This window comes from Pseudomonas sp. fls2-241-TYG-175, assembly GCF_030209155.1.
In the GTDB taxonomy this organism is placed as follows: Bacteria; Pseudomonadota; Gammaproteobacteria; order Pseudomonadales; family Pseudomonadaceae; genus Aquipseudomonas; species Aquipseudomonas viridiflava.
Genome location: NZ_JARVSO010000009.1, coordinates 56,691 through 172,033 on the forward strand (window position 1 = coordinate 56,691; position 115,343 = coordinate 172,033).

A 115,343-nucleotide genomic window follows, 5' to 3' on the forward strand; every position below is an offset into this window, starting at 1 on the left:
CGCAACGGCTTCGCGAAGGACCGCGACCGCTGCCGCCGGATCTTTTGCCGGGCCGAACACCTGCGGACCTGCCAACTGCATGGCCCCGTAACCCATTCGGTTGACCCGTAGGTCGCCCAGCAGAAAGGTGCCTGTATTGTTAGAAATGCTCATCTGATGCGTCTCGCTTGAAGGTGTGAATCGCACTATAAGCGCCGAGCACTGCTACGATAATCGGGTGCAATCTGCACGGGTTGTACGGTATGGAGAACAATGAAAACCGACATTCAGGATTTGCTCGCCTTTGTGGCGGTCGTCAACGCCAAGGGCTTTCGTGAAGCGGCGCGATTGAGCGGACAATCCGCCTCAAGCCTCAGCGACGCCATTCGCCGCCTGGAAACCCGGTTGGGCGTTCGGCTGCTCAACCGCACTACGCGCAGCGTATTGCCCACCGAAGCGGGCGCTAAACTGATGGAGCGCATCGTTCCTGCACTGGGCGAAGTCGAATCGGCTTTGGACGTGGTCAACGACTTCCGTGACCGTCCCTCGGGTTCGCTGAAACTGAACGTGCCGCTCAGCGTCGCCCGACTGGTGCTGCCGTCGATCATCACGCCCTTTCTGCAGACTTACCCCGACATCCGCCTCGAAGTCATCGTCGAAGAAAGCTTCGTCGACATACTCGCAGCCGGGTGTGATGCGGGCATTCGTTATGACGAGCGACTGGAGCAGGACATGATCGCCGTGCCCATCGGACCGCGCACTCAGCGCTTCGCCACCGCGGCTTCGCCCAAATACCTCGACGCCCGGGGCCGCCCCGAACACCCCAGGGACCTGCTCGACCACGCCTGCCTGCGAGGCAAGTTCCCCAGCGGCTCGATCCCGATCTGGGAGTACGAAAACCAGCACGAAACCATCCGCGTCGATCCGACCGGCCCGATGATTTTCGGCATCGGCGGCGGTGTGGAAATGGCCGTACAGTCCGCCATTGACGGGCTGGGCGTCATCAACCTGTTCGATGAGTGGCTCAAGCCGTACTTCGCCACGGGTGAACTCGAGCCCGTACTTGAGTCATGGTGGCCGAGCTTTCCCGGGCCGTATCTTTACTACCCCGGACGTCGATACCTGCCTTCGCCCTTGCGGGCTTTTGTGGATTTCGTGCAGTCTCATCAGACTGCAGTACACCCATCCGATGCCTCTCAACAGTGACAACACAATGACTGAACGCCATTCACGCTTGCTCTACAGGAAACCCACGCACGCTGACTTGCCAGCGCTTTTCGACATTTACGGCGATCCACAAACCCACCTGTTCAATCCGGCAGGCCCGTTGCGCCCCCTTGCTCATGCCGAAAAAGTCCTGGAGCGCTGGCTTGAGCATTGGTCCCTGCGGGGTTATGGCTGGTGGGCCGTTACTACTGAGTATTCGCCAGATCAGGTGATTGGGTTCGGCGGCATCGCACACCACGACTATCTGGGCGAGATGCGCGTCAATCTGGGTTATCGCTTCGCGGTTAGCGCATGGGGCAAAGGATTCGCTACGCAACTGGGTAAAGCGGGACTGGTCCACGCCTTCGAAACGCTGCAGTTGCCTGATGTCTACGGGCTGGTACGGCCTGATCATGCGGCTTCTATCAAGGTACTTGAGAAAATTGGCATGCAGCGCATTGGCATCCAGGATGACGTGCCGGGCCAAGCCCCAAGCCTGGTGTTCAAGGCAAGCGCCGACGCCTGAAAAGACAATCATGACCCTGTTGTCCACACCTAAAATCTTAACAAGCTGAATCGATTTTTCTTTCTTACGGAACTCACACCGCCGACACCGCCCTAAGCCTCACATCTGTACTGGCACGACGCTGGTCCCACGTGAAGGACTTTATATTCATGTCTTCAAGCATCACCTCGACAGCGGCAGGCCAGCCGGGTCGAAAGCAGGCTTCACCCGGCCGATTGATCTTCATTTCAGTACTCGTTGCAACCATGGGCGCACTCGCATTCGGCTATGACACCGGCATCATCGCCGGTGCATTGCCGTTCATGACGTTGCCCATGGACCAGGGCGGACTGGGGCTCAACGCCTATAGCGAAGGTCTGGTCACCGCCTCACTCATCGTTGGTGCCGCTTTCGGCTCGCTCGCCAGCGGTTATATCTCGGACCGTTATGGACGTCGCGTGACACTGCGTCTGTTGTCGATCCTGTTCATTTTCGGTGCCTTGGGCACGGCAATGGCCCCGTCGATTCCATTCATGATCGCCGCACGCTTTGTGCTCGGCATCGCGGTGGGCGGCGGCTCGGCGACTGTACCGGTGTTCATCGCCGAGATCGCTGGCCCGTCACGTCGCGCCCGGCTGGTCAGCCGTAATGAACTGATGATCGTCAGCGGTCAGTTGCTGGCCTACGTGCTGAGCGCCTTCATGGCAGCAGTGCTGCATACGCCGGGCATCTGGCGCTACATGCTGGCCATCGCGATGATTCCGGGCGTGCTGTTGCTGGTCGGCACCTTCTTCGTACCGCCCTCGCCACGCTGGCTGGCGTCCAAGGGCCGCTTTGACGACGCGCAGGATGTGCTGGAACAGTTGCGCGACACCAAGGAAGACGCCCAGCGCGAAGTCGATGAGATGAAGGCTCAGGACAAACAGGCTCGCAACCGCCCCGCAGTGAAGGACCTGTTGCGTCAGAGCTGGGTCATCAAACTGCTGCTGATCGGCGTTGGCCTGGGCTTCACGGCCCAGTTCACCGGCGTCAACGCGTTCATGTACTACACGCCGATCATTCTCAAGACCACTGGCATGGGCACCAACGCTGCGCTGACCGCCACCATCGGCAATGGCGTGGTTTCGGTGATTGCAACGCTACTGGGCATCTGGGCGATTGGCCGTTACGGTCGTCGGCATTTGCTGATGACCGGCCTGGTCATCGTGATCCTGATGCAGGCCGCGCTCGGCTGTGTGTTGCAGTTCATGCCGCAGAACCTGACCCAGAGCTATGCCGCCCTCGCCTGCATTCTGGTGTTTCTGCTGTTCATGCAGATGTGCATCTCGCCGGTCTACTGGCTGCTCATGTCGGAACTGTTCCCGATGCAGGTCAGAGGTCTGCTGACAGGCGTTGCCGTGTCGATGCAATGGCTGTTCAACGCGTCGGTGGCGTTCGCCTTCCCCATCGCGGTCGATGTCATCGGCAATCCGACCTTCTTCGTGTTTGCAGCGATCAACATTGGCTCGCTGATCTTCGTCTTCCTCTGCCTGCCCGAAACCAAGGGCAAGTCGCTTGAGCAGATCGAAAAGCATTTGAAGAAAGAGCTGTGATTTTCCGCAGATGACTGCAGGGCATCAGCGCAGAAAGGTCTGCGCAGATGCCCTGCACGATCCCGGACGGGTGCTGCAACTTCCCGAGGCTACTTGCGCAGCTGATACGTGGCCCGATAACTGCCAGGTGCTGCCTCGAAGAAATCACGAAAGCGCTTTTGAAAATGCGGCAGGCTGACAAACCCGGTGGCCATGGCAATGTCGGTGATGGAACGATTGGTCTGCAGCACCAACTGCCGGGCTCGTGTCAGCCTCAGCTCGAGGTAGTAACGACCGGGCGCTGCACCGATGAAGCGATAGAAACGCCGCTCCAGCTGACGCTTCGACACGCCCGCGCACGCGGCAAGATCATCCAGACTCAGTGGCTCCTCAATGTTGTTCTGCATCAATTCCAGCGCCACCTTCAAGGCCTGGGGCAGGGTCGGATCGGAGTCGACAGAGACCGCGCAGACACCACGGGCGTTCTCATGCTCGTCACACCCCAGAATCTCTTCCACTGCACGGGTCAGCGCGCTGCCCTGGGTGGTGCGCATGTACGCCAGCATCATCCGCAGCGAGCTGCTGGCGCCCGCACAGGTCAGACGATCACGATCAATCACATGGCTTCGGTCGCAGATACGGACGCCGGGATAGGCTTCGGTCATGATCGCCCGTCCATCCGGATGAAACGCACATTGGTAACCGTTCATGACCTGAGCCTCAGCCAGGAACCACGCGCCGTTCCACAGCCCGCCGATGCACGCCCCCATGGAGGCTGCGGCCTGAAGCTTGCGCCTCAGGCAAGCGTTGGTTTTCAACTCGACTCGCAGGCCGCCGACCACAATCAGCAGATCGAAACGGTCACGTAAACGCTCCACGTCCAGATCGGTAGGAATCGTGATGCCAAGATCGCTTCGCGCCACCCCGCCGTCCATTCCTGCCCTGACAATGTCGAACGTCGGACGGCTGCTCATCAGGTTTGCCGTCACCAATGCATCCATGGCTCCGGTGAAAGCCATCATGGAAAAATGATCCATGAGAATGAAGGCAACGCGTACCGCCGTTTTCGGGGTCGACTCATTTTTACCGAACGACGAATAGCGCAGATTCTGATCCTTCAGAACACTTTCAAACACGTAGGCCATGGCATTCAACCCTCCGAAATGCTGCTGAACTCAGGTTGAGCCGGGTTGTGTGACAGGTGACAGGAGAAGGTTCAGGAGCCCTTCGCAGTCCTGCTTGTCCACCAGGCTCGCCACGGCCTGCTCCAGCAACCGGCTGCGCGAAAGTCCCAGGCCAGGCTCCGAGAATGCGCGGAATTTATCAATGAATTCCTGGGCCGACATCGGGTTGGCCGGGTCGCCCTTCGCAGGCGTTGTCGGACTGCGCAGGACGGTGCCGTCCTTGAGCAGCACCGTGACCCGCGACAGGATCTCGTGGGGGAAGCGTTGCGACAGGTCGTCCGCCTCGCAGATGGTTATTTTCTGGCTGATACTCAGAATATCGGCGGCATGAATCGAAGCGCCGGTGACTTCGTCTGCACCGACTTGACCACGCGCGACCAGTGCCGCCACCGGGAATGCCAGCGCGTACTGTGCTTCATCGGCATTGTTCGGGCGATGTCCCTGCAATCTCACCGATTCATGAAACGTCTGAATCTCGATGGACTCGATGTTGTGCGGTGCAATCTGCGCGTGAACACTCATCAGCTGAGTCATTGCAGTCAGAGCAGGCTGCGCCCAGCGGCACACTGGCCACGGTTTGAAATATTGCTCATCGATCTCCCACGTCTCACCCAACCCTTCCCAGAAACCGGCAACAGACGCCGACTCGACCGTTGCCGCTGGCGCACCGGTCACGCCCGCCTGAGCCATCAGCAGCGCATTTATTCCAGCGTGCGCGCCAGCGCCGTGTGCGTCTCTGAGCATCGAAGGATGATCGACCAGCCGCATCATCGGGCATCTGGGCCCGAAGTACTCGGCGATCCCGAGCGCGTGATTGAACGTGTTTTCATCCAGTTTCAACAGCCGGGCGCCTGCACAGACGACGCCTACGCCGGAGAACGCACCCGATGCATGATATTCCGGTGCAGTCGCCATCAGCGCCCGACCGGCCCGTAGCGCAGTTTCATAACCCAGCGTCAGCAGGCACAGTAGCTCCTCGCCACTGATCGTCCTGCCTCGCTCGCAATACGCATCCACCAACGCGATGATGGCGGGAATGACTGTCGCACCGGCATGGCCCTTGGACGTGAAATGCCCTTCGTGCGCATCCAGACTGTCGACGCTGAAACCACCTGCCCAGGCAGCGCCCAGAGGATGCACCGAACGGCCGTCGAACCACAGACGGCTGGCCAGCGAAACGGCAGGATAATGCGCTGCGGCATATTCCTTGAGCACTCTGCTGGTCTGATTGTCGCGAGCGGCAGCAGCGACACCGATGATATCCAGCAGACAGGTTTCAATCAGCCGCCGCGTGCCAGCAGGTGCATCGTTCAGCGTGAACTGCTGGACGAATGAATTCAGGGACATGGTGACGTCCTCTATGAACAGGCGATAAAAAAGGCCGCCCGCAAAGGGCAGCCCATGAGTCGTCTCAACACTTATTTGGCGGCAGCGCGGGCGTCTGCCAGCCAGCCATCGTAGGCTGCACGGTGCGCTGCAATCCATTCAGCAGCGTGACGCCTGATATCAGCGGCGGACTTTTCGCCGTTGTGCATTTTCAGATTCTGAGCACTCTCATCGTCCGTGGTGATCTGCATTTCAGACAGGAACTTCACTGCCGCCGGGTTCTTTTCGGCGAAGTCCTTATTCAATACCGCGCGAATCGTATCCACTGCGAAGCCAAGGTTTTTACCTTTGTACTGCGTGTTGACATCGTTCTTCCCGCCAGGCAGGTCAGTGCGCGGCACCGACAGCCAGACCACATCCCGTCCCTCGATCAACACATTGGAAATCCATTGAGGAACCCAGGTGAAGTAAAGAATCGGCTTGCCCTCGTTGAAGCGGGCAATAGTGTCGGCCATCAGCGCGAAGTAAGAGCCACGATTGTCAGTGACGGTTTTTTCAAGGTCATAGGCTTTCATATGGTGCTCGACGACGACCTCGCAGCCCCAGCCTGGGTTGCAGCCGGTCATGTCGGCCTTGCCGTCGCCATTGCTGTCGAACAATTTGGCGATTTCAGGCTTCTTCAGGTCTTCGACGGAGGTGATGTGGTGCTGGTCCGCTGTTTTCTTGTCGATCATGTAGCCTTGCAGCACGCCCGGCATGATGGTGCCGACCTTTACCAGTGTGTCATCCCCTCCCGCTTTGGCGTAGAACGAGGCGTGCAGTTGCTCCCAGGCATGCACGGTAAAATCCGCATCGCCGTAAGACAGGGCGAGCATCATGGCCGGGTAGTCGGCTTCCTTGGGCGGCTTGACGTCATAACCCAGTTCCTTCAGACCGGCCATAGCGATTTCACCACGAAAACGCTCTTCGGAAATGGTCGGAAAAATAGGCGTGACCGACACCCCTTTCCCCGTTTGCTGACTTGCAGCACTGGCGAAGATCGGTGTAATCGCAATCGCCAGAGCTGCTACGCAATGAACCACTCTGGATTTGATACCGGGGCTTATGGAATTCATCAGTCATCTACCTTGCTGGATTGTGTGAGGGCAGGTATGCAGCGAATCAAACTGTTCCAACGTCCTTTGCCTGGCACTTAATGCTCTTTTAATGGCTCGGAAGGTTGTTTTGCGTCGGACGTCTTTCTGTGCCTGAACAGCAGGCCGACAGGACCTGTGTGGTACCAGCGTTCACCTTTCCTGATCGCATTGTTGCTGCGCTCCCCCATCGCCTGAGTCAGGCGATCCAGGAAGATGGCCAACAGCACCAGACCAACACCGCCCACGGTCGCCAGCCCCATGTCGAGGCGGCCGATGCCGCGAAGAACCATCAGGCCAAGACCGCCGACGGAGATCATTGAAGCGATCACCACCATGGACAGCGAGAGCATCAAGGCCTGATTCAAACCGGCCATGATGGTCGGCGCGGCCAGTGGCAGCTGGATCTTGACCAGCATCTGTCGCCGCGTGCAGCCAAATGCACGTGCCGCCTCGATCTTGTCTTCCGGCACCTGGCGAATCCCCAGGTTGGTGAGGCGGACCAGCGGGGCGACGGAAAAGATGATGGTGACCAGAACGCCCGGTACGTTACCGATCCCGAACAACATGACCACCGGCACCAGATAGACGAATGCCGGCAGCGTCTGCATGGCGTCCAGTACCGGACGCAGGATGCGTTCAAGCCGGTCACTGCGGGCGCACAGTACGCCGAGCGGAACGCCGACGATCACGCAGAACACCAATGAAGTGAGCACCAGTGACAGCGTGGTCATGGCATCACTCCACACGCCGATCAGTCCCAGTAGCGTAAGCGTCACGAAGCACAGCGCGCCGACGCGCTTCCCGCCTACCTGCCATCCCAGCAGCGTGGCCACAATGATGAAAATCGTGGGTGGAATGGACAGCAGGCCGTACTGAATGCCATTGAGGATCTGATCGACCGGCCAGCGAATCGAGCGGAACACTTCCCGAAAGTTATGCACCAGATAGTTGAGAATCAACTCGACCCATTGGCCAAGCGGAATGGTGAATGTTTGAAACGGATCGAGAAAACTGAAATCGGACATGGAAGTTACCTGATGGGCTGAGCCTTTGAATCGCTCAGTCGACGTTGTCAGTGACGGCTCATGGTCTGCAGCAGCAGACTTTTGGAAATGGTGCCCTTGAACAGGCCATCTCCATCCAGAACGGCCACCGGGTGCTCGGCGCTGGCCACGATGTGCAGAATGTCCTGCAGCGCGGCATCCGCCTGCAGCGTAGGCCTGCTCGAGTCAGCGTTGTAGGGATGCTCCGGGCTCAGTGTCGCCACGTCCCCTGCACGGAGAATCTTGGAGGCGTCAAAGCCTTTGAAGAATGCCCTGACATAGTCGTTGACTGGATTGCACAGCAGTTCCTGAGGCGTCCCGATCTGCACGATGCGCCCACCTTCCATGATCGCGATTCGATGACCGATGCGGATGGCTTCTTCGATATCGTGGGAGATGAAAATGATGGTGCGATGCTGCTCGGCCTGCAGGCGTATGAGTTCCCCCTGCATTTCGTGGCGGATGAGCGGGTCAAGTGCCGAAAACGCCTCGTCCATCAGCAGAATGGCAGGATCGTTGGCAAGCGCCCGCGCCAGGCCGACCCGCTGCTGCATCCCGCCCGACAACTGATGCGGATAACTGTATTCGCGGCCTTTCAAGCCGACTTGCCGAAGCGCTTCACGGGCACGTTCATGCCGCTCGCCTTCCGCAACGCCAGACACTTCCAGGCCGAAAGCGGCGTTGTCGATGACATTCATGTGCGGCATCAATGCGAACGACTGAAACACCATGCTCATGTCCTTGCGACGCACGTTCAACAGTGCTTCATCGGACAGACCGGTGATTTCCTTGCCGTTCAGGTGGATGGTGCCGCTGGTGGGTTCGATCAGTCTGTTGAACAGACGAACCATGGTGGACTTCCCGGAACCGGACAGGCCCATGATGACGAAAATCTCACCGCGTTTGACCGAAAAACTTGCGTCGAATACACCGACGACCTGACCGGTCCTGTTAAAGATTTCGTTTTTATCTGCGCCGCGTTTCAGCATATCCATTGCGACGTTCGGCTGTGGGCCAAAGACTTTGTAGATGTTGTTGACCGAGAGTATTTCGTCACCAAGACTCATAGTCCCTTCCTTTCTGCGAGCATTGTGAGAGACAGGAAAATAGCCGGGCTATATCCAGCCAGAATGAACATCTGGTATCGCGGCAGACAAACGTGATGAAGGGAAAAAACAGAGCATTGGGCGGACCTCTTATTATTATGTGCTGGCGGTCGGCTTTTCCTGGTTGAAAGCCGTGATGACAAAGTTATTACCTTGGTCCGGGTTCGTCTAACAACATTTCGTCCAGTCAATCAATAACGTCAGGTTATCGAGCAGCCCGGCTGCCTTTCGTCGTCATTACACAGCGTCAGAGGACGGCCAAAGCAGTTCATGTCTGTTTGAAGGCCAGCCCATCGGCTATTCTGCGCCATGCATGGACCTGCACAGACACTGATGAGAGGCCTGATAGGCGGTTCGACACTCGTACGTTTTCGGCAAGACTGGATACCCCACGTTATGGTTAAGCACATCGATCCTGATAACACCCTGCTGAAAATGCCGTCGCTGAAAGCCGTGAAATCCTTCGTGGCTGCAGCCAAATATCAAAGTTTTACCCGTGCCGCCGAAGCCCTGTGCGTTACTCAGGCTGCCATCAGCCGCCAGATCAGAGAGCTCGAAACTTACCTGGGCGTCGAGTTGTTTCGGCGTGTCGGGCGAGCGGTCGAACTGACCGAAGCTGGCTCGGCGTTCTTCGATGCTGCGCAGTTGTCCTTCGTGAATATCTCTCAGGCCGCCAGACGCGTCGGCGCGCATCGGTCCGGCAAATCGGAGCTGACGCTGTGTTGCTCGCCCGCATTCGCATCCCTTTGGCTTTCACCCAAGCTGCCCGCGTTCTTCAGCGAGCATCAGGACATCAACCTGAATATCATCAGCACGCAAAACTTCCTGTCGATGGAGCCCGGCGTCACTCCGGATATCTTCATCACCAAGTTTTCCAGTTTTCAGGGTGGCTATCGAAGCTATCCGCTGTTTCATGACGTGATTTATCCGGTCTGCACCCCACAGTACCGTGATCAGCACCCTGAGCTTTCCACTCTGGAAGGCTTGAGAGACAGCGCGCTGCTCAACCTGAGCCCCTATGGGAGGTCACAAGTGGCCGAACATATCGACTGGGGCGTATGGCTCGCCTTTCATGACACCGATATCGAGAAGCGCCCCAATGACCGGCCTCACGTGTTCAGCGCCAATGATTACAATGTCGTCCTCAATATGACGCTGGCCCATCAGGGGGTCGCGCTGGGCTGGAGCCATCTGGTCGCCGAATCGATCCAGAGCGGCGCGCTGGTTCGTCCGATCAATAATGAAGTGGTGCACAAGGACTCTCAGCATTACCTCGCTTTCAAGGAAGATAGAGCCAGCGACCCGGCCTGCTGCAAGCTGCGCGACTGGGTGCTCGCCTACTTCCAGACGCCGCGAGCCAACGCCCAAGGTGGCGCGTGACCCTCGAATAAATCGCGGCATGACCTGCCCGATCGATAACATTTGCTTATGCATTGCCGTACATAAATGTTTCTTGTTGCACGTCGATTTCTACACGTAATCTTCACAAAAGCCGTCGGGGCCCAGTGAAGGTCAGCGGCGAACGCGCATCGCTTCATACTCAAGGAGTGCAGGAAACGTGGATACTCGCTCAACGGTTTCGAAACTTATCGCTCAGCGCGAACCTCGCCATGCACTTCCGCAGGCGCTGTACAGCCATCCGGATGTCTACCAACAGGACCTGGATCAGCTGTGGCACAAAGACTGGATATTTGCCGGGCACACCTTCGAAATCGAAAAACAGGGGCAATACATTTCATTGCAGATTGGCGAGTATCCCGTTGCCGTTGTGCGCGGCGCCGATGGCCAGATTCGGGCCCTTCACAATTCCTGCAGGCACAGAGGCTCCAAAGTTTGCCCGGAAGCGAAAGGCAAGGTCGCCAAGTTGGTATGCCCTTATCACAAATGGACGTTCGAGCTGGACGGCAGGCTGTTGTTTGCGGGCAACATGGGCGATGACTTCGACAAGTCCGAATACGGACTGAAGCCCGTTCACTGCGAAATCGTCGAGAGTTATATCTATGTCTGCGTGGCGACTATCGCGCCGGACTTTTCGGTCTTCAAGAACGCAGTAACGCCGTTCCTCGCACCGCATATTCTGGATGACTGCAAAGTTGCCTTTGAATCAAACCTGATCGAAAAAGGCAACTGGAAGCTGGTCTTCGAAAACAACCGCGAATGCTACCACTGCGACGGCACGCACCCGGAGTTGATGAACTCATTCGTCGAAAACCTTTCGGTAGCGGGTGTCGGCGGTGCGGATGATCCTGAGCTGGCCGCACACTGGGACCGTTGTGAAGCCGCCGGCATGCCGAGTCGACTGGTCATGGGCAAGGATGGACGCTTCCGTATCACACGAATCCCGTTGTCCTCGGGTGCCGTGAGTTACACCATGGATGGCAAGCCTGCGGTGAACGGCCGACTGGACAACAGTGGCGAAGCCGACATCGGCGCCCTGCTCTACTTCAATTATCCGTCTACCTGGAACCACTTTCTGGGTGATCACGCGCTGAGCTTCCGTGTGCTGCCGCTCGGCCCGAACGAGACGCTCGTCACCACCAAATGGATTGTCAAAAAGACTGCACAGGAAGGCGTCGATTACGATCTGGCCAGGCTGACCAAGGTGTGGCTGGCGACCAATGACCAGGACCGCACGCTGGTTGAAGGCGCACAGGTTGGCGTCAATTCGCCCGCCTACGAACCCGGCCCGTTCTCGTCCAAGGCTGAAAACGGTGTCTGTCAGTTTGATGACTGGTATTGCGACATTATGCAGACCCGACTCAACGATACGATCAAACTTAAATCGGTAGGCTGACGATCACGACAAGACGGTGTTTTGATAATACGCTGTCTTGTTTGTCACTGCAGTGCCGCGCACGTTTCGAATCAGACAAACACACGGTTTGTTTGCAGGCACTCTGCGCCCGATCGGCACGATGAAGCGTTAATAAACTGATCATCGATAGACACTCGCGATAACGAACAACTTGCTTATAAAGCCCAGGACCTCAAGGTCGTGTGCACTCTGACGTTCGGCCCTTACTATTCGGAGAACTCTCTCTTGAGATTCGAAGGCATCTACACACCCGCGGTAACACCGCACACGCCCGATGGCGACATTGACTGGAACGTATTTCCGCACGTTCTTGAGTCTCTGATCGAGGCGAACGTGCACGGCATCATCATCGGTGGCTCGACCGGCGAATATTACGCACAGACCGCCGAGGAACGCCTCAAGCTGGCGGCTCGTGCCAAGGACGTCATAGGCTCACGCGTCCAGTTGATCATCGGTACAGGCGCCATACGCACTGAAGATGCCGTGCTGTTTGCCAGGGACGCGAAGGCCCTCAAGGCCGACGCCATTCTGGTGACAACGCCGCCCTATGCCCTGCCGACCGATCAGGAAAATGCCATTCATGCCCTGACCATCGACCGCGCCGCCAACATGCCGATCATGTTGTACAACTATCCCGGCCGCATGTGCGTACAGATGAACGAAGACTATCTCGCTCGTGTCGGCAAGTCCAAGAACGTTGTGGCGATCAAGGAAAGTTCGGGCGACATGGGGCGTGTACACCTGTTGGCCCGGGAGTTTCCTCATATCGCCCTGTCGTGCGGCTGGGACGATCAGGCGCTGGAATTCTTTGCCTGGGGCGCCAGAAGCTGGGTCTGCGCCGGTTCTAACTTCCTGCCCAGGGAACATGTTGCGCTGTATGAAGCCTGCGTCATCGAGAAGAACTTCGACAAGGGTCGCCAGATCATGTCGGCCATGATGCCGCTGATGAATGCGCTGGACGGCGGCAAGTTCGTGCAATGCATCAAATTCGGCTGTGAGTTGAACGGCCTGAAAGTCGGGGACGTCCGCGCCCCCCTTCGCCCGCTCAATGCGCAGGACAAGCGCGGCCTTCAGACCGTCATCGCCAATGTGAAGCGCACTGTCGCTCGCATCACTTCGGGAGCCAGCCATGCGTGATCTTCTTACCGCGGATGAATATGCCGCCATCGCCAGCTCACTGGCGTTTCCTTCCAACGCCTTCATCAACGGCGCGTTCAAGCCAGCCTTGTCCGGCAGCACGCTGGCCACGACCAATCCTGCAACCGGTGCATTCCTGACCGACCTGGCCGCCTGCGGCCCCGAAGATGTGGACTTCGCCGTCAGCAAGGCGCGGGAAGCCTTCGAAGACGGACGCTGGAGCCTGCTGGCGCCCGGCGAGCGCAAGGACATTCTGCTCAAGTTCGCCAGACTGCTGGAGAACAATCGTCACGAACTGGCGGTGCTGGAAAGCCTGGACAGCGGCAAGCCGGTGCGTGAGTGTCAGTTGGTCGATGTACCGGACACCATCCACACACTTCGCTGGCACGCCGAACTGATCGACAAGCTCTACGACAGCACGGCTCCGGTCGGTAACGATGCGTTGACCATGGTGGTTCGCGAGCCGATCGGCGTCGTGGGTTGCGTGCTGCCGTGGAACTTCCCGCTGTTGATGCTGGCCTGGAAGATCGGTCCGGCGCTGGCGGCAGGCTGCTCGGTCATCGTAAAACCTGCCGAACAGACCAGCCTGACCACCTTGCGCGTCGCAGAACTCGCATTCGAGGCGGGGGTTCCGGCAGGCGTTCTCAATATCGTGACCGGCACCGGCAAGGACGTCGGCGAGCCCATCGGGTTGCACAAGGATGTCGACATGGTCAGCTTCACCGGCTCGACCGCCACCGGCCGCCGTTTTCTTCATTACGCGGCAGATTCAAACCTCAAGCGCGTGGTCCTCGAATGCGGCGGCAAGAACCCGGCCGTGGTCATGGACGACGCCGAAGACCTCGATCTGGTCGCCGAACACGTGGTCAACGGCGCGTTCTGGAACATGGGCGAAAACTGCTCGGCGACCTCGCGGCTGCTGGTCCATGAATCGATCAAGGCCCCATTGCTGGAGCGCATGGGCGCCTACATCCGCGAATGGAAAATGGGCGATCCGCTGGATCCTCAAAACCGGGTCGGCGCGCTGGTCAGCCCCGATCACTTCGCCAAAGTGAAGTCCTACCTCGACTACGCCCATACCGGTGGCCTGGATATTGTTTACGGCGGCGACACCCAAGACGGCGCGTTCGTACAACTGACCGTCGTCGATGGCGTTGACCGTGACAGCCGGCTGTTCCAGGAAGAGATCTTTGGTCCGGTGCTGTCGGTCACCACTTTCAGCACGATCAACGAAGCGATCAGCCTTGCCAATGACACCGTGTACGGTCTGGCCGCTTCGATCTATACCGGCAATCTGCGCAAGGCCATCAAGCTGTCACGCGAGATCCGCGCCGGCATCGTCACGGTGAACTGCTTTGGCGAGGGCGATGCCTCGACCCCGTTCGGCGGCTACAAGGAGTCGGGCTTCGGCGGTCGAGACAAATCGGTATTTGCCCACGACCAGTACACCGAAATCAAAACCATCTGGATCGATGTGTCTGATCGATCAGTCGATGAGACCGTAAAATGACCACTCATTCCATCAAGCGTCTTCCGGTAGACACCGGTGTTTCAGGCTGGGAAGCGATTTCGACTCGTTCAACTCCTGTGCGCACGCTTGATGGAAGCGTGACGGCGGACTGGCTCATCATAGGTGCCGGTTTTGCCGGGCTGTCCGCAGCGCGCAGACTGTCTCAACTGCGCCCCGACGACAGCATTGTCGTCGTCGATGCGCACGAGATCGCCAAAGGGCCCGCGGGCCGTAACTCGGGCTTCATGATCGATGTGCCGCACAGCCTTTCCTCCGGCGAATATTCGGTCGCCGGGGAGTCGGCCACATCACGGGAAATCGCCCAAAACCGCTTTGCCATTGATTTTGCTTCAAAGGCCGCCCAGGAATACGGAATGTCTGCGACCACGTTCGATCCGTCCGGCAAGATCAATGCCTGCGCAAGTGCGCGCGGCGCCAGGCTGAACATCAATTACGCCAAGTCGTTGAAGAGCATCGGCGAGCGCTACGAATTGCTCGACACGGCGCAGATGCGTGAAATCACCGGTTCAGACTATTACAGCGGCGGACTGTTCACGCCCGGCGCGGTGGTGATCCAGCCGGCGCAATACATCCGCGACCTGGCTGACGGTCTGAGCACAAAAATCAGTCTGTACGAACACTCGCCCATTATCGAACTGTCGCGATCAGGGGCGGACTGGACCGCACGCTCCACAAAGGGCGCCATCACTGCGCCAAAAGTGATTCTTGCGGTCAATGGCCACATTGAAGATTTCGGACACTTTCAGGGACGGCTGCTGCATGTATTTACCTATGCCTCCATGACGGCAGGTTTCAGGGACGATGTTGCCAAAGGACGCGGGACGGGCCGGGACAGCTGGGCTCTCTTGCCCGCCGACCCAATGGGCGCGACCGTGCGCAAGATCTCCGCACAGGGCCAGTCACGGATCGTCATTCGTACCCGGTTCACCTATGACCCCAGCATTCAGGTCACTGCAGCGCGCGTGGCGGAGGTTGCCCGCGAGCAGCGAGAGTCACTGGATGCGCGCTTTCCCGAATTGAAGGCCGTTGCACTGGAGTTCAGTTGGGCCGGCCGTCTCTGCCTTAGCCGCAACAGCGCAGCGGCTTTCGGCGAGGTGGAGGAAAATCTGTACTCGGCCTGCTGCGAAAACGGGCTGGGAACCGTCAAAAGCACACTCGCGGGCGTCCTGGCAGCCGAGCTGGCAACGGGCACGCACTCGCGCTTCCTCGATGACTTCAGCAGTTCTCCCGGCCCCAGTAAACTGCCACCGAAGATATTGACAAGACTTGGCGTGCGTTCAGTCATAAGCTGGCAGGCACTGCGAGCAGGTCGAGAAGGCTGACAGCCGGCTACCGCAGAGCGACAGTCATGATTCCAGCAGCCTGAGGTGAGCCGAGCGGTGATTGCACGACGACAATTCAGCAGCGCCATGCGCGGCAAGAACCTGCGGTATCTGGGTGAAGCAAACACTGAAGAAAGACCGATAACCCGTGTCGCCTTTCTGCTGCTCGAATATTTCTCGCTGCCCGCCTTCACTCAGGCGCTGGACGCTATTGTCACCGCCAACCTGCTGCGCCCCAGACTTTTCACCTCGACCACACTCGGTCTGCGGCCGGGAGAAGTCCTCAGTGATCTGGGGCTGGTGATTCGGCCGGACCAGGGCCTGGATGCAGACATCGTTCAGAACGTTGATCTGCTGGTGATTTGCGGCGGCTACCGAACGGAACTCAAGGCGGAGCCGGAGCTTATACATCTGCTCCAGATGGCGACTGAACACGGCGTAACGCTGGGCGGTCTGTGGAACGGCGCATGGTTTCTCGGCGCAGCGGGGCTGCTTGAGGGCTATCGCTGCGCAATTCATCCGGAGCATCGCCCTGCCCTGGCCGAAATCGCCAAGGTCACGCACGTGACCAGCGAAGCCTACGTGATCGACCGCGACCGGCTCACCGCTTCAAGCCCCACCGGCGCCTTTCATCTGGCGCTGGAATGGATCAAGGGATTGCATGACAAGGCGCTGGTGGAAGGCATCGAAGACATTCTGTGCTTTGAAGAATCACGCTATCGACGGGTCAAGCCCAGTGTGAATCTTTCAGTGAGCGCTCCGCTGCGCGAAGTCGTCAAGCTCATGGAAGCCAATCTGGAAGAACCCCTTGAGCTTGAGCAACTGGCGGTCTATTCGGGCAGGTCACGCCGCCAGGTTGAACGGCTGTTCAGAGAGCAACTGGGCACGACACCACAACGCTATTACCTCGAATTGCGAATCACCGAAGCCCGCAGGCTGCTGCAACACACTGAGATGTCACAACTGGAGGTGCTGGTCGCCTGCGGTTTCGTCTCCCCGAGCCATTTCAGCAAGTGCTACAGCTCGTTCTTCGGTTACCGACCGTCCAAGGAAAAGCGGCTGGTCAAATAGCGTCGACGGTTCTTAGAGACCCAGCTCCGAGAGCCCCGGATGTTCATCCGGACGACGCCCCAGCGGCCAGTGGAATTTACGCTCCGATTCCTGAATTGGCAGGTCGTTGATGCAGGCGAAACGGTTGGCCATCAAACCATCATCGTTGAATTCCCAGTTTTCATTGCCGTAGGAGCGAAACCAGTTACCCGAATCGTCATGCCATTCGTAGGCGTAACGCACGGCGATGCGGTTGCCGCCGAACGCCCAAAGCTCCTTGATCAGGCGGTAGTCCAGTTCCTTCTTCCATTTACGCTCCAGAAACTGCTGCGCCTGTTCGCGGTTGGTGATGAATTCGGCACGATTGCGCCAGTGGGTGTCCGGCGTGTAGGCCAGCGCGACTTTCTCGGGGTTGCGGCTGTTCCAGCCGTCTTCGGCCAGACGAACCTTTTCAATGGCCGATTCGCGGGTAAACGGTGGCAGGGGTGGACGGGTTGCGGCGTTAGATGACATGCAGAAGTCTCCGGGCAGATTGACTGTTGAGGTAACCAGACCTTGTCACAGGCCGCAAGCCCCAAACCAGACACTCGGAAGTATCTTGCTGTGGTCTCTGCACTACAGGCATCATACGGCCACATTCTGCCCTCCCCGCGATGCTTTCCCATGACCCACCGTCCTGCGCCCTTCCCCGCCAACGAGGCAGACAGAATTCTGTCGCTGGAGCATCTCGGCATTCTGGACAGCGAGCCTGAACAGGGCTTCGACGATGTGGTACTGCTGGCCACTACGCTGTGCGATGTGCCGATAGCACTGGTATCGCTGGTGGACCGTGAGCGGCAGTGGTTCAAGGCTTGCATTGGTCTGGACGTGCGCGAGACGCACCGCGACCTCGCGTTCTGCGCCCATGCGATTCTGGCACCGACCGACGTGCTGGTCGTGGAAGACGCTACACAGGACCCACGCTTCGAGCACAGTGCGCTGGTTCTGGGACCGCCCCACATCCGTTTTTACGCCGGAGCCCCCATCTGCAGCGATGCGGGTCTGCCGATGGGCACCGTCTGCGTGATCGACACCAAACCCCGCACCCTCAGCGATGCCCAGCGTCTGGCGCTCCAGGCGCTGGCACGCCAGACCGCCGCCTTGTTGCAATTGCGCATGTTGAGCGGACAGCATGAACAGCGGGCCACTGCGCTGACGCACGAACTCGAAAAAGCTCAGGACCATAATCGGACCACAGAGCGGAACCTGCGCCACTCGCAACGGGTTTCATCGCTGGGCATGCTGACGGCAAGCATCGCCCATGACTTCAATAATCTTCTCCAGGCGCTGAGCGCCAGCCTGCAATTGGTGCGCATGCGGGCGCGGCGTCCGACCGACGTGGAAAGCCTGAGTGATACCGGCCTGCAGGCGGTTGAACATGGCCGCCAACTGGTCGCTCGCCTGCTGTCCAGCGTGCGTCAGGACGGGCCGGAATTGATCTGTATCGACGTCAGCGAGCGGCTTGATGCCGCGCGTGATCTGTTGCTGCGCTCGGTCGGTGAAGAGATGGAACTGTCCTTCGATCTTCAGGCCACGGGCTGGGGCGTACTGTGCGTTGAAGCCCAGTTGCACGCCGCCATCCTGAACCTGCTGGCCAACGCACGGGACGCGACATCCGGGCCTGGCAAGGCGTGCATTGCGACCCGCATGGAGGCTGTCGAGGATGACCTTCGACTGCCCGAAGGCGACTATCTGGTGATCAGCGTGACCGACAACGGTCCGGGCATGCCGGGCGAACTGGCATCGCGGATTTTCGAGCCGTTTTTCACCACCAAGAAGACGGGGCTGGGAACCGGTCTGGGTCTGGCCCAAGTGCAGGAATTTGCAGTAAATGCCGGAGGCGGCGTGCGTGTCGAAACCGCACCCGGTGACGGGACCTGCATGAAACTGTATCTGCGAATCCTTGGACGTATCGAGACGGCCCTGCTCCCGCCTCAATAACGCACTTTCCCGCGCTGTACATCGGCAAACACCCTCGCCTTACTTCTCATGCTCTGCACTTGGCAGAACAGCATGACCGTCATTCGGCGCATTTATATCAGCCCATTCATAGTTTTGCCAGAACGCGCTTCCAGGCAACTACCGAACGGGTATTCAACTCATGGTCAAGTGCTTGTTGGAAAGTTGGCGCTTCCAGACATCTGACTGATCAAACCCACACAACCCCGCGTTATTACACATGTTTTAAACGGCGATCGCTGTCTCAACCTAACCTGACGTCATACATCGAAACGCCGATAGCCCACAACCTCGCCGAACACAGAGCCATCTTGTAAAAAACCCCAATATTCTGATTTATAAGCCAATAATCCCGTAAAAAGTCAAAATACCGGTCCTTCCCTGCTGATAACCCCCTCACTCGGCCAACGCTCCCAGGCACGTGAATAGCAAATATTCTCTTTTACTAAGATTGTCATCATACAACCTTCATAAACGGTTTTCTTATCCCGTATATTCACGTCGCAGCAAACGGATTGTTTGCGCATTGGTAATAGCAAATGGACGTTTGCTGGTGAGACACGCAGTTGTCTGCTGCGGGTTGTACCTCAAATTAATCAAGGATCAGATTAAATGGTTAAGTCTCGAAACAATCTGCCAATCAAACTTGCCAGCGGTCTCTTCGGTTCGCTGATGCTGGTCAGTCTTTCTGCTCACGCCGATATCGCAACCGATGTAGCCACCACCGGCTGGGCCACCCAGAACGGCGGCACAAAGGGCGGCTCACGGGCTGCTGCGAAGGACATCTTCACCGTCAAGAACGCTGCTGAACTGAAAAGCGCGCTGGCCGCCTCGGTGGGTAGCAACGGCCGCATCATCAAGATCACCGGCCTGATCGATGTCAGCGAAGGCAAGGCGTACACCAAGACTTCGGACATGAAAGTCCGGGGCCGTCTGGACATCCCCGGCAAGACCACCATCGTGGGCACCAGCAGCAGCGCAGAAATCCGTGAGGGTTTCTTCTACGCCAAGGAAAACGATGTGATCATCCGCAACCTGACCATCGAGAACCCGTGGGATCCGGAGCCGATCTGGGACGCCGATGACGGCAGCGCGGGCAACTGGAACTCAGAGTACGACAGCCTGACCGTCGAAGGTGCCAACAACGTGTGGGTTGACCACGTGACCTTTACCGACGGCCGCCGCACCGATGATCAGAACGGCACTGCCAACGGTCGTCCAAAACAGCATCACGATGGCGCCATGGACGTGAAGAACGGCGCCAACTACGTGACCATCTCGTATTCGATCTTCAAGAACCACGAGAAGAACAACCTGATCGGTTCGAGCGACAGCAAGACCACCGACGATGGCAAGCTCAAGGTCACGATCCACAACACGCTGTTCGAAAACATCTCCGCTCGCGCACCGCGTGTGCGCTTCGGCCAGGTGCACCTGTACAACAACTACCACGTGGGCAGCACCAGCCACAAAATCTACCCCTTCACCTACGCGCATGGCATGGGCAAGAGTTCGAAGATTTTCTCCGAGCAGAACGCCTTCGAAATCAGCGGCATCAGCGGCTGCGACAAGATTGCCGCCGACTACGGCGGAAGCACCTACCGTGACAGCGGCTCGCGCCTGAATGGCACAGCCCTGAGCTGCCCGTGGAGCACCAGCATCGGCTGGACCCCGCCTTACAGCTACAGCCCGCTGAGCGCCGACAAGGTGGCTGCGGACGTCAAGGCCAAGGCTGGCGCAGGCAAAATCTGACGCTGACGCTTGACCTGTTGAACAGAAGGCCCTCTTGATCGAGGGCCTTTTGCATGGCACATCATCCGACCAGTTGATTGATCTCAATGATCGGCAGCAGCACTGCCAGCACGATCACCAGCACCACACCGCCCATCACCACGATCATCAGCGGCTCGAGCAATGCCGTCATGCCCATGGCGCGACGCTCGATGTCACGCGACAGGGTCTGCGCGGCACGCTCGAGCATCGGCGGCAACGCGCCTGTTTTCTCGCCGCTGGCAATAAGGTGGATGAGCAGCGGCGGAAAGACCTTCTCGACACGCAAGGCTGCGGCCAGATTCACGCCTTCGCGCACCTTGGCGGTGGCTTCGGTAACGCTCTCGCTGAGACGGTCATTGGACAGGGTCTGACGCGCCGCATCCAGCGCGCGCAGCAAGGGCACACCAGCACCGCCGAGAATCGCCAGGGTCGAGGCGAAGCGCGCGGTGTTGAGACCCAGCACGAAGCGACCGATCAATGGCAAACGCAGCACACGTGCGTGCCAGCTCAGGCGCGCAGCGGGATTGCGCAGGTAAATCCGCCAGCTCCAGACGCTGATCGTCAGACCCAGCAGGCACAACCAGCCCCAGCCACGAATGAAATCACTGGCGTTGAGCATGGCCAGCGTGAGACCCGGCAGATCCTGCCGTGCCTGTGAAAAGGCGCTGACCACCTGTGGCACCACGTAACTGAGCAGAAAAATCACGATGGCAATCGACACCAGCCCTACGACACCGGGATAGATGAACGCCGTCAGGATCTTGCTACGCAGGCCGTTGCGCTCTTCGATGTAATCCGCCAGACGTTCCATGACATGCGCCAGATCGCCGGACTCTTCACCGGCTGCAATCAACGCCCGGTAAATGTCCGGAAAATCACCGGGGCGAGCAGCCAGGGCTTCGGCCAGACGCATGCCGCTGCGCACATCGCTGCGCACCGCGCCAAGGGTCTGGATGATGTGCTTGCGCTCGGCCTGCTCCAGCGTGGCAGTCAACGCTTCATCCAGCGGCAGTCCCGCACCCAGCAGGCTTGCCAGTTGGCGCGTTACCGACGCCAGGTCAGTGTCCGAAAGCCTGGCGCTGAACAGTCCGCGCCCTCCACTGCCCGCCCGGACCGTTTCCGGCTCGACCTGCAACGCCGTCAGTCCACGGCTGCGCAGAACGCCGAAGGCGGCGTTGCGGCTGTCGGCCTCCAGATGTCCGGATTCGATTCTGCCCAGTGCATTGGCGGCTTCGTAGCGATAGCGATTCATCAGACGTCCCGTGTCACGCGCAGAATTTCTTCAGGCGCCGTGGTACCACTGCGCACCCAGCGACTGCCATCCTCGCGCATGCTCAACATCCCGGCATGGCGTGCAGCCACGCGCAAAGCCTGTTCGTCGGCACCGCTGTGAATCAGGCTGCGAACAGCGTCGTCGACACAGAACAGTTCGTGAATACCGGTACGACCGCTGTAGCCGATCTGATTACAGACCGCACAACCCACCGGACGCCAAGTGCCGGGCACGGCCGGGTCTTCCTGCTTGCAGTGCGGACACAGACGGCGCACCAGACGCTGGGCAAGCACACCCAGCAGCGACGAAGCGAGTAGAAAGGGCTCGACCCCCATGTCGATCAACCGGTTGACCGCCGACACCGAATCGTTGGTGTGCAGCGTCGCCAACACGAGGTGGCCGGTCAGCGAGGCCTGCACAGCGATCTGTGCGGTTTCCAGATCGCGAATCTCACCGATCATGATGATGTCCGGGTCCTGACGCAGAATGGCGCGCAGAGCAAGAGCAAAGGTCATGTCGATGCGGGTGTTGACCTGAATCTGGCTGATGCCCGGCAGGTCGTACTCCACCGGATCCTCGACGGTCAGAATGTTGCTGGTGCTGGCGTCCAGTCGTGCCAGCGCGGCATAGAGACTGGTGGTCTTGCCGCTGCCGGTGGGCCCCGTAACCAGCACGATCCCATGGGGCTGACGAATCAGGTGATCGAGTCTGGCGAGCAGGTCCGGGTCCATGCCCAGGGTTTCCAGTTGCAGGCGTCCGGCCTGCTTGTCCAGCAAACGCATTACCACGCGCTCGCCGTGGCCGGTGGGCACCGTGGAGACACGAATATCGATCGGTCGTCCGGCCACCCGCAACGCGATTCGTCCATCCTGTGGCAGACGTTTCTCGGCGATGTCCAGTAGCGCCATGATCTTGATCCGCGACACCAGCGAGCCATGCAGCGCCTTGCGTGGCGACACCACGTCACGCAGCGTGCCGTCGACGCGGTAGCGGACCACGGAATGGCTTTCGTAGGGTTCGATGTGAATGTCGCTGGCTTCGTCCCGCGCCGCCTGAGTGAACAGCGCGTTGATCATGCGGATCACCGGCGCACCGTCCTGAGCATCCAGCAGGTCGGTGATTTCCGGGATGTCCTGCATCAGGCGGTCCAGATCTGCCTCGCTCTCGGCCGCACCGACCACCGCAGCAGCGCTGCCCGTGTCGGCGTAAGCGGCTGCGAGCAGTCCGTCCATCTGTGCATCGTCAACACGTTCCAGAGTGGCCGGCCCGAACTGTCGGCGAGCCTCGTTGATGGCCCAGCCGGGCGTCGACTGGCACATGACCAGCACCGCCCTCTGCTCACTGAGCCGCAACAGAATGCGCTGCGCCTTGGCCCACGCGTAAGGCAGCCCGGTCATGGTGCGGGGACTGGCACGGCGCGAATCGTCGCGCGTGGCATCTGTACTGGCGCGGGCACCGATTCGGGAATCGCTTTCGCCGCTGGCGGCAATTGCGGCCCTTGCATGTCCGGCAACGCCCAGTTGCGTTCCGGCTGCAGGCTGCCCTGAGCCCGGCGCATGTATTCGTAGCGATTGAGCGTGATGCTACGCCCCGCGCCGCTGTCACGAATGATGTAAGGCCGCAGGAACACCATCAGGTTGGTCTTGGTCATCTGACGCCGGTCATTGCGAAACAGCACGCCCAGTACCGGAATGTTCGACAGCCAGGGCACAGCGTCATTGCTCTGGTTGTAGCCATCCTGAAGCAGACCGCCCAGGACCATGATCTGCCCGTCATCGAGCAGGATGCTGGTGTCGATGGCGCGCTTGTTGGTCACGGTTCCGGCGTCGACCGATGCACGCTGATCGACGCTGCTGACTTCCTGATAGATGTCCAGCTTGACAGTACCGCCTTCGGAAATCTGCGGCCGTACATTAAGCTTCAGACCCACTTCCTCGCGCTCCACGGTCTGGAACGGGTTGTTGCTGGTGCCGCCTCCGCCGGTCACGTAGCTGCCAGTGACGAAGGGAATGGTCTGGCCGACGAAAATGCTCGCGGCTTCGTTGTCGAGTGTCAGCAGGTTCGGCGTGGACAGCACGTTGCTGCCGCCTTTGCTCTTCAGCGCCCGCGCCAGTACTTTGAGGTCCAGCACCTCGCCGATGCCCGGAATGGTCACTGTGCCTTTCACCACGCCAACGTTCAACCCCGGTGGCAGCACATCGATGGTCGTGCCGCCAGCCGGGTTACTGACCAATCCACTGCCGCCCAGATTGGCACCCCCGAACACACCGCTGCCGCTCAGGTTGCCGGTCTGCCACTGCACGCCGAATTCGTTGGCATCGTCCTCACTGACTTCGACGATCAGGCTTTCAATCACCACCTGGGCACGCCGCTGATCCAGCTGGTCGATCACCTCACGCAGATTGCGGTACAAGGGTTCCGGCGCCGAGATCAGCAGGGTGTTGGTGGTCGCATCCGCCTGAATGGTCACCCCGCTTGCGGTGAACGCCGTGCTCTGATCGCCCTGCTGACCGCTGACTCCCGCATTCGCTGTCGTGCCGCCAGCCTGACCGTAACCGTTGCTGCCTGTACCACTTGCCGAGCCACCGCCACTGGACGTGCTGGTAGTGCCCTGCCCTTCATTCTTGTTGCTCGTCCCGCCCATGCCGCTGAGCATCGCCCGCGCGGTATCGGTCGCGCCACTCTCGCTCTCGCCCGTCAGCAGACCGCGCAACGCCTGGGCCAGCTTGCCCGCCTGGGCATTGCGCAGGTAGACCACATGCAGGTTGCTGGGATTGCTCTGCGCGTTGTCCAGTTTGTAGATCAGATTGCGCGCCAGCTCGGTACGCTCGGGGCTGCCAGCACGGATGATGATGGCGTTGGAGCGCGGATCACCGATCACGCTGATCTTCTGGGTCGGGTCGCCGCCTTGGGTGTCCAGCAGCTCACTGACCATCCCGGCGATGTCCACGGCAATGCCGTTGCGAACCGACACCACGTCGGTATCGATGGCGCTGGGTGTGTCGATGCCGTCGATGATCTGCGCGACGCGGGTCAGGTTTTCCGCGTAATCGGTCACCACAATGGTGTTGTTGCCGGGATAGGCATTGATCGGGTTGTTCGGCGACACGATGGGCCGCAGGACCGGAATCAGGTTGACCGCGTTTTCGTACTGCAGCCGAAAGGTGCGGGTCAGCATGCCATTGCCGGCCGGTTTGTCAGGGCTATAAATCGGCCCGCCCAGCAGCTTGGCATCTGCCTCGGGCACCACATGCGCGACACCGCCAACATCAACGACGCTGAAACCCTGCATACGCAAGGCGGACAACAGCATGTCGTAAGCCTGAACGGCAGGCACCTGACCTTCGCTGACCAGGGTCAGGGTGCCAGTGACGCGCGGATCGACCAGAAACTGCTGACCGGTCGAGCGAGACAGGGCACGCACCACCGCCTGGATATCGGCGTCGACAAAATTGAGTTGCACTGGTTGATTGCCCAGCATGCTGCGCGCTACCGCAGGAGTGCGGCCGCTGTTCTGCCTGCGTGGCGTGCTGATCGGATGTTGCACCCTGGACTGACTTGGCACGCTGGTCTGCGCACGCTGGCGATCAAGCAAGGCGTCGCCACTGCGCTGCGTGTTGGCCAAGGGCTGGCCCAGTTCGCTGTCCATTGGCGGGGGTGGTGTCGAGTGGGTGCATGCACTCAGCGCCAGCAGCACGAAAGGCAATGCCTTGCGACACGGGCGTACATCATTGAAGCCTGACCACTTCATAAAGCTTCCTTGCTGGCGCCGGGCGCCTGATCCATGCGAACGATCCCCGACAAGTGACCTGCCGAGGCTTGTGCGGAAGCCCCGTCTGCGCGCTGCAGTCGGGCTTCGGTAACGTAAAGCGAAAACTGTTGCGGCTGCTCCAGCAACCACTGCATGACGCCATCGGCCGGGGCCTGATTGAACGTCAGTTGCCAGGTCGAATCACCGGTTTCGGTATCAGCCTGCAACCGATAGACCTGCTCCAGCCCGGCGGCTTCCAGACTGTCGCGCAACGCCTGCTCCAGCCCCTGCCCTGACACTTGCGCGGACGGAGCCGGCAGTTGCTGCAGCAACGTTTCGAGGGTTTGTTTCTGAGTACGCAGTTTGGGCGTCTCGGCCTGCCAGTAAGCGATTTTCTGAAGCGGCGGCTGAATCAACAGCAGCCACACCACCAGACCCGACAGCACCCAGGCAGCGCCGGTCACCAGTTGCCTTTCCCGCCGCGTCAGGCCAGACCAGCCTGTCGCTGCACGGTTGCGCCAGAATCGCCAGCGCGCTTTCGCGAGGTTCAGCGTGGCTCTACTCATGATCGTCGCCCTGAGCTTCGTCGCTCTCGGCCGAAGTGGACTCAGCCAACGGGCTCAGCGTCCACAAACGCTCCTGGCGACTGACACTCAACCCGACCTGTTTCAGTGTGTCCTGCCAGGCGCTGTCAACGGGCACCTGCGGCGTTTCTTCCAGCATTTGCAGTTGCAACCTGTCGCCAGAGAACGTCAGGCTTTGCACGCTGCCAGCCATGAAGGGCATGCCCTCGGCGGCCTGTTGCATCAGGTGAGTGAAGCGCTGACCGGGATCACTTCCGGCACCGCCCTGGCGCGCGGCCAACTGCTGACGGGCTTGCTGCAAGGGGTTGAGAATCACCGGCAGTTCTGGAAACGCCTGCTTGACCCGCTGACTCATGCCGACCTTGAGCGCCTGTCCTTGCGCAGCCTCGCGAGCGGCATAGAGGTTCAGACCCAACGTCCACACGGCGACCGCCAGCACGCAGCAGACCAGCGCGGGTGTCCAGCTGGACGCCTGGCTGGCTGTACGGCCAAGCCCCGCATGCAGACTCCAGCCGGGCGCGACGCCACTCAACGCCTGCTCGGCCGACAAGGTCTGCGTATCAACTGCTCCGTCATGACCAATCCAGCAAAGCTCGGCACCCGAAGCCAGCCGCTCATCGAGCCGATCGTCAATGCAAGGCTGCACCACGGCGTGATCCAGACCGTGACGCAGCAGCCAGTGCTCTTCCAGCAGACCTGCGCTGATCTGCCCTGCTACAGGAGTCGGCAGACCGAACGGCGCCGGATACAGCCCACGCAATGGCAGGCGCATCTGACTCAACAACCCGGTCAGCCGCTCCAGTGATTCTTTTGGCAGCCAGGCGACCTGCACATGACCTTGCGCGTCCCGGGCGCTGTGGGCGATGTGCATCTGATCGCTGTTTCCGAGCATCAATCCTTGCGCTGCGCAGATGACGGCAGCCTTGAGACGTGATCCGCTCAACGGCGGAAGATCGATACCGGTCAGGACGCTGTCCAGCGGATGCAAGTAGCACTCAACGCCCGACGTCTTCGGCCCTGTGGCCAAGGCTGACAAGGTGCTGTGTCCGCTTTCGGTGACACGGCCTGCACGGTCCAGACGAGCGAAAGCCACCGTCGTCTCCCGCGCCAACTCAGTCAGAGGCGGCAAGGCGATGCGCAAGCGGCTCATATGCCCACCCGCGACCAAATGACCCGTGGCAGCGTGTCGCCAACGCGATGCAGCAAGGCCTGGATTCTGACCTGACGCTGCTGGGGACGCGCCTGCCCGCGCAGCATGAACCACTCACTGGTCACGCCGACATTGAGGTTGTCGACCGTCAATTTGGGTACCCGCAGCCGGTTGATCAGGTCGCCCCGGTTGACGAACCACACCCCCCTGTCGCGCTCGGACACCACCGCCTGCGCTCTGGACAACGACAGACCGGGAATAACCGCCGCCAGCACCTCGGCGCTGGCCGTGTTGCCGTTCACCCAGGTGTTGCTCGGCAGCACACTCACGTAGTAGTCGAGACGCGTTAGCGAGGCTTCGGTGAGTCCGGCCATGCCACGCAGGTCTTCGAGGCTGCGCAGCATCGGCTGGGTGGCTGGCAGAAGCGTTTGCGCGGTGCCGGGCGAAGTCACTCGACCGCTGTCGAAACTGCTCGCCGAGCCCGTCGACATTGACGTGGAAAGCAGCCTTGGATAGGACGCGATGACCCGCTGACTGATGCGCTGGGCCAGTGCGGCATCGATACCGATCAGTTCACACAAGCGCTCGAAGCTGCGCTGCTGCCCGATGTCCGCCTGTTGGTTGGTCAGCAGGTTGCGCAGATTGAACTTGCCTTGCTGATCCTGCAATTGCCCTTCGAACTCACCCGGCTCGGCATTCGACGCGTCGATGACGATCGGTCTGGCCCACGGCTGATCAAGGCGCGTCGAAGCGTCCTGCTGACGCGAGTCCCACAGCAGTTGGCGACTGATCTCAAGCCCGCCCAACAACTGCTGACTGCCCTGCACACGCGATTGCTCGGCTTCAAGGCTGCGAGTCAGCACGCCCTGACGAGTGAGCATGCCTGCCGCAATCACCGCCACGATTGCAGCGATAAGCAACGCGCTGATGATCGCCGAGCCACGCTGTCGGGACATAGTGAAGAAGACGTTTTTCATGGCAGCGCTTAAAGCTGCCAAGAGCCGATATCGGCATTCACGCCGTCACCGTCCGGCTGGCCATCGGCACCGAGGGAGAAAATGTCCACCTCGCCGTTGACGCCAGGATTCAGGTAATTGTAGGGGCGACCCCAAGGGTCATTGGGCAGTCGTTCAAGGTAGGAGCGCCAGTTGCTTTTACTGACATTGGCCGGGCGCTCGACGAGCACCTTGAGGCCCTGATTCTGATTGGGATAACTGCCGTGATCGAGGCGGTAAAGCTTGAGCGCCTGCATCAAACCGCCGATATCCTGCCTGGCTGCCGTAGCGCGGGCCTGATCGGGGCGGTCAAGCACTTTGGGGACCACGATGGCCGCCAGAATACCCAGAATAACGACCACAACCATGATTTCGATCAGGGTAAAACCAGCCTGGGCGCGATGGCCTGCAGGCCGCTGCGTGACGCGCGCGACTTCCATATCTACTTCCCTTGATAATCCTTATCAGCGCCGCAGTGTAACAAAACTATAAAACGGGACGAGGGAAATATTCAGTGATTTGCGTTCGCATCAGAACGCTGGACCAGTGCTATTCTGCGCCCCTGTAGTCCGCCAGGAGGCACCATGGGACAGACACACAAGGAACGTGGTTTCACCCTGGTCGAGGTGCTCGTCGCGCTGGCAATTATCGCCGTGTCCATGTCGGCAGCGGTGCGTGTTGCAGGTGGGATGACACAAAGCAATGGCCTGCTGCGTGACCGATCAATCGCCCTGCTGGCCGCGCAGAACCGACTCGCGGAATTACGTCTCGAAGGTCAGCTCAAGGCTGGTGTTAAAACCCTCGATTGTGATCAGGGACGTCTGCTGCTGCGCTGCGATCAGACCCTGAGCGCCATGGCCGGTGGCACGCTGATGCGCGTAAACGTGAGGGTGTCGGAACGTGAGCGACAAGGGCCGCCGCTGGCGCGTCTGGAAACAATACTGGGCCGCCCCTGGGTCAAGCCGCAGTGAGCCATTCAGCGACGTATCAGGTCCGGCAGCCCGGAGACCTCGGAGAGCGTGCTGACCTTGATTCGGGTCTGCTCCGATCCACGCTCGATAACCACGCCGTCAGCTTCTATCGCGACCAGACGTACATCCCTCGCCAGTCGCTCGCCCGCCATCACGCTGCGCGCCGGACCATCATTGAGCCGGATAACCGCCACCGCACCTCGCGCGCCTGCCATGACACCGGACACACTGATCTGCACTTGCGAAGGCTGATTGGCAAACCATTGGCTTGCCGGGCTGGCGGAACCGCCTTCCTGGGTTACGCTCGTCTGCACAGGCGCGGACGATTGAGCCGATGTCATCAATAACGAAGACCAGACCACCACGCCTGCCAACGCCGCAAGCAAGGCCGCTGACTGCAACAATCGCGGAGCCGATACACCAAAAGCAACTGCCATGACTGAACCTCCTGTTCGTCTGGAACCAGAGTCTACATCAGACTGCGCGTCGGTATAGCGGCTCAACCAAGGACCCCGGCTTCATGACCATGGACAGGCAACAGGGCTTCACCTTGATCGAACTGATGGTCGTGCTGGTCATCATCGGCATTGCCAGTGCCGCCGTCAGCCTGAGCATCAAACCCGATGCCGACGCACTGCTGCGCAAGGACAGCCAACGACTGGCGCAACTGCTGCAGATCGCCCAGGCCGAGGCCCGCGCCGATGGCCGCCCGATCACCTGGCTGGCCGATGGCAAAGGCTTCGTTTTCCAGCGCCGCAACGCAGAAGGCGCCGGTTTTGATCACTTCACAGACGACCCGCACCTCCATCCGCGCAACTGGGAAACCCCGTCCATGCGCGTGCAGATCCAGCCTCGCCAATCCGTCGTACTGAACGCCGAATGGATCACGCCGGTGCTGCACATCCGCCTCTCCGATGGCGAACACACGCTGGGCGTGGAACGTTCGGCCTTGGGCGAATTGAGCGTGGTCAGTGCGCCATGAACAAACATCAGCGTGGCTTTACCCTGCTCGAAGTGATGGTCGCGATTCTGCTGATGTCCATCGTCAGCCTCATCGCCTGGCGCGGCCTGGACAGCGTGACTCGCACCGACGCCCGACTGCGTGAAAACACCGAACAGACCGAGTCCTTATTGCGTGCCTTTAACCAGCTGGAGCGCGACATGGCCCTGCGCGCCAGCATCGAAATGCAGGAACCGGACCTGGACGGCGATCAGAACGACCGACCTCAGGCCCCGGCAGCGGTCAGCGTGCGTGCCGCTGACACAGGCGACTTTCGTCTGGACGTGATTCGCAGTGCCGCCGTATCGGGCGAAGGTTTGCAACGCGTGCGCTGGTGGCTGAAAGACGGAACGCTCTATCGGGCCATAGGCCTGCCGAGTGATCGATATCCACTGCCTGCGCCCAAGGAAGGGGTTGCGGTGCTTGGGGGTATTGTGGATATGCAGACACGGATCTGGAAGACGGACAATGAGTGGCACACGCTTGATGGTAATCGGGAGAATGATCCTAAAGGGATCGAGATTCGATTGACTCGGGAGACGGGTCAGGGGCGGGAGGAGTATAGGAAGGTGGTTGGGCTTTTGGATTGATGGGGGTTTAGGGAATTTGCGGGTTGGTGCGGTTGTAGACAGAGCCGTCGGATCACACCGGTTTTCAGTTCATCATCGATCACCTTGTTTTAGAGAATCGGGGGCCCAGTATCCGGCATAAGCTTAAGCTTAGCGCTTTGAATGTTGGGTTCACGGAGCGCTTACGTTCTTCACTTCGACGCTGCATACCTTGCCTACACACTGGTCTGGACGAGCACTACTAGAAGTACCGTAAGGTTCTTCTTGCCCATTTTTATAACTGACTTGTGGACGAGCGCCAGCACTAATAACAGCGCCGACGTCAATCTCATATTTTTTGGGGTGAGGGACGAACCGGTGTCCCGGCAGAGGCAATATCATCTATCTTTCCAGCAGGACCGGCAGTAGCTTTTGCCGCAGAAAATAGAGTATTTAATTATTTTTTAGTTACCTGAAAGCACCTCAATCATTAGGTTTTAGTTGACGCTTGCTCCACCATTGCCCCCCCTCAGAAAACCATTTTCCACGCAAATCTGAATGAGCGATTGTCGAGTCACCACACCCAAACTCCGTCCCGCAGCATGGGCAAAAGGTTTAGCAGGAACAACCAAAACCGTCGTACGCCGACTTATTAGAATAAGAATACCCGCATACAGAACATACATATTTTTTTATTATTATTGAGCATTAAAATATTCCAAGTTTTAGCCCTTACTGTGCACAACTGGATCAGGCTCGTGAAAACAGGGGGCAACCAATGCCATGATGAAAACCGTGGCCTGCCCCCCTATTTTCAATGCATTTTGATAGCACATGATAACCATTCGCTTTAGAAACGGCTGCTGATCACACCATCAAAGTCTATATTTAATTATTAAATCGGCCACGTGATCGGCTTTAGACGGTTGTTTATAAACGAGGGCAAGCAAAGACTCTTTTATCGCGTCGCGCACCACTTCAACACTGTAGTTTCGTAGGCTTGGTTCAATCCCACTAAAGCTACAATCAGCTGAAAAGCTATAGAACTCGGTGCCTGCATCGTCCGCTATGTACTCGAATTCCCAACCCGGATCCCCCATCAGACCACTATCCAGAGTGAGAAGTACTTTCAACAACTTATCCAAATCGAAATCAGAATAATACCCAACCATGAACCAAAGCACCCAAAACAACAGGTCTCTATCGTCCCCCGGGAGCTCTCCCCACCTCACTTTACAACACCAACTGGAAAAGCCGTCGGAACATACATATCCTCACCTCTAATATTTACCGGGACTTGAAACTTAATATTACCCACAACGACCTCCTGCGACATTTTTCCTGTTGCTTGATATTGAATCAAAGCCTTATGAGCAGCTTCATTAGCCATGCTTGGCATGTCAGGATACACTTTTGGGTCATACACGGTCTTCAACGCACTTCTTTTCGAATTCGGAAGTTGATATTCGACCTTAAAGATTCCAGGCGCAATTTCGGCTTTTGATATTGTAGTACCCGAATAAACATTCATTGCCTGCTCGAATTTTTCCAAGTCATGCCCACCAGATATTTGTTTTCCTGAGAGAATAGGATCTACGAGATGATCTTTCAAGTCAGGTCGAACGGAGCCACGACCAACAAAGTCAGCTTCAGGTAACAGATTATCTGCTAATCCTAGATTGTCACTACCTTTTGAACCTATTGCAAACCATGAACCAACCTTCCCGAGTATAGCCGACAGCCCTAAACCAGAGAGCTCTACGGCCATAAATTCGCCCCACGCTTTAACGAACTCGGTCGCTGGCTGCACCCCCTCAAATCCCTCGCCTCGCGCGAGCGCCCGTCCAGCCTCAGCCATCATCTCAGCTGAGGCTCCCTGGTTTTGCATGTACTCCATTTGGGTAGTTGCCGCTTGCCCATATGCGGCCAAACCTGGCGGCAGATGATCGCCAAAATTATACTGGGTACCGTTCTGCGCAACCCATGCACCGACTTTCAGGCTGCCACCATCGGCTTCGCTCTGCGTAGATGCCGCAAGTAAGCCGACTAGCTGCGAACTCATGCTAAGTAGATTCGGATTACCTTTCACAAGCTTATTGAGATCTGCTACCAAAACCTCATTAGCCCCGGCAGCCAAAGCACCGGTCTTGAAGTCACCACCGCTGACTTGTGCCAATAGCCCCCCAACCATCGCGTGGGCCATGATCTTCTGAAGGCTGCCGTCGGCAGCTGGAACGTAATCCCCTACGGCATGGAAGCTGGCAGCTGCCAAGGTATTGAACAATGTGCTTTGCAGCGCATCACCTAAATCACCGCCTTGGCCCATGATCTTGCTCAATGCTGCCGACGTGCCGTTCTGTAAGGCCTGATTGGCTGCGAACTGGCCTATCCCTTTCCAAGTACTAAGATTGGTGGATATTTTGCCAGTCACAGGGTCGGTGGCAGCACCAGTCCAATCGTCGAAATAGCCAGCAGTCATGCCTGCCGTGACACCCGAAATCGCGTACCCTTTAAGGGCATCACTTGAGGTCACGTCTTTTATAACAGCGCCAAGGTTACCCTTGTTGTTGATCGTACTGACGGCAGCACCACTGGCGGCCGAAGTCACCACAGCCGTCAGCGCGACGTTGCCCCACCCTGCGGCAGTTGCCGCTCCGGCAGCGGAGGTGCCAGCGGCTGCCATGGCCGTACCAGAACCTGCTGTGGCACCGGCCGCTGAACCTAATGCCACACTAGCAGCGCCTGCGGTTAATGCAGTTACGATGATCATGATGGCCAACACGGCGCCAGCGCCTAGACCTGAATGGCTGTATTTAAAACTTTCGTGTACTTCTTGTACCTTGCGCCAGTCGACATCCCCACGAGCCTCCGCTTCCTTCAACCAAGCCAGGCTCGGATCAGCTTGCACCATGCTATCGATGGTCTCGCTTACTGATTTCTGGTCGATCTGTCTTAGATCAATCTTCAAGCCATCAGCGGCCTTGATCGCTAACTCGCCTTTGGCCACCAATTCACTCTGACGCAGCGTCTCATCAGTGTTGCCCTTGCCACTCATTGAATTCCAGGCAAGGTCACTTTTACTTTTCTCGTGGCTCTCCTGTTTCAGGTCTTTAACGCCTTCAAACGTCACCGCCCCGCCACTCTCAATCGTCAGGTCTTTCCCGCTCTCCAGCTTCGCCACCTGATACTTCTGATCGCCACCACTCGCCAGAACCAGATCACCGCCAGTCGTGATTTCACTTCCGATGTTCTTCACATCGGTCACTTCATCGCGCTTGAAGTTCTTGGAACCAAACGAGCCCTTTTTCTTCTTGTCGTACAGCGAGTAGTCACTGTCTTGCGCCGCGAGGATGTCGAGGTTTTCGCCCGCCACCAGGTACGCTTGCTGACCTGCTGTAATCCGACTGGAGATCACGGCGAGGTTCTGACCGGCTTGCAGGGCCACGCTGCCACCAGCGTTGAGGTCGGTAGCGATCTGGCTGACGTGATCTTCCTGACGGGTCAGTTTCTTGCTTTTGGACAGGGAGTGCTCTTCGTCCGCCGCAGAGCTGATGGTCATGTTTTCCGTGGCAGCCATTGCGATGTCGCGCTTGGCATCGATGTCGCTGGCAATCAGGGAGATATCGCGGCCAGCCTTGGCGCCCAGATCACGTCCAGCAGTGACAGTAGAGCCCAGCTGGGTGATGTCGCTACTATTGTGGTTTTTGTCGAAGAACAGGCTGTTATTGACTTCCGTAGTCCCGATCGTCAAATCACGTCCAGCAACAATATTCAGATCACGCCCGCTTTCCAGAACGCTGCCACGGTTGATGAAGTCACGACCAGCCGAAATGCTCATGTCGTTGGCAGCTTCGATGCGCGCCGCGCTGTCGGCGAACTCGCTGTGTCGCTGTCCACGGACATCGTTGTCCATCGACGTGATGCTGCGCTCGTTGATCACGTCACCATTGAGCGAGGTCAAGGACACATCACGGCCTTTGATGATGCCGCCTGCCGTGTTGATCAGATCGTTGCCTGCCAGCAAGTCCAGGCGATTGCCCGCCTCTATCAAACCGGCATTGACAAGGTTGTTGCCCGCGACGGCGGAGAGATTGTTGCTGGCGAGTAATGTGCCGACGTTATCGAGGTTCTGGCCAGCAATCAGCGAGACGTCGTTACCGGCGATCAATGCACCGGTTGGTCCCAAACGGTTATCCGCCTGCGCCAGGTACAACACCGGAACCAGGACCTTTTCGCCATTCACTTCATGTTCTTCGAGCCAGACGATGTCGTGGGTCAGCGCGGCAACCTGCTGCGAACTCAGCGATACGCCGACAGCGAGGTTCAGTTGTTGCTTACTCGCGATGGCGTTGTTCATCAGGTACTTGAACTGCGCTTCGTTGGAGGTCTGTCCCTGAATGAACGCCTGACCGGTACGAGCGACTACCGCTTGTTGCACCAGACGTTGCTCGTAAAGACCGTCGCCCAGACGTTTGGCACTGACTTCCGGGTCGTAGCCGAGACCTGCAAGCAGGTAATCCGAACTCATGAACTGCTTGAGCTCAGTCAGTACCGGGTTGGTTTCAATCAGGTATTTCTGAGGCTTGGAGACGAATGTGCTGTTTGGCAGCCCCTGGACCTTCGCGACCGTTTGCGAGGCGGCACCTGCGACAGGGCTGATAGCGTTGCTCTGAGAGACAACAACCGGCTGCGCTGCGCTGGTCACCTGATTGGCTTGAGCGATCACTGACGGTCTGGCAGAAGTCGGGATCTGACTGGCTACTGACGTACCGATGACCTGTGTAACCGAGGTGATCGCGCTGCCCTGCACCGCCCCAGGATTCTGGATCGTGCCACCAGTGGATGAGGCTACGGTAATCAACGGCACTGCGGTCGACGAGCCGTTACTTTGAACAGGCAATAGAGCGCCATTGCCCTGATTGCTCGCTGTCACTCCGGCAACTGTATCGACCAGCGTTACGCCAGCGGCGTCTGAGCTGTGACCCGGCAAGATGAATCCACCAGCGTTCGAAAAACCCGGAGCACTGGTGTCGAAGGTTGATGCATTGGCACTCACACCGGCAGCCTGCCGTGTGGTTAGCGCAAGCTGGCGAGTGGCGCTGTCGATCTGTCCGACAGCACCGAGTTGAATGATGCCAGGCTGCGCATCAGGAACAGATTGCTCACGCTGAGCCAGCGATATGCTGGCGCCGCCCATTGTCCAGCTCTGCGGGGTGCCGGTGGCCTGGGAAATAGAACTCGTGTTGCCTGACTGACCACTAAGACGGAACAGGCCATTCTGGCCTGTCGGCAGGCTGAAACCTGGCAGGGCTAGTGGGTTGATTTGTTGTTGAGCAAGATCCGGGGGAAGTTGGGCGTTTATTCTAATAACTGTTGTGCCTGCACCTGAAGTACTCGTATCTTGAACTTTACTGACGCCACCACTGCCAGCGTAATCCTGATGAATAACGCTATTTTGCAGGTCTTGCTTGGCTACTATTGATACGTTACCACCAGCCTGAATTACTGCACTACGGCCGCTACCCAAACCTCCGCCATCCGTAGCAACCTCAACGTCACTCTCCAGCTTATAATTTGCGAGCTGGGAAGGTAAGTCCACAAGACCATCACGGCTATATTCTGAAGCCGGCAAAGGCCGATCATAAACCAAGGCCAAATCAAAATAAAAATAAGGAAAGCTTTTAACCTCAGCATAAGTAACAGGATCCCTCAGTTGAAACATCGGATACTGCGCACCGCTCTCATCAGACGTTAGAAACTCCTGAGTGATTACTCCCAGCTTAAGATTGCCAGCCTCATCAAAATAATTAAAACCAGGAAAATCCGGATTATTATGTTTATTATACTGCAAAACCCACCATGCAGTTCCATCTAACCCCTCATAATTCAATCTCCCAGAATAATACGTGCGCGTACGTTCTATTGATCCGCTCACAGCGCCTAAATTTTTAAAATTATCAGCGCTTATATTAATATCACCAACCGCACTTACAGTACTTTTACTATTAATAAAAGTACCACCATTAAAAGAGAAATCTCCACCTGCTGTGATTAACGATGATGCACTAGCATCAGTATCCTGCCCACCTTCATAATACTCTTTCGCAACAAAATTTACTGATAAAGTACTACCGCCACAATCCAAACACTGAAGCGTCAGCAGACCTTTAACAAGAGTCCTACCAGCTCCAAACCCTTCAGCACCTAATGAAACTTCCGTACGATTCTCAAAAGAACTTGAACTAATTGAAATATCACTACCACTCTCTACTGTACCGGATATATTTGAAACAGAAGTGGCTCGCTCCACCCTATTCCCCTTGATCACTACATTACGCAAACCATATAAATCACCTTTAAGGTTAGTAAAATACCCAGCGTTTATCTGAACATCCTCGCCTCCAAATAAAAAACCTCCATTATTGGTAAGCGAGTCAACGTTCAGGACGAGACTACGGGCTGCCCCTAATGTGCCGTAATTCTCAGACAAGGCGCTATTAAGATACACGTCACCAGAAGAAGTAATACGCCCATAACTGATAGCAGTGGTCGCTATATCCAAGTCAGTAAGCGTGCCACTTGCGATACTGCCGGAAGTACCCAATGTAAGTTGGTTGGCGGCGAGCCTCAGCCCACCTAGACTGCTGACCCGACCGCTCCCCGAAAAACCACCTCCAATCCGGATATCCACACTCCCATCACTAGCTATCAACCCATCATTGATCCAATTCCCCCCCGTCCCGACAAACGCATCCGACGCCAGCAACTGCCCGCTCGCCGTCTGATTGAATGTCCCGACATTGACCGTCAATCGCCCTGCCTGAATCACGCTACTGTTTGTCCAGCTGTCAGCCGCGAGCGTCAGTCCGCCGCGCGTTACGACACTGCCGCCAGCATTGGTCAGATTGGGCGTGGAGATCGCGAAGGTGCCTTCTCCGGTATGCAGCAGAGCCCCATTGGCATTGAGGAAGCTGGCCGCGTTAAGCGTCAGGTCGCTGCTTGCCACTTCCAGTCGGCCACTGCGGTTGTCGAACTGGTTGCCGATCTGGAAGAGTGTCGAACCACCTGCCCCCAGCGCGCGAAGCTGGCCGGTCTGGTTGTCCAGATTCGCGGCGCGGATGTTCAGCGTGCTGTCACTCTCGATGATGCCCAGGCGATTGTTCAGCAGCCCGCCGAGATCGAGTTCGATCTGACTGCCCGCAATCTGGCCGTCGTTATCACCGCTGTTATCGAAGTTGACACCCTTGACGCGCACCAACCCTTTCGCGTACAGACCGCCATTACGGTTATCGAAATCCGACGTGGTTATCAGCGCTTCGCCGGTCCGGGCAGAAACACGACCGCCGTAGTTATTGAAGCCGCCCAACGCGGTCAGGTTGAGACGCTGAGCCTGGATCACACCTCCTTGCCGCTTGCCGTCATAACCGTTGTTCAACACGCCGGTAATGGTCGAAGTGAATGCACCCTGCAAACTGGAAAGCACACCACCCTGGCTGTTGAGATTTGCTGCGGTAACGCCCAGATCGCCCCCTTGGGCGATAATGCGGCCATTCAGGTTATCGACGTCTTTGTTAACAGATACGCGAAGCGCTCCCTGGCTTTGCAACGTGCCAAGTTTGTTGTCGAGACCTGCCGCGTCCACCTCTACATCGCCGCCCTGACTGTAGATCAGGCCGTCTGTAGCGTTGACCACATTACCGGTGGCGATGAGATGCAGCTTACCGTCAGATGCGAGGGTGCCGCGGTTACTGTTATCCAGTTGCCCGGCTGTATTGAGCGTCAACAGGCTCTTGCTGACCAGTTGGCCGCCCTGGTTGTTTATCTGGGTACTGCGACGCAGCAATAACGCGCCGCCGCTGGCCAGCTTCCCGTTGGTGTTGGTCAGGGCAGCCAGCAGGTCGAGGGTCATCGCGCCTCTGCTGCTGAGGTTTCCCACGCTGTTGTCGAGTGTTCCACCCTCGAAACTCAGGTCCTGCGCGGCCGTCAGATTGCCAGCGGTGTTATCAAGCGTAGCGGCTTTGATCGTCAGTCCGGCTCCGCTGTCAATCAAGCCTTTCTGACTGTTGTCCAACCGACCGGTAACGGTCAGAGTCTGGCCAGCACCGCTGGACAGGATGCCTCCACTGTTATTGAGGCTGTCAGATGTGACAGTCAGTGCCGTCTGGCTGACCAGTGCACCGCCACCGCTGTTGAGCAACGCACCGCTCAGGTCAACGCCAACCGAGCCGTTGCGGCTGGACAGCGTTCCGTTGTTGCGGTTGTCGAGACTTTTGCCGCGAACCTCGAGACGTTGCCAACCGGAAAGCAGGCCGTTCTGGTTATTGACGCTGTCGGTTGCGACCGTCAGTACGTCGCTGCTGATGACCTTGCCGTTTGTGTTATCGAGCGCACGGCCATTCAGCTCAAAGCTCTGTGAGCTGGAGATTTCGCCTGACTGGTTGATGAAGTCGCGTACGCGCTTGAACGTCAGAGGGCCTTTGGCAGAAACCAGTCCGCCACGGTTATCCAGATCAGCGTTTTTCAGATCAATGGACAGACTGGTGTTGCCCATCAAACGTCCAGAGTCGAGTGACAGCGCATCAAGGGTGACGCTCATCGCGCCCAATGCCGAAACTTCACCACCGTTGCCCGAATTCAAACTGTTGGCTGTCAGAACCAGCGTACTGCCGCTATTGATCAAGCCGTCGGCGGTGTTATTGATCGTTGTTGCGTCTAGCGTCAGACCCGTTTTAGCCAGTAACTGACCTGTCTGGTTATCAAGGACGCCGGAACCCAATTCAAGAAACTGGTTCGCGTTGATGAGGCCTTTTTCGCGATTGGTCAGCGTCCCGGTAACCGTCAGTTCCAGATCGTTTCGACTGGTCAGGGTCCCACCGGTGTTGTCCAGCGTGCCTGCCTTGGTATCCACACCTGCTGCGGCGATCATGCCTTTGACGTTATTCAGTGCATTGGCAATACGCAGAGTGAGGACTTGATTGCTGAGTACCTTACCGCCGTTGTTTTCAAGGTTGTTTGCAGACAGCGTGAACGCTTGCCCACTGGAAATTTCGCCACCCTGGTTCAACACCACACCCAGATTTTTCAGCAGCAGCGTGCCTGGGGCATTGATAAGTCCGCTCTGGTTGTCCAGTTGGCCATTGTTCAGATCAAGGCTGAGTGAGGTGTTGCTGAACAGAGTGCCTTTCTGCTGATCCAGACGGCTGACGCTTGCGGTCATTGCCTGACTGCTGCCGATGCTGCCGCCACTGCTGTTGGTGAGTTTCGCGGCGGTCAGCTCCAGTCGGTCACCGGTGCTGACACGCCCATTCTGACTGTTATCGAAATCGCCCGTAGTGAGCTTCAGCAAGCCCTTGCTGCTGATGGTGCCGCGCTGGCTGTTATCGAGGACCCCGCTCCCCAGATCGAGTGCACCATCGGTCACCAGCTTGCCGCCCTGATTGCCGAATGCTCCGACGCTACGCAGATACAGGGTGTCAGCACTGGAAACATTGCCAGCGGTGTTGGTCAGGCTGCCAGCCTTCAGGGTCAGCGTACCTTCGCTGCTGACCAGGCCCTTTGTGTTATCGAGCAGCCCGGACAAATCGATATTGATGTCCTGCAGCCCACTTAACGTTCCGCCGGTGTTGTCCAGTGCCGTGCCGACGACCGTCAGGCCGGTCGTGCTGGATAGCAGGCCATCGTTCTGATTGGTAGTCCGGGCGACGTTCAGTTTCAGGGCTTTCTGCGCAAGAACCTGGCCGCTGTCGCTGTTATTCAGCCTGGCTCCGGTCAGTGTGATCGTGTCCTGACCCGAGATCTCGCCACCACGGTTGTCAATATCAGCAACATTGATACTCAGCGCCTGGGTTGCACCAATCAGGCCCTTGTTGCTGTTGGTCAGTGCATCACCGGTCAGCGTCAGAGAGCCCTGCGCGATCAATTGGCCGCCTTTCTGCTGCAGATTGCCTATGTGCGCGACAAGGTTTTTCTTGCTGGCAAGCTGACCTTCAAGGTTGTCGACGGAAGCCGCATACAGTTCTACGTCTGCATCGGCAATCACTACGCCTTTCGTATTGTTCAGAGCGGTGTCGACAGTCAGGTCCAACGCGCCACGGCTGCTGATCAAGCCTGTGGTGTTGTCCAGCACCGCGCTATGCATATCCAACGCAGCAGCGGAAATAGAGCCTTTGACGTTGGCCAGCGCCTCGTCGATGACCAGCGTCAACTTCTGGCCGCTCAGCAACTTGCCGCCACTGTTATCAAGGCTGTCGGCCTTCAATGTGAAGGCCTGATTGCTGGATATTTCGCCGTTCTGGTTTGCAACGCCTTTGAGGTTTTTCAGCAGCAGTAGGCCGGAGGCATTGATGAGGCCGCCCTGGTTGTTCAACTGCCCGTTGTTGAGGTCCAGACTCAACGAGGTGTTGCTGAACATCTCGCCCGCCTGCTGATCAAGACGGGTGACCGTGGCGGTCAACGCCAGTGCGCTGGCGATACGCCCGGCACTCTGGTTGATGACCTTGCCTGCTGTCAGTTCAAGCGTATCGCTGCTGGTCAGGCGGCCTTTCTGACTGTTGTCGAATGTGCCGACAGTAACAGTGACCTTGGTCGCACCTTTGCCAGACAACGCTCCGCCCTGACTGTTGTCGAGGCTGGCACTGGAGATCGTGAGCGTCGAATCTGTGGTAACAGAACCGGACTGGTTGAACAGCGCGCCTGTTGTATCAATCTTCAATGCATCAGCGCTGGACAGACTGCCCTTCGCGTTTTGCAGCGAATCGGCTGTCACACTTAGTGCGGCTTCGCTGCTGAGCAGGCCGCCCGTGTTGTCCAGTGTGCCGGTCAGCAGGATGGTCAGGTTGTTTTGAGAGGCCAGCGTGCCGCCCGCGTTGTCCAGGCGAGCGCCGTCCAGATGCAAGGTGTTGCCGAAAAGCAGCCCCTTGTTAAGGTTGATGATGCGCGCCACTTCCAATTCCAGCGCAGTACCGGCCAGAACCTTGCCGCCGTCACTGTTCTCAAGCGTTTTGGCAGTGATGTCTACGCCGATCTGGCTGGATATCTCACCGTTGCGGTTGTCGATATCGTCCACATTGAGTTTCAGCGCTTTTGTTGCGCCTACCAGACCACCCGACCGGTTATCCAGCGTCTTGCCGATCAAGGTCAAATCACCTTGCGCAACCAGCTCACCGCCTTTCTGGGTCAGGCTGTCGATTTCAGCAACAAGATCAGCCTGACTGGCGATACGTCCCGAGTCGTTGAGCGCTGTTGCCACCTGCAATTTCATCAGGTCAGCAGCATTGAGCAGGCCGCTCCGGTTATCCAGAAACGTGCCTGTCAACTCAAGGCCAGCGTTACTCTGAATACCGCCTTTCTGTTTTGCCGCCAGATCTGCCTGATTGTTGTCGAGTTCATCGACGAACAGCTGCATGCCTTTTTCAGCACGGATGGCTCCGCCGCGGTTGGCGACGCTGTCGCTGTGTACGATCAGCAGATCCCTAGCGATGATGCTGCCGCCACGGTTGTCCACTGAGAGGCTGGATAGATCCATCAGCCCCTTGGCCTGCAGGCTGCCCCCGGTTTGATTGTCCAGTGCCCCCGTCAGAACGAGAGAAAGTTTGCCGTCGGTCACTACCGATCCAGACTGACTGTTGTCCAGGCTCACCGCGTGAATATCGACGCCCTGCCCTGACCCCAAGGTGCCTGCCTGATTGTTGATCGCCTTGCCAACGACCATGTTCAGAAACTTGTCGGCCATGACCTGACCCTGGGTATTGTCCAGGCTCTGGGAAGCCAAATCGGTTTTGCCGGCGCTGGTCAGTTCACCCAGTTGGTTTGACAGAGCGTCCTTCACATCAATGATCAGATCATCATCACTGCTGACGCTGCCGCCATTGTTGTTCAGTTCATTCGCACCAAGATCGATCCCCTTGCCGGAAACCAGACCGCGCACGTTGGTCAGCAACTTATCGACGCGCACGATCAGTGCCTGCTCGCTGATAACCGAACCGTCAGTGTTGTCCAGCGAAGTGGCCGACAGCTTGAAACCATTGGCGCTGGAGATTTCGCCATTCCGGTTATCGACTGTGGTCAGGTTTTTCAAGAGCAGTTGGCCAGGGGCCGTGATCAAACCGCCCAGGTTCTTCAGCACACCGTTGTTCAAATCGAGGCTGACGTCGCTATTACTGTAGAGCCGACCGTCCTTGTTCTGATCCAGGCCGGTGACGAACGCCGTCAGCGCTTTCGCACTGGCGATACGGCCTGCCTCACTGTTGTCGACCTGAGCCGCAGTCAGACTCAGCACATCCGTGCTGGTCAGGCGACCGCCCTGCTGGTTGTCGAACGCTCCCGTATCGACCTTTACCCCTTTGCCTGCGATACGGCCGTTCTTGCTGTTATCCAGACTTGCGCTGTCAAGCGTCAGGTCGGCGCTACTTAATATCTCACCGCCCTGGCTGACGACGTCTCCGGTAACAGTCAGCAAGGACCTGTCAGCGCTGGTGATGCTGCCGCCGGTATTGTTCAGCGATGCAGCCTTCAGCTCCAACGTTCCATCGCTGCGAACGACGCCCTGACTATTGTTCAGCGCATCGGTAACGTTAAAGCCCAGACTGTTTTTGCCGTAAATCCGACCGCTGTCCGTGTTGGTCAACTGGCCCAGATTAAGTTGTACAGACTGCTGGCCTGAGACCACGCCTGCGGTCTGGTTATCGAGACTGTCGGCCGTCAGCAAAAGAGCCCCGTTGGCCAGCAAGCGGCCTTTGCGGCTGTTATCGAATTGACCCACTGTTGCCGTCAGCGTACCCAGGCTTGAGACTTCTGCATTCTGGTTGTTCAGCGTCGCGGCATTCAGCTCAAGACCTGTGGCAGAAATCAGCCCGCGCAGGTTGTTCAGCAACTTATCGACGCGCACGATCAGTGCCTTGTCGCTGATTAATGAACCGGCGGTGTTATCCATCGAGTTGGCCGTCAGCGTGAAGCCGTTGGCGCTGGAAATTTCACCGCTCCGATTATTGACGGTGGTCAGGTTTTTCAGAATCAACTGGCCCGGAGCGGTGATCAGCCCTCCCTGGTTATTCAATACACCGTGACTCAAATCGAGGCTGACATCGCTGTTGCCATACAACCGACCATCATTGGTCTGGTCGAGGGCAGTCACCACGGCAGTCAATGCCATCGCGCTGGCGATGCGACCCGCCTCGCTGTTATTGACCTGGCCGGCAGTCAGGCTCATGACTCCGCTGCTGATGAGGCTTCCGCTGTTCTGGTTTTCAAACGTTCCGGTGGTCAACTCAATGCCGTTACCGGCAATTCGCCCTTTGCGGGCGTTATCGAGACGACCTGTCGTGAGCTTAAGACTGGCGTCGCTCAGCACCTCACCGCCGTTATTGACCGCAGCTCCGGTGGCAGTAATCGTAGCGGTTTGCGCACTGGAAATACTGCCGCTGGTGTTGTTCAGCGATGCGGCCGTCAGGGACAACGTGCCATCGCTGCGGATGACGCCCTGTTCATTGTTCAATGCACTGGCAATGTTGAAACCCAGGCTGTTTTTGCCGTAAATCCGACCGCTGCCGGTATTGGTCAATTCACCGAGATTCAACTGGACGGATTGCTGCCCGGAGACCACGCCGTTGGCCTGGTTGTCGAAACTGTCTGCCGTCAGCAACAACGCGCCGTTGGCCATCAAACGGCCTTTCTGGCTGTTATCGAACTGGCCGACAGTTGCTGTGAGCGCCCCGAGGCTGGAGATTTCCGCGTTCTGGTTGTTCAGGGTTGCCGCGTGCAGCTCGAGGCCATTGGCAGATACCATCCCGCGCAGGTTGGTCAGCAGCTGGTTTACGCGAAGGATAAGCGCCTTGTCGCTCAGCACCGAACCTTCGGTATTGTCCAACGAAGTGGCCGCCAGCGAGAAACCATTCGCACTGGAAATCTCGCCGCTCCGGTTACTCACCACATTCAGGTTTTTCAGCAGCAACTGACCGGGTGCGTTGATCAAACCATCCTGGTTGTTCAGCACACCGTTATTCAGATCGAGGCTGACATCACTGTTGCTATAAAGCCGACCATCACTGGTCTGATCAAGACCGGTGACCACCGCCGTCAGGGCCATGGCGCTGGCGATGCGACCTGCCTCGGTGTTGTTGACCTGAGCAGCAGTCAGCCCAAGGGTGCCGGTGCTGGTCAGGCGGCCGTCCTTGTGGTTGTCGAATGCGCCCGTGGTGACGGTCACGCCGTTCGCTGCAATGCGACCGCTCTGACTGTTGTCCAGCGAGCCGCTGGTCAACGTCAGGCTGGCGTCACTGAGCATCTGTCCGCCCTGGTTGACGACGGCTGCAGTGGTGGTAATCGAGGCCGTTCCGGCGCTGGTGACGCTGCCGCCGCTGCTGGCAAGGCTCGCCGCGCTCAGGTTCAGGGTGCCATCACTGCGCAGCACGCCCTGATCGTTATTCACGGCTCTGGTGGCGTTCACGCCCAGGTTGTTTCTCGCGTAGACGCTGCCCTTGCCGGTGTTGGTCAGTTGCCCCAGCGTCAGTTGAACGTTCTGCTGGCCGGATACCGAACCGGCGTTCTGGTTGTCCAGATTGTCGGCCGTCAGTTGTAGGGTGCCGTTGGCCATCAAACGGCCTTTCTGACTGTTATCGAACTGGCCGACCGTTGCTGTGAGCGCCCCGAGGCTGGAAATTTCCGCGTTCTGGTTGTTCAGGGTTGCCGCGTGCAGCTCGAGGCCATTGGCAGATACCATCCCGCGCAGGTTGGTCAGCAGCTGGTTGACGCGAAGGATCAGCGCCTTGTCGCTCAGTATCGAACCTTCGGTATTGTCCAACGAAGTGGCCGCCAGCGAGAAACCATTCGCACTGGAAATCTCGCCGCTCCGGTTACTCACCACATTCAGATTTTTCAGCAGCAACTGGCCGGGTGCGTTGATCAAACCATCCTGGTTGTTCAGCACACCGTTATTCAGATCCAGGCTGACATCACTGTTGCTATAAAGACGACCATCATTGGTCTGATCAAGACCGGTGACCACTGCCGTCAGGGCCATGGCGCTGGCGATGCGGCCCGCCTCGGTGTTGTTGACCTGAGCGGCAGTCAGCCCAAGGGTGCCGGTGCTGGTCAGGCGGCCGTCCTTGTGGTTGTCGAATGCGCCCGTGGTGACGGTCACGCCGTTCGCCGCAATGCGACCGCTCTGACTGTTGTCCAGCGAACCGCTGGTCAACGTCAGGCTGGCATCACTGAGCATCTGTCCGCCCTGGTTGACGACGGCTGCAGTGGTGGTAATCGAGGCCGTTCCGGCACTGGTGACGCTGCCGCCGCTGCTGGCAAGGCTCGCCGCGCTCAGGTTCAGGGGGCCGTCACTGCGCAGCACGCCCTGATCGTTATTCACGGCTCTGGTGGCGTTCACGCCCAGGTTGTTTCTGGCGTAGACGCTGCCCTTGCCGGTGTTGGTCAGTTGCCCCAGCGTCAGTTGCACGTTCTGCTGGCCGGACACTGATCCGGCGTTCTGGTTGTTCAGCGTGTCAGCCGTCAGTTGCAAGGTACCGTTGGCCAACAGGCGACCGCTGCTGCTGTTGTCGAACTGAACGAGCGTGGCGGTCAGATTGCCCAGGCTGGAGATTTCACCGGTGCGGTTGTCAACGGTGCCGGTGTTCAGCAGCAGGCCACCTGCGGCGTTGATAATGCCCAACTGGTTGAGCACCTGGCCGGAGATGCGCGCAGTCAATACAGCGCCGCTGGACAGTTTGCCTTGCTGGCTGTTGTCCAGCGTTTGGGCGGTGATGTTCAGATTGCCGCTGCTGCTGATCAGCCCGCTCTGTGCGTTCAGTACTTGAGAGGCGTTGATATCAGCGTTACCACCCTGGCTCAGAATACGGCCGGACTGACGGTTGTCGATCACGCCCGCAGCAACCCATGCGCGGGCCTGTCCGTTCAGTGTGGCGCCCTGGTTGTTGAGCGTCTGGGTAACGGTCGCCTGCAAGGCGCGGCTGGCGGTGATGCTGCCGCTGTTGGTCAAGCTGTTGGCCGACAGGGTCACATCGCCCGAAGCGTTGCGGCTGTTGTCTGCGTTGACGCCCGCTTCGATCACGGCCGAGTTACGCAGTTGGCCGCCAGCGGACAGAGTCAGTGCATCGCGGGCAGCGACGTTCTGCCGGGTTGTGAGATCACCGCCGGTGGTCATCGCCAGCGAGGAACCGGCGTACACCGGCCCGTTGACCTCTGCGGTGTTGGCCCGCACGTTGACCGCGCCGCTCGCCGCCACCTGCATGACGTTGAGGTGACCGTTGGCATCGATCTGGATATCACCGCCACTGGCCGCCAGGTCTCCGGCGAGCCTGACGCCAACGCCCGCTTCGGTACCGACCAACCGAATGGCACCGGCGTACATGCCGCCCAGGGCCGAGCTGTCGATCGCCAGTTCCGGTTTGCTGCTGCCGTCGTCTGCCAGTGCCGTCGGGTTCAGGGTCTGTGCATCGACGTCGTTGCGGCCGGTGATGACGTTGAGGCGCTTGGCGTGCAGTTCGGCGTTGATCTTCGCGCTGCGGGTGATGATGTCGAACTGATCGACGTTGTCGGCATTCAGGCCCACGCCGTCAATCGAGATGCTGCCACCCTGAACGTTGAAGCGCTGCAGTTGACCGTTGGCGTCCAGAATCGGTTTGCCGGTGGTCAGCGTGACCTGCGGCGTGTTGATGAACCCGCAGCCGTTGCAACTGATGCCATACGGGTTGGCGACAATGACGCGGGCCGCCTGCCCCGCCACTTCTGTGTAACCCCTGAGTTGGCTGGCATTGGCGCCGACCACTTCGTTGAGAATCGTGTTGGCCGCTGTACCACGCAGGTTGGAGTTGCCGACGATGATCCCGCCCAGTTGGGTGCTCTGGGTCTGGTTGGTCGAGTTGTTGAGGATCACGCCCTGGCTGTCGACGTTGTACTGCTGGAACTGGTTGTGCGACAGGCCGCTGGCATTGGGCGTGGCGATGTTGATGATGGGCACGCCATTGCCAGCCTGACCCAACGTGGTCCCCGTGCCACTGACCGCGATGCCTTCGGCCTGAACCAGCAACGGCTGCCAGAACAGGGCATTGGCCAGAATCAGCGCAAGGCCACGCTTGGGCATTCCCCAGAAATGCTGGCGCTCGGTCAACGCCGCGGAAGGCTGACGGGCGAGCAGAGCGAACTGGTGAACGTCCATGTAACTGACCTCGAAACAGAAAAGATGAAAAGGCTGGGTTACAGGAAGAAATCCACGCGGAAATAGATCGGCGATTCACGCTCGATCACGTCGGGACGTTCCAGGGAGCGGGCAAAGGTCACCGACGCGGCGACATGCTGGCCACGGGTAAACAGCTCGAACGAATTGCTGGACAGGCGGCCATGCTGGTCGCCGTTGTAACGGTCGCCTTGGATCACGCCCTGGTCGTAACCGGCCGCGGCGCCATACTCGGCAAAGACCGGCCTTATCCAGTCGAGGGTGACCGGACGAGTCAGCCGTATTTCGTTGCGCCAGTAGCCGCCACTGTCACCCGACAGAAACTGATCCTTGTAACCGCGCACCGACGACGAGCCGCCAAGGCTCTGGCGCTGCGGGCTGAACAGCACATCTTCACTGTGCTGCCCGGTGGCGAGGCTGGTGAACGTCAGCTTCTCGCCCCATAACTGAAACGGGTGCAGATAGCTGAGGGTGCCGGTGTATTTGCGATAGCGCGCATCGGCCTGGCCTGGACCCGGATCATGATTGCCCTGGGCGTCCAGCGCGCCAATGCCCTGTTGCATGCCCAGGTCGATGTTGAGAAACGCAGAGCCTATCCGGCGGCCGTGGTTGATGCCGAATTGCGCCTCAGTGATGCGGTTGCTGCTGAGTGCCAGCTTGCTGTCTTCTACATAGTTGTTGGTCCGCAGGTACGCCAGACCGGCATTGAGCGACGTCTTGCTCAGCGCGTCACGGTGCACGACCCGCTCAGCCCTGAACTGATGGTTCTGGCTGTCGCCGTCCTGCTTGAAATCGATATTGGACGCCTGGGCCACAGAACGATATTCGCTGGTGCTGTACAGGTAACTGAACGTCCACCAGCCCCAAGGCATGCTGTACGACAGCGAGGCATTGCGAGAGGCCTTCTGGCGATCACTGATCGCATCGTGTCCGCCGCGCAGGCTGAACTGATCAGCCAGGCCCAGCGGGTTATCCCACTCGATCCCTGCATTCCATTGCTGCTCACCGGTACTGCGCTGACCTTCGTTGGTACGCGACAGATTGGCTCGCCAAGGCTTTTGCGGCGTGTTCTTGACCACCACATCACTGCCACCCACCGCCTTGCCGGGCGTCAGTTCCATCTGCGTCTGATTGGACGGCAGGCGGTTGAGCTGATCGACCATCTGCTCGATCTCGCGCAGGTTGACCATCGTGCCTTCCTGACCTGGAAAGGTCATCGCCAGCTCACGCGCCGACAGGCCGCTGTCGGCAGCGCCACGCAGTTTCTCGAGCTTGCCTTCAATCACCAGCACCTGCAGGTCGCCTTTGGACAGATCCTGCTGCGGCAGATAAGCGCGCGTGGTCACCAGACCTTTTTCGATGTAGTGATCGGTGATGACCTTGAGCAGCTCGTTGAGCTGAGGAACGCCCAGGCATTGACCGATATAAGGCTTGATCAGGTCGTCGCGCTCAGCGGCTGAAAGCGAATCCGCGCCCTTGAGCTCGATGCGATCGATCGTGAAACAGCGTGTGTCGGCAGGCGCGACCGGAGCAGCAGGCTCGGTTTGCTTGCCCGGCAGATCCTTGAGGTCTTCAAGCCGGCGTCGCTGCTCTTCAAGCAGGCGGTCCTGGCGATCACGGATAAGGTCCTGCTCGCCAGGCGTGGTGGCGGCGAAAGCGGACAGTGGCGCCACGGCAAGCAGCGCCAGCACGGCCAATCTTGAAGCGAACAGATGCACGACGCGTCCCTGCGATATCATATTGATATTAAATTCGGGCGCGATATTAGTTCGCCATTACACTGGCGTCAAATATTTGTACTACTTTGTACAAAATTTATTACCGAGGCCAGAGGAGCCCCGAGGCACTGAAACGAACAGGATTTAGCTACGCAAAAATCGCAACCGTCTGCCGCCCCCTCAGCACCAGCTCACCGCTCTCACTCCAGATTTCCATGTCTTGAAACGAATAACCGTCAGCCGCCACATGGCTTGAGGTTTTGAGCAAGAACCACTGGTCCGGCGCAGGCGCGTTGACGATATCCAGTGCCCAGGTGATCGTGCTGAGCGGCACGTGGGCTGTCAGGGTGGTGATGGATGCCGGGGGCAACGCGTCTGCCAGTGCGATAAGCGCCACCATTGGATCGATGCCTTGCGCATCCTCGTGCCTGACCCACATCAACAGTTCGGGATCAACTACTCCGGAGAACGGCAAGGCCCCACCGGCGGGCTTTTTCTGGAAGTTGTGAACACAAATGGGTGCCTGTGGCCCTGCATCCCACAATGAATAATCGTCGGGGTGGCCGACGGCGGGCCGCTGTGAATAATCGTGAAGAATCCGGCTGTCACGCGAAGCGGCAAACACCATCGTCATGTGCAGCGCCAGTTGCGCTGACGAAAAACAGTCGGCGGTCATGACGGTGACTGACTTCCCCTGACGCAACACGGTTGGTTTGAAGGTCTGCTCGTGCATCGCAGGGCCGACGAAGGTGATCTGGGCAGACTTCAATGGCGGCAGCTCGGAACCGCCCGCCTGAATCGCAGCATGCAACGCAAGCGCGGCGGTCAGCCCGCCATAAACCGTTCGGCCTTGCAGCCAGTTTTCGGGGGCGTTGAAGGGACTGGAGGGGTCGAAGCTCTGGAATATCCGTGCAAGTGAAGTCATCGTCTTTTCCTGAATAACATCAATCGGGATCAACACAGCACCAGCGCCCTATGAGGGCGGCGTCAAGCTTACCTGACCAGACTGAACGAACGCTGAACAGGCACTCATCAGTTCAACATGAGCGCTCACGGCCAGTGGCGCTGAACCACCGCATTTACAACAGGATGAGCATCGATCTGCAACAGCGAAGCATGAAATGTCGGTCGCGAACCACGCAGGTCATCACGCGCCCCGCTCCAGCGGCTTGCGATGCTGGCCAGGATCTCGACCGCGCCGGGTGCTTCGGGATGCCAATGTCCCGGCTTGGCGAACAGATCGCTGAACATCTGCCAGTGCCAGTAAAGGCGTAACCGCGCGCCCGACTCCAGCTTGCGGTGAGTCGCCTCATCACCATCAACCAGCCAGCGTTCCGGGAAGTCGATGATGGCGCTGGGTATGTAGCAGTTAGTGGCTATATAGATCAGCGCCCGGAGCGCTTGCGACCGCTGGGGCGCTGCACGCGGCAGAAGGCCTGCTTCCGGAAACTCAAGCCCCAGGTGAATCAGGATTGCCGCGCTCTCGGTCACGACGGTGCCGTCGGGCAGCACCAGAACAGGCACCTGCATCAGGGGATTGACCTGTTTCAACGCTTCCTTGCCGGGTCCCTCTTCCCAGGCGCAGGCGTCGATCAATGTGTAGGGTGTAGCGCAAAGCTCAAGCGCGACCTCGATGGCTGCCGAACCGCAGCCCTTGGCACCGTAGAGCGTGTACATGGCTGATATCCCTCGCAAAGAAGATCAAGCCTAGCTGACATCAAAAGACCATGCAGACCGCTCGGCGACTATGAAAGGCATCGGAGCGTTGTCGCAACAGCCCTCCTTCACGCATCATGCAACCGCCCTCTTCTCGATGCCTTCCATGAAACGCTACGAAAAATTCGCCGCCGACATCGCTGAAATGATCCGCAGCGGGATTCTGCCACCCGGCGAAAAAGTCCCCTCAGTGCGTGTGGCGAGCCGTACGTATTCGGTCAGTCCGACAACGGTTTTCAAGGCTTACTATTTGCTGGAAGACAAAGGACTCATTCAGGCGCGTGCCCGTTCGGGTTATTACGTGCGCGAGTACGGCCCGCAGACCATGACCGAGCCCGAGCTGGTCAGGCATGTGAGCGAAGGGACGGAGGTCAGTGTCAGCGACCTGATCTTTTCGGTGCTGGCGTCGCTCAAGGATCCAGACACCGTTCCGTTCGGCTCGGCGTTTCCCAGCCCTCATCTTTATCCGTTGCCACGCCTGGCGAAATCCATGGGCATCGCCGCAAGAGCGCTCACCCCATCAACCATCATCAATGACATGACCACGGGAAACGCCGAGTTGCGTCGGCAAATCGCACTGCGCTACATGATCAGCGGTGTGCGGCTGCCAGCACACGAACTGGTGATTACCAATGGCGCCATGGAAGCGCTGAACCTGTGCCTGCAATGCGTCACCGAGCCCGGCGATCTGGTTGCCATCGAGGCGCCTGCCTTTTATGCGTGCCTGCAGGTGCTGGAACGCTTGAAACTGAAAGCCGTGGAAATTCCGGTGCATCCCCGTGACGGTGTGGACCTGGATTCGCTGCAGGACAGTCTCGGTCGATTGCCGATCAAGGCCTGCTGGTTCATGAGCAGTTTTCAGAACCCGCTGGGCGCGAGCCTGACGCCGGAAAAGAAGACCCGGCTGTACGAACTGCTGGAAACCCACGACGTCCCGTTGATCGAAGACGATGTGTACGCCGAGCTGTATTACGGCAGCACCGCGCCGCAGCCGGTGAAGAGCCTGGACCGCAGTGGCCGGGTCATGCATTGCGGCTCGTTTGCCAAGACCCTTGCGCCGGGCTACCGGGTTGGCTGGGTGGCGGGCGGACGTTACGCCGAGCAGATCAATCGTCTCAAGCTCATGACCACTATTTCGCCCTCGGTGCCTGCGCAGGCGGCGATTGCCGATTACCTCAATCATGGCGGTTATGACCGGCATCTGCGCAAGCTGCGCGACACGCTGGAAATTCAACAAGGTGCCATGCTCGCCGCAGCGGCTCGCTACTTCCCGGCGGGCACTCGCGTGACGAAACCGGTCGGCGGCTACTTTCTGTGGTTCGAGTTTCCCGAACACGTGGATTCGCTTCGACTGTTTCAGGAGGCCCTGGCGCAAGGCATAAGCCTGGCGCCGGGACCAATCTTTTCGCCCTCGCAGCGCTTTCGCAACTGCGCACGCCTGAATCACGGCAGCCCCTGGGACGATCGGTGCGAACAGGCCATGGCAACGCTGGGCCGTATCCTCGCTTCATTCCGGGATACACGCCACAACTGATCCCTGTTTTTTTGCGCTTTCTGAATCTGTACCAGTTTTCACCTGCGTCCGATAATTGCCCTGCGATCCACACCGATCAATCAAGGGGTTCTCATGGGCAAGATGGCATTGGGTTTACTGGCGTTTCTGGCATTCACTATTGCGGTGGGCCTGCTGGGGACGATACCGCCTTCCTGAGGCTGGACCTGTCGAACCTGTCGAACAGCAGCCAGTAAAGAATAGGGATCAGGCCCAGGGTCACCAGTGTCCCCAAGGCCAATCCACCGATGATCGTGATTGCCATGCCCTCCCACAGCGGGCCGGCAAACAGCATCAACGGCACCAGTCCGATGATGCAGGTCAGTTTGGTCATCACGATAGGCCGCAGGCGTTTGACGGCGGCGTTGACCACCGCTTCGTGCACATTCAGGCCGTGCTCGCGCTCTACATCGATCCGCTCAAGCAGCAACACTGCGTTATTGACAATGATGCCCGCCAGCGACAGCAGGCCGAAGGTGGCCATGAAGCCAAACGGATAACCGGTGATGAGCAAGGCGCACGCCGCCCCGATCAGCACGAACGGTACGCTGGTGATCACGATCAGCAACTTGCGAAACGAATTGAACTGCCAGACGAACAGCAGCAGCATGCCGACCAGCGCATGCGGCATGTACTGCAGCAACGCCTGATTGGCATCGGCAGAGTCCTGAATCTCCCCGCCCAGTTCGATGCGGTAGCCCACCGGCAGCTTGATTGCTGCAACTTGCGGAGCCAGGCGCTGGACAATGGTCGTCGCCGTGAGCGAGGGATTGTGTCCGGTCACGGTGATGGCGCGCTCCATGTTCCTGCGCAACAACGTAGACGCTTCGGACTGTGGCTCCAGAGTAGCGACTGTCGACAGTGGGACAGGACCTGAACCCGAGGCCGGGTAGATAAACGTCGTGTCCAGATCATTGCCGGAGGCTCCGGCATCCTCAACCGCTCGGGCCACCAGCGCCACCGTGGTCTCGCCATCCTGCATCGACGACACGGACAGACCACCATTACGCAACCGCAGTGCCTGAGCGATGTCCTCGCTGCTGACCCCTGCCAAGCGCGCCTTGTATGGATCGACCACCACCTCATACCGCAGCAGGCGACTGCGCCAGTCGTCCTGCACGTCAACGGTGCCGGGCAACGCCAACAGGGCCTTTTCAAGCTGACCGGCCGCCTGGCGCAATACCTCTTCGTCCGGGCCGATGATCCGATAGATCGCCACGCCTGCCTCGGTGGTGCCCATGGAAAAACGCTTCGGCTGTGCCTGGACTTCCGGATGTTGCTGCAGCAGGAACCGGCGTGTTCTGGCAATCACCGCATCCAGATCGACGCCCTTGCGCACGCTGACCGTGAAGTAGGCAATGTCAGGGGCTGGCAAGGGTGGGTTGAGACCCAGCACGATTCTCGGCCCGCCGTCGGCGACATACCCGATGCTGTCGACCACATCCCGGTCATTGCTCAGCCACTGGCTGATGTCACGCACGGTCTGCAACGTCGCTGTCGAGCTGCTACCGGGCTCCATCGTCAGCGGAATCTGGAACTGCAAACGGTCGGACTTGGGCAGAAAGTCATAGGGCACGTGGGTCAGTACCACGACCGCACCAGCCAGCAAGCCGAGCATGCAGCCCAGAAAGATGAAGGGGTAATGCAGCAGTTGCTCGATGACCGTGCGATAGCCGCGGTAGAAACCTGAAGCGTACTCGTCGGGTGCCGGTGCGTCTTGATCAACGGTCGGCGCCTTGGCGAAGTAAAAGCACAACAGCGGCGTCACGGTGATGCTCAGCAGCCAGGAACTGATCAGCGTGGTCGCCAGAACGATCGCCAGCGAACGTAAGTATTCATTGGTGCTGGTCTGTCCGAGAAAAAACGGCGAGAACGCCAGCACGATCACCAATGAAGAGGTCAGCAACGGAATCGCCAGCGTACGTCCTGCGTCCTCGCACGCCTGCCATCTCGCCTCACCGGCATGCAGCCGTCGCTCGATGTCCTCGGCAATCACGATACCGTTATCGACCAGTAACCCGAGGGCCAGGATGATTGCCGCGATCGACACGGTTTGCAGCTCGATGCCCAGCGAGCGCATCACAATGAGCGTCGTCAGGATCGTCAGCGGAACGATGGCCCCTACGACCAGCCCGGTGCGCCAGCCCAGAAACAGCATGACCACGCACATGACGATCACCACGGTTTCGCCCATGACGTGGTACATCTTGCTCATCTCGTTCTGCACCACATCGGCCTGGAACGTCACGATGTGCAGAGCAAAACCGGCAGGCAGTTGCTGCTCAAGTTCGCCCAGACGTGCGCGAAGCGACGTGCCGAAGGCCTGAACATTGAGCCCCGATTGCATTGAGACGGCCAGCACGACCGCTGACTGTCCCTGATAGATGGCCGCCGTTTCCGGCGGGTCGACAGGGGCTACTGACACCTTCGCCAGAGATTGCAGTGGTACGCGCTCACCGCTCGCCAGTTGCACGGGAAACCGCCGCAGTTGCTCCAGAGAAAGGATTTCGCCACTCACCGACAGCGTGGTGCTCTGCTCCCCCACAACCGGATTGCCGCCCAGCGCAATCGCATTCTGACCCTGCAACTGTTGCAGCACCTGCTGCGGCGCTAGCCCGGAAGCACCCAGCGTCTGGTGGTCGAAATCAAGGTAGATGCGTTCATCCTGCAGGCCGTACAACTCGACCTGATCAACCCCGCTCAGACCGTACAACTGATCACGGAGACGTTTGATAGGGCCGCGCATCTCACTCATGCTGAAGCCCGGCGCCGTGACTGCGACCGAGGCGACGGCGACACGGCCGAAGTCATCGTCCACCAGCGGCCCCTGAGTGCCGGGCGGAAAGCTGCCGCTCAGTTCGCCCACCTTGGCCCTGAGCCGTTGCCACAGCGCGGGGAGATCCTTGACGCTGTCATAAGCTGTGACCTGTACGATCACTCGGCCCGGCTTGATGGTCGTGACGATGTCCTTGATCTGCGCCAACTCCCGGATCCTGTCTTCCAGCGGCCTTGCCAGCAACTCCTCCGCGCGTTCGACGGGCAGACCCGGCAACGCCACGCTGACCAGCGCATCGCGCACGGTCACGGACGGTTCTTCCTGAGAAGGAAAACCCAGAAAAGCCAGGACACCGGCGATCAGGATCAGGCCAGCGGCAAACAGCGTGAGGCGACTCGCCCCCATGGCGTTACGGGTAATGTTCATGGGACGCTCTCAGTCAAACGGGTCGTGGGTTGGAACAGGCTGACGGTCTGTCCGTCCTGCAAAAAAGCAGTGCCGGCCGTTACCACCTGCTCGTTTGCGAACAGTCCCTCGGTGACAACCGCACGCCCTTCCCTGACGGCGCCCAGCGTGATGTTTCTGATGGCAACCGTGCCAGGCGGCTGAAAGACAAACACCTGCGCAGCTCCCTTGCTCGTCCCCATCCACAACGCTTGAACCGGTATTGATAAGGGCTGTACGCCCTGCTCGGGCGTCATGTGCACCAGCAACGTCACGCCACTGGCTACTGATTCGGCAGGATCGAGCAGACGAAACAGGCAGTTGCGCACCAGCCCGTCCTCGGAACGCGGCGAGATGCCTTCAAGCACCAGATCAAACCCAGCAGACGATCCTGAGGTACGCGAAGCGTGCGCCCGATCGCCGACTTTGAAATGGCTGGCCTGTTCGACGGGAACCGCTGCCATCACTTGCGGCCGATTGCGCGATTCCACCTGCAGAACCACCTGCCCGGCCGCCAGCATGGCGAAACGGTCGGCACGGCGCGCCACGACACGCCCGGAAAAGGGAGCGATCAACTGACTGCGCTCGGCCTCCCGACGTGCCAGAGCAAGCTCGGACTTCGCCCGCGTCTGCTCTGCCACAGCCTGGGTCTGCGCAGCACGGGCTGCCTCCACAACGCTTTCGGCGACGCTGCCAGCGGCCAGCAGATTTTTCTGGCGTTGGTAGTTGAGCACACGCTCCGCAGCCTGAGCCGTCGCAGCGCTCAGGCTGGCCTGGGCCTGCTGGAGCCGCAGCGCGGCGGGCTGACGATCCAGCGCCGCGAGCACCTGACCCTTTTCGAATGCATCTCCGATGTCGACCCGCAGCTCGGCCAGCGTGCCTGCCGATTCAAACGCCAGGCTGGCGCTGTCAGGCTGGCGAACAACGCCGGAAAAATGCAGGCCTTCGCCCGCTCCGCTTCTGACAGTTTCGACTTTTACAGCCCGAATGACAGGCGCCACGGCGGCAGGCTTGTCGTCGCAACCGCTCACCAGCACCGCAAGAAGAACAGCGCCACAACCAACGCCCAGCCGCTTCATCAAGCCGGGCAATGTCATGAAATGGAATCGCATGGCAGGCCTCTGGCGGTCAAAAGGCGTAGTTCAAGGCAAGCAGACCGCTCGCTTCGGCGTCCGTCTCGACCAGCGGGCTGCCGCGGGTCTGATCGGTGTAATGCGTGACACCGACGCTGGTAACCGTCGACCAGTGATCGTCGAAGCTGTGCTGCCAGCTGAGCGCTGCGGAATACGCATAAATGCCGCTGTCGGCCGTGAAACGGGAAAAGCCGGTGCGCTGGCTCTGGATCGGGCTGACCCCGAAATAAGTCTGGTTATAGCGACCGTCTCCGGCGTGCGCGTCGATATCGATAGCCACGGTGTCTGACTGGCTGTGGTAGGCAATGCCTTCAAAGCCCAGACGGTAGCGATTGCCGCGTTTCTCGCCTGCCAGGCGCAGTTCGGCTTCGCCGCTGACGGTCAGCCAGGGCAAAAGCTGCTGGGAAAGCATGAGGTCAGCGACCGTCGCACCACCGACCGTCCCCATGCCCTTGAGCTCGTTGGAGCCCGGACGGTTTGTGCTGTTTTTCTCGGTACGGCCGAAGTCATAGTTGAGCGCAGCACTGGCACCGAAGCCCGACGGCGACTGATACTGCAGCCCCAGCCCTCTGAGGCTGTCAGCGAACAGCATGCCGCTCTGTACGGTGAACATCGGCAACATCTGGCTGCGGTATTCGTCAGCGCCCATGTAACGCGGCACGACGCCCATGCCCAGTCCCAGATTGACATTGACCTTGTCGCCCAGCAGCGATGCATCAGAGGCTGGATCGGCGGCTCGTGCCTGACCGGCCAGCACCACAGCAGCAGTGGCAATCAAAACCTTGAACAGCAAGGGACGTGACGGGGTGTGGATGTTCATGACAGTCATGGGGTAACTCCAGATTGAGTCAGGGGGGAAGAAGTGACAGGTTCTGCGCCGTTCAGGACGCGATAGAGGTCCAGGCGGTTACGCTGCAGATCGTGCAGAGACTTGCGAAAGGTGGCGTCGGCCTGGGCGACACGAATGGCCGATGCCAGCGGCGCGCTGCGGTCTGTGTTGCCCGCCTCCAGTTCGAAGGCCATGCGCCGGACCTTTTCCTGGACCAGCGCGACACGCTTGACCTCATCACGCACGTGATCCAGCGCCTGCTGACGGCGGGTCAATACATCGGCCATTTCGCGGAAAGCGATCTGAATGGTTTTCTCGTAGTCGGCGACGGCGATCTGTTTGCGCACCTGTGCCAGGTCCAGGTTGGCGCGATTGCGTCCACCGTCGAACAGCGGCAGGTTCAACTGCGGACTGAACAGCCAGGCACCGCTGCCGTAACTGAACAGGCTGCGCAGGCTGTCGCTCTGCACACCGACTCCTGTGCTGAGCGTGATGGACGGGAAAAAGGCCGCACGGGCTGCGCCAATGTTCGCGTTGCTGGCCTTCAACGCCTCTTCGCGCTGGCGAACGTCGAAGCGTTCCAGCAGACGTTGAGACGGCAAGTTCATCAGCCATGCAGGCGTGTCGATCGCAGCGGCGGTCAGGTGTGCAGGTTCGAGCGTCATCGACGGCAACGGCGCCGAGTAGCCGGTCAGGAGCAACAATGCCTGAGAGGCGCTGGAATGATCACCGATGGCATCCTGCAGTTGCTGCTGCGCGCTCAGCACCTCCAGGCGCTGCATGGCAACGTCGTCGAGGGAAATGGCGCCCGCGCGCTGCTGTCCCTCGGCCATGCCGAGCAGCATCGAGCGCGTGTCACTGATCGTCTGCGCATCGACCTGCAAGGCTGCCGCCATGCGCTCGGCGAGCCAGGCCTGCGTCACTTCGGCCACCAGAGCGCTGCGGGCGGCCTGCTGGCCATGAAGCGTGGCCAGATAGTCATGACGCGCTGCGTCGGACAGGCTGCGCAAGCGACCGAAGAAATCCAGCTCGTAATTGGAAATGCCCACGGAGGCGACGGTGATGTCCTGGCCGTAACGCTCGTCAGCGGCCTTGTTGTCGAAGTGCTGTCGATCACGCTCGAGCCCTGCGGCCACCGTCGGAAAGCGATCCGCAACGCTCAGGCCGCGCATCGCCCGGGCTTCCTCGACGCGCAGACCGGCGATGCGAAAGTCGCGATTGAAGTCCAGCGCCGACAGCACCAGCGTGCGCAGTTCACCGGTTGGAGACAGCTCGGTAATCAGCGTCTCTTCGTCGGACGTCAGCACCGCTTGCGAAGGCGGTGCAGCGGCTGACACAACGCCGGATGACACCGTGGCAGGGACAGGTAATGCCGGCTGCTGATACTCGGGGGCCAGGGAGCAACCTGAAACAGTCAGCACCATCAGCCACGCCGCGCACCACCGCAGGGAGCGATGCCGGGAAACGCGGATAGGCTTGGACAGCAGCGTGAGAGTGGGCATAGGATCTGTTCGCGACAGTGGGGTCTGAACGCAATCCTGAACGTCGACTATCAATAAACCGTTCGTGAATTATCAAGATTTGATCAAGAGGCGGCCCTGTGTCAGGAAAACGTATTCTGGTGGTCGAAGACGACGCCGACAGTGCAAGCATTCTGGAGGCCTACCTGCTTCGGGACGGCTTCATCGTCGGCCTCGCCGAAAACGGCCAGCGCGGCATCGACATGCACCGGCAATGGAGGCCCGATCTGGTGCTGCTCGACGTGATGTTGCCGCTGGTCAGCGGCACTGATGTGCTGTCGGCAATCAGGCGCTGCAGCGATACGCCGGTGATCATGGTCACCGCCATGGGCGACGAGCCGGAAAAACTCGGCGCACTGCGTTATGGCGCGGACGACTACGTGGTCAAGCCGTACAACCCCAAGGAAGTCGTGGCGCGGGTTCACGCCGTTCTGCGCCGTGCCCAACCGGGTGGCAGCGCCGAAAGACAGCTGCGCTACAAGGATCTGCTGGTCGATCTCGACGCCGTCACGGCGCGTATCGAAGGGCTGGAACAGGAAGAGACGCTGCTGGACCTCACGCCCACCGAGTTCAAGATTCTCTGCACTTTGCTGAAGACCCCATCCAAGGCGTTTACCCGCGAGGAGCTACTCGAGATCTGTCTGCCGGAAAGCGAAGCGCTGGCGCGGGTGGTGGATGCTCACGTGCATAACCTGCGCCGCAAGCTGGAACTGCACGGCATCGATAACGTGCTGGTCACCGTGCGCGCCGTCGGCTACCGGTTCAGGTGACTGTCATGCCAGATCGACTTCGCTCCAAGGCAAGACCGCTGTGGCACTGGGTCGGGATGCGCATGAGCATGCTGGCGATCGGAGCGGTCGTCGTGATCGCATTCTGCATGTGGTTGCACGTCACGATAACCGACTGGATCACGCTGCACAGCATCCCTGAGAACGTTCGTATAGAGCTGCAGCAGTTGCAGGCCGAACCGGCCCTCAACATTCCCAGACTTCGTGAGCTGTTCGTGCAGTACTACCCGACTGAATACATGCTGCCGGGCATCGCCAATCAGGAGTGGTGGCTGCTGGCAGGCCTGGTCGGGGTGGCGATCCCTATCATCATCTTTTTCGGGTTCCTGTTCTCGCGCCCGCTGTCGAGCCAGTTTTCCTCCGTGGCCAAAGGTGCGCGCCAAGTAGCGCAAGGTGATTTCAAGACACGCCTGCCTGCCATCGATCACGGTCCGGACGAACTGCAATCACTGGTGCGCGACTTCAACACCATGACCACTCAACTCGAACGCTACGAGCTGGAAGTCAGCGAATCCAGTGCCATGATCGCCCATGAGCTGCGCACCCCACTCAACGCAGCGATGGGCCGTGTGCAGGGCATGATCGATGAGGTTTTCCCAAGCGATCTCGCGCAACTGGAAATGGTCAGCCGACAGCTCAACCAACTCAACAAACTGGTCAATGACCTGCACTTGCTGTCATTGGCAAGCGCCGGTCAACTGGTCTTGAACAAGACCGCCTTTTCGCTGGGAAAACTTGTCACCGAACGTCTGGACTGGTTTGCCACGCAGCTTCAGCAGGCAGGCGTCAAGGTGGCGCTGGACATCCCGTCCGCGCTGAAGCTGACCGCGGATCGGGACCGAATCGGTCAGGTCGTGAACATACTGGTCGACAACGTGCTGCGCTACTCGGCACAGGGCGGCGAACTGCACATCACGGCGAGCGCCATCGGCGCGCAGGTGGAACTGACGTTCGCAGACAGAGGACCGGGGTTTGGCGAGGACAATCTTGAACAGGTGTTCGACCGGTTCTGGCGGGCCGAGCGTTCCAGGGCGCGCTACTCGGGTGGCAGCGGGCTGGGTTTATCAATCGCCCGGGCCATCTGTCTTGAGCACGATGCAGTCATCAGCGCACAGAACAGACCGGGCGGCGGATCGGTGATCCGCCTGATGATCCCGGTCTGAGCCAGAGAATTACTGCGCCCCGGCGACCTTCATGATCATCCGCGACAGCAGGTAGATACGCGGCGCCACGCTGGCGACTTCTGCGTATTCCTCAGGTGTATGAATATTGCCGCCGACGATGCCGAAACCGTCCAGCGTTGGCGTCCCTACACTGGCCGACAAACTCGAGTCCGCCGCCCCGCCGCTGCCTTCGATGGTCAGCGTGCGCCCCAGCTCGCCATAGATACCCTGCGCCATGGCCACCAGTGCATCGGACTGCGGCGTCTGCGGCATCGGCGGCAGGCCGCGTACCAGGCTGGTCTTGACCTCGGTGTCGGGAATCAGTTTGTTGGCGGACACCTTGGCCATGTCCTGTTCGAGGCGATCAAACTCTTCGGGCAATACCGCACGCACATCAGCCTTGGCGCTGGCCTGATCGGGAATCACATTGGTGCGGTCGCCAGCCTTGAGCACCGTGAAGTTGATGGTGGTCTTTTTCTCTTCGTCACCGAGCTTGCCCAGTTGCAGAATCTGGTGGGCAACCTCGCTGGCCGCGTTGCGTCCCAACTCTGGCGCGACACCTGCGTGAGAAGCCTTGCCCTTGACCTCCACCAACGCCGTGGCAACGCCTTTGCGCCAGACCACCAAGCCATCGGCCGGACGCCCCGGTTCCAGGTTGAGGGTGACGTCATGCGCCTTGGCGGTCTTCTTGATCAGCTCGGTGCCGACCGTCGAACCGATTTCCTCGCTGGCGTCGAGCAGTACCGTGATCTGCGCGTAATCCTTGAAGTTGAGGTTCTGCAGCACTTTCAGCGCGTAGATCGCCGCCACGATTCCGCCCTTGTCATCCATCACACCGGGACCGTAGGCACGGCCATCCTTGATGTGAAACGGTCGCTCGGCAGCGGTGCCTTCCTTGAATACGGTGTCCATGTGCGCCATCAACAGAATCTTCGCCTTGCCAGTGCCCTTGATTGTGGCCAGCACATGATTGCTGGCCTCAGGCGTATTGGGAACCAACTCGATGGTGGCACCGAGTTTTTTCAGTTCTTCGATGGCGATGTCACTGACCTGACCCAGGCCTTGGGTGTAGCCAGAGCCTGAATCGATGTTCACCAGACGCTCGAGCAGCTTCAAGGCTTCGTCCTGATACTGCTCGGCGTCGGCCTGAATCTTCTGATGAGGCTCGGCCATGGCAAGCGGAGTGAGAGCTGTCAGAACGAAAACCAGGCCCAGCCGAGCGGCCAGTGGCGAGCGGGAAAACAGGTGCATGCGCAATCCATCCTTGAGTGTGATTGAAAGGTTTTCAAGAACCTACCTCAAGCCAGCGCATCGGAACAGGCATTCATGAAGCCGGATCAGGCAATCGTTGGCAGAACCGGGACTGTAAGCTGTCGAAAGATCAGCAAGCGATGCCCGCCGAGAGGAACTGGACAGCGTTTCGCCATGACGTTAACGTAAGCGGCAACCTTCACTCGCAGTCATCACATCTCAACAATAAAAAGATCGAGGATGCGACATGCTGAGCTATTCCGCTGGAATGCAACATCCGCCCCTGCTTGAACACACGATCGGCAGCGCCCTGTCCGAAGCCATAAAACGCTGGCCGGAGCAGGACGCGTTGATCGTGCCGTTCCAGCAGGTGCGCTACAGCTGGCGCGACCTTGGACGTGAGGTCGATACCGTAGCTCGCGCCCTGCTCGCTCTGGGTATCGAAAAGGGCCAGCGGATCGGAATCTGGGCACCCAATTGCGCCCAGTGGTGCATCACACAATTGGCCAGCGCGAATATTGGCGCAGTACTGGTCAACATCAATCCGGCCTATCGCACTTCGGAGTTGACCTACGCATTGCAGCGTTCAGGCTGTTCGTGGCTGGTGACTGCAGACTGCTTCAAGGACTCGAATTATCACGCCATGCTGGGTCAGGTCGTTCCACAGTTGCTGACCCGGACGCCTGGAGCCTGGCACAGCGAAGCACTGCCCGAACTGCGCGGCGTGATCAGCCTGGCCGACAGCCCACCGCCCGGCATGCTGGCGTGGCGCACGCTCCACTCGCTTGCCGAATCGACGCCTCCGGATGCCCTCGAACTGCGCGCTGCCAGCCTGGAGGTGAACGACCCGATCAACATCCAGTACACCTCGGGCACCACCGGTTTTCCGAAAGGCGCCACGCTGAGCCATCGCAACATCCTCAACAACGGTTACATGGTCGGCTACAACCTTGGCCTGGAATCCGGGGACCGGCTGGTCATTCCGGTGCCGCTCTATCACTGCTTCGGCATGGTGATGGGCAACCTCGCCTGCCTGACCCATGGCGCGACGATGATCTATCCGGCGCCGTCGTTCGAACCCTTGGCGACACTCGAAGCGGTCGCCAGCGAGCGGGCGACTTTCCTGTATGGCGTGCCGACCATGTTCATCAAGGAACTCGATCTTCCTGAGCGACAGGCACTGGATCTTTCCAGCCTCAAGGGCGGAATCATGGCAGGCAGCATCTGCCCCATCGAGGTGATGCGTCAGGTCATTGACCAGATGCACATGAGCGGTGTGCAGATCGCCTATGGCATGACCGAGACCAGCCCGGTTTCCCTGCAGACGTCCAATGACGACCCTCTGGACTTGCGCGTGACCAGCGTTGGCCGCACTCAGCCGCATCTGGAACACAAGGTGATCGACCCCCACGGAAACACAGTGGAGCGTGGTCAGGTCGGTGAACTCTGCACCCGAGGTTACAGCGTCATGTTGGGTTACTGGCAGGACGCCGAAGCCACGGCCAGAGACATCGATGCCGAGGGCTGGATGCACACCGGCGATCTGGTGCAGATGGACGCTGATGGCTACGTGACGATCGTGGGCCGCAGCAAGGACATGATCATTCGCGGTGGCGAGAACATCTACCCGCGTGAAATCGAAGAACTGCTTTTACAGCACAGCGACATAGCTGAAGCCTATGTCGTCGGCATTCCGTGTGATCGCTACGGCGAAGACCTGGTGGCATGGGTCAGGCTGCATCCCGGTCACGTGTGCGAAGAACCGTTGCTGCGCGATTTCTTTCGTTCCCGTGTAGCGCACTTCAAGGTGCCAAGGCACTTTTTCTTCGTCGACGAATTCCCGATGACGGTCACCGGCAAGGTGCAGAAATTTCGCTTGCGCGAGATCAGCATCGAGCGACTCACTCAGGTCAGCGAATGACACGCAAAGACTTTGATTCGCGATTGGGGTAACGTCCGGACTCGTCACCCAATCGTTGTAATGGCTGGAGACAGCCATTCGGGCAAGCAACCACAACGCCAATAACGCCTACCTCGTCACGAAAGGGACTGCCAGATCATCAGCCATTGATTCCAGGGATGAGCGAATCATGATCTTGAGAAAAGCCCTTCAAACACGCCATGCACTGATCGCCTTCGCACTGCTGCTGAGTGTGCTTTCCGAGTCCGCCTGGACAGCCACCAAAAGCGTAAAGCGCGGCGTCGCGTATGACGTGGCCTCGCCTGCGGACCTGAGTGCTTTATCGACTGGTATGAGCTGGTGGTACAACTGGAGCCCGAAGCCCCATGATCGTCTGGCCGCCTATGACTATGCGGGCCAGTACAACGTCGATTTCGTGCCGATGGTCTGGAACGCCAATCTCGATGACGGTCAGTTGAAGCTCTATCTGCTGGCGCACCCCGGCATTCGTTATCTGCTGGTCATCAACGAGCCCGATCTGGTCGATCAGGCCAACATGACACCCCAGGCCGCTGCACAGTTGTGGCCGCGTCTGGAACAGATTTCGGCGCAGACCGGGGTCAAACTGGTCGGCCCTGCGATGAACTGGGGAACCATGACCGGCTACGGCGACCCGGTGGCCTGGCTTGACGCGTTCTACGCAGCCTATGCGTCGGCCCATGAGGGACGGGATCCGCAGATCGATTACCTGGCCTTTCATTGGTATGACTACGGCCTGTCGAGCATGCTCGACAGGCTTTCCAGATACGGCAAACCCTTCTGGGTAACCGAGTTCGCCAACTGGCACACGCTCGATGACGGACTGCAGATCGACTCACTTGCAAAACAGAAGCAGCAGATGGCAGAGATGGTCGCGATGCTGGAACGGCGGTCGGACGTGTTCAGGTACGCCTGGTTCACCGGGCGAATGACACCGGATCCGCACTTTTCAAGCCTGCTGGATGCCGAAGGAAGACTGACGGAACTGGGTCAGTACTACCTCTCGTTGCCGTACAGCGAATGAAAGATGGGTTCTGTTCAGCCGAAGCAGCCGCTTCTGGCTGACGGTGCTTCGCGCTCATCCAGAGAGGCGGCGCCTACATCGGTCAGGCCACTGATGATGTGCTGCGTGTACGGAAAGGACGGATCGACTTCCAACAGTCGTTCCGAGATCAGCAACCCTTCCCTTGCCAGCACATCGACCGCCAGCACGCAGTCGACGATGGGGCAGACACGCGCAGAGCGCTTGAGCAGTTCCATGTAGATCTGGCCGAAGGTGAGCTTTCGGGTGCGATCCGGGCTCAGGCGTCTGACGGCACTCAATATGGCCACATCGATTCGACCAGGCTTGTCGCTCACATTATTTGATGTCATGGGCGGGCACACTTCGACGTGACAAATCAAGTTGCCACGTTTCGTCAAAATATAAACAGACAGCGAAAGAGCTGGCGATAACGCCGATAACATATGACGAAACAAAAACAGCCAAACAGCCTTTTTCATCAGAGTCGATATCACTATAAAGACCGATAAACCCGTTCACTGTAGATCAACTCAATGCGTGTATTCACCAATAACGACCGCCGTTTAAAGACTGTAAAAAATGCGGCTATTTCAGCAGAGCGGCCATGATAGCAGAGCACTAAACCTAATTACAGTTAGGTTTAGTAAATTAGGAAATAATGCCTCTTTATATATTTTTTTAGCTATAAAACATCAATTTTTACGGTTAAAATAGTTTAAAACGCTAAATTAAAGCGAATACTCTTCTACCTCAAGCGCTATCCTGCTAAAAAAAAACGCGCCAGCAGCAGGCAGGCCATATGCCAGCATTTCATAAATTCCGCTGCGGTAATATTTTATAAACAGCTGAACTTCTTTCGCGCTTTCCGGACTTAACACTCGGCTGACAGGTATGTCGCGCTAAACGCCTATTTGATTATCCTTGCCACCGTCAATCGAGATTGCCATTGATGACCCGATCCATGTTGCCTGTTTTCGGCGCTGTACTTCTGTGCGCGCAAAGTTTGTCTGCCTTCGCAGCGGACTCAACTTCCACTGCCACCAAGGGAACTTCCGACGCACAAGTCAGAGTTCAGGTCGAGGCCAAACGTGACCGGATTTCCGGTGCCGACAAAGTCACCACACCTGCACAGAAAGGCGCTTCCACCCTGCTCGACGAGCCTGTGAACACCGACGACGCACCTCGACAGGAGCAACACTGATGACACCGTCAGACCTTAATCCGCCCCTGTGCGCCAAGCGAGCATTTGCCTTGTCAGCTTTCAAACAAACGCTGGGCCTGAGCCTGCTGACCTTCAGTGTCATGCAGGCCAATCTGGCGCTGGCGGCCGTCGTCACCCCCGCCACCGGCAATGAAGTCGAGGCGCGCGTCAGCTCGATTCTCGACAACATGAACACGTCGGAAAAGATCAACTTCACCCGCGTCAACGATGGGCACATGATCCCTTCCCTGCTCAAGTGGGGCATCAAGGGCACTGTTGCCTACGACTCATCCATGGGCGTGCACGTCAACAACGCCACCTTCGGCGCGCAGTACCCATCGCAGTCCGCACTGGCCGCGACCTGGAGCATCAACCGCGCCAAGGAATTCGGACAGGCGATTGCCTATGAAACTCGTATTTCCGGCGGGCAGCAGATGCTGTCGCCCGGCGCGAATCTTTACCGCACGCCATTCAATGGACGGTCGGCCGAGTACGTGAGCGGCGAAGATCCGTTCCTGGGCGCGGTGCTGGCTCCGGCTATCGTCAACGGCATTCAGGTGCAAGGGATTCAGGCGAGCGGCAAGCACTACCTGGCCAACGAGCAGGAAGCCAACCGTCAGGCACTCAATGTGACAGTCGACGAACGCACCCTGCGCGAGCTGTACCTGCCGGGTTTCGAATCGATGGTCAAGAACGCCAATGTCGCGTCGATCATGTGTGGCTTCAACAAGATCAACGGCGACTACGCCTGTGAAAACCATCACCTGATCACCGAAGTGCTCAAGGGCGAATGGGGTTATCAGGGCACGGTCATCAGCGACTTCAATGCCATTCATGACGCGTTCAAAGGCGCATGGGCCGGCACCGATATCGACATGCCGTCCGGTTTGCAATTCACCGAAGCCAACCTGCTGCCTTACCTGTGGAGCGGCCAACTGACCCAGAACGTCATTGATGACAAGGTCAAACGCAACCTGCGCGCCATCGTCAGCTACGACTTCCAGGAAAACCTCAACACGGCCAAGACCCTGGACCATCCCGAGTACGGCATGCGTGCAGCACTGAACACGGCGCGTGAATCCATCGTCCTGTTGCGCAACGAAACCACCGCTGCGGGCAAACCGCTGCTGCCCTTGGCGCGCACCGCGAAGATCGCCGTGATCGGCAACTGGGCACACGACGCACCCGCCTCGCCTTTCGGCACCGCCAACTCGCCACCCAACAGTTACGTGACGGAGCTGAGCGGCCTGCAGCAACTGGCATCCAGCAGTGCCAACGTGACTTACCTGTCGGAGTTGAGCCTGAACCCGGCCAGCTCGGCCTGGTATCAGCCTGCAACCGGTAACAACGGCATCAATAATTCGGGCGTCAAAGCCGAATATTTCTCCAATGTCAGTTTATCCGGTGATCCGGCGCTGACCCGCGTCGAGCCCGGCGTGAACCTGAACTGGACCACCGGCACCAACGTCACCGACGCAGGCACCACCGCCGTTTCCGGCTTCAGCCCTGCACCCGGCTCGTTCTCGGCACGCTTCACATCGGTGATCAAGCCGACGGTCTCCGGGCCGCAGGTCTTCAAGGTGCGTGCGGATGGCCCTTACAAGCTCTGGGTCAACGACGAACTGGTCGTGGAAAGCGACGGCGTTCCGTACTCGTCCGACGTGGTCAATGCACTGACCACCTCCGGCAAGACCGCCGCTTTGACCGCGGGCAAGTCGTACACCGTCAAGCTTGAATACAAGCGCGTGCAGGGCAACTTCATTCCCGCACTCGGTGGCGTGACTGGCGTACAGATGAGCTGGGCTTCGCTGCGTCCGCCCAAGGACCTGTCGAAATACGATGCGGTGGTCGTCGCCACTGGCACCAACTACGAGAACGAAGGCGAAGGCTCGGACCACGGTTTCGACCTGCCGGACCAACAGGCCGAACTGGTGAGCTACGTGACCAAGGCCAACCCCAACACCATCGTCGTGATGCACGGTGGTGGCGTGGCCAACATGCAGCCGTGGGCCAACAAGGTCGGCGCAACACTGCAAGCCTGGTTCCCCGGCCAGCAAGGCGGTCAGGCGCTTGCGGAGATTCTGTTCGGCAAGGTCAACCCGTCGGGCAAACTGCCGATCACCATCGACAAGAAGATCGAGGACAACCCGAGCTACGCGTCGTATCCGGATCCGGCCGCTTACCGTGGCGACAAGGCCCTGACTGAAATGAACTACAGCGAAGGCCTTTACATGGGTTATCGCGGTTACGACAAGAAGCACGCCAAGCCGCTCTACCCGTTTGGTTACGGCCTGTCCTACACCACATTCGGCTACAGCGACCTCAAGCTGTCGACCAATGTGCTGACGCCAGGCTCCACCATTGACGTGAAGTTCACCCTGACCAACACCGGTGACAAGGCCGGTTTCGAAGTGGCGCAGCTCTACGTGCAGCCGGTAAAACCTGCCGTTGATCGTCCGGAAAAAGAACTCAAGGGCTTCACCAAGGTGTACCTGCAGCCGGGCGAGAGCAAGACCGTCAGCATCCCGATCGACTCGCGTTCGCTGGCCTATTACGTCGACAAGACTGCAAGCTGGGATGTGGACGCAGGCAAGTACAAGATTCTGGTCGGTGCGGACTCGGAAAACCTGACGCTCAACCGGACCCTGATCACCCTGTACCCGGAAAAACTGACGACCCGCGACAGCAACCCGCTGCCGTTGCCACTGCGCAAGGCGGTGCAGGTGTCAGCGTCACTGAAATACTGATGTCAGCATCAAGGCTCATGGACGAGCCTTGATGTCCCTTCCTAATCGCTGCGCGTAAACGTCGAAGACCGCCATCACATCCACTTCTTCAGGGCACCTTAGCCACTGAATCTGCAAGCCGTCCATGACCGAGAAGATCTCCTGGGCCAGGGCTTGTACGTCGACATCCGTACGGATCTCCCCCGCTTCTTTCAAGGCATTCAAGTGGCCGCGCGCGTGCTGGTGGGTCAGATGAAAGCGCTCGTTGTGCCAGGCCCAGGCCGGATGCTCAGGCGACAGGCTTTCGGTGTTCATCAGCAAGGCCGCCTGACACTCGGCTGCATCCTCGATGCTGAAACCCATGCTCAATTTGATGAACTTGATAAAACCTTCAAGCGTCGGCTCGGTGACCAGATCCTGAAATCTGGACACTACTCGTTGATCGCGACGTTCCAGCAGCGCGCTCAGCAAGGCTTCCTTGTTCGGGAAATGGTGCAGCAAACCGACCGTAGTAATACCTGCCAGCGTCGCCACGTCACGCATCGAGGCGCTCGAATAGCCATTGCGGGCGAAGACGATCGTCGCCGCATCCAGCAAGGCCTTTCTGCGCATGTCACCCTTGGGTGCGCGGCGGCGTTTGGGCTGCACGGCCTCTTCGGATTCATTCCCTGAGTCTTCAACTGACATAAAACCTGATAACACCTTGAGCCAATGTGTGTTCAATATTTCCCAGTGCCTGCAGCCTGGGCCCTGCTCGCGAAAAACCGTTTTGCGGTCAGCGATGCGACGAATATGGAGATCGACGCGATCACGGCGTTACCGGCAAACATGCCTGGTACCGCGCCGCTGCCGCCAAACCAGTGAGCCCCGACGTACACGAACGGCACAGTGCCGAGCGTCGCACGCAGCCAGGCGAAAACCGCCACCAGCCATGACCGGTTCATGGTCATAAATACCGCGATGGCGACGAAATCCAGGCCGATGATCACCCAGAGCCCGCCACCCAACCGGCAGTAATTCAAAAAGACCGTGCGAACCTCGCCTTCCAGCTGATAGATATCGGCGATGGTACTGCTGAACACTAGCAGCACCAGCCAGACCGCCAACCCGTAACCGACCACCAGTCTGCGAGTGAAGACGATGGCCTGGCGAACACGGTCGTCCCGTTGCGCCCCGATATTCTGCCCCAGTATCGGCGCCAGCGCGCCGGGCAGTGCGAAAAAGGCGCAGTAGGAAAATTGCAGCACGCGATCCATCACGCTCATGGCGGCCAGCGCCGAGGTGCCGAACGCCGACAGCGAGGCGACCAGATAGGCCAGCCCGACCGGCGTCGCCAGGTTGGCAGCCATGGCCGGCAGCGCCAGCTTGAACGTCCGGCCTGCGTGATTGCGCAGCAGTTTAAGGTTGCGGGAGAACGTCAGACCGATCCGCTTACGCACCCAATAGACGCCCAGGCAGGCCGACACACACCCGGACAGCGCGAAGGCCAGCCCCGCCCCTTCCAGCCCCAGACCGAGCCCGAAGATAAAGAACGGGTCCGCCACCGCAAGCGTCGCGGCGCCTGACAGCACCACACCCAGCGCACGGCGGTTATCGCCCGCCGTCCTGAGCATTTGCGCGGCCATCTGCATCACCGCCTGCAACACAGTCGCGGGCAGCGCCAGCCAGATAAACCCGCGCGCCGCCTCGTAAACCGCCGCCTCGGCACCCAGCCAGTGGGTAATCGGCACCATCAGGACCAACTGCAGCACCGCTGCGAGACCGGACACCGCAAGAATCATCAGCATCAGGCTGGCGCAGAGCCGCGCCACCGATTTCGTCACCCGGTGACCGATGCGCGCCGACAATACCGCCGTGGCAGCGATGATGAAACCGCTGGCCAGCGACATGTTGATGAACATCATCACCTTGGCAATGCCAACCGCTGCCAGCAGCACCGGGTCGTGCAGCATGGAGACGTAGACCAGCGTGAGGATGTCGACCAGAAAAACGGCGAACAGACTCAAGGCGCTGGTGCTGGCCGTCACCATGACATGGCGTGATACGGGACCTTCGGTAAATATCGCGCTGGCTGCAGCCATAACGCTCCCCTGAACGGACTGGGGCTGAGCGCTTCAGGTGAAGCGCTCAGCGAGGCGGCGATTCTAGTCGGGTTGGACAGTCGGGGGTATCGGTTTGAGGGAGGAGCGAGTGTTCACGACGTGAGCCCGCTCATTTGACATCCTTTTGCCATTAGCTACAGTTCTGCCACCAAAGGAGTACGGGTATGTGTATGGACGCACATTGGCGCTTTTCGTTGTGTCTGCCGGACCAGGGACTGTTAGTACCGGCACGGCCATTTCCCTATTCCGCTTCGCGGATGAAGACTGCCGCTTATCGCGAAGGTCACTCCAGTATTTTCCTGAATCTGCAACCCGCAGCCACTGCTGAACGGACTCGGCCGCGCGTGAGCAAATCGCATTGCAATGATGTGCAAGTCAACTCCAACGCCTGAATCCCGGCTGCGGAAACTTCGAAGGCAAGACAAGGAGCGTGGTCATGAAGTACGTAATCGGTCCCAGTGTTGGTATTGCCCGGGTGGGCAACAGTCCGACAGAGTTTTACCTGGCCCCTGAGAAACTGGGCGGCAGGCCGCTGGAATGCAGTCAGGCCGGCGATCAGTCGCTGGATAATGGACACCCCATCTACGTCAGCCATTACAAGGATGATCAGGGTCGTGTGAAACGACAGGCTGCCCGTTTTTGCCTGTTCGCTGTTGACGAGGATGGCGACAGCCGAGAAGTCACGCTGGATGATCCGGCGATCGCCGGGATTGAATGGACCGTTCACCTGGCCAACAAGAAAGCCGCCTGGTACAGCTTCAGCGAGCTTCAGGGCAACCTCTTGCTTGGTCCTGACAATAGCTACGAAGCCTGCAACGTCCCCAAACGTAACAGCACCGTGCATGGCGAGGCTCGACAAAGCGAGTTACTGATCGATCCGGGGCCGCGCAGAGTCTCCGGACCTCACCATCCGCAGCAGGAGTTTTCGCGCCACACCATACCGGCCAATTACCCTTACGGCTCCTTTCCGATCTATGCCAATGGCTCGGGACCGCAGCAAGGGCTGCCTATCAATACGCTGGGCGGCGTGTTGACCGACAACAAGGGTCGCTTGCTGGTTCTCGGTGGATACGGGCATGCTGGTGGGGATCAATCGATCACCAGCTTCGCCGGGGCAGACACCTGGCATGACGATACGTCCGATGGGCCGGTAACCTGCACACTGACCTTCAGTGATGGCAGTCCCCCGCAAGAGCTCCGCGCCTGGTGCGTGGTGGGCTCGCCCAAGTTCGCACCGGAACTGGAGAACATCGTCACGCTGGATGACGTGATGTTCGATGTTGGCGTGCGCGAGCATCAACTGGTCCCGGCGCTGTACAGCCAGGGCGAATACAACCCTGACTTCATCGTCAACTACAAACGGGACATCGAACCGATCCTGTTACGTCCTGCGGGCTACCGCTGGGTGGCAGCGATTCCGGCTCTCAACAGCTTTTCGCCTCCGCCGTTCGATGCGACCGATGCCAGCGATACCACTCTTGAATATCGCCGCGCCTATTTCAGTCTGTTTCGCCGCCCGGGTGAGAACGGCTTTACAGGCGGGCAGACCAACCAGCTGTTCGATGACAACAGCGGCATTCCGCTGATGCCACTGAACTCGGGGTCCAACTCGGTCAGCAACGACGTGCTGGACAAATTCCTGACGCTGACCCGCACTCAGTACTTCATGCTTGGCCAATGGGCGGCGGGTAAATTTGACGTGAGCCCTGCGGCGCCTCTACCGAACGTTACCGATCTGGATCGTGCCAGCGTCGGCAACTGCGTCGGCGGTCCGTTTTGCCCAGGTATTGAGGTGACCTGGAGCCTTTACAGCAAAGCGCTTTACGAGGCGCCTTACCGCATCAGGCATCGTCATGATGAGGATTATTACCGCCAGAATGGACTGTGCCCGGACGAAAACGAAACCGATCCGTCGGGCAACGTCCAGGGATGCGAACCGGGGGATCTGACCAAGCGCATGGCTACGCCCTGGCAGTCGGACTTCTTCCAGTGCACGGTTCAGTACATCAATTTCAGCGACAACGACGCCAATAAGGCAGACGGCATTCCCAAGCCGCCTACCTACTATGCGTACTGGTGGCCGCCGCAAAGTCCGTGGAACGTCATTCCTGGCGACCTGTCGGCGCAAGCGCAGGAACAGTCCGGTATTCCTGCCGGTCTGCAGTCGATCTACAACCGCGGCATCAACAGCTTCTCGGAGATGATCAATGCCTGGCACTACCTGGGTTTTATCACCAACGAAGCCAAAGGCCCTTATCGCGACCTGTTCCCCAACTTCATGGAAACAGAGCGCAATAACGAGCGCTTCCTGGCAGCCAGCGTAGCTGTCGCCAGCGGTGCCAACGTGGTCAGCGGCGCCGACGCCAACTTTTTCAATACCTGGTACTTGGCACCGGACAAAACCCTGCCGAAAGTTGATACCCGTCGCGCTGTCGCAACGCGGGGGCATCTTGTCCGCTAGCGGACCGAGGATCGTAGATGTGGTTATCGCAGGGGGAGGTCCCGCCGGTTGCGCGGCGGCCCTCACCCTGTGTCGCCATACCGATCTCTCGGTGATGTTGGTGGAACAGACCGGATACGGAGAGGACAAGGTCGGAGAAACCTTGTCGCCTGCGGTCCTGCCATTGCTGGACTATCTCGGTGTGGGGGAACATTTCCGCCAAGGCAACTTCGCGCCGTCCCACGCCTTTACGGCAGCCTGGGGAGACGAGCACGTCAGCACGCGGGACTTCCTGTTCACCGGGCGCGGCCATGGGTGGCATCTGGATCGAGCGCGTTTCGATGCGGGTCTGGCCAACGCCGCCCGCAGCTTTGGTACGCAATTGGTGCTCGGCAAACGCCTGAAACAGGTGCAAAAGCAGGATGACGGCTGGCGGGTCGATCTGAGCGATGACGTACAGGTGCAGTGTCGCTACCTGATCGACGCCAGCGGGCGTAGCGCCTGGCTGGGTCGTGCGGTAGGCGCCAGGACGGTGCAGGACGACCGGTTGGTGGGCATCTCAGCGTACTTCTCGTCGAGTGATCTACCCGTCGAATCCAGCTCGCTGGTCGAAGCGATTCCTGCGGGCTGGTGGTACAGCGCGCCGTTACCGGACGGCAGAATGGTTGCGGTATTGATGACCGACGCAGACCTGCTGCAGGCCTCAAATGCCGACCGTTCCGCATTCTGGAACGAGGCAATGGCCCAGGCACCCAATACCCGCGAGCGTCTCGGACTACGCACGGTCAGTGGCGATCTACAGGTATGGCCAGCACATTCACAACAACTGGAGCCCAGTTGCGGTAATGGATGGGTGGCTGCGGGAGATGCAGCAGCCGCATTCGATCCGTTGTCCTCAATGGGCATCGGCTACGCCCTGACCACCGGGATTCACGCTGCCCGGCTTGCCGCCAGCAGCATTACCCAGAAGCAGGACGACAGCGAGCAACGTCAGGCGTATGCCGATGATGTTCGTCGGCACGTAAACGAGTACCAGAACCTCAAACGCAGCTATTACAGTGTGGAAACACGTTACAGCGACCAGCCTTTCTGGGCACGTCGCCAGACCGCCACTGCGGCCTGAAACGCTTGAAACGCTTGAAACGAAGCCTCGTCAGTCAATGACGAGGCTTTGTCGTTTGCGATACGCCTGTGGCAATGGATCTGACTGGCGAAACAGAACTTGAAAAGGAATCAGAAAGGATAATGAACAGCACAAGACTGAAATGTTTGTGTAGCTGCCTGAAAGGGGATTTTGCTGAGCGAAGTTTCAAGGTGTCGGGTAACTGCGAGTGAGGCTCTGAACCTCAGCATCTGCATTAACTCGTTACGGGCAACACCTTGAACTATATGAAAAGTGGCTCCACGACCTGGACTCGAACCAGGGACCCAGTGATTAACAGTCACTTGCTCTACCAACTGAGCTATCGCGGAATGAGCGCTATGTTACTGATTCGCAAAACGAAGTCAAGCGAGCGGCTGAAATTTTTTCACTGAAAGTCCGATGAAAGAACGCTCGCTCGTCGTGAGACGGGTTCATTAGCGCGTCACAGGTGGCGTAGTGTATTTGCCCTTGACCTGACGCAACCATTTTCGAGGTAAAGCCGATGCCCCTGAATAGCCATCTTGAAACGCTATTCCCCACTGTCGATGACATTCCCGAGCAGTATCGCCCAGGCCCGCCCATCGAGCAGCGCGATTATCTGGTCGATGGCAAGCTGCAGACCTGGAACAGCCCATTGGCGCCGGTACGCAGTCCGGTGTGCATCAGAAGCAGCACCGGCCTTGAACCGATGATTCTGGGCAGCACGCCTTTGCTGGATGCGGCAACCGCGATGACGGCACTCGACGCAGCGGTCAGCGCCTGGGACAGAGGCCAGGGTCGCTGGCCGACGATGCGCGTTGCCGAGCGTATCCAGCATGTGGAGGCGTTTCTCAAGCGCATGCGTGAGCAGCGTACGGCAGTGGTCAATCTGCTGATGTGGGAGATCGGCAAGAACCTGAAGGACTCGGAGAAGGAGTTCGATCGCACCTGCGATTACATCGTCGACACCATCAATGCGCTCAAGGAACTCGACCGGCGCTCCAGTCGCTTCGAGCTTGAGCAGGACACGCTCGGCCAGATACGCCGCGTGCCGCTGGGTGTCACGCTGTGCATGGGGCCTTACAACTATCCGCTGAACGAGACATTCACCACGCTCATCCCTGCGCTAATCATGGGCAACACCGTGGTGTTCAAGCCCGCCAAGTTCGGCGTACTGCTGATCCGTCCATTGCTTGAGGCGTTTCGTGACAGTTTTCCGGCCGGCGTCATCAATGTGATCTATGGCAGCGGTCGCGACACGGTGAGTGCGCTGATGGCCAGCGGCATGATCGACGTGTTCGCCTTTATTGGCACCAACAAGGCCGCCAGCGACCTGAAAAAACTCCATCCGCGCCCTCACCGCCTCCGCGCGGCGCTGGGTCTGGACGCCAAGAACCCCGGCATCGTCCTGCCCGACGTGGATCTGGACAACGCGGTCAGCGAAGCGGTCACCGGCTCGCTGTCCTTCAACGGCCAGCGCTGCACGGCGCTGAAAATCTTCTTCGTGCATGAAGACGTGGTCGAAGGCTTTCTGGAAAAATTTCAGGAGAAGCTGGCCCAGCTCAAACCCGGCATGCCCTGGGAACCAGGTGTCTCGCTGACGCCGCTGCCCGAGCCCGGCAAGACGGATTATCTGCAAGGGCTGGTGGCCGACGCACTCGGCAAAGGTGCAAAGATTATCAATAACAACGGTGCACTGGTCAGCGAGTCGTTCTTCCACCCTGCTCTGCTGTATCCGGTTACACCTGAAATGCGCGTCTATCACGAAGAACAATTCGGTCCGGTTGTCCCCGTCGTGCCTTACCGTGACCTGAACAGCGTGATCGATTACGTACTGGATTCCGACTTCGGCCAGCAGCTGAGCATCTTCGGCAACGACTCGGCGCAGGTCGGACGGCTGGTTGACGCGTTCGCCAATCAGGTCGGCCGGATCAACCTCAACGCCCAGTGCCAGCGCGGTCCGGACAAATACCCGTTCAACGGACGGAAGAATTCGGCAGAAGGCACCCTGTCGGTTCACGATGCACTGCGGGTGTTCTCGATCCGCACGCTGGTGGCGACAAAATTTCAGGAGAGCAACAAGCAGCTGGTCAGCGACATCATTCGCAACCGCGAGTCGAGCTTTCTGACCACCGACTATATTTTCTGAAGCCTTGAAACCCGCTGGCGCAGCACATGCCGCGCCCGCGAGCCCAGGTTAACGACTACAGATCGCATTTGATAACGATTATCGAAAACGGGTAGCATGCGTTCTTCCGGGCAGGACATATCGCTTCTTCCCCACGAAACGAGCATCAATGCCCTGTGGATTCGTCCGCCAGCAAACTCGACCTCTATCTCGCGCACCGTTCGGCACTGGTGGACTACGCCACACCGATCGTGGGTTGCCGTGCGCGTGCCGAGGATGTCGTTCAGGAAGCCTGGCTGCGATTCAACGGACGTGAGGACCAGACTCTTTCGATCAACAATCCGGTTGGCTACCTGTATCGCATCGTGCGCAATCTGTCGCTGGACCTCACGCGCAGCATGTCCACCGAAAAGCGACAGCCCGACAGCCACGCCCTTCTGGCCGAACTGCCAGCTGTTACGGCATCGCCCGAGCAGGAAGTGGTCGGTCAGGACGAGCTGCAACAGGTGGCTGACGCGCTGGCCCGGTTGCCGGAACGCACGCGCATGGCCTTCGAGATGCATCGCCTGGGCGGCTACACGTTGCAACAGGTGGCCAGTGCGCTGGGTATTTCGGTAGGGTTGACACATCATCTGGTGCATGAAGCCTTGAGTCATTGCGCTGCATGGCTGGACCGTGGCAATGACTGACCCGCGCGACGAAAACATTCAAAAGAATCTGAAAAAAACCGGCAGTCATCCGTCTTTTGCTGAAGGGCGCGATCCTGTGCGACCCTTGCCCCCCTTTTCCGCCGCTGGAGCCTTGCCGGACATGCCGCAAGCCGAACCTCGCCAGGCCCTTCAGAACATTGCTCTGGAATGGTTGATGCGTGCCCGACAGGCACCTGACGATGCGCGGCTGCACGATGAGATGCGCCAGTGGGAAGAGGCCGACCCGCAGAACGCCGAGGCGCTGCGCAGGGCTGAGCGTATCTGGCAGTTGACCGGCCAGCTCACACCTACCACGGCGCACAAATGGCCGCCGATTCCGTCCGTGCATGACGCTGCGACTGCGCAACGCCCGGTCAAAAAGCGCCCCGTGAGACGCCGAACCCTGAGCTGGGCGGTTGGCGGCGCGCTCGCCGCCTGCCTGGTGCTGGCCCTCAACCCAAACTTCACAACCTTACTGCAGGCCGACTTCGCCACCGCCAGCAATGAGCGCCGTGACGTCCGGCTGCCCGACGGCAGCCTTGCAGCGCTGGACCGCAACAGCGCCATTGCCGTGGACTTTTCCGGCACACGCCGGGATGTCCGCCTTCTGCGTGGTCAAGCCTTCTTCGACGTCACACCCGATCGCAGCAAGCCGTTCAATGTTCAAGTCCAGAGCCTCGACGTCACGGTAACCGGCACCGCGTTCAATGTGGACCTGGAATCGAACACCATTGAAGTGGTCGTCCAGCACGGTTCGGTCAAGGTCAGTGAGCGTGACAGTCAGCGCCTGCTCAACCCCGGCCTGATCGCAGGGCAGCGTCTGGATGTCGACCGTTACAGTGGACAGGCCCGATTGCTGGCCCAGCCCGCGAGTCGTGTCGCCACTTGGCGCAATAACCAGCTGATCGCCGACAACGCCCGCCTCGGCGACATGGTAGACGAATTGCAGCGCTATCTGCCCGGCAAGGTCTGGCTCAAGGACCCGCAGCTCGCCGAACTGCGCATCACTGGCGTCTATGACACCCGCAATCCGCAGGCCGCCTTGCAGGCCATGGCGCAACCCCACGGCGCACATGTCGAAAGCTGGACGCCGTGGCTGCAAGTGCTGACACGATAAACCTGCACCCGTCTGCAGACTGCTAAAGATAGCCAGACCGATCATCGCCAGACCGGAATGTGGCGCTTTTACCCTCTCAAGAACTGCCGCGCGATGCCGACACCTCGGCAACACAGCCCCCTTCTCACGCGCAGGTATAACAATAATGGCCACGCTCAAGACCGTTCAGGCACGCTACACCGCTACATTCGTGGGATTCATGGCGCTGGTCATTATCCTGACTGTTTATGGGATCAATCAGTTTGTCACGCCCAGGCTCACGGCCAACGACGAGAACATGCTGACCGTCAAGGCAGCCGACATCAGTAACGAGATCAAGACCGAGCTGGCCCGGGTTCAGGCACAGGCTCGCGTTATCACCGAGATCGTGCCGCAGCTGTCCAGCGACGACATCGACCGGTTGCTGCCCTTCATGGTCAACCAGTATGGCGAGGCCAAGGTCTTCGGCGGCGGCATCTGGCCGTTGCCTGAAGTGCGCACACCGGGGCGCGCCAAGCACAGCACTTTTTATCACCGCGATGCCTCCGGCAAGCTGATCGTCAACACCCACTGGAACTCGCCGGAATCGCTCAACTATTTCGAGCAGGGCTGGCACAAGGGCGGCCTGAGTTCGCCTGCCGGTCAATGCGCTTGGGCTCCGGCCTATCAGGACGCAGCGAGCCCCGAGCCGCGCACCAACTGCGCGATGGCAATTACCAAGGATGGCAAGCCATGGGGCGTATCGACCATCGACGTGACCCTGGGCTTTTTCAATCAGTTGGTCGAAGCCAAGGAGCGTGAGGTCAACGGCCGGATCATGATCATCGAAGCAGATGGCAAGATCCTCTCCAACGTGCCGGGCAGCAACGACAAGATCGTGCTGCGCAACATTTCCGAACTGGCAGGGCAGTCGCCGTTCATCAACGGCATCAAATCGGCCCTCGCCCTCAAAAGCAGCGGTACCACCCGCCTGACCTACGACAACAGTGACGGCGAAGAATCTACCCTGTTCCTGATGCCGGTCGCCGGCACGCCCTGGCTGCTGGCCGTGTCGCAGAACACCGCACTGCTGAAGACCCAGAGCGAGACGGTCCTCAAGACCCTGGCCTGGCTGCAGATTCCGATGGTGCTGGTCCTGCTCGTGCTGATGATCGTTGCCCTCGGCACGCTGATGAAACGCCTCACCGTGCTCAAGACCAATATCGATACGCTGTCGGCCGGTGACGCTGACCTGACCCGCCGCATCGCGGTGAAAGGCCAGGATGAAGTTGATCAGGTGGGTGAATCGGTCAACCGCTTCATTGCCTATCTGCAACGCATGATGGTCGAAGTCAGTTCCTCTACCAGCGACATCGCCATGGGCATCGAGCAACTGCGCAGTCAGGCCGGCACAACCAACGCGATTCTGGTGCGCCATGCCAACGAGACCGATCAGGCGGTGACGGCAATCACCGAGATGTCCTCGACGGCCGATGAAGTGGCGCGCAGTGCTGCCCAGACCGCCAGCTTCACGCAATCGGCCAACGAGAATGCGCAGGTCTCCAAGACCGTGGTATCCGACGCATCGGACAGCGTGAACGCGCTGATCAGCGAAGTGGATTCGGCCACCAGCAAGGTGCAGTCGATGGAGCAGGACGCCAAGCGCATCAACGCCGTGCTGGCAGTGATCGGTGAAATCGCGGGGCAGACCAACCTGCTGGCGCTCAACGCCGCCATCGAGGCCGCACGCGCCGGTGAACAGGGCCGTGGCTTCGCAGTTGTTGCCGACGAAGTCCGCGCCCTCGCCGCCCGTACGCAGGCCAGCACCTCGGAAATCAACGAGATGCTCAACAGCCTTCAGCAAGGCGTCAGCGCTGCCGTCGCGGCCATGGAAAAAACCCGTCAGAGTTGTCAGGCCACTGCGGGCAAGACCACGGCCGTGACCGCCGGGCTCGACGACATGACCAGTTCGGTCCTGCGCATCAACGACCTGAGCACCCAGATCGCCACCGCCGCCGAAGAGCAGAGCGCGGTGTCCGAAGAGATCAGCCGCAACATCATCGCGGTGAAACACATCGTCGAAGAACTGGTGGAAGGCGGCTCCAGCAACGAGCGCAGCACGGCGGCACTGGCCGAGTCCAATACCCGGTTGATTGCGTTGGTAAGGCGCTTCAAGGTGAGTTGATCCAGAGTCAGTCCAGAGTGTTTCGTGAATAGGCGAAACACTCTGGGCTCATGCTGACAAATGATCTGCAACCTGCGCTGTGCCGCTGCGGATGCGATTGTCCAGCCCCACCGCGTGACCCTCATCGCGGGCAAGCCCTTTCTTATCAAACACTCTGTGTTTACTGAACAGTACGCGTACCTGATTCTGCCCGAAGGGCGTAGGAGCTCTCGGAGGTTACGACGGCAGCGATGGGCTGCGCAGCGGCCCCAGATTTCATCTGACACACCGCATACGCAGGTTTTGCTGCCGGTTCCCGGCAGATCGCGGGCAAGCGCGCTCCTACAAAAATCGCGTTTCTTCAGTGAATTATGTGTTGTTTGATAAGAGGCGGCTTACCGGCGATGAACGATGACGCGGTGTCAACGGTATCGCCGCATTTCAGCCTTTCTCTTACTTGATCCGATAATGAAACGTGTTCTTCACCCCGGACACCGTCACCGGTTTGCCGTCGACGATGCGTGGCTGATAGCGAAACGTTTCGGCAGCGGCGACTGACGGGCGCATGAACAGTGGATGACAGGTGCCCTGCACTTGTGGGTTGACGACGCGGCCCTGGGGCGAGACGTCGTAGACCACCGTGCAGTCGCCTTCGATGCCTTTGTCCAGCGCACGTTCGGGGTAGTCCGGGGCTTCCTTGCTCAGGGGCTGATACTGACTGTTGTCGGCAGCAGCCGCCTGTTGTGACGAGCGAGCGCGGTCAGCGGACTGCCGGGCCTGTTCGGCTTGCAGACGTTGCTGCTCGGCGAGGCGCTGCTGGTTCTGCAGCCTTTGCTGTTCGGCCTGTTTCTGCTGGTCAAGCGCCCTCTTCTGCTCTTCGCTGCGGCGCTGATCAATTTCGCGTTTCTGCTCCTCGACCCGCTTGCGCGCCAGGGCTGCCTGTTCGATCTGCCGCGCCTGACGCTGAGTGTCCGGGTGCGGCGCAGGAGCTTCGACTGGCTTCACGACCGGCGCAGGCTCGGGCGCAGGCGCCGCCGCCTGAACAGGCTCGACAACCGGCTCCGGTGATGGCGCGACAGGCGCAGGTGCAGGCGGCAGAATCAGCAATTGAGTGGTCAGGGTTCTCACGGGCTCAGGCAGTTTTTGCTCGGCGACCCAACCCTGCATCAGTGCGGCCAGCACGACAACATGCAAGGCCACTGCAAACGCCGCAGCCAGTCCGTGGCTGCGCAGCCGGGGCCGTTTCAGGGCCTCGGGGCGCACCTGCGTGTAAGGGAGGGCCATGGCGGTCATTGCGGCGCCTCGGTCACCAGTCCCAACTGCGTGACGCCACTGTGCTGCAAGGCCGCCATGGCAGCGACCACACGCCCGTAATCGGCCTTGTCATCGGCGCGAATGAATACCTGGGTGTCCGGACGCTCGGCCACCAGTTGCGCGACACGTCCCTGCATGTCTTCAAGGCTGGCGGCAGTGTCGGTCTGCGCATGGGTGTCGACGGTGTCGCCCAGATTCCAGTAGTAGCCACCTTCCGCCTTGACCGACAAGGTCACGATGCGCTGTTTGGTATCGCTGGCCAGTGCCTCGCTCGCGACCTTGGGCAACTCGATCTTCACGCCCTGGGTGAGCATCGGCGCCGTGACCATGAAGATCACCAGCAGCACCAGCATCACGTCGATGTAGGGCACCACGTTCATTTCGGCTTTCGGGCCGTGTTTGCGTTGCGGTTTGACCAGCATGGCAAGTCCTCAGGCCGCAGCGGCCATGGTGCGTGGTGTGGCCTGCAGAATGCGGTTCAGACGCACCTGCAATTCGTTGCCGAAGCTGTAGTAACGAGCTGCCAGCGTATGGCCACGCGCGGCAAAGCGGTTGTAGGCGATGACGGCAGGAATCGCCGCGAACAGGCCGATGGCGGTCGCGATCAGGGCTTCAGCGATGCCGGGCGCGACGGTGGACAGCGTGGCCTGCTGCACCTGCGACAGGCCGATGAAGGCGTTCATGATCCCCCAGACGGTGCCGAATAGCCCGATGTATGGGCTGACCGACCCGACCGTGGCGAGAAATTGCAGGCCTTTTTCCAACTGCAATTCCTGCTCGCTGATTGCCACCTGCAATGAACGCTCGACACCGGACAACACCGCTTCCGGCTCGGCTCCAGGGCGCTGTTTGAGCTGTACGTATTCAGCGTAACCGGCGCGAAACACCTGCCCGACGCCATCGTCCTGATCCTGCTCAGCATACAGAGGCGCCAAGTCGGTTTCGCTGCGGAAACGCGCTTGAAAATGGTCCAGCGTGCGCTCGTAATGGCGCAACGCGAGGCTGCGCTGAACGATCAGGTACCAGCTGAGCAATGAAGCCAGCAGCAGGGTCAGCATCACCGCCTTGACCAGCAGGCTGGCGTCGCTGATCAGACTCCACAGGGTCATGTGTTCCAGGGTTGCGTGCATCGGTCTTTCCTCGTCTTGCAGTGCCGTCCGGTTGCGGTCGGCACGCGGGATGAATCGACTGTCTATCACCGTTCGATGACAAACGACTTACGGCAGCGACAGGGTTTTCACCACATCGGCCCAAGGGACGAATTTGAAGTTCTGCGCCTGCTCGGGCATGCGCTTGCGACCGTCCTGCACCACCAGCATGCCGCGGCTCCAGGCACCGCCCAGATTGGTCGACGTCACTTCGATGCCGTCGGTTTCGGAACTGCCGTCGATCCCGGCCTGGGCATTGATCCCGACCCTAAACGCGCCGCGCAGCGCATACGGCGGCTCGGCATCGACCACCACGTAGCTGTCATTGCCTTGGCTGGATATCACCAGATAGTCATGCTGTTCGCTCTGGTAGAACGCCAGCCCCTCAACATCGGCGTGCAGCACATCACCCACCTTGATTACGCTGGACAGGGTTGCCGGCTGATCGGCGCGGGCATCCACTTCCCAGACGCCGACGTCTTCCTCACCGAGAAACAGGCGCTGACGCTGGTCATCCGCCACGCAACCTTCAGGCTGGGTCTCGACCTTGAAACGACGCACCAGCTCGCCCTGCGCCTTGCCGTTCGGCGCACTCAGGCGGTACTGCAGAAAGCTGCCGTCCTTGCCGTTGGCGAAGGCGTACAGCTCGCCGCTGGCGGGCTTGAACAGGCAAACGCCATAGATTTCCGCCAGCGGGGTCGGAATCTCGCCCGCTTCACGCAGTTCGCCGGTCGCGCGGTCGATGCTGAACAGGCTCAGGCTGTTGCGATCACGGTTGCTGGCCACTGCCAGATCGACATTGCGCTTGCCGAGCATGAAGCCGGGACGCACATCGACGTTGTTCAAGCGGCCCACCGGCAGTGACTGCAGTTGTTTGCCGTTGAGGTCATACACCAGCAGGCCCTGTTTCTTGTTGGTGCCCAACACACGGCTCAGCGCCGGTTTCTGTGGGTGCACCCAGATCGCCGGGTCATCGGCGGCATCGCCTTGGCGGGCCACGGGCTGGGTCTGCGCCAATGGCAACACGCTCGGCAAGGCTGCCTCAACGGGAACCGGGGTCGGCGTCCAGCCCAGAGTGCCCTGATGCAAGCGCTCGCCATCGTTGTCGTTGACCAGCAGTTGCAGGCCTTCCTTGCCCTGATTCACCGACAGCCCTTCGGGCTTTTTCAGGTTCATCAGCGACAGTTCACCCGCCGACGTCCAGCCCTGCGCCTGCTGTTGATAAAGGTGCAGCGCCTTGCCTTTGGGGTCCAGCGCCAGCAGGCCGCCAGGCACAATCGCCATCGCGCCTGCGGCCTGTTTCACATCGCCGAACGGCTCACGCAACGCCACTGGCTGGCGCGTGACGTGGGCTTCAGGATGCGCCGGATAAGCCCACCAGCCGATATTCTGCTCATTGACGTACAACTGATGCGCAGCGTCGTCGACCTGACAGAACTCGGCATTGGGCGGCAGCGGCAGATGGCGCACCAGACGCGGCGTATCACTGAGCTGATCGCCTGCCCCAACCAGCCACTGTTCGCCCTTTCCCTCCTCGCCGACCAGAAACACGAACAGGTTGCTGGCATCGTCGCGGTACAGGCACAGACCGGCGATCGAATAGTCTCGGACCGGCACATACACAGGCTTCGACCAACTGTGCCTGCCAGCATCGAGCCGGGTCAGCATGGCCTGCTGCCGAGCATTGTCCAGCGTCGCCACCAGCACTTGCGAGTCCGAGGCGCGGCTGTCCAGCCCCTGGAAGGAACCCGGCAACTGTGCGAGTTGCTTTCCCTGCGCGTCGAGCATCAACAGACCACTTTTTACACTCGCTGCCAGACGCTGCGTGCCGTCACTGCCGGGCAGAAAGGTCAGCGACTGCGCCTTGAAGGGTTCGTTTTCGGCCCAGCGCGTCAGGTTCAGGTCCAGCGGTGGCGAGGCCTGCGCAACGGCGGCCATCAGGCCCGAGAGCAACGTCAGGCAAAGGGTTTTGGGTAACACCGAAATCATCATCAACGGTCGAATCCTTGAATGAGCCCGCATGGCTACGCCGCCGCAACGGCGCAGCCGAATGGATCAGAAGTGGGTAAAGGTCAGGCCGACCTTGTACGTCGGGCCGTACTCTTCGTACTGGCCGTTGTAGGCGCGGTGGCCGCTGTAGACGAAGTACGGCTGATCGGTGAGGTTCTGCGCCTCGAAACTGACCTTGAGGTTCTTGGTCAGCGAATAGCGGGCGCTGAAATCGACGAAGGTCTGCGCATCGACGTACTGGTCGTGATCCTTGTCGCCAATGGCGGCGAGTTCGTACAGGTAGGCTGATTTGTAGTTGGCCGACAGACGCAGACTGAGTTTGTCGTTCTCCCAGCCGAGCATCACGTTACCGACGGTTTTCGACTGGCTCGGCAGGTCGATATCGCGCTTGCGGTTAGTGCCAGTGCTCTGGTCGAAACCGTTGATGCTCGCATCGGAACGGCTCAGGGTCGCGTTCGCGCCCAGCAGCAAACCGTTCCAGGGTGCAGGCAGCCAGTCGAGCTTCTGTGAGTACGCCAGCTCCAGCCCGTACAGCTTGGCCTTGTCGCCGTTGGCGAAGGTGTTGGCTTCGGAGAAGTTCGCCCACTGGCCGGTACCGGCAAGGTCCGTGTTGTAGACGAAGTTCTGAATATCCTTGTAGAACACGAACGCCGACACCGTTCCGGCACGACCCATGAAGTGCTCGATACCCAGGTCCAGGTTGCTGGATTCCAGCGGCTTGAGTTGCGGATTGCCAAACGACGCCTCGTCGTCATCGATCACGAAACCCGGCGCCAGTTGCCCGAAGGTCGGGCGCACCACGGTCTTGGTCCAGGCCGCTCGCACCTGGGTGTTCTTGTCCACCTGATAACGGGCATGCAGGCCGGGCAACCAGTGGTGATAACGGCGCTCGGTGTCGCTGGTTTCGAACTGCCCGTCGCGCACGCCGGTGCCTTTGGCGTTCATCTCGGTGCCTTCGTAGCGCAGCCCGGCGATGAAGCGCCACTTGTCGACATCCAGCGTGTTCATGAAGTACCCGGCGTTGATGTCTTCGCTGATGTCGAAGTCGTTGGCGCGGGATTCAGCCGGGTCGAAAGCAGTCGCTGCATCCAGGCCGCCAATCAGCCCCTTGACCGCGCCGGGGCTGATGCCGCTGCCGAAGTTGCCCAGCCGGTAGTCGATGTTGCCCTTCTGAAATTGCGTCAGGTTCAGTTGATTGTCACTGATGCCCTGATCGCCGAAGTCCTGATATTTCCAGACTTCCAGGTCATTGGTCTTGTCGCGTCGACTGACCTTGCCACCGAACTTGAATTGCGAGGCGTAGCCGCTGAAGTCGTAGTCGCGGGCCAGGTCCAGACGCAGGTTCTTTTCCGTGTCCCTGGTGTACTGTTTTTCCCAATCGACCTTGTCCAGGGTGAAGTTGGAGTTGTCGTAGAAGGCTGAGCTGACAATGGGCCGTGGCTTGTCACGATCATAGAACCCGCTGTCCGAAAAATCGTCGTTACCGGTAAAGGTGGCTCCGGCGATGTGGCCTGGACTGTCTTCACTGGACTCGCTGTAACCGGCCTGACCGCTGAGCGTCCACAACCCGAGCATGCGCTCGCCGCCGAACACGTAGGATTTGATTTCCTGGGTTTCGGTACGCGCCTTCAGCTTGCGCGTGCCTTCGGCATCGCCGGTCTGGCCTGCGGCCTGGGCATCGGAGAATTCGAAACCATTGGTGGTGCGCACTTCATCGTCCTTGAAGCGGCTGTATAGCGTACGCAGGTAATACTTGCTGACATCGTCGGGCTTGTAATCGAAGTTCAAGCCGCCACCGGCACGCTCGCGGCTGATGTCGTAATCGCGCTGTTCGAACTCCTGCAAACGCGCACCGTCCCACGCACCGCCGGTCTCGACGTTGTCGGAGCCGAAATCGCGCTTTTGCCAGCTCAGCGCAGCCGCCACGCCAAAGTTGTCGATGCCGTCACCCAGGCTGAAACGGTTGCTCGCTGCGCCGGAAAACTTCGGGCTGGTCTGGCGGGTGTTCTTGTCGTAACTGGCTTCGCTGCTGCCGGTGTAGAACAAACCCTTGTGATCGAACGCCGACAGGCTTTCGACATCCACCGTGCCGCCCAGCGAGTTGGCGTCCATGTCGGGTGTCAGGGTCTTGATCACCGACAGCGACTGCACCAGCTCGGCAGGCAGCACATCCAGCGCCACGGCGCGACGGCCGCTTTCCGGTGCAGGCACCAGTGTGCCGTTGATGGTCACGCTGTTGAGGTCCGGTGCCAGACCGCGCACGGTCACGAAACGTCCTTCGCCCTGATCGCGCTCGACACTGATGCCCGGCAGGCGCTGCACCGCTTCGGCGACGTTCTGATCAGGCAACTGCGCCACGCCATCGGCATGAACCACGCTCTTGATGCTGTCGGAACTGCGCTGTTCCTTGAGCGCGTTGTCGATACTTGCCGCCTGACCCACCACCTGTACGTGCTCGGTGGCGTCCGCTTCGGCGGCCTGCAACCGTTCACCGGCAATGGCCAGTGCCAGCCCGCTGAAGGTAAAGCCGACCAATTGAGCCCTGCTGCGGCGCATGTACATGTGAGTCCTCCCCAGAATTCCCGACGGGCCAGGCAAATTGGCCCGGCAACTGGAGGCGCAAGCTAGAGTCGTGCAATGACGGTTCTGTGACAGGTTTGGCGCGGTGCCGCCTGAAAGGCCGTTTTGGAAGGGGGATTCATCAGGAAATGAGCTGATATGACCTCCCTGCGAGGCCCGGCCACCGCTCGGCGCGCCAATCGCGAGGCGCGTGACAAGGCCTGCAGGCCTTGAAACAACGGTGTTTCAAGCTGACGGCGTACAGATTTTCGCGATAAAAGATGGAAACGGACGTGAGCTGATTCGACCTTGCCCGGCGCCTGTCGCGCGTCACGCAAGTGTCATGCGCATCTGTTCTGCTGGCCGACTATCAGTACCTCAGGAGCGCCACTGGCCATGTTCAGGATTATCCAACCCCACCGCTGGAAACTCGCTGTCCTGCTGATTGCCTCCAATCTCGGCCTGCTGGCGTTCCTGGCCTTCGGCGACATCAAGTATTTCAGCGAATGGAAGTGGCTGGACATCATCGGCGAAGGCGGTTCGGCGCTGTTGTCGCTGGTCTGGCTGTTTCTGGTGTTCAAGAGCCGCCCCGCAGGACGGGTCACGAACTACCTGTCGATCGGACTGAGCTGCGTGTTCTTCTCGTGGTGGATCGACGCACTGGATGAATTCATCCGCCTGCCCAGCGAGATCGAATGGGATCACTGGCTGGAATCGGGTCCGATGCCGGTGGGCCTGATCCTGTTGACCATCGGTATCTATCACTGGCATCGCGAGCAACTGGCGATCAGCGCGCAGATGGAAAAACGTGAGCGCGGGTTTCGTGAACACCGGCTGTACGACAAGCTCACGCCGTTGGGCAGCGCGGATTACTTGAAGCGCCAATTGGTATTGAGCCTTGAGCAGAGCGTGACCGAACAGCAGCCCTTGTCGCTGATGGCCGTGGACATCGACAGCTTCAGCGCCATCAACAATGCCTATGGTCATGCCGAAGGCGACGAAGTGCTGTCGGCGCTCAGCCATCTGCTGGTGCTGAATCTGCGGCGTCAGGACCTGCTCTGTCGTCTGGCAGGCGACCGGTTTGTGGTGCTGCTGCCCAACACCGGCGAGAGCCAGGCGAAACTGCTGGCCCTGGAGCTGCAACAGGCGGTCGCCAGCCTGGCGCACAAGACGCGGCAACAGGGCGAGCGGGTTCATCTGTCGGCCAGCGTCGCGGTGGTCATGGCCATCAACGAAACACCGGACAACCTGCTGCGGCGCCTGAACCTTTCGCTGGCCCGTGCCAGACGTCCGCTGTCGCGTACTGCCTGAGGCCCGCCGTGACCATCAAGAGTGATTGGTACGAAGCCGACAGCCGCTTCATCCCCGGCCATTATCAGCCCGCCACGCTGATCGATCTGGCACTGTCGCGCGGGCTGGACAGTCATCGGCTGCTCAGGGGCACCGGACTTTTCTATGAAGACATCCTGGCGGGCAATACGCGCTTGAGCCCGCAACAGTGCTTTGTCCTGATTAGCAACGCACAGCGGCAGATGGAGGCTGACGACACCAGCTTCCTGTTCGGCCAGCGGCTGTTTCCCGGCCATTACGGTGCCGCCAGCCACGCCCTGCGCCATGCCCAGAACCTGCATCAGGCGCTGGAGATCGTCATTCATCAGCGCGCCCTGCTCAGCCCGTTGCTGACCCCTCGGCTGGAGCTGGACGAGCAGTTCGCCTACCTGTACTGGCTGGACAACTGCGGTGCGGGCGAACAGCAGGTGTTTCTGCTGGAGGCAGCCATGACGTCGATGGTTGCCATGAGTCAGCAATTGAGTGGCGAGCGCCTGCCGTGGGAATGCAGCTTCAGTTATCCGGAGCCGCGTTATGTGGAGCAGTACTGGGTGCATCTGGGCGAAAACACCGCGTTCGAACGGCCGCTGGACATGATGCGCCTGCCCCGGCATTTTCTGACGCGGCCATGGCCTGGAGCCTCTCCCATCGCGGCGCAGGTCGCCCAGCGGGAAGCCGCGACACAGCTCGCCGCGCTGGGCATGTGCGCCAGCCTGCTGGACCGGCTGCACCAACACCTGACGGACACGGTGCGCGACGCAACCAGTCTGGAACAGGTGGCGCAGACCTTTGCCATGAGCCCGGCAACCCTCAAGCGCAAGCTGCACAAGCACGGCACCTGCTTTCAGGCCCGGCACGACCTGGCGCGCAAGCACGTCGCGCTGTACCTGTATCAGATCAAGGGCATGAGCAACGAGGCCGTGGCCGAATACCTGAACTTCAACGACCCGGCGAATTTTCGCCGTGCGTTCAAACGCTGGACCGGCAGTACACCTACGCTGATCCAGCGCCTGTTCAGCTTCGACTGAACGGGCGCTTGCCGGGCACATCGCCAAGCACCCTTTGCTCGCACAATTTGTAACCCAGCCCGTGGGCGGTGTGCAGCAGCGGCGTGTCGAAATCCTTGTCCAGTACCCGTCTGAGCGTGTGGATGTTACTGCGCAGACTATCGCTTTTCGGCGCATCGCGGCCCCACAGCACCTCCTCCAGCTCGGCCCGCTTGACGATGTGCGGACTCTTGCGCATCAACAATTCCAGCAGCTTCATGTTGGTCGGGTTGAGCTTCAAAGGCAGGCCACGTCGCGAGACTTCCAGCGTATCGAGATCGAACACCAGATCCGCCACCACCATCTGCCGGTTGTCCTTGCGTTGTCGACGACCGACAACGGCCTCGACACGGGCCAGCACCTCGGACATGGCGAAGGGTTTGGTGATGTAGTCGTCGGCGCCGACCTTGAAGCCGATCAGGCGGTCTTCCAGCTCGTCGCGGGCGCTGAGCATGACAATGGCGACCTCTGACTGTGAGTACTGACGCAGGCTGCGGCAGATCTGGTTGCCGTCGATGCCGGGCAGCATGATGTCGAGAATGATCGCGTCAAAACGTTTCGACGCCGCCAGGTGCAGCCCGCTCAGACCGTCCAGCGCGCCCTCGACCGCGTGCCCTCTCAGCTCGAAAAACTCCAGCAGGTTGTCGTGAATATCACGGTGATCCTCGATGACCAGAATGTTCATGGCAGCGTTCCTGTCTTTACCTGACCAACCCGGAGCCAGCCATGACAGGCTGGCGATCAGGCGCATCCGACAAGGGTTGCTGCAACCGCGAGCGGCCATAGAAACACAGCGCAACCAGCAGCGTGCTAAGCCACACGACCAGCCCGGCCCAGAACGTGTGCGACATGAAGTGCCAGCCCTGCAGCACCCGTGTGGTGCCATAAATCATGCCCAGCAGCAGAATCCCGATCAGCAGGCGATTCGAATGCTGCCAGCGATAGCGACGGGCAACGAAGTACAGGGCCAACAGGCTGAAGCCGCTCGATGCATGACCACCCGGCCAGCAACGCCCTGCCCCCGCCTCATGCCATAGATTGAAATTGCGGAACCATTCCACCTGAGCCTGCACCCCGCCGTACAGCGTGGTTTCAACCGGGCAATAGATGCTGGTGTGGCTCTTGAGGAAATGGATCATCCCGGTGCTCAACGCAAACGCGACGACCACGAAGAAAAAATCCAGCCGGTGCCGACTGAAAAACTGCAACGCGGTTGCGCCACGACTGCGACCGACCCAGCGCGTCAGACGGGCGTTCGGGCGGTATTGCAGCGCGGGCCAGATGAACGACAGCAAGGCGCCAATGATCGCAAACTCACCCGTCCAGTTCGGAATGATCCGGGCCCAGTTGTGGGTGATCTTTTCGAACAGATGGCTTTCGCCAATCGGGAAATGGCCCGCAACCGGATCGAAAAGCAGGTTGCTGATCAGGATATCGAGTCGGGTCAGGTCGAAGACGGCGAACACCACCAGACCGAACAGTAAAGGAAACACCAGATTGTTGCGGTAGAAGGTGTAACGGGCGCTGGACGGTGTCTTCAATTCAGTTGCTCGCTGTCGATATCTGCCCATTGCCTGGCATTCAGGGATCCAAGGATTTTCGGGGTGTGCGTGCCGTCCACCTGAACGAACACTGCTTCGGCGTAGGCGCTGGAGCGTTCATTGAAAGGCACACCCAGCTTGCGCTCAAACTGATCGATGCAGCCGCTGTGGGTGATCAGAATCATGTTTTCACCCTTGACCTTGTGCGCCTGTACGGCGTTCTTGAAATTACCGTTGCAGTCGTTGGGCCACGCTTCGTTCGCGACGGCGTGCCCGGAGATCAGGTCGGCGGTCTGCTGGGTACGCATTCTGGGGCTGGTGATCATCCGGGCATCCACGAACCCGAGCCGCTTGAGACCCGCGCCTACCGCCAGTGCCTCCTCGCTACCCTTGAGCGTAATGCCTTGCGCGTCCGCCATGCAGGGATTGGTGGAGCGATCACAGCGTTCCGCATGCCGAATCATGACCACCACATCGCCCTGCTTCCAGTGCGCGTAGAGGCCCGACTTCTTCAACATGCCGTTGGTGCCCAGGTTGACGACGTGGGCCGCCTTGAAGACGCTGACACCCCAGACGCCAATGGCAGCGGTGGCCACCACGGCGAGCATCAAGGCGATCTTTCGATTGGTCAGCAACGGTTTCCCGGTAGCCGACCTGAAGAACCAGGGTCTGGTCATGGCCCCGTCTCTGCTGGTTGAACTGCGCGCCACGTGGCCGCTCCTGTACTGGACATCTGCGTGATTTCAGCTGCGGCCAAGATAGGGTCGGCTTCGTGCGGAAGCGGTGAAGAAGATGTGAAAAAGGCGTTGCAGGGTGCGAATGATTTGCATCGCCTCGACTACGCCTTTTAGCGCACAGGCCACGCGCCATAAGGGCTGCAAGAACCCCAAGCTTGACTATGGCCTTTCTGCGCCATGCCGGATGAAAATTATTTAACGTTTTTCCTGAAAATTCCTGCGGCTGTCCCGTCCTTTGACTCGCACATACATTGAGATCAATTCTCATTCAAAGTTTGCGGGCCTAGGCTCGTATAGGGACATGGGATGACACCGAACATTCAGCGATCGCAAAACCTGACCACGGCGATCCGCAGGCATTTGAACCATGCTGCACAGTTGAGCGCCCTGAGCCTTTGCTGGGCCATCAACAGCCAGAACGTCATGGCCAGTACCACGCTGAACGAACGTGAGCCGATCCTGCAAACCCTGCACAGCTTCGATATCTCGGTGCAGACACTCGACGCAGCGCTGATCAGCTTTGGTCAGCAGAGCGGCTTGCAGGTGTCGGTGGATCCCGGCTTGTTGGCCAACCGCTACTCGCAAGCGGTCAAAGGTCAGATGAGCAGTGAGCAGGCGCTGAAAAAACTGCTGTCCGGCAGTGGCGTGGAATGGCGCTACGAACACGGCAGCCTGGTCTTTCATCTGGGCGGCGGCCTGACTTTCGACAAACCCATGGAATTGCAGAGCACCGTGGTGCTCGGCCAGCCTGAAGAGAACAGCTTTCAGGGCGAAACGGTCATCGGTCGCAAGGCGATTCAGGCGTTTCCAGGTGCCAACGGCGATATCACCACCCTGCTGCGCATGCACCCCAGCGTTCAGTTCGACAGCAACCAGCAAAGCTCAAATTCGCCGGGCGAGATCGACCCCGCCGACATCAGCATCAACGGCGCCAAGTATTACCAGAACAACTTCATGATCGACGGTATCTCGATCAACAACGACCTGGACCCCGGCGAGCACGATTACAACTCGGTGCGCCAGTTCGACTCCGCGCCCAGTCGCTCCCATGGCATCGCCCTGGACGCCGATCTGTTGCAGGAAGTGCGCGTCTACGACAGCAACGTTCCGGCGGAGTACGGCGGCTTCAATGGCGGCGTGGTCGATGCCGTGACCCGCAAGCCGACCCGGGAGCTGCACGGCAAGCTCTCGGCGTCCATGACCCGTTCTGCCTGGACCAAATACCACATCAGCAAGGACGATCAGGAAAACTTCGACAACGCGTCCGACGAGCAATATCAGCCGGATTTCGACAAGACCACCGTACGCGGCACGCTGGAAGGTCATCTGACTGAAGATTTCGGCGCGATTCTCAACTTCTCGCAGAAGCGCTCGACCATCGCCCTCAATGCCTTCGAAAACGGCTACAGCAGCCCCAACGCAGACAACAGCAAGGACCAGACCCGGCGCATCGACAATTATCTGGTCAAGACCTACTGGAACGTCAACGACCGGCTGACTCTCGACACCTCGCTGACCTATGCGCCGCAAGAGAGCTATTACTTCCAGGCCAACCGCATCAACTCCGGCTTCACCACCGAAGGCGGCGGTTATCAGGGCTCGCTCAAAGCCACCTGGCTTGCCGACAACGCCACCTGGACCCACAAACTGGCGCTGACCAACCTCACCAGTTCACGCGATGCCGAGTCCGACAGTTACACCAACTGGTACTACTCGCAGACCAAGAACTGGGGCAACCCGAGCAGCACTACCGCACGCAGTGCCGACGGCGCATTCGGCTCCCTGGATCAGACCCAGCGCGGCGTCACCTACACCACCAAGGCTGACTGGCTGCCCGTGGAACTGGCAGGCACCGAACACACTTTCACCACCGGCATGGAGCTGTCGCATCAGACCGCAACCTGGGAGCGCCCCGACACCGTCGTCGCCGCCACCGGTTTCACCCGCGACAACGGCACCACCTGTGGCGCAGATGAACTGTGCTCGGTCAGCCCGCTGCTAAATGGCAACCGCCGTCAATACGCCAACCGCAGAACCGAATACGCCGCCGGCAAACTCGAGGAAACCGAAAACAAGTACGCCTTCTTCATGCAGGACAAGATTCAACTGGGCCAGTTGACCCTGCGCCCCGGCCTGCGTTTCGAAGGCGATGACTACATGGAAAAGAAAACCGTCGCCCCGCGCTTTTCCGGTGACTACGATGTGTTCGGTGATCGCAGCACGGTGGTGGTGTTCGGTGCCAACCGCTATTACGGCCGCAACCTGTTCAAGTACCGCCTTGCCGATGGCCGCAACTCGCTGCTGACCAGCTATACACGCACCAGCCAGACCGGCGCCTGGAGCGGCACGCGCCAGAGCAGCCTCAGCAAATTCTCGACGCTGGACATTCCCTACGACGACGAACTGACCCTGGGCCTGGACCAGCGCTGGCTGGATACTGACTTTCGCCTGAAATACGTCAACCGCAAGGGCAAGGACAAGATCAACCGCTCGCTGGGCCGCGTGCAGGGTTTGCCGAGCGAGCCCGGTTACGCCACCGAGTACTACACCTACACCAACGAAGGCTCCAGCGAGAGCGACAACGTTACCCTGAGCATCACGCCGTTGCAGGAACTGAAACTTCAAGGCACCCGCACCAGCGTGCAGATGGCCTTCGACTGGTCGCGCACCCGCGACGCCTACGGCAACTACGACGACGCCATCAACTCCGAACTGCTGCTCAACGATGACGTGCTCTACGACGGCAGCCTGATCAAGTACAGCGACCTGCCGGCCGGCAACTTCAACCGGCCGTGGACAGCGCGCATGACCACCATCACCGAGATCCCGCAACTGCACCTGACCTGGAGCAACTTCTTCCGTTACCGCGGCCCCTACGACCAGATCGTCAACACCAACGACGACGTGATCATCGATGGCAGAAGCGTCTCGGTCTTCGAAACCGAAAGCGTCAGCGCGGCCCCTACCTGGGACATGCGCGTCGACTGGGAGCTGCCGACCGGCAAGGACGAAGCGGTGTTCGTCGCCGTGGACGTCACCAACGTTGCCGACCGGGTGAACTCCATCGTCAGCCGGAGCGGCAACACGACCTATGAAGTCGGCCGTCAGTACTGGCTGGAAGTCGGCTACCGCTTCTGACCGCACGCTCTTCGCCCACACCTCTAAAAACGTTTCAACCGGGATACCTGATGAACAAAATAATCATGAGCCTGATCGGCTTGCTGATGCTGGGCGGCTGCGCCCGCATGCTTGACAGCCAAGAGGCTCAGGTCTGGGATGACCAGGTCACGCGTGGCCAGTTGAGCAACGGCCTGGAATACCGTCTGGTGCGCGAAACCGGCCAGCCGGGACGCATCGACATGCGCCTGACCGTCAAGGCCGGTTCAGTGGATGAAGAAGAGGATCAAGTGGGCGTCGCGCACATGGTCGAACATTTGAATTTCTACAGCCGTGGCCAGCAATCGCAGGATATCCGCAGCCTCATGAACCAGTGGGGCTGGATCCAGGGTCGCAGTTACAACGCCATGACCAGCTATGACCGCACCCAGTACCTGCTGAGCCCGCCGGGCGGCACTGTGCAGACCGAACAGGCGTTGCAAGCGCTGGCAACCCTGACGCTGACGCAGGATTACACCGCCGAAAACCTCGAACGCGAACGGCCGATCGTCATTGAGGAATGGCGCGGCGGCCTGGGCGTGGCGCAGCGCATGAACGACCAGCGCACCGCGTCGCAACGCGTCGGATCTCGCTATCCCGCGCACCGCACCATCGGTAACGAAGCGGCGATCCGCTTGGCCCGGATTTCCGATCTGAAGGATTTCCAACAGCGCTGGTACGTGCCCAACAACATGCTGCTGACCGTGGTCGGCGATATCGACCCCGCCACGCTTCCCGCCCGTATCGAGCACTGGTTCGGTCAGGCAAAACCGAAGGCACTGCCCGACAAGGGCTATCGCGAGTTGCCACTGCAGCCGGCGCTGAAGATTGTTCGTTTGCAGGACAGTCAGAGCGGCAGCAATCAGGTCACCCTGTTGTTCCGTCTGCATGAGCCGGCCAGCCGCACTTCGACGCTGAACGGTGTTCGGGAACGCCTGATCGACCGTCTGACCCTGAACGCTTTGCAGACCCAGTTGCGCCGTCAGCCGCGCGAGCCGGGCGTGCGCAGCCTGACCGTGCAGAAAAGCCTGATCGGCGATCACTCAAGCGTGCTGGGGATTGCCGCTGGTGTCGAAGGTCAGAACCACGCTGTGGCCTTGCAGCAGTTGTTGAAAGAGATAGAACGTCTGCGCCGTCATGGGTTGCAGGCGACAGACATGAACAAGGAACGCGAGGCCATACGTGACATCGCCAGGCGGATGCTGAGCGAGAACAGGCAACGCACCTTCGAACAATGGGTCACCGGCCTGAACGATGCGGCGACCCAGAACAAAGTGGTGTCCAGCAAGCACGACATTGCCTCGCACTACCTGGCAGTGCTGGACACGGTCACGCTTGATGACCTCAATGCGCGCCTGGTGCGCTGGACCGACAATCAGGATCAGGTGCTGCAAATGATGGCGCCCGGCCTGACCCCGCTTGAGCTGCCGGGCGTGAGCGACGTCCAGGCGCTCATGGCTCAGGTGCGCCGCAGCACGCTTGCTCCGCCTGAGCCTGTGAACGTTGCCGCAGAGGTCGCGGTTCCGGACCTGCCCGACGTCCCCGCTGCGGTCAGCACTGGCAAGGTCATCGGACGAAAACTGTTCGCCGAACAGAACGTCGAGCACTGGCAACTGAGCAACGGCGACAAACTGGTCTGGCTCAAGCGCAACGGCGACAAGGGTCGCTTCGTGATGCAGGCCGACTCGAGCGCAGGCTTCATGACGCCGGATCTGCCTTACTGGCGCAACCAGATGGCCGCGCAACTGGCTGGGCAGAGCGCGCCAGAAGGCTGGAGCGAGGAACAGATCCGTCGCTGGCGCAGCGAGTCCGGCACGTCGTTGTCGTTAAACCAGCAGACGGACCGGTTGCAAATCGACGTCACAACGCTAGACGCCAAAAGCGATCGTCCTGCCCCGCAGCGTTTGCAGGCCTTGCTGCAAACCTATCGTCTCGGCCAAGCGGTACGCATCGACGCCAGGGCCGTCGAGCAGGCGCGGGACGAACTGGCCGACGAACTTTCGCGCAAGACCGTCAATGTTCGCGAACGACAGGACGAAGCGTTGCGCGAGCTACAGTACGGTCCGGAAACCTGGGTCATACCGACCGCGCAAGACGTTGCGCAGGTGAAGGCCTCGCAGCTCAACAATGACTGGCAGCGCTTGAGTCGGGCGCCGGTGACCTTTTACCTGATGGCCGATGTCGAGCCGCAGGTGCTGCAACCACTGATCGAGAGCGAGCTGGCAAGCATTCAGCGCGGCGCAGCCTTGAAGCCCCACGTCCGGGTACAGCGCGACGGTCGGCATCAGCAGTCGTTGGCCATCGGGATCGAGCCGCGGGCCTTGCTGCAAGTCATCACCTTCAAACCCCATCCGTGGACACCCGAGGATGCCGCCCGGATTTCGGCGCTTCAGGAAATCGCCAGTGCCGCGCTGAAACGGCAACTACGGGGCGAGGCCTCGGGCGTTTATCGGTTGTCCTTCGACAGCACCCTGAATCAGCAAAGCCAGCGCATCGAAAGTCGTCTCAGTTTCAGCAGCGATCCGGCGCGGGTCGAAGAGTTGTGGCAACTGGCGAACAAGACCCTGTCGTCACTGCCGCTCACGGTCAGCCAGAAAGACGCGGCGACAGCGCGCAGTCGTCTCAAACAACAGGAGCGCCTGCGGCAGGATGATCCGCAAACGCAGCTGCGCCGCCTGATCCTCAGCGAGCGCCACTGGGGTGATCCGCGCTACCTCACCGAACAGGCACGACTGCCCGACGCGCTCACCGTCACGGCGCTCAAACGGTTGGCCGGCGAGTTGTTCAACGGCCGAAATCAGGTGCAACTGCGCCTGTTGCCTGCACCGCAGGCGACGGCAGGACAATGAATACCCTCAGAACCTTCTATCGACTGGCCGCCCCTTACTGGCTGGACCGCAGACAGTGGCTGTCCTGGGTGCTGCTGGCCAGCGTCATCGGCCTGGGTCTTCTGGTGGTGCAGGTCAACGTGCTGATCAACACCTGGAGCAAGACCTTTTTCGACGCGCTGGGCGGGTTCAATACCGAGGCGTTGTATGCGCTGATGGGCGAATACGTGATCTATATCGCCGCCTATGTGGTGATCATGGTTTACCTGGAGTGGCTGCGCAAAGCACTGGTGCTGCGCTGGCGGAGGGCGATGACCGCCAGCACGCTGGAAAACTGGATGCAGGGTCAGGCGTACTATCGGCTGGGCCTGACCGGCGAGCCGGACAACCCGGACCAGCGCATTGCCGAGGACATCGCCGTGCTGGTCGACCGAAGTGTGGAACTGCTGGCTTCACTGATCATCAACCTCGCGCAAGTCGGCGCGTTCTCCGTGGTGCTGTGGAACCTGTCCGGCGTGCTGAATTTCCAGGTGCTGGGCCAGACGATCACGATTCATGGCTACCTGCTGTGGATCGCGGTCGTCTATACCCTGCTCGGCACCGCCTTCACGCACTTCATCGGTCGCCCGTTGCAGCCGTTGAATTACCAGCAGCAGCGCTATGAAGCGGACTTTCGTGCCAGCCTGCTGCGCAAGCGTGACCATGCCGAACAGATTGCGCTGTATCGCGGTGAAGCGGTTGAGCAACGGCAACTGGGCGAACGCTTCGAACACATCGCGGGCAACTGGTGGCAGTTGATGAACCGCATGCGCAAGCTGCAGTTCTTCACGGTCAGCTATGACCGGGTCAGCCGGATCATTCCGGTGTTCGCCGCACTCCCCGCCTTTCTCGCCAAGACCATTACGCTGGGCGGTCTTATGCAGATCCGCAACGCCTTCCAACTAGTGCAGGGCTCGCTGAGCTGGTTCATCGACGTGTACCCGCGCCTGGCTGCCTGGAGCGCCACTGTCGAACGTCTTGGTCAATTTCAGCAGGCTATCGAAGCGACACGCGGGCAGGTCAGCAAGCCTGAACAGGGTGCGGTGCTGCGCGTTGAAAACCTGGAGATTCATCGCGCCGATGGCAGCCAGATGCTGGGCAAACTGAACTTCATCGCCGGGCCTGGCCAGTGGCTACGCATTGCGGGCCGCAGTGGTATTGGCAAATCGACCCTGCTGCGCACGCTGCAAGGGTTGTGGCCTTACTACCGGGGCAGTTGGCAATTGCCGGGCGGAAGCAGCCTGCTGATCCCGCAGCAACCGTACTTGCCCAGCCTGCCTCTGCGGCAATTGCTGGCATACCCGGCCACCGAGTGTCCGGCGGACGAAGTGCTTGTGTCGGTGCTGCATCAGGTGGGCCTCGCGCAATTGGCTGACAGCCTGACGCATGAGCACGAGTGGAGCCGCGAACTGTCCGGCGGCGAACAGCAACGCATCGGCCTCGCCCGTGCCCTGCTGTGTGCGCCACAGACGCTGTATCTGGATGAAGCGACCAATCAACTGGACGAACCGAGCGCCTGTCAGTTGCTTGAAACAGTCCGACGGGCACTGCCAAACACGTTGGTCATCGGCATTAGCCATCAACCCGCTGTGGCCAGACTGTTCTCGCGCACGCTGAAACTTGAGGCAGAAGAGCGGGCGCTGGCGCTTTCCGACGACCTATAACGTCCTGGTGATCCCCCTTAGTGGGAGGCGGATTGCCGTCGATGCAGTCGACGCGGCAGGTCAGGAAAATCGCGTCATCGTTCATCGCCGGCAAGCCGCCTCCCACAGTCCGGTGTTTGCAGCGCGACAGCGCTACGAAGACATGGTGGCGCCTCTCACAGACCGATGAACGATCTAAAGGTATGATGACTTTACAGCCGTCATATCACCTCCCAAGCCAAGCCTCATAAACACCCCAACCCACATGACGCTCTATAATCAGCGTTTATATCGTATAAAGTCGTCATACGACTCTTGACATCGTCCTACAAAAGCACAAATACTCGGCCCAACGTTGTATGACGACATACTAGAAATTTTCGAATAACTACAATAACTCTGAAGGCCCTCATGAACATCACTTCGGTCAGTGTCGACGTCTTTACCTTCCCCTCGCGACGCGCTGTAGACAGCGCAGGCCACGCCCATCCCGGCGAAGAAAAACCGGTCAGAATGGCCATGCTGCGTATCGCCTGTGACGACGGCAGCGAAGGCTTTTCCTTCGGCCCTCCCGAGCTGATCCGTCCCCACATCATCGAATCGTTCGTCAAGAAAGTGCTGGTCGGCCAGAACCCGATGAACCGGGAAAAGATCTGGCAGGAACTGGCGCACTGGCAACGCGGCAGCGCCAGTCAGTTCACCGACCGTGCACTGGCGCTGGTGGAGCAGGCACTGTGGGATCTGGCAGGACGTGTGCTGAAGCAACCGGTACACAAGCTGCTGGGCGGTTATCGCGACAAGGTGCTGGCGTACGGATCGACCATGTGCGGCGACGACCTGACAGGTGGCCTTTCCACTCCGGACGAATACGGCCAGTTCGCCGAGAAGCTGGTCCAGCGTGGCTATAAAGGCATCAAGCTGCACACCTGGATGCCTCCGATCTCCTTCGCGCCCGATCCGCGCATGGACGTTCAGGCATGTGCCGCCGTGCGCGAAGCGGTCGGCCCGGACATCGCCCTGATGCTTGATGGTTATCACTGGTACAGCCGCACCGACGCGCTGTACATCGGACGCGAACTGCAGAAGCTCGACTTCGCCTGGTTCGAAGAACCAATGATGGAAGATTCCGCCGAATCCTACGCGTGGCTGGCGGCCAACCTGGACATTCCGGTGCTCGGCCCGGAAAGCATTTCCGGCAAATACCACAGCCGCGCCAGCTGGGTGGCCAACAAATCCTGCGACATCCTGCGTGCAGGCGTGGCCGGTGTCGGCGGCATCGGGCCGTGCCTGAAAGTCGCGCATCTGGCCGAATCCTTCGGCATGGATTGCGAAGTGCACGGCAACGGTGCCGCCAACCTGGCCGTGGTCGGCGCGATCAGCAACTGTCGCTGGTACGAACGCGGCCTGCTGCATCCGTTTCTCGATTACGATGACGTACCGGCGTACCTCAACACGCTGGTCGACCCAATGGACAAGGACGGCTTCGTACACCTTAGCGAGAAACCCGGGCTGGGTGAGGACATCAACTTCAGCTACATCGAGACCCATACCGTACAGCGCTACTGAAAAGCGGCGTAACGAGGGGGGCTCGAGGCGTCCCTCGCAAAAGTGTTTCGACAAACAAGCGTCTGAATAACTATAAAAAAGGACCGCACCCATGAAGCTCTGGCCCAAGCGCCTGCCCTGGCTGCTTTGCTTCGCCATGACGGCGACACTCATGCAATCCCCGCCCGCCCTGGCGCGCGGTGAAACACCAGTGGATCAACTGGTGGTCGGCATGAGCATGATCAACCTGCTGTCACTCGATCCTGCCGGTGCCACCGGACTGGAAGTGGCCGAGGTCAATTCCAATGTCTACGACATGCTGCTGGAGCAGGACGCCGCCAGACCGGACCAGTTGATCCCTGCCCTGGCCGAGCGCTGGGAAATCAGTCCCGACCGCATGCGTCTGACCTTTCACCTGCGTACGGGCGTCACCTTTCATTCCGGCAACCCGCTCACCGCCCAGGATGTCGCCTGGTCGCTGCAACGAGTGGTGACGCTGAACAAGGCGCTGGCTTCCACCTGGAAAGCCTACGGCTACACCGCCAGCAACGTCAGCGAGCTGATGCGCGCCGAAGGCCCTTCCACCTTCGTCCTCGATCTGCCCAAAGCCACCGACCCTATGCTGGTGCTCAATACGCTGGCGACCTCGCCGAGTGCCTTCATCATCGACCGCGTCACTGCCCTGCAGCACGCCAAAGGCGATGACCTGGGCGCAGGCTGGCTGACGACCAACACAGCGGGTTCCGGCGCCTTCAAGCTGGACATCTGGCGCGCCAACGACGTGATTCTGATGAGCCGCTTCGACCATTACTGGCGCGGTCCGGCCAAGATGCGCCGGGTGATCATGCGCAACATGACCGAGTCCCAGGCCCTGCGTCTGATGGTCGAGCGTGGTGATCTGGACGTGGCACGCGGCATGGCCGCCACCGACATCAAGGCACTGACCCGCTCGGACGAGGTCACGGTGCAGACCATTCCGCGCGGCACGATCTATTACGTCGCCCTGAGCATGGAGCAGCCCCTGTTCAAGGACATCCGCGTGCGTCAGGCCATTCGCTCGCTGATCGACTATCAGGGCATCAACAATGTGGTCATGCCGCACTATGGCGTGATCAACCAGCGCCCGCTGCAACTGGGTCTGCCTGCCCGCCTCGACGATCCGGGCTACGCGCTGAATGTCGCGAAAGCCAAACGCCTGCTGGCCGAGGCCGGTTACCCGGATGGCTTCAGGATCACTATTCGTTCGCTGACCGACTCGCCCTTCATCAACATCGCCACCAGCCTGCAATCGACCCTCGCTCAGGCCGGCATTCACGCCAACATCATTACCGGCACCGGCAACCAGATCTACGGCGCGATGCGTGATCGGCGCTTCGACATCCTGGTCGGTCGTGGCGGCGGCGGCGCTGAACGTCATCCTCACTCGAGCCTGCGCGCACTGATCTACAACCCGGACAACCGTGAGGAAGCGAGGCTGAGCAACTTCCAGGGCTGGCGCACCTCGTTCTATGACGCCGAGATCAATCAACTGATCGAGCAGGCCGAGCGTGAACGCGATGCCGCGCAGCAACTGGCGGATTACCAGCGCATCCAGACCCTCTACGACCAGAAAGCCGGGCCAATCATGCCGGTGTCGCAGATGACGGACGAGGTGGTGATTCACGCCGACGTGCGCGAATACCTGGGGCACAGCGCCGCCACTACGCGCCTGCGTGACGTCTACAAGCAACGCTGAACACACGCGTTCAATCGCTCAAGCCAAGGCAGGAATACACCATGTCGAGTGCATCGATTTCATTTTGGAGCAGTCGGGTCGCCAATGGCACCCGTCGCAGCGGATCAGTGGCGGCGACCCTGTTCGGCCTGCTGTTGCTCACTTTCTTCATCGGCCGGGTCATGCCGCTGGACCCGGTACTGGCCATCGTCGGACCGGATGCAGACGCGGCCGCCTATGCCCAGGCCTATCAGGAACTGGGGCTGGACAAGCCACTGACCACCCAGTTCGTCATGTACCTCAAGGACCTGTTGCACGGTGATCTGGGCAAGGCGCTGCTGACCGGCCATCCGGTGATCGAAGACATCGCCAGGGTGTTCCCGGCCACGCTGGAACTGGCCACCCTGGCCATCCTGTTCGGCGTGCTGATCGGCCTGCCACTGGGTGTTTACGCCGCGACGCATCAGGGCCGCGCCGGTGATCACGTCGCGCGGGTCATTACCCTGTTCGGTTACTCAACACCGATCTTCTGGCTCGGCATGATGGCCTTTCTGGTGTTCTACGCCTGGTTGGGATGGGCAGGCGGCGTCGGACGCATCGGCCTGGCCTACGACGGCCTGATCGAAACCCGCACCGGCCTGCTGCTGATCGATACCGCCCTGTCCGGCGATTGGGAGGCGTTTCGCAGTGCGCTGCGCCACATCCTGCTGCCCGCAGTGATTCTGAGCTTCAACTCGGTGGCCTACATCAGTCGCATGACCCGCAGCTTCATGCTGGAACAGCTGTCGCAGGAATACATCATCACCGCCCGGGTAAAAGGCCTGTCGCAACGACGCATTGTCTGGGGCCACGCGTTCCGCAACATTCGTGTGCAGTTGCTGACCATCGTCGCCCTCGCCTACGGCGGCCTGCTGGAAGGCGCGGTGCTGATCGAAACCGTCTTCGCCTGGCCCGGCTTCGGCCAGTACCTGACCAGCAGCCTGTTGCTGGGCGACATGAATGCAGTGATGGCCTGCGTGTTGTTGATCGGCCTGATCTTCGTGGTCCTGAACCAGATCAGTGACGCCCTCTACAAAGTCTTCGACCCGAGAACCCGCTGATGACGACTTCCATGACAAGCAGCGCCAAATCGACGTTTCAGGCCCCGACGTCAAGCCTTGCGGCCTTCGCCACCAGCAGCGCAAAGCTGATGCGCTTCCTGCTGCGCAATCCGATGACCCTGGCGGGACTTATCGTGATCAGCACGCTGATGATCGTCGCCCTGTTCGCCCCCTGGATCGCGACCCATGATCCGCTCGCCCAGGATCTGTCCGCTGCGCTGCGCAGCCCTGGCGCGCAGAACTGGTTCGGCACTGACGAATACGGCCGCGATGTGTTCAGCCGTCTGGTGTATGGCTCGCGTATCACGCTGTATATCGTGATGCTGGTGACCGTGATCGTCGGCCCCATCGGCCTGTTGATCGGCACGGTATCGGGCTACTTCGGTGGCTGGGTCGACAGCCTGTTCATGCGCATCACCGATATTTTCATTTCGTTCCCGAGCCTGGTGCTGGCCCTGGCCTTCATCGCGGCACTGGGGCCGGGTCTGGAACATGCGGTGATTGCCATCGCCCTCACCGCCTGGCCGCCCATCGCCCGTCTGGCGCGGGCCGAAACCCTGTCGCTGCGCAACGCCGATTTCGTGGTCGCCGTGAAGCTGCAAGGCGCCTCGTCGGTACGAGTCATCGGCCGTCACATCATTCCGATGTGTCTGTCCTCGGTGATCATCCGCCTGACCATGAACATGGCCAGCATCATCCTTACCGCAGCAGCACTGGGTTTTCTCGGGCTGGGCGCCCAGGCGCCGCTACCGGAATGGGGCGCAATGATCTCCAGCGGCCGCCGCTACATGCTGGAAAGCTGGTGGCTGGTGGCAGCGCCCGGCGCGACCATCATGCTGGTCAGCCTGGCGTTCAACCTGCTCGGCGACGGCCTGCGCGACGTACTCGATCCACGCAGCGAATGACAATAACAAGGACGATAACCATGTCTCAGATAAAGCTTGCGGTAGAAGATTTGCGGGTCGAGTTCCACAACGCCGGCAAGACCACGGCGGCGGTTCGCGACGTGTCGTTCACGCTGGGCCGTGAAAAGCTGGCGATTGTCGGCGAGTCCGGCTCGGGCAAGTCCACGGTCGCGCGCAGCCTGTTGCGCCTGCACCCGGCCAGCGCGCGGATCACGGCCAAAACCATGCGCTTCGGTGACGTCAATCTGCTCGAATGCAGTGAAAAACAGATCCAGGGCATTCGCGGACGACGCATGTCGATGATCATGCAGGACCCCAAATACTCGCTCAATCCGGTGATCAAGGTCGGCGAGCAGATCGCCGAGGCCTATCTGGCGCACCACAGGGTGTCGCGCAAGGAAGCCCGCGAACGCACGCTGGACATGCTCGCCAAGGTGCACATCCGCGAACCGGCGCGGGTCTACGAGTTGTACCCGCACGAGGTGTCGGGCGGCATGGGGCAACGGATCATGATCGCGATGATGGTCATCACCGATCCGCAGGTCATCATCGCTGATGAACCCACCTCTGCGCTGGACGTATCGGTACGCCGCCAGGTCCTCAATGTGCTCGAAGAGCTGGTCAGCGAGCGGGATCTGGGGCTGATCTTCATCAGCCACGACCTGAACATGGTGCGACATTTCTGTGACCGCGTGCTGGTGATGTATGCCGGACGCGTCGTGGAATCACTCAAGGCAGATGAGCTGGATCAGGCCTGCCATCCCTACACACAGGGCCTGCTGGCCGCACTGCCCAGTCTTGATCGCCCCCGCGCCAGCCTGCCGGTATTGCAGCGCGATCCCCTCTGGCTCACTCACTGAGAACGCTCCCATGGCAATGATTGAAGTCAATTCACTGAACCTGAGCTTCGGCACGGGCACTGCTTTGAATCAGGTGCTGCGCGACGTCAACCTGCAGGTCGAGCAGGGTCAGTCGTTCGGACTGGTCGGCGAGTCGGGGTCGGGCAAGACCACTGTGCTGCGCTGTCTGGCCGGGCAGTATCACCATTGGACAGGTGCCTTGAGCGTCGCGGGTCAGCAGGTCGGTCGCAAGCTCGACGCCAGCCACTACCGCACCGTGCAGATGGTGTTCCAGGACCCCTACGCCTCGTTACACCCGCGTCACACCATTGACGCGGCCCTCAAGGAACCGCTGAGCATCCACAAGATCGACCAGCGTGACCGACGCGTCTGCGACGTGCTGAACCGCGTCGGCCTCAACGAGAGTTTCCGCTTTCGTTATCCGCATCAACTGTCCGGTGGCCAGCGTCAGCGAGTCGCGATTGCCAGAGCGCTGATTCTGGAGCCGCGCGTATTGTTGCTGGATGAACCCACTTCGGCGCTCGACGTCTCGGTGCAGGCTGAAATCCTCAACCTGCTGGCGGACCTTCGTCAGCAGCAGGGCCTGACCTACCTGATGGTGACGCACGACCTGGGCGTGGTCGCGCACCTCTGCGACCGGGTTGCCGTCATGCAACTGGGTCAGGTCGTGGAGACGCTCGACAGCAGCCAGTTGAGCAACGATCAGGCGCAGCACGACTACTCACGACTGCTGATCCAGGCCAGTCGCGACATGGACGTACGACCGAGCGGATGACCGCTGCAGGTCCTACACACCACCGAACCCTGCTGACAGCGTGATCCCTGGCCGAATCGGCCATCGGGTCCGGCTGCCTGCGATTTGCCTCAAACACCTTTTTTCTCACTCGAACAAGAATAAGAAAATGAAAAAATCAATCGCTTTGCTCTCCCTGGCCGCCCTGTTCCCAAGCGCATGGACCCATGCCGACAGCGCCTACATCAACTATCGCCATCAATACGCAGAAAGCACCCGCATGCACGCTGACCGGGTCAAGTTCGGCACGCGGCTGGACAGCGGCTGGGGCTTTGAAGGTGAACTGAAGTACAAAACGGCGGGTGATCGCCAGGACGTCGCGTTCGACAACACCGTCGGCAACGGCCACGAACTGACGGTGAGTTATCAGCACAAGCTCAATGACAAATGGCTGCTGACCCCTTCCCTCGCACTGGAGAGCATCGAGCGCTCCACGGCCTACAAGATGGGGCTGAAGGTCGGCTACAAGGTCACCGATCAACTCACGCTTTCCGGTCGCTACCGGTATGACTCGATCAAGCTGGACCGCGACAGGGTCAACCGCGACATGCCGGACAATGAAATGAACGATCAGTCCGTCAACCGCTACGACGTCTGGGTCAACTACGCGACCAAAGGCCCCTGGTCATACGAGTACCAGTTCACCTACTTCGACGCCGACTACATCCGCTACGACAACGACAAGACCGACTACGAACAGAATGCGGCCTTCAAGTACAAATGGGACAAGAACTGGGTGCCGTTTTTCGAAGTCGGCGACATCAAGGTCAACTCCGAGGACGACAAGCGCCAGCTGAGATTGCGGGTGGGCGTGCAGTACAACTTTCTTTGAGGGCTGGCCGAGCACTGCCGCAGGTCGCCGGGACGCGGAGCGTCCCAAGAGGCATTCCCACGCTGGAGCGTGAGGAACGATCAGCGTAAGGCTGACAAAGTTGATCGTGCCGATGCTCCGCGTCGGCATGCACACCGGGACGCTCTGCGTCCCTTAGATGTCAGTCGCTGTACAGGGCCTGTGTCCTGCGCAGGCGCATGCGGCTGCCGTTGAGGTGCAGGTACATGGCCGAACGGGCGGCGTCGACATTGCCTTCGGCGATGGCGTTGTAGATCTGCCGGTGTTCGGCATTAATGCCAGCCAGATAGGCATTTCGGTCGCTCTGGCCGGTGTAGGCCGAGTTCATGCGGGTGCGGGGAATCAGCTTGGTGCCGAGGTGTTTCATGATATCGATCAGGTAGGCATTGCCGGACGCCTTGGCAATCTTGAGGTGAAACTGAAAGTCGGCGTTGATGGTCGTTCCGGACTTCTGCGGCCCTTCCAGCAGCGCGTCGAAGGCCCGCTTGAGCTCCAGCAATGCTTCAGGACTGCGTCGTTGCGCGGCCAGACCTGCCGCTTCGACTTCAAGACTCAGACGAAACTCCAGCAGGTTCAATACATCCGCCACCGTGACAATGGTGGCAGGCCCGACGGAAAACCCTTCCGGCGGTGGCATATCGAGCACGAAGGTCCCGACCCCATGACGCGTTTCCACCAGCCCCGCCGCCTGCATCCGCGACAACGCATCGCGCACCACCGTGCGGCTGACGCCCTCGGCCTCCATGATATTGAGTTCGGAAGGCAGTTTCTCGCCCCGCTGAAGCACACCGTCACGCATGCGCTGGGCAAAGCGGTCAACCAGGGTTTCAGCCAGGCGGCGATGATTCTTTTGCGAGGAAAGCGCGTTGTCCGACATTGCAGCCTCATGTCTATCGAATACCCGAGTATAGGCTGCGATCCCCGCACAAAACACGCCCTGAGTGAGGTTATACTCAGCGCCCCGACACGGACCTGATCACCCGCCATGGAACCTACCGCATCCCCAAAAGGCCGCCGTTCCAGCCTGACCCAGCAATTGGTCGCCGAATTCGCCCGCAAAATTCGCGAAGGCGAGATCCAGAGCGGCGAAAAACTGCCCACCGAGCAGGTGATCATTCGTGAAACCGGGGTCAGCCGTACCGTTGTCCGTGAGGCCATGTCACGCCTGCAGGCCGAAGGACTGGTCGAGACCCGGCATGGTATCGGCACCTTTGTTGTCGACGCCTCCGAGGCCAGGGCCGATCAGTCGGACGAGTTGTCCATCGGCACACCGGGCGACGCCGTGGCAATCATTGAACTGCGATTGAGTCTGGAGCCCGAAGCCGCTGCGCTGGCTGCACAACGTCGCACGCCCGAGCAATTGAGCGCCATTCGTCAGGCGCTCGACGAACTGCACCGCTGCGTCCGGACCGGCCAGGACACCCTGCAGGCCGATTACGAATTCCATCGGCGCATTTCCCTGTGCACCGCCAATAGTTTCTTCACCGATGTGATGAACCAGCTGGGCAGCAGCATCCTGCCGCGCACACGCGGCGGTTTCGGCAACGTCACGTCGTTGCAGATGGAAGACGATCCTCATATTCAGCAGCGCGAGCAGGAACAGATCTTCGACGCTCTGGCCCATCAGGATCGCGACGCCGCCCGTGCAGCCATGCGTCTGCACCTGATCAACAGCCTGCAACGCCTGCGTGCAAAGCCATAGCGAGCCCATCCCTTATCGTTTACCATGCCGCCCGTCGGTTTCCGAGAGGAACTAACAGGGAATTCGCCCGCCTCGCGCCACGAGCCGAAACGAAACTGCCCCCGCAACTGTAGGCATCGAGCCAGCTCCACCACTGCCACTGGGTGATCCCCGGGAAGGCCGGAGCCAGACGATGACATGCCAGTCAGGAGACCTGCCGACCAGAATCAATCACTAACCGGCGGGGTGTCCGGGAAGGACATCCTTGCGCCCGGCCTTAGTGCGCCGAGTGCTGCCGTTTCCCGGCAGGCAGGGATGTGTTTTCCTGTTGTGCGTGCGCCCTGACACACGTTCGAATCGAGGTCGCATTCCATGTCACTGCCCCGCCTTGCCGCACTCGCTGCCAGCCTGACCCTTTCAAGCCTTGCGTTCGCCGCACCGACCCATTATCCGCTGACCCTTGAAAACTGCGGCTACTCGCTGACGTTCGAGCATGCGCCGACCAAAGCAGTGACCATCGGCCAGTCGGGCACGGAGATGCTTTACGAGCTTGGCCTGGGCGACAGACTGGTCGGCACCTCCCTGTGGTTCAACGATGTATTGCCGCGCTTCAAAGAGCAGAACGACAAGGTCGAGCGCCTGGCCAACAACGAACCCAGTTTTGAGGCAGTGATCGGCAAACGTCCCGAACTGGTTGCCGTGCAGCTGGAATGGATGGTCGGCAAGCAAGGCGCAGTCGGCACGCGGGAGCAGTTCCACGAACTGAAAATCCCGACCTACCTCATGCCGTCCGACTGCGAAGGCAAGGACAATCTGGTCGGCGCCGACGGCACGCGCCTTGAGGCATTTCGCATCGAGACCATCTACAAGAGCATCGAACAACTGGCGCAAATCTTTGACGTGCAGGATCGCGGCGACAAACTGGTCGCCGATCTCAAGGCCCGTCTGAGCGCCGCAGTGGCCAACGTCAAACAGAACCACGACAAAGACGTATCAGCTGTGTTCTGGTTCTCAAGCTCCGACCTGAAAGCCGACCCTTTCGTCGCGGGTCGCAAGGGTATTCCGGACTTCATGCTCAATAATCTGGGGATGCGCAACATCGTCCAGTCCGACGAAGAGTGGCCCACTGTTGGCTGGGAAACCATCGCCAAGGCCAACCCGAGCATCCTGGTGATCGCCCGCATGGACCGTCGTCGCTTCCCGGCCGACGATTACCGCAAGAAAATCGAATTCCTCAAGTCTGACCCGGTGACCCGCAACATGGACGCTGTGAAGCATGACCGCATCGTGATCATCGACGCCGAAGGCATGCAGGCCAGCCTGCGCCTGTTCACGGGCATCGAAGAGCTGTCTGCCGCCGCCAACCACTTCAACGCCACTCCATGAGATTGCCCGTCGCGCTCGGCCATGTGATCTGGGTCTCGGCAGTGCTGGTGCTGGCGATCATCGTCGGAGCTGCCATTGGCGAAACCTCGATCAGCCTGCAGGTGGTGTTTCAGGTGCTGGCCAATAAACTGTGGGCGGCGGGCTATGTGCTGGACCCCATCGATGAAGGCATCGTCTGGAATTACCGGCTGACCCGCGCCATCGTCGCCGCTGCCTGCGGTTCCGGGCTGGCCATTTGTGGCGTGGTGCTGCAGTCGCTGTTGCGCAACCCGCTGGCCGATCCTTATCTGCTGGGCATCTCAGCAGGCGCCTCGACCGGCGCAGTCATGGTCGCGATTCTGGGTTTCGGTGCCGGGGTCATTTCCATGTCGGCAGGCGCTTTTGTCGGTGCGCTGGTGGCATTCTCTCTGGTCGCGCTGCTCGCCCACTCATCGCGGGGCAACACAGCCGCGGGGCAGATCATTCTGGCGGGCATTGCCGGTTCGCAACTGTTCAACGCGCTGACCTCGTTCCTGATCACCAAGTCGGCCAGCTCCGAACAGGCGCGCGGCATCATGTTCTGGTTGCTGGGCAACCTGAGTGGCGTACGCTGGCCCTCGGTGTGGATGGCTGTCCCGGCGGCGCTGTTTGGCCTTCTGGTGTGCCTCTGGCATCGGCGCGCACTGGATGCCTTCACCTTCGGCAGCGACTCCGCTGCGTCTCTGGGCATCGCCGTACGGCGGGTGCAGATTGTGTTGATCGCCACTGCGGCCCTGGTCACGGCAGTGATGGTCTCGATTGTGGGGTCCATCGGCTTTGTCGGTCTGGTAATCCCCCACGCTGTGCGCATGCTCACGGGCGTGCGCCATGCCCGACTGGTGCCGCTGAGCGCCCTGAGCGGCGCGCTGTTCCTGATCGCTGCGGACATTCTTTCCCGCACGCTGATCAAGGGCCAGGCGCTGCCCATCGGGGTGATCACTGCCCTGATCGGCGCACCGGTGTTTGCGCTGATCCTCATTCAGGGGAACAGGACACGATGAACGCCTTCACTCCCGATATCGGCACCCCGGCGCTCGGTTGCACGGGGCTTGGCTATTCGGTTCGCGGCGCAACACTGCTGCGCGACGTGGATCTGAGCATCGCGCAAGGCGAAACGCTGGGCATCGTGGGGCCGAACGGCTCGGGCAAATCGACCCTGCTCAAGCTGTTGTCCGGCATCCACAAGCCGTCCAGCGGTCAGGTAACGATAGGCGAACGGCCTCTGTCGAGCCTGAACCGGCGCGACATTGCCCGCGCGCTGGCGGTTGTCGAGCAGCAGGCAGAAACCAGTGACGCGATCACGGTGCTGGATGCCGTTGAACTGGGCCGCACGCCATGGTTGTCGGCGCTGGCGCCCTGGAGCGACCGCGACGACCGAATCGTTCGGCAGGCGCTGGTGGACGTGGACATGCTGCCTTTCATCAAGCGCGCCTGGCATACCCTGTCGGGCGGGGAGCGGCAACGGGTGCATATCGCACGGGCGCTGGCACAGAGGCCAGGCATCCTGTTGCTGGACGAGCCGACCAATCACCTGGATATCCAGCATCAGTTGACCATTCTCGGTCTGGTCAAGGCGTTGCCGGTGACCACAGTCATCGCCCTACATGACCTGAATCAGGCGCTGGACTGCGACCGGGTGGCGGTCATGGAAAAGGGCCGCATGGTCGCGCTGGGCGTACCCGCAGACGTGCTGACTCCCGAGCGGCTGCTGGAGACCTTCGGGGTGGTGGGCCGCTGGCTGACCGACCCGTTCGATGGCTCGCGGATTCTGCGTCTGCGATCGCCCTGAAACAGCCGCCTCCCCCCCGCCGACAGTCAGTAAATGCCGCAGCAGCGATCAGCGCAGGTGCGCAGCGCGGCCCATGGCACTACAATGCGCGCTTTGCCCGCCGTCGGATGCCGTAGCCATGTCCCTACCCAAACACCACCTGGAATTGCTCAGCCCCGCACGGGACACGAGCATCGCCCGTGAAGCCATTCTGCATGGCGCCGACGCGGTGTACATTGGCGGGCCAAGCTTCGGCGCACGACACAACGCCTGCAACGAGGTCAGCGATATCGCCGAACTGGTCAAGTTCGCCCATCGCTACCACGCGCGCATCTTCACCACGATCAACACCATCCTGCATGACGATGAGCTGGAACCGGCCCGCAAGCTGATTCACCAGCTCTACGACGCGGGCGTGGACGCACTGATCGTGCAGGACCTCGGCGTTCTGGACATGGACATTCCGCCCATCGAGCTGCATGCCAGCACCCAGACCGACATCCGCACGCTGGGCCGGGCGAAGTTTCTCGATCAGGCCGGTTTCTCACAGCTGGTGCTGGCACGTGAGCTGAACCTGCAGGAAATCCGCGAGATCGCCGACGAAACCGACGCAGCCATCGAATTCTTTATCCATGGCGCCCTGTGCGTGGCGTTCTCCGGGCAGTGCAACATCTCCCACGCGCAGAATGGCCGCAGCGCCAACCGTGGCGACTGCTCCCAGGCCTGCCGCCTGCCGTACACCCTGAAGGATGATCAGGGTCGCGTCGTGGCTTTCGAAAAACACCTGCTGTCGATGAAAGACAACAACCAGAGCGCCAACCTGCGTGCCCTGGTCGAAGCCGGTGTGCGCTCGTTCAAGATCGAAGGCCGTTACAAGGATGCGGGCTACGTCAAGAACATCACCGCGTACTACCGCCAGCGTCTGGACGACATCCTGGAAGACCGCCCGGATCTGGCGCGCGCCTCCAGCGGCCGTACTGCGCACTTCTTCGTGCCAGACCCGGAAAAGACCTTCAACCGTGGCAGCACCGATTATTTCGTCAGCGACCGCAAGATCGACATCGGCGCGTTCGACACGCCAACCTTCACCGGCCTGCTGGTCGGCAACGTGGAGAAACTGGGCAAGCGCGACCTGATCGCCGTCACCCACGAGCCGCTGTCCAACGGTGACGGGCTGAACGTGCTGATCAAGCGTGAAGTGGTGGGTTTCCGCGCCAACGTCGCGGAGCTCAAAAGCGAATTCGAGGAAGACGGTGAAAAACGCTGGCGCTATCGCGTCGAGCCTAACGAGATGCCGGCTGCCCTCTCCCGCCTGCGTCCGAATCACCCGCTGAGCCGTAACCTGGACCACAACTGGCAGCAGGCCTTGTTGAAGACTTCGGCCGAACGCCGGATCGGCATTCAATGGCAGGTCGAATTGCGTGAAGAGCGCCTGAACCTGACCGCAACCAGCGAAGAAGGCGTCAGCGTCACGACGCATCTGGACGGCCCGTTTGGCGCGGCGAACAAGCCGGAACAGGCGCTGGATCAGTTGCGCGACCTGCTGTCCCAACTGGGCACCACGATTTACCACGCTCAAGACATCAGGCTGGACGCACCCCAGGCGTTCTTCGTGCCCAACTCCCAGCTCAAGACCCTGCGCCGCGACACCATCGAAGCGCTGACCGAAGCCCGCATCAAGGCGCATCCTCAGGGCGGCCGCAAGGCTGAAACCACGCCGCCTCCGGTTTACCCCG

The 115,343-nt window shown here is 59.7% G+C and carries 81 protein-coding genes, 1 tRNA gene, 1 pseudogene and 1 riboswitch (2 of these 84 cut by a window edge); of the genes and pseudogenes, 45 read left to right on the forward strand and 38 right to left on the reverse strand.

Annotation, left to right across the window (positions count from 1 at the left end; all coding sequences use genetic code 11):
* Positions 1-153: the start of an aldo/keto reductase family oxidoreductase gene (locus tag QRN20_RS08145; protein WP_122575505.1), read on the reverse strand. Its footprint begins 711 nt before the window's first position; 153 of the gene's 864 nt are visible here — the first part of the coding sequence; its start codon is at positions 151-153; its stop codon lies beyond the left edge, outside the window.
* 99 nt (positions 154-252) lie between these two features.
* Between QRN20_RS08145 and QRN20_RS08150 the strand changes: the two genes are divergently transcribed.
* The 3 genes from QRN20_RS08150 (at position 253) to QRN20_RS08160 (ending at position 3,282) form a co-directional block, all read left to right on the forward strand.
* A complete protein-coding gene (locus QRN20_RS08150) occupies positions 253-1,185 on the forward strand; it encodes a LysR family transcriptional regulator (RefSeq protein ID WP_122575504.1) in 933 nt (310 codons plus the stop codon).
* Between the two features lie 7 nt (positions 1,186-1,192).
* Positions 1,193-1,711: a GNAT family N-acetyltransferase gene (locus QRN20_RS08155; RefSeq protein WP_122575503.1), complete on the forward strand. Its 519-nt coding sequence runs from the start codon at positions 1,193-1,195 to the stop codon at positions 1,709-1,711.
* Between the two features lie 149 nt (positions 1,712-1,860).
* The gene (locus QRN20_RS08160) at positions 1,861-3,282 is read left to right on the forward strand and encodes a sugar porter family MFS transporter (protein ID WP_029243438.1); all 1,422 of its coding nucleotides are present in this window, start codon (positions 1,861-1,863) and stop codon (positions 3,280-3,282) included.
* A gap of 89 nt (positions 3,283-3,371) precedes the next feature.
* Here QRN20_RS08160 and QRN20_RS08165 read toward each other — a convergent pair whose 3' ends face one another.
* From QRN20_RS08165 to QRN20_RS08185, 5 genes are all read right to left on the reverse strand, one after another.
* Entirely contained in the window at positions 3,372-4,406 is a 1,035-nt protein-coding gene (locus QRN20_RS08165; RefSeq protein ID WP_088235091.1) for a GlxA family transcriptional regulator, read from the reverse strand.
* A gap of 30 nt (positions 4,407-4,436) precedes the next feature.
* On the reverse strand, positions 4,437-5,792 hold the full coding sequence (locus QRN20_RS08170; protein ID WP_122509707.1) for an MmgE/PrpD family protein: 1,356 nt from the start codon (positions 5,790-5,792) through the stop codon (positions 4,437-4,439).
* A gap of 71 nt (positions 5,793-5,863) precedes the next feature.
* Positions 5,864-6,886 carry a glycine betaine/L-proline ABC transporter substrate-binding protein ProX gene (proX, locus tag QRN20_RS08175; protein WP_285360112.1) on the reverse strand — a complete coding sequence of 341 codons (1,023 nt, stop codon included), beginning with the start codon at positions 6,884-6,886 and terminating at the stop codon, positions 5,864-5,866.
* A 77-nt stretch (positions 6,887-6,963) separates the two neighbouring features.
* Entirely contained in the window at positions 6,964-7,983 is a 1,020-nt protein-coding gene (gene proW, locus QRN20_RS08180) for a glycine betaine/L-proline ABC transporter permease ProW (protein WP_269457933.1), read from the reverse strand.
* The gene (locus tag QRN20_RS08185) at positions 7,980-9,017 is read right to left on the reverse strand and encodes a quaternary amine ABC transporter ATP-binding protein (protein WP_285360114.1); all 1,038 of its coding nucleotides are present in this window, start codon (positions 9,015-9,017) and stop codon (positions 7,980-7,982) included. Before QRN20_RS08185 ends, proW begins: the two co-directional genes overlap by 4 nt.
* 435 nt (positions 9,018-9,452) lie before the next feature.
* On the opposite strand from QRN20_RS08185, the gene QRN20_RS08190 reads away from it, so the two are divergent.
* The 6 genes from QRN20_RS08190 to souR all read left to right on the forward strand — a co-directional run bounded on the left by QRN20_RS08190 (position 9,453) and on the right by souR (position 16,932).
* Positions 9,453-10,436 carry a LysR family transcriptional regulator gene (locus QRN20_RS08190; RefSeq protein WP_162864087.1) on the forward strand — a complete coding sequence of 328 codons (984 nt, stop codon included), beginning with the start codon at positions 9,453-9,455 and terminating at the stop codon, positions 10,434-10,436.
* 178 nt (positions 10,437-10,614) lie between these two features.
* The gene (locus QRN20_RS08195; protein ID WP_285360115.1) at positions 10,615-11,850 is read left to right on the forward strand and encodes an aromatic ring-hydroxylating oxygenase subunit alpha; all 1,236 of its coding nucleotides are present in this window, start codon (positions 10,615-10,617) and stop codon (positions 11,848-11,850) included.
* Between the two features lie 246 nt (positions 11,851-12,096).
* A complete protein-coding gene (locus tag QRN20_RS08200) occupies positions 12,097-13,008 on the forward strand; it encodes a dihydrodipicolinate synthase family protein (protein ID WP_154972146.1) in 912 nt (303 codons plus the stop codon).
* A complete protein-coding gene (locus QRN20_RS08205) occupies positions 13,001-14,518 on the forward strand; it encodes an aldehyde dehydrogenase (RefSeq protein WP_122500512.1) in 1,518 nt (505 codons plus the stop codon). The genes QRN20_RS08200 and QRN20_RS08205 overlap by 8 nt, the downstream gene beginning before the upstream one ends.
* On the forward strand, positions 14,515-15,861 hold the full coding sequence (locus QRN20_RS08210) for an NAD(P)/FAD-dependent oxidoreductase (protein WP_122517801.1): 1,347 nt from the start codon (positions 14,515-14,517) through the stop codon (positions 15,859-15,861). The genes QRN20_RS08205 and QRN20_RS08210 overlap by 4 nt, the downstream gene beginning before the upstream one ends.
* 57 nt (positions 15,862-15,918) lie before the next feature.
* Positions 15,919-16,932, forward strand: coding sequence for a transcriptional regulator SouR (gene souR, locus QRN20_RS08215; RefSeq protein WP_240341995.1), 1,014 nt, complete (start codon positions 15,919-15,921; stop codon positions 16,930-16,932).
* Positions 16,933-16,944: 12 nt separating this feature from the next.
* On the opposite strand, the gene QRN20_RS08220 is transcribed toward souR, so the two are convergent.
* Positions 16,945-17,424: a nuclear transport factor 2 family protein gene (locus QRN20_RS08220; RefSeq protein WP_096767597.1), complete on the reverse strand. Its 480-nt coding sequence runs from the start codon at positions 17,422-17,424 to the stop codon at positions 16,945-16,947.
* Positions 17,425-17,574: 150 nt separating this feature from the next.
* On the opposite strand from QRN20_RS08220, the gene QRN20_RS08225 reads away from it, so the two are divergent.
* Both QRN20_RS08225 and QRN20_RS08230 read left to right on the forward strand, forming a co-directional pair.
* Entirely contained in the window at positions 17,575-18,891 is a 1,317-nt protein-coding gene (locus tag QRN20_RS08225) for a sensor histidine kinase (protein WP_096767598.1), read from the forward strand.
* 630 nt (positions 18,892-19,521) lie between these two features.
* Positions 19,522-20,661: a pectate lyase family protein gene (locus QRN20_RS08230; protein ID WP_029243442.1), complete on the forward strand. Its 1,140-nt coding sequence runs from the start codon at positions 19,522-19,524 to the stop codon at positions 20,659-20,661.
* Between the two features lie 61 nt (positions 20,662-20,722).
* Here QRN20_RS08230 and gspF read toward each other — a convergent pair whose 3' ends face one another.
* From gspF to gspG, 7 genes are read right to left on the reverse strand one after another with little or no spacing between them, the layout of a single operon-like run.
* On the reverse strand, positions 20,723-21,934 hold the full coding sequence (gspF, locus tag QRN20_RS08235; protein WP_285360123.1) for a type II secretion system inner membrane protein GspF: 1,212 nt from the start codon (positions 21,932-21,934) through the stop codon (positions 20,723-20,725).
* On the reverse strand, positions 21,934-23,352 hold the full coding sequence (gspE, locus tag QRN20_RS08240; protein ID WP_285360125.1) for a type II secretion system ATPase GspE: 1,419 nt from the start codon (positions 23,350-23,352) through the stop codon (positions 21,934-21,936). The genes gspF and gspE overlap by 1 nt, the downstream gene beginning before the upstream one ends.
* Positions 23,349-25,706 carry a type II secretion system secretin GspD gene (gene gspD, locus QRN20_RS08245; protein ID WP_285360126.1) on the reverse strand — a complete coding sequence of 786 codons (2,358 nt, stop codon included), beginning with the start codon at positions 25,704-25,706 and terminating at the stop codon, positions 23,349-23,351. The genes gspE and gspD overlap by 4 nt, the downstream gene beginning before the upstream one ends.
* A complete protein-coding gene (gspM, locus tag QRN20_RS08250; protein ID WP_122605262.1) occupies positions 25,703-26,272 on the reverse strand; it encodes a type II secretion system protein GspM in 570 nt (189 codons plus the stop codon). The genes gspD and gspM overlap by 4 nt, the downstream gene beginning before the upstream one ends.
* Positions 26,265-27,440, reverse strand: a complete 1,176-nt coding sequence (gspL, locus tag QRN20_RS08255) for a type II secretion system protein GspL (protein WP_285360127.1) — start codon at positions 27,438-27,440, stop codon at positions 26,265-26,267. Before gspL ends, gspM begins: the two co-directional genes overlap by 8 nt.
* Entirely contained in the window at positions 27,437-28,417 is a 981-nt protein-coding gene (gspK, locus tag QRN20_RS08260; RefSeq protein WP_163000346.1) for a type II secretion system minor pseudopilin GspK, read from the reverse strand. The genes gspL and gspK overlap by 4 nt, the downstream gene beginning before the upstream one ends.
* 8 nt (positions 28,418-28,425) lie before the next feature.
* Entirely contained in the window at positions 28,426-28,875 is a 450-nt protein-coding gene (gene gspG, locus QRN20_RS08265; RefSeq protein WP_029243449.1) for a type II secretion system major pseudopilin GspG, read from the reverse strand.
* Positions 28,876-29,019: 144 nt separating this feature from the next.
* On the opposite strand from gspG, the gene gspI reads away from it, so the two are divergent.
* Complete coding sequence (gene gspI, locus QRN20_RS08270) at positions 29,020-29,406, forward strand: type II secretion system minor pseudopilin GspI (RefSeq protein WP_122421937.1); 387 nt, start codon at positions 29,020-29,022, stop codon at positions 29,404-29,406.
* 5 nt (positions 29,407-29,411) lie between these two features.
* Here the strand turns inward: gspI and QRN20_RS08275 are convergent, their stop codons facing one another.
* Complete coding sequence (locus QRN20_RS08275; protein ID WP_043305960.1) at positions 29,412-29,843, reverse strand: type II secretion system protein N; 432 nt, start codon at positions 29,841-29,843, stop codon at positions 29,412-29,414.
* Positions 29,844-29,926: 83 nt separating this feature from the next.
* Between QRN20_RS08275 and QRN20_RS08280 the strand changes: the two genes are divergently transcribed.
* On the forward strand, positions 29,927-30,388 hold the full coding sequence (locus QRN20_RS08280; protein WP_122414258.1) for a prepilin-type N-terminal cleavage/methylation domain-containing protein: 462 nt from the start codon (positions 29,927-29,929) through the stop codon (positions 30,386-30,388).
* The gene (locus tag QRN20_RS08285) at positions 30,385-30,996 is read left to right on the forward strand and encodes a type II secretion system protein GspJ (protein ID WP_285360131.1); all 612 of its coding nucleotides are present in this window, start codon (positions 30,385-30,387) and stop codon (positions 30,994-30,996) included. Before QRN20_RS08280 ends, QRN20_RS08285 begins: the two co-directional genes overlap by 4 nt.
* Positions 30,997-31,829: 833 nt before the next feature.
* On the opposite strand, the gene QRN20_RS08290 is transcribed toward QRN20_RS08285, so the two are convergent.
* The 5 genes from QRN20_RS08290 to QRN20_RS08310 all read right to left on the reverse strand — a co-directional run bounded on the left by QRN20_RS08290 (position 31,830) and on the right by QRN20_RS08310 (position 51,531).
* Positions 31,830-32,087: a hypothetical protein gene (locus QRN20_RS08290; protein WP_240997318.1), complete on the reverse strand. Its 258-nt coding sequence runs from the start codon at positions 32,085-32,087 to the stop codon at positions 31,830-31,832.
* A 95-nt stretch (positions 32,088-32,182) separates the two neighbouring features.
* Entirely contained in the window at positions 32,183-48,118 is a 15,936-nt protein-coding gene (locus tag QRN20_RS08295; RefSeq protein WP_285360132.1) for a two-partner secretion domain-containing protein, read from the reverse strand.
* Positions 48,119-48,156: 38 nt separating this feature from the next.
* Positions 48,157-49,854, reverse strand: a complete 1,698-nt coding sequence (locus QRN20_RS08300; RefSeq protein ID WP_122428839.1) for a ShlB/FhaC/HecB family hemolysin secretion/activation protein — start codon at positions 49,852-49,854, stop codon at positions 48,157-48,159.
* A 148-nt stretch (positions 49,855-50,002) separates the two neighbouring features.
* Positions 50,003-50,779, reverse strand: coding sequence for a thioesterase family protein (locus QRN20_RS08305; RefSeq protein ID WP_029243456.1), 777 nt, complete (start codon positions 50,777-50,779; stop codon positions 50,003-50,005).
* Between the two features lie 125 nt (positions 50,780-50,904).
* Positions 50,905-51,531: a glutathione S-transferase N-terminal domain-containing protein gene (locus tag QRN20_RS08310; RefSeq protein ID WP_029243457.1), complete on the reverse strand. Its 627-nt coding sequence runs from the start codon at positions 51,529-51,531 to the stop codon at positions 50,905-50,907.
* A 145-nt stretch (positions 51,532-51,676) separates the two neighbouring features.
* Between QRN20_RS08310 and mapR the strand changes: the two genes are divergently transcribed.
* Positions 51,677-53,104 carry a GntR family transcriptional regulator MpaR gene (mapR, locus tag QRN20_RS08315; protein WP_029243458.1) on the forward strand — a complete coding sequence of 476 codons (1,428 nt, stop codon included), beginning with the start codon at positions 51,677-51,679 and terminating at the stop codon, positions 53,102-53,104.
* Between the two features lie 136 nt (positions 53,105-53,240).
* On the opposite strand, the gene QRN20_RS08320 is transcribed toward mapR, so the two are convergent.
* Genes QRN20_RS08320 through QRN20_RS08335 form a run of 4 tightly spaced genes read right to left on the reverse strand, consistent with a single transcriptional unit; the run spans position 53,241 to position 59,806 of the window.
* Entirely contained in the window at positions 53,241-56,324 is a 3,084-nt protein-coding gene (locus QRN20_RS08320) for an efflux RND transporter permease subunit (protein WP_285360134.1), read from the reverse strand.
* A complete protein-coding gene (locus QRN20_RS08325) occupies positions 56,321-57,454 on the reverse strand; it encodes an efflux RND transporter periplasmic adaptor subunit (RefSeq protein WP_285360135.1) in 1,134 nt (377 codons plus the stop codon). Before QRN20_RS08325 ends, QRN20_RS08320 begins: the two co-directional genes overlap by 4 nt.
* Before the next feature lie 16 nt (positions 57,455-57,470).
* Positions 57,471-58,304: a MipA/OmpV family protein gene (locus QRN20_RS08330; protein WP_122418195.1), complete on the reverse strand. Its 834-nt coding sequence runs from the start codon at positions 58,302-58,304 to the stop codon at positions 57,471-57,473.
* Positions 58,301-59,806 (reverse strand): efflux transporter outer membrane subunit, encoded by a 1,506-nt coding sequence (locus QRN20_RS08335; RefSeq protein ID WP_285360136.1) that lies wholly within the window; start codon positions 59,804-59,806, stop codon positions 58,301-58,303. The genes QRN20_RS08330 and QRN20_RS08335 overlap by 4 nt, the downstream gene beginning before the upstream one ends.
* Positions 59,807-59,904: 98 nt before the next feature.
* On the opposite strand from QRN20_RS08335, the gene QRN20_RS08340 reads away from it, so the two are divergent.
* Together QRN20_RS08340 and QRN20_RS08345 are read left to right on the forward strand one after the other, a co-directional pair.
* Positions 59,905-60,594 (forward strand): response regulator, encoded by a 690-nt coding sequence (locus tag QRN20_RS08340; protein ID WP_285360137.1) that lies wholly within the window; start codon positions 59,905-59,907, stop codon positions 60,592-60,594.
* A gap of 5 nt (positions 60,595-60,599) precedes the next feature.
* A complete protein-coding gene (locus tag QRN20_RS08345) occupies positions 60,600-61,775 on the forward strand; it encodes a sensor histidine kinase (protein ID WP_096767621.1) in 1,176 nt (391 codons plus the stop codon).
* A gap of 9 nt (positions 61,776-61,784) precedes the next feature.
* On the opposite strand, the gene QRN20_RS08350 is transcribed toward QRN20_RS08345, so the two are convergent.
* Positions 61,785-63,026, reverse strand: coding sequence for a M20/M25/M40 family metallo-hydrolase (locus tag QRN20_RS08350; protein WP_096767622.1), 1,242 nt, complete (start codon positions 63,024-63,026; stop codon positions 61,785-61,787).
* 247 nt (positions 63,027-63,273) lie between these two features.
* Between QRN20_RS08350 and QRN20_RS08355 the strand changes: the two genes are divergently transcribed.
* Positions 63,274-64,947 (forward strand): AMP-binding protein, encoded by a 1,674-nt coding sequence (locus tag QRN20_RS08355; protein ID WP_285360139.1) that lies wholly within the window; start codon positions 63,274-63,276, stop codon positions 64,945-64,947.
* A gap of 169 nt (positions 64,948-65,116) precedes the next feature.
* The gene (locus QRN20_RS08360) at positions 65,117-65,989 is read left to right on the forward strand and encodes a glycoside hydrolase family protein (RefSeq protein WP_285360141.1); all 873 of its coding nucleotides are present in this window, start codon (positions 65,117-65,119) and stop codon (positions 65,987-65,989) included.
* Positions 65,990-66,003: 14 nt separating this feature from the next.
* Here QRN20_RS08360 and QRN20_RS08365 read toward each other — a convergent pair whose 3' ends face one another.
* A complete protein-coding gene (locus tag QRN20_RS08365; protein WP_122412602.1) occupies positions 66,004-66,339 on the reverse strand; it encodes a hypothetical protein in 336 nt (111 codons plus the stop codon).
* A 611-nt stretch (positions 66,340-66,950) separates the two neighbouring features.
* Between QRN20_RS08365 and QRN20_RS08370 the strand changes: the two genes are divergently transcribed.
* Both QRN20_RS08370 and QRN20_RS08375 read left to right on the forward strand, forming a co-directional pair.
* Positions 66,951-67,190: a hypothetical protein gene (locus QRN20_RS08370; protein WP_058431627.1), complete on the forward strand. Its 240-nt coding sequence runs from the start codon at positions 66,951-66,953 to the stop codon at positions 67,188-67,190.
* Positions 67,190-69,937 (forward strand): beta-glucosidase, encoded by a 2,748-nt coding sequence (locus tag QRN20_RS08375; RefSeq protein ID WP_285360142.1) that lies wholly within the window; start codon positions 67,190-67,192, stop codon positions 69,935-69,937. The genes QRN20_RS08370 and QRN20_RS08375 overlap by 1 nt, the downstream gene beginning before the upstream one ends.
* A 15-nt stretch (positions 69,938-69,952) precedes the next feature.
* On the opposite strand, the gene QRN20_RS08380 is transcribed toward QRN20_RS08375, so the two are convergent.
* Entirely contained in the window at positions 69,953-70,603 is a 651-nt protein-coding gene (locus tag QRN20_RS08380; RefSeq protein ID WP_122467262.1) for a TetR/AcrR family transcriptional regulator, read from the reverse strand.
* Between the two features lie 32 nt (positions 70,604-70,635).
* Positions 70,636-71,997, reverse strand: a complete 1,362-nt coding sequence (locus QRN20_RS08385; RefSeq protein ID WP_122467265.1) for an MATE family efflux transporter — start codon at positions 71,995-71,997, stop codon at positions 70,636-70,638.
* A gap of 457 nt (positions 71,998-72,454) precedes the next feature.
* Between QRN20_RS08385 and lodA the strand changes: the two genes are divergently transcribed.
* Positions 72,455-74,479: a CTQ-dependent lysine 6-oxidase LodA gene (gene lodA / locus QRN20_RS08390; protein WP_058431624.1), complete on the forward strand. Its 2,025-nt coding sequence runs from the start codon at positions 72,455-72,457 to the stop codon at positions 74,477-74,479.
* A 19-nt stretch (positions 74,480-74,498) separates the two neighbouring features.
* Entirely contained in the window at positions 74,499-75,581 is a 1,083-nt protein-coding gene (locus QRN20_RS08395) for a tryptophan 7-halogenase (RefSeq protein ID WP_285360146.1), read from the forward strand.
* Positions 75,582-75,855: 274 nt separating this feature from the next.
* On the opposite strand, the gene QRN20_RS08400 is transcribed toward QRN20_RS08395, so the two are convergent.
* Positions 75,856-75,931 (reverse strand) — tRNA-Asn (locus tag QRN20_RS08400).
* 173 nt (positions 75,932-76,104) lie between these two features.
* Between QRN20_RS08400 and QRN20_RS08405 the strand changes: the two genes are divergently transcribed.
* The 5 genes and pseudogenes from QRN20_RS08405 to QRN20_RS26820 all read left to right on the forward strand — a co-directional run bounded on the left by QRN20_RS08405 (position 76,105) and on the right by QRN20_RS26820 (position 81,658).
* Positions 76,105-77,730 (forward strand): NADP-dependent glyceraldehyde-3-phosphate dehydrogenase, encoded by a 1,626-nt coding sequence (locus QRN20_RS08405; protein WP_285360148.1) that lies wholly within the window; start codon positions 76,105-76,107, stop codon positions 77,728-77,730.
* A 155-nt stretch (positions 77,731-77,885) separates the two neighbouring features.
* Complete coding sequence (locus QRN20_RS08410; protein WP_096767625.1) at positions 77,886-78,398, forward strand: sigma-70 family RNA polymerase sigma factor; 513 nt, start codon at positions 77,886-77,888, stop codon at positions 78,396-78,398.
* Positions 78,391-79,515, forward strand: a complete 1,125-nt coding sequence (locus QRN20_RS08415) for a FecR family protein (protein ID WP_285360151.1) — start codon at positions 78,391-78,393, stop codon at positions 79,513-79,515. Before QRN20_RS08410 ends, QRN20_RS08415 begins: the two co-directional genes overlap by 8 nt.
* Positions 79,516-79,792: 277 nt before the next feature.
* Positions 79,793-80,797: pseudogene (locus QRN20_RS26815) on the forward strand (HAMP domain-containing protein); the annotation flags it as partial.
* Positions 80,798-80,851: 54 nt separating this feature from the next.
* Complete coding sequence (locus QRN20_RS26820) at positions 80,852-81,658, forward strand: methyl-accepting chemotaxis protein (protein WP_424821215.1); 807 nt, start codon at positions 80,852-80,854, stop codon at positions 81,656-81,658.
* 432 nt (positions 81,659-82,090) lie between these two features.
* Here QRN20_RS26820 and QRN20_RS08425 read toward each other — a convergent pair whose 3' ends face one another.
* The 5 genes from QRN20_RS08425 to QRN20_RS08445 all read right to left on the reverse strand — a co-directional run bounded on the left by QRN20_RS08425 (position 82,091) and on the right by QRN20_RS08445 (position 88,671).
* Positions 82,091-82,930, reverse strand: coding sequence for an energy transducer TonB (locus QRN20_RS08425; protein WP_285360153.1), 840 nt, complete (start codon positions 82,928-82,930; stop codon positions 82,091-82,093).
* Entirely contained in the window at positions 82,927-83,373 is a 447-nt protein-coding gene (tolR, locus tag QRN20_RS08430; RefSeq protein ID WP_004881938.1) for a protein TolR, read from the reverse strand. The genes QRN20_RS08425 and tolR overlap by 4 nt, the downstream gene beginning before the upstream one ends.
* Before the next feature lie 9 nt (positions 83,374-83,382).
* Complete coding sequence (gene tolQ / locus QRN20_RS08435; protein WP_029243478.1) at positions 83,383-84,081, reverse strand: protein TolQ; 699 nt, start codon at positions 84,079-84,081, stop codon at positions 83,383-83,385.
* Positions 84,082-84,168: 87 nt separating this feature from the next.
* Complete coding sequence (locus tag QRN20_RS08440; protein ID WP_285360155.1) at positions 84,169-86,091, reverse strand: phytase; 1,923 nt, start codon at positions 86,089-86,091, stop codon at positions 84,169-84,171.
* Between the two features lie 63 nt (positions 86,092-86,154).
* Complete coding sequence (locus QRN20_RS08445) at positions 86,155-88,671, reverse strand: TonB-dependent receptor (protein ID WP_058431616.1); 2,517 nt, start codon at positions 88,669-88,671, stop codon at positions 86,155-86,157.
* Between the two features lie 393 nt (positions 88,672-89,064).
* Here QRN20_RS08445 and QRN20_RS08450 point away from each other — a divergent pair, with 393 nt between their 5' ends.
* Together QRN20_RS08450 and QRN20_RS08455 are read left to right on the forward strand one after the other, a co-directional pair.
* Positions 89,065-89,979 carry a GGDEF domain-containing protein gene (locus QRN20_RS08450; protein WP_004881934.1) on the forward strand — a complete coding sequence of 305 codons (915 nt, stop codon included), beginning with the start codon at positions 89,065-89,067 and terminating at the stop codon, positions 89,977-89,979.
* Between the two features lie 8 nt (positions 89,980-89,987).
* Complete coding sequence (locus QRN20_RS08455) at positions 89,988-91,025, forward strand: AraC family transcriptional regulator (RefSeq protein WP_029243482.1); 1,038 nt, start codon at positions 89,988-89,990, stop codon at positions 91,023-91,025.
* Here the strand turns inward: QRN20_RS08455 and QRN20_RS08460 are convergent.
* Genes QRN20_RS08460 through pmrG form a run of 3 tightly spaced genes read right to left on the reverse strand, consistent with a single transcriptional unit; the run spans position 91,012 to position 93,261 of the window.
* Positions 91,012-91,728, reverse strand: a complete 717-nt coding sequence (locus QRN20_RS08460) for a response regulator transcription factor (RefSeq protein WP_029243483.1) — start codon at positions 91,726-91,728, stop codon at positions 91,012-91,014. The two genes, QRN20_RS08455 and QRN20_RS08460, sit on opposite strands and share 14 nt — an antisense overlap.
* 16 nt (positions 91,729-91,744) lie before the next feature.
* A complete protein-coding gene (locus QRN20_RS08465) occupies positions 91,745-92,614 on the reverse strand; it encodes a phosphatase PAP2 family protein (protein WP_058431615.1) in 870 nt (289 codons plus the stop codon).
* Positions 92,581-93,261: a lipopolysaccharide core heptose(II)-phosphate phosphatase PmrG gene (gene pmrG / locus QRN20_RS08470; protein WP_371321613.1), complete on the reverse strand. Its 681-nt coding sequence runs from the start codon at positions 93,259-93,261 to the stop codon at positions 92,581-92,583. The genes QRN20_RS08465 and pmrG overlap by 34 nt, the downstream gene beginning before the upstream one ends.
* Before the next feature lie 366 nt (positions 93,262-93,627).
* Here pmrG and QRN20_RS08475 point away from each other — a divergent pair, with 366 nt between their 5' ends.
* From QRN20_RS08475 to QRN20_RS08520, 10 genes are all read left to right on the forward strand, one after another.
* Positions 93,628-96,459 carry a TonB-dependent receptor gene (locus QRN20_RS08475; protein ID WP_285360158.1) on the forward strand — a complete coding sequence of 944 codons (2,832 nt, stop codon included), beginning with the start codon at positions 93,628-93,630 and terminating at the stop codon, positions 96,457-96,459.
* A gap of 50 nt (positions 96,460-96,509) precedes the next feature.
* Positions 96,510-99,326, forward strand: a complete 2,817-nt coding sequence (locus QRN20_RS08480; protein ID WP_122500874.1) for a M16 family metallopeptidase — start codon at positions 96,510-96,512, stop codon at positions 99,324-99,326.
* On the forward strand, positions 99,323-101,008 hold the full coding sequence (locus QRN20_RS08485) for an ABC transporter ATP-binding protein/permease (protein ID WP_122500873.1): 1,686 nt from the start codon (positions 99,323-99,325) through the stop codon (positions 101,006-101,008). Before QRN20_RS08480 ends, QRN20_RS08485 begins: the two co-directional genes overlap by 4 nt.
* Positions 101,009-101,398: 390 nt before the next feature.
* The gene (locus QRN20_RS08490; protein WP_058431611.1) at positions 101,399-102,553 is read left to right on the forward strand and encodes a mandelate racemase family protein; all 1,155 of its coding nucleotides are present in this window, start codon (positions 101,399-101,401) and stop codon (positions 102,551-102,553) included.
* A 91-nt stretch (positions 102,554-102,644) separates the two neighbouring features.
* The gene (locus tag QRN20_RS08495; RefSeq protein WP_088235051.1) at positions 102,645-104,267 is read left to right on the forward strand and encodes an ABC transporter substrate-binding protein; all 1,623 of its coding nucleotides are present in this window, start codon (positions 102,645-102,647) and stop codon (positions 104,265-104,267) included.
* A gap of 41 nt (positions 104,268-104,308) precedes the next feature.
* Complete coding sequence (locus tag QRN20_RS08500; protein ID WP_025993531.1) at positions 104,309-105,346, forward strand: ABC transporter permease; 1,038 nt, start codon at positions 104,309-104,311, stop codon at positions 105,344-105,346.
* Entirely contained in the window at positions 105,346-106,251 is a 906-nt protein-coding gene (locus QRN20_RS08505) for an ABC transporter permease (protein ID WP_004881923.1), read from the forward strand. The genes QRN20_RS08500 and QRN20_RS08505 overlap by 1 nt, the downstream gene beginning before the upstream one ends.
* 20 nt (positions 106,252-106,271) lie before the next feature.
* Positions 106,272-107,111 (forward strand): ABC transporter ATP-binding protein, encoded by an 840-nt coding sequence (locus QRN20_RS08510; RefSeq protein WP_285360161.1) that lies wholly within the window; start codon positions 106,272-106,274, stop codon positions 107,109-107,111.
* 10 nt (positions 107,112-107,121) lie between these two features.
* The gene (locus QRN20_RS08515) at positions 107,122-107,886 is read left to right on the forward strand and encodes an ABC transporter ATP-binding protein (protein ID WP_004881921.1); all 765 of its coding nucleotides are present in this window, start codon (positions 107,122-107,124) and stop codon (positions 107,884-107,886) included.
* 127 nt (positions 107,887-108,013) lie between these two features.
* Positions 108,014-108,736: an oligogalacturonate-specific porin KdgM family protein gene (locus QRN20_RS08520; RefSeq protein WP_029243492.1), complete on the forward strand. Its 723-nt coding sequence runs from the start codon at positions 108,014-108,016 to the stop codon at positions 108,734-108,736.
* 160 nt (positions 108,737-108,896) lie between these two features.
* On the opposite strand, the gene QRN20_RS08525 is transcribed toward QRN20_RS08520, so the two are convergent.
* Positions 108,897-109,631, reverse strand: a complete 735-nt coding sequence (locus tag QRN20_RS08525; protein ID WP_004885098.1) for a FadR/GntR family transcriptional regulator — start codon at positions 109,629-109,631, stop codon at positions 108,897-108,899.
* Between the two features lie 108 nt (positions 109,632-109,739).
* On the opposite strand from QRN20_RS08525, the gene QRN20_RS08530 reads away from it, so the two are divergent.
* The 5 genes from QRN20_RS08530 to QRN20_RS08550 all read left to right on the forward strand — a co-directional run.
* Positions 109,740-110,456: a FadR/GntR family transcriptional regulator gene (locus QRN20_RS08530; protein WP_088235049.1), complete on the forward strand. Its 717-nt coding sequence runs from the start codon at positions 109,740-109,742 to the stop codon at positions 110,454-110,456.
* Between the two features lie 18 nt (positions 110,457-110,474).
* Positions 110,475-110,671, forward strand: a riboswitch (cobalamin riboswitch).
* 136 nt (positions 110,672-110,807) lie between these two features.
* Positions 110,808-111,821 (forward strand): ABC transporter substrate-binding protein, encoded by a 1,014-nt coding sequence (locus QRN20_RS08535; protein ID WP_122500871.1) that lies wholly within the window; start codon positions 110,808-110,810, stop codon positions 111,819-111,821.
* A complete protein-coding gene (locus QRN20_RS08540) occupies positions 111,818-112,840 on the forward strand; it encodes a FecCD family ABC transporter permease (protein WP_058431605.1) in 1,023 nt (340 codons plus the stop codon). The genes QRN20_RS08535 and QRN20_RS08540 overlap by 4 nt, the downstream gene beginning before the upstream one ends.
* The gene (locus tag QRN20_RS08545; protein WP_122429275.1) at positions 112,837-113,628 is read left to right on the forward strand and encodes an ABC transporter ATP-binding protein; all 792 of its coding nucleotides are present in this window, start codon (positions 112,837-112,839) and stop codon (positions 113,626-113,628) included. The genes QRN20_RS08540 and QRN20_RS08545 overlap by 4 nt, the downstream gene beginning before the upstream one ends.
* A 118-nt stretch (positions 113,629-113,746) precedes the next feature.
* A protein-coding gene (locus tag QRN20_RS08550) for a peptidase U32 family protein (protein ID WP_285360164.1) crosses the window boundary here: on the forward strand, positions 113,747-115,343 show its 5' portion. The gene runs 410 nt beyond the window's last position; only the first 1,597 of its 2,007 coding nucleotides appear in the window; the start codon lies at positions 113,747-113,749; its stop codon lies beyond the right edge, outside the window.

Coding starts and splice junctions, on each gene's coding strand:
- QRN20_RS08150 (WP_122575504.1), top strand. CDS start 253: ATGAAAACCGACATTCAGGATTTGCTCGCCTTTGTGGCGGTCGTCAAC.
- QRN20_RS08155 (WP_122575503.1), top strand. CDS start 1,193: ATGACTGAACGCCATTCACGCTTGCTCTACAGGAAACCCACGCACGCT.
- QRN20_RS08160 (WP_029243438.1), top strand. CDS start 1,861: ATGTCTTCAAGCATCACCTCGACAGCGGCAGGCCAGCCGGGTCGAAAG.
- QRN20_RS08165 (WP_088235091.1), bottom strand. CDS start 4,406: ATGGCCTACGTGTTTGAAAGTGTTCTGAAGGATCAGAATCTGCGCTAT.
- QRN20_RS08170 (WP_122509707.1), bottom strand. CDS start 5,792: ATGTCCCTGAATTCATTCGTCCAGCAGTTCACGCTGAACGATGCACCT.
- proX (WP_285360112.1), bottom strand. CDS start 6,886: ATGAATTCCATAAGCCCCGGTATCAAATCCAGAGTGGTTCATTGCGTA.
- QRN20_RS08185 (WP_285360114.1), bottom strand. CDS start 9,017: ATGAGTCTTGGTGACGAAATACTCTCGGTCAACAACATCTACAAAGTC.
- QRN20_RS08190 (WP_162864087.1), top strand. CDS start 9,453: ATGGTTAAGCACATCGATCCTGATAACACCCTGCTGAAAATGCCGTCG.
- QRN20_RS08205 (WP_122500512.1), top strand. CDS start 13,001: ATGCGTGATCTTCTTACCGCGGATGAATATGCCGCCATCGCCAGCTCA.
- QRN20_RS08210 (WP_122517801.1), top strand. CDS start 14,515: ATGACCACTCATTCCATCAAGCGTCTTCCGGTAGACACCGGTGTTTCA.
- QRN20_RS08220 (WP_096767597.1), bottom strand. CDS start 17,424: ATGTCATCTAACGCCGCAACCCGTCCACCCCTGCCACCGTTTACCCGC.
- QRN20_RS08225 (WP_096767598.1), top strand. CDS start 17,575: ATGACCCACCGTCCTGCGCCCTTCCCCGCCAACGAGGCAGACAGAATT.
- QRN20_RS08230 (WP_029243442.1), top strand. CDS start 19,522: ATGGTTAAGTCTCGAAACAATCTGCCAATCAAACTTGCCAGCGGTCTC.
- gspF (WP_285360123.1), bottom strand. CDS start 21,934: ATGAATCGCTATCGCTACGAAGCCGCCAATGCACTGGGCAGAATCGAA.
- gspE (WP_285360125.1), bottom strand. CDS start 23,352: ATGACCGGGCTGCCTTACGCGTGGGCCAAGGCGCAGCGCATTCTGTTG.
- gspD (WP_285360126.1), bottom strand. CDS start 25,706: ATGAAGTGGTCAGGCTTCAATGATGTACGCCCGTGTCGCAAGGCATTG.
- gspM (WP_122605262.1), bottom strand. CDS start 26,272: ATGAGTAGAGCCACGCTGAACCTCGCGAAAGCGCGCTGGCGATTCTGG.
- gspL (WP_285360127.1), bottom strand. CDS start 27,440: ATGAGCCGCTTGCGCATCGCCTTGCCGCCTCTGACTGAGTTGGCGCGG.
- gspK (WP_163000346.1), bottom strand. CDS start 28,417: ATGAAAAACGTCTTCTTCACTATGTCCCGACAGCGTGGCTCGGCGATC.
- gspG (WP_029243449.1), bottom strand. CDS start 28,875: ATGGAAGTCGCGCGCGTCACGCAGCGGCCTGCAGGCCATCGCGCCCAG.
- gspI (WP_122421937.1), top strand. CDS start 29,020: ATGGGACAGACACACAAGGAACGTGGTTTCACCCTGGTCGAGGTGCTC.
- QRN20_RS08275 (WP_043305960.1), bottom strand. CDS start 29,843: ATGGCAGTTGCTTTTGGTGTATCGGCTCCGCGATTGTTGCAGTCAGCG.
- QRN20_RS08280 (WP_122414258.1), top strand. CDS start 29,927: ATGACCATGGACAGGCAACAGGGCTTCACCTTGATCGAACTGATGGTC.
- QRN20_RS08285 (WP_285360131.1), top strand. CDS start 30,385: ATGAACAAACATCAGCGTGGCTTTACCCTGCTCGAAGTGATGGTCGCG.
- QRN20_RS08295 (WP_285360132.1), bottom strand. CDS start 48,118: ATGGACGTTCACCAGTTCGCTCTGCTCGCCCGTCAGCCTTCCGCGGCG.
- QRN20_RS08305 (WP_029243456.1), bottom strand. CDS start 50,779: ATGACTTCACTTGCACGGATATTCCAGAGCTTCGACCCCTCCAGTCCC.
- QRN20_RS08310 (WP_029243457.1), bottom strand. CDS start 51,531: ATGTACACGCTCTACGGTGCCAAGGGCTGCGGTTCGGCAGCCATCGAG.
- mapR (WP_029243458.1), top strand. CDS start 51,677: ATGAAACGCTACGAAAAATTCGCCGCCGACATCGCTGAAATGATCCGC.
- QRN20_RS08320 (WP_285360134.1), bottom strand. CDS start 56,324: ATGAACATTACCCGTAACGCCATGGGGGCGAGTCGCCTCACGCTGTTT.
- QRN20_RS08325 (WP_285360135.1), bottom strand. CDS start 57,454: ATGCGATTCCATTTCATGACATTGCCCGGCTTGATGAAGCGGCTGGGC.
- QRN20_RS08330 (WP_122418195.1), bottom strand. CDS start 58,304: ATGACTGTCATGAACATCCACACCCCGTCACGTCCCTTGCTGTTCAAG.
- QRN20_RS08335 (WP_285360136.1), bottom strand. CDS start 59,806: ATGCCCACTCTCACGCTGCTGTCCAAGCCTATCCGCGTTTCCCGGCAT.
- QRN20_RS08345 (WP_096767621.1), top strand. CDS start 60,600: ATGCCAGATCGACTTCGCTCCAAGGCAAGACCGCTGTGGCACTGGGTC.
- QRN20_RS08350 (WP_096767622.1), bottom strand. CDS start 63,026: ATGCACCTGTTTTCCCGCTCGCCACTGGCCGCTCGGCTGGGCCTGGTT.
- QRN20_RS08355 (WP_285360139.1), top strand. CDS start 63,274: ATGCTGAGCTATTCCGCTGGAATGCAACATCCGCCCCTGCTTGAACAC.
- QRN20_RS08360 (WP_285360141.1), top strand. CDS start 65,117: ATGATCTTGAGAAAAGCCCTTCAAACACGCCATGCACTGATCGCCTTC.
- QRN20_RS08365 (WP_122412602.1), bottom strand. CDS start 66,339: ATGACATCAAATAATGTGAGCGACAAGCCTGGTCGAATCGATGTGGCC.
- QRN20_RS08370 (WP_058431627.1), top strand. CDS start 66,951: ATGTTGCCTGTTTTCGGCGCTGTACTTCTGTGCGCGCAAAGTTTGTCT.
- QRN20_RS08375 (WP_285360142.1), top strand. CDS start 67,190: ATGACACCGTCAGACCTTAATCCGCCCCTGTGCGCCAAGCGAGCATTT.
- QRN20_RS08380 (WP_122467262.1), bottom strand. CDS start 70,603: ATGTCAGTTGAAGACTCAGGGAATGAATCCGAAGAGGCCGTGCAGCCC.
- QRN20_RS08385 (WP_122467265.1), bottom strand. CDS start 71,997: ATGGCTGCAGCCAGCGCGATATTTACCGAAGGTCCCGTATCACGCCAT.
- lodA (WP_058431624.1), top strand. CDS start 72,455: ATGAAGTACGTAATCGGTCCCAGTGTTGGTATTGCCCGGGTGGGCAAC.
- QRN20_RS08405 (WP_285360148.1), top strand. CDS start 76,105: ATGCCCCTGAATAGCCATCTTGAAACGCTATTCCCCACTGTCGATGAC.
- QRN20_RS08415 (WP_285360151.1), top strand. CDS start 78,391: ATGACTGACCCGCGCGACGAAAACATTCAAAAGAATCTGAAAAAAACC.
- QRN20_RS26820 (WP_424821215.1), top strand. CDS start 80,852: ATGGGCATCGAGCAACTGCGCAGTCAGGCCGGCACAACCAACGCGATT.
- QRN20_RS08425 (WP_285360153.1), bottom strand. CDS start 82,930: ATGACCGCCATGGCCCTCCCTTACACGCAGGTGCGCCCCGAGGCCCTG.
- tolR (WP_004881938.1), bottom strand. CDS start 83,373: ATGCTGGTCAAACCGCAACGCAAACACGGCCCGAAAGCCGAAATGAAC.
- tolQ (WP_029243478.1), bottom strand. CDS start 84,081: ATGCACGCAACCCTGGAACACATGACCCTGTGGAGTCTGATCAGCGAC.
- QRN20_RS08440 (WP_285360155.1), bottom strand. CDS start 86,091: ATGATGATTTCGGTGTTACCCAAAACCCTTTGCCTGACGTTGCTCTCG.
- QRN20_RS08445 (WP_058431616.1), bottom strand. CDS start 88,671: ATGTACATGCGCCGCAGCAGGGCTCAATTGGTCGGCTTTACCTTCAGC.
- QRN20_RS08450 (WP_004881934.1), top strand. CDS start 89,065: ATGTTCAGGATTATCCAACCCCACCGCTGGAAACTCGCTGTCCTGCTG.
- QRN20_RS08460 (WP_029243483.1), bottom strand. CDS start 91,728: ATGAACATTCTGGTCATCGAGGATCACCGTGATATTCACGACAACCTG.
- QRN20_RS08465 (WP_058431615.1), bottom strand. CDS start 92,614: ATGGGCAGATATCGACAGCGAGCAACTGAATTGAAGACACCGTCCAGC.
- pmrG (WP_371321613.1), bottom strand. CDS start 93,261: ATGACCAGACCCTGGTTCTTCAGGTCGGCTACCGGGAAACCGTTGCTG.
- QRN20_RS08475 (WP_285360158.1), top strand. CDS start 93,628: ATGACACCGAACATTCAGCGATCGCAAAACCTGACCACGGCGATCCGC.
- QRN20_RS08480 (WP_122500874.1), top strand. CDS start 96,510: ATGAACAAAATAATCATGAGCCTGATCGGCTTGCTGATGCTGGGCGGC.
- QRN20_RS08485 (WP_122500873.1), top strand. CDS start 99,323: ATGAATACCCTCAGAACCTTCTATCGACTGGCCGCCCCTTACTGGCTG.
- QRN20_RS08490 (WP_058431611.1), top strand. CDS start 101,399: ATGAACATCACTTCGGTCAGTGTCGACGTCTTTACCTTCCCCTCGCGA.
- QRN20_RS08495 (WP_088235051.1), top strand. CDS start 102,645: ATGAAGCTCTGGCCCAAGCGCCTGCCCTGGCTGCTTTGCTTCGCCATG.
- QRN20_RS08500 (WP_025993531.1), top strand. CDS start 104,309: ATGTCGAGTGCATCGATTTCATTTTGGAGCAGTCGGGTCGCCAATGGC.
- QRN20_RS08505 (WP_004881923.1), top strand. CDS start 105,346: ATGACGACTTCCATGACAAGCAGCGCCAAATCGACGTTTCAGGCCCCG.
- QRN20_RS08510 (WP_285360161.1), top strand. CDS start 106,272: ATGTCTCAGATAAAGCTTGCGGTAGAAGATTTGCGGGTCGAGTTCCAC.
- QRN20_RS08515 (WP_004881921.1), top strand. CDS start 107,122: ATGGCAATGATTGAAGTCAATTCACTGAACCTGAGCTTCGGCACGGGC.
- QRN20_RS08520 (WP_029243492.1), top strand. CDS start 108,014: ATGAAAAAATCAATCGCTTTGCTCTCCCTGGCCGCCCTGTTCCCAAGC.
- QRN20_RS08525 (WP_004885098.1), bottom strand. CDS start 109,631: ATGTCGGACAACGCGCTTTCCTCGCAAAAGAATCATCGCCGCCTGGCT.
- QRN20_RS08530 (WP_088235049.1), top strand. CDS start 109,740: ATGGAACCTACCGCATCCCCAAAAGGCCGCCGTTCCAGCCTGACCCAG.
- QRN20_RS08535 (WP_122500871.1), top strand. CDS start 110,808: ATGTCACTGCCCCGCCTTGCCGCACTCGCTGCCAGCCTGACCCTTTCA.
- QRN20_RS08540 (WP_058431605.1), top strand. CDS start 111,818: ATGAGATTGCCCGTCGCGCTCGGCCATGTGATCTGGGTCTCGGCAGTG.
- QRN20_RS08545 (WP_122429275.1), top strand. CDS start 112,837: ATGAACGCCTTCACTCCCGATATCGGCACCCCGGCGCTCGGTTGCACG.